A 115,343-nucleotide genomic window follows, 5' to 3' on the forward strand; every position below is an offset into this window, starting at 1 on the left:
TAATTCACGATATCACGGTTAAAACCAACCTGTTTATGGTGAGCGGTTTGATTTACCGTATTAAAGGTTCGAATAGTATGCGAATGCTCGGTGGTTTATACGGCAAATACCCGAAATTGAGTCTGCTTATCTTTATACCCTTGTTTTCATTAGTGGGAATACCTCCGCTATCTGGATTCTGGCCTAAAATTTCACTGATTTCAGCCAGTTTTGCTGAAAATTCTTACTGGTCTCTGGCGGCGATAATCTTTGCAAGTTTTCTTACTTTAGTGATAATAGCCAAACTCTGGGCCGAGGTCTTTTGGAAAACCCCAATGGAAATTCCTGAAAAGCCTTCTTTTGGTTATTTCGATAAATTGAAAAAGATAGAAAAAACCCAGTTTGTGGTACCTATCATATTTTTAAGCATAGTTTCGCTTTATATAGGTTTTGGAGCTGAGCATATACAACAGCTCTCTGCCCGGGTGGCTTCCGAATTAATTGATAACAGCCAGTATATCGAAGCCGTTTTATCTCAAACCCAAAACGCCGAATAATGAAGAATAGGTTTGTATCTAACATCTTGCTCACTTTTGTTTGGGTGGCTTTAACCGGAGATTTTGGTTTTAGCAACTATATTTTTGGGTTTTTACTGAGTTTCTTTATGTTGTGGGTAATCACCAAAGGTGACAGCCGGGGTGGTTATTTTACCCTGGTGCCTAAGGTGATCTCATTTGTATTCTTTTTCCTGTATGAGTTAATCAAAGCCAACCTGCAGGTTGCTTACGAGGTGAGTACCCCCAGAATGGGAATGAAGCCGGGAATTGTAAAGGTACCCCTCGATGTAAAAACAAACATAGGAATCACCCTTTTGGCTAACTTAATTTCGCTTACCCCGGGAACGCTTAGTTTAGATGTCTCTAACGATAAAAAGGTGCTCTATGTACACGCGATGTATGTGACCGATAAGGAGAAATTCATTGAAAGCATAAAGAATGGCTTTGAAAAACGAATAATGGAAATTTTGAAATGAGCTTAATCGAATATCTTAATTATATTATTTTGCCGGTGCTGGCTTTTTCGGTCCTGCTTATTTTTTACCGCTTTTTTCGTGGTCCCAGCATAGCCGACCGCATCATAGCCCTCGACCTTCTTATCACTACAGGAATTGGGGTGATAGCCGTATATTCTATAGTGCACGGGCGCTCAACCTTTCTGGATACAGCAATGATCCTGGCGTTAATCGCCTTTTTAAGTACCGTGGCATTTTCCTATTATATCGAAAAAAGAAACCGAAAGAAATGAGTTCAGTATTAATAGCCATATTTTCAACTTTTGGAGCCATTTTCATTTTACTGGCCGCTATAGGTATGATTCGAATGCCCGACACTTATTTGCGCATTTCGGTGACCACCAAGGCTGCTACCCTGGGAGTTGGCCTTATGCTGGTTTCGGCTGCTATATTTTTTAATGATCTATCTACCACGAGTCGCGCTCTGGTAATTATCCTTTTTGTTTTATTGACGGCCCCGGTAAGTGCACATCTAATTGGCCGGGCATCTTATTTTATGGGGGTTAAACTCTGGAAAAAATCGGTGATGGATGATTTGGAAGGAAAATATCAAAAGAAAACCCACGTGCTAAAGAGCGAAACCGATAATACGCCCGGCGATAATGTTAGGCATTCTAAAGATTAAGCCGTAGCTCCATTTTAAACGCAGTCTTTATGAAGGCTTTTCCTGAAAAATTAATTTCGAGCCTCGACCAGCGCAAATCTTCAAATGCCTTTAGAAGCCTGTCTGAATCAAATTCAGGAGTAGATTTTTTCTCTAATGATTACCTGGGATTTGGCTCTTCGGAAAGTATTTTTGCTGAAATCCCAAAGATTTTAAAGAATTTCGATCTCCAAAAAAACGGCGCCACCGGCTCGCGACTGCTTTCAGGAAATCATAGATTGTTCGAATATACTGAAGTTTTCCTGGCCAATTTCCATAAAACTGAAGCCGCTTTAATCTTTAATTCGGGTTACGATGCTAACCTGGGCTTATTCGCTTCGGTCCCCCAGCGAGGGGATGTTATTCTTTACGATGAACTCGCACATGCTTCCATTCGGGATGCTGTAAAATTGAGCAATGCCAAATCTTTCAAATTTCAGCATAACGATTTTGGGCACCTGGAAAGCTTGCTTAAAAAATATTCTGCATCCGGCACCGAAATCTACATCGCCGTAGAATCTGTTTATTCGATGGATGGCGACCGGGCTCCTTTAAAAGAAATAGCGAAGCTGGCCGAAAAATTTAAAGCCTGGCTTATCGTAGACGAGGCTCACGCCACCGGGATTTTTGGCAAAAAAGGGCAGGGCCTGGTAGAAAAGCTGGGAATTCAAAAGAATGTTTTTGCAAGAATAAACACCTTTGGGAAGGCCATTGGCGCTCACGGAGCGGTGGTTCTTGGCAATGAAAACCTGCGGAATTATCTTATAAATTTCGCCAGAAGTTTTATCTACACCACGGCATTGCCACCACATTCTGTAGCAACAATTTTGGCGGTTTACAAGAAACTTGAGCAGCCGCAACCCGAAATTGAATCGCTTAAAAGCAATGTTGAATTTTTCAGAAAAGAAATAGCAAAAAATAAGCTGGAAAGCAGCTTTATCGATAGCACTTCGCCAATTCAGAGCTGTTTGGTTCCCGGAAATGAAAATGCGAAAAACATAAGCAACAGGCTTCAGGAGAAAGGTTTTCAACTTAAGGCCATTTTGGCTCCCACCGTACAGGCCGGGAAAGAACGAATTCGCTTTTGCATACATTCCTATAATTCTGAAGCCGAAATACAAGAAGTGCTTCAGCTTTTGGCTAAATTGCTTAAATGAAAGAACAGTTCGTAACCATCGCCCGATTTCAATATTCTTCCGAAGCGCAAATCGTGAAAGGAAAACTGCAAACTGAAGACATTCCGGTTTTTCTCAAAGATCAGGTGCTTATCGATACCGATCCTTTAATAAGTCGGGCTATAGGAGGCATAAAACTCGATGTAAGGGCCGAAGACGCAGCCCGTGCACGTGAAATTCTCGAAGAGATTGAAGCCTATTCCGTAGACGATTCAGGACAGCCGCTAAATTGCCCCGACTGCGGCAGCAACGCGGTGGTTTTACAAACCAGTATAAGAGATATAAGATCGTTTTTGGCTTTTCTGTTTTCATTTCTAACATTTGCCTTGCCTATACATACCAGTTATACTTATCATTGCGAGAACTGTAAGGCGAATTTTAAAAAACGCCCCCCGGGCAGGTTAAAAAAGCAATTATAGAAAGTGGAATTTTAAGTTGAAGGCAAAACCTGCAATAGTAAACTTGCAATTATCGAAGAAATAATGAAACATACATATTTTATAAGCGGCATAGGAACCGAAGTGGGTAAAACCATAGTTTCGGCCATAATAACCGAGGCCCTGGAAGCCGATTACTGGAAACCGGTACAGGCCGGTGACCTGGACAATTCAGATACCGAAAAGGTAAGGAAATTGATCTCGAATGAAACTTCGGGTTTTCATAAAAACGCCTATGCCCTCAATACCCCAATGAGCCCGCACGCCGCGGCAGAGATTGATGACGTAAAAATTCAGCTTTCTAAAATAGAGGCTCCCAGGACCAAAAATCATCTGGTGATAGAAGGCGCCGGCGGACTTTTAGTTCCGCTAAACGACAAAGATTGTATTATAGACCTCATAAAACCCGATTACCGGGTGATTTTGGTTTCCCGGCATTATTTGGGGAGTATCAATCATACTTTGCTAAGCATCGAAGCTCTAAAATCCCGCGGCCTGGATTGCTTCGGAATAATTTTTAGCGGGGAAGAAAATAAAACCACTGAAGCAATTATCAAAAAAATGGCCGGCGTACCCATTCTTGGCCGAATTGAACAGGAACCTTATTTCGATAAAAATGTGGTCCTGGAATACGCAGAAAAATTCAGGGAGAAATTAAGTTAAAAAGTAAAATTCAATCAAACCTCACAGGTCCCGATAGCTATACGGGATCAAAACCTTTGAGGTTTTAACTGGAATTCTATGTCAAATTCTAAAATAAATTCAGGATCAAATCACCTCCCTTCGGGGGAGGGAACAGAGCGGAGGAGCCTAAAACAACGCGACAAAAAACACCTTTGGCACCCATTAACCCAGCATAAAACCTCTCCCGAAACCCTGCCGATTGTGAAGGCCAAAGGCTGCATTCTCACCGATGAAAATGGGAAAGAATATATAGACGGGATCGCTTCCTGGTATACTGCGATGTATGGTCATTGTAATGAGTACATTACAAAAAAGGTTAGCGCACAAATGCAACAACTCGACCAGGTGGTCTTTAGCGGATTCACCCACGAGCCTGCCATAGAACTTTCAGAAAAACTGATTGCGATTTTGCCCGAAAATCAGCAAAAGATATTTTTTAATGATAACGGCTCTACCGCCACCGAAATAGGCATAAAAATGGCCTTGCAATACCATCACAACAAAGGCAACAAACGCAATGTGATGCTGGCTTTTGAAGAAGGCTTTCACGGCGATACTTTCGGGGCGATGTCGGTTTCGGGATTATCGGTTTATAACGGAGCCTTTGAGGAACATTTTATTAGGGTTTTGCGTTTGCCGGTACCCACAGGAGAGAATAACGAAGCAGTTCTGGAAAGCCTGAAAAACCTGATTTCTGAGAACGAAATCGCCGGCTTTATCTATGAACCCCTGGTGCAGGGTGCCGCTGCAATGAAAATGCACGATCCTGCTGGTCTGGATGCGATTCTGAAAATCTGTAAGGAAAATGAGATTATCTGCGTGGCCGATGAAGTGATGACCGGCTTCGGAAAAACCGGAAAAAATTTCGCTTCAGATTATTTGGAAACAAAACCCGATGTGATTTGTCTTTCCAAGGCGCTTACAGCAGGCCTGCTTCCTATGGGAATTAACAGTTGCTCCCAGCAAATTTATGAAGCTTTTTATTCAGATGAGATTTCCAAAGGCCTGTTTCACGGGCACACCTATTCTGCGAATCCGCCGGCCTGTGCTGCAGCTATTGCCGGGATAGAATTGCTAACTTCAGAAGAAATTCAGCAAGATATTCAAAGAATTATCGCCTCCCATCAGGCATTTGATTCGCGAATTGCTGCGCATCCCAAAGTAAAAAACCGAAGGCAAATGGGGGTGATTTATGCTTTCGATCTCGCTGTAGAAATGGAGCGCTATGGCGATCTTAGAAACCGACTTTTCGATCATTTTATGGCGCAAGGCGTGTTTCTAAGACCTTTGGGCAGTACTATTTATATTCTTCCGCCCTATGTGATTTCTGAAGCAGAACTCGAAAAGATCTATAAAAGCATAGAGTTGGCCCTTGAAAAATTTTAATTTTCAAAAATTTTTAAAAGTCTGAAAACCAATTGCATTATTGCTTACATTAGAAGGTTAAATTTCTAAAGCGATGATGCATCCAGATACCGAAGTGCGGTTTATAAATGAGGTAAAGGGCTATGGCGTGGTGGCCACCCAGCTTATTCCCGAGGGAACCATCACCTGGATTCAGGATGATTTGGACCAGGTTTATACCACGGGAGATATTGAAAAAATGCATCCCAAAAGCCGGGAGATGATGGATAAGTATGCATTTAGAAATCGCTATGGAAAATATGTGCTTTGCTGGGACCTTGCCAAATATGTGAATCATAGTTTTAATTCCAATTGCCTTTCTACGGCTTATGGTTTTGAAATCGCCGTGCGCGACATACAGCCCGGGGAAGAACTTACCGATGACTACGGCTACCTAAACCTCACCGAGCCCTTCGAGGCCGATAGTGAAGGGACCAGTCGCAATGCGGTGTATCCCGATGATCTTTTGAATTACCATAAAAACTGGGATGAAAAGCTTCAAAAATCAATCCTGAAGTTCGGGCAGGTGTACCAGCCCCTGGTCGAATTGATCCCCGAAGAAATTCAGCGGGATTTGGAGAAGGTCATAAGCCGGGAGAAAACCCTGGATTCGATTTTAAACCTTTATTGCCCTTAATTAGATCGCTTAAAATTTGAGAAAGCAGCCCAACGGGCTTATTTTTGCTGAAAATTTTGCTTTTGAAAAGACCTGTCTTTATCAATTCGATCGCCTGCATTTCACCAGTGGGAAATTCTGCGGAAGAAACCTGGGAGAATTACCAAAATTATGAGCATTTTATACGAAAATCGGCTTTTGGTGAAGCTGAAGCTTTTGCGGCATTTCTTCCGGAGAAACTGAAGCGGGAAATCGAAACTTTAAAAACCGAAAATTCAAATTTTAGAAAGCTTGATGATTCTGTTTTGTATGCGATGTATGCTTCCAGAAAGGCTTTAGAAAATTCGGGTTGGGCAGGCGATAAAAACATTGGGATCAATATTGGGAGTTCCCGGGGCGCCACCGGGCTTTTCGAAAAATTTCACGAAGAGTTTCTAAAAACCGGAAAAACTGCTACAGGAGCATCTCCGGGTACTACCCTGGGGAATATTTCTTCCTGGGTAGCGCAGGATTTGCAGGTAGAAGGGCCCGAGTTTTCACATTCGGTGACCTGTTCTACCGGGTTGCATTCGGTTTTAAACGCAATTGCCTGGCTAGAGGCCGGCTTTGCTGAAAAATTCCTGGCCGGCGGCAGCGAGGCAGCACTAACCCCATTTACCATCGCCCAGATGAAAGCGATGAAGATCTATGCCACCCAGGAGGCCGATTATCCCTGTAGGGCGCTGGATTTGCAAAAGAGAAAAAATTCGATGATTTTAGGAGAAGCCGCAGGCATTACAGCCCTGGAAAATGAACAATCAGCTCGAAGCCTGGCTAGAATCACAGGCATAGGCTATGCTACCGAGAAATTAAAACACAGCGTTAGTATATCGGAAAATGGAGAATCGCTTCAAAAAGCGATGAAAATGGCTCTAAATGGGCAGCTGGAGGTCGATGCCGTGGTAATGCACGCCCCGGGTACCCTAAAAGGCGATCTTTCCGAAGTAAACGCGCTTAAGTCTTTGTTCGGAGAGGAGCTTCCGGCCCTTACTACCAATAAATGGAAAGTGGGCCATAGTTTTGCCGCTTCAGGAATATTGAATTTGGAACTTGCCATTTTAATGCTGCAGCATCAACAATTCATAAATGTACCTTTTTCAGAATTTAAAAAGAAACCCGAAAAACTTGAAAAAATTCTCGTGAATGCCGTTGGTTTCGGGGGAAATGCGGTTTCCCTCCTGGTAGAAAGACTTTGATCTTATAAGCTTTCAGAAGAAAACTTTAGGCGGGAACGCAGCGATAAACATCAGTTTTTATATTTTTGGAATTCAAATCAAGATAATGCTTAGACATAACTGGACCAAAGAAGAAATTCTCGAGATTTACAATAAGCCTTTAATGGAGCTGCTTTACGAGGCGGCTACAGTTCACAGGCAACATCACGACCCTAATACGGTGCAGGTTTCTACCCTGCTTTCTATAAAAACCGGGGGTTGCCCCGAAGATTGCGGATATTGCCCACAGGCAGCCCGCTACCATACCGATATTGAAGGAAACGATCTTATGAGCGTAAACCAGGTAAAAGCTCAGGCCTTACGCGCAAAGGCTTCAGGAAGTTCGCGTGTTTGTATGGGAGCGGCCTGGAGAAATGTGAAAGATGGCGAGGAATTCGATAACGTTTTGGAAATGGTGCGTACCATCAACAAACTCGATATGGAAGTTTGTTGTACGCTGGGGATGCTTACCGAGAACCAGGCTCAGCGACTGGCCGAGGCCGGTTTGTATGCCTACAACCATAATCTTGATTCTTCTGAAGAATACTATAAAGAGGTAATCTCTACCCGCGGGTACCAGGACAGGCTGGATACCATAGATAATGTACGTAAAACCAATGTTACGGTTTGTAGTGGTGGCATTATAGGAATGGGAGAAACTATAGATGACCGCGCCGGGATGCTGGTAGCGCTTTCAACATTGAATCCGCAGCCCGAATCGGTGCCAATCAACGCCCTGGTGCCTGTAGAAGGTACCCCGCTCGAAGAACAACAACCGGTATCTATCTGGGAAATGCTGCGAATGGTAGCCACCACCAGAATCGTAATGCCTGAAACCCAGGTGCGACTTTCGGCCGGTAGAACCCAAATGAGCCGCGAAGGCCAGGCGATGTGTTTCTTTGCCGGAGCCAACTCGATCTTTGCAGGAGATAAGCTTCTCACTACGCCAAATCCCGATGTGAACGAAGATATGCAGATGTTTAAGGAGCTGGGTCTAAACCCTCAAAAAGCTTTTGAGAAAAAAGCCCAACCCGAATCTAAATCGGCAGAGGAATCTCAATTTCAAAATCTGGGTGAAAAACCCAAATGGAGCCGTCCCGGGCACAAGATCGATCGAAATCTTGAAGCCCAGAAAAAGGCGAAGTCGGGTGTATAATTTAAAAAGATGAAGCTCGATCTGCAGGAAATACCGCGGGTAAAAGGCCTTTCAAAAGAAAAATTTTTGGAAGAGTATTTTATTCCGAAGAAACCTGTGGTATGGGAAGATCTAAGCGCCGATTGGCCGGCGGTAGAGCGCTGGAGTTTTGATTATTTCAGAGAAAAGGCCGGGGATATCGTGGTGCCGGTTTATGATGGGAAACCAGCCAAAGGGCATCAAAAATCGCACGGGCCTGCGATGCAGTTGCCTATGCGGGAGTATATCGACATCCTGGAAAAAGGCCCTACCGATTTGCGGATGTTTTTCTTCAATTTGCTTCAGAATTGCCCTGAGCTTATTGAAGATTTCAGATATCCTGATCTTGGTGTAAAGTTTTTCAAAAAATTACCGGTGCTTTTTGTAGGAGGTGAAGGCAGCAGCGTGGTGATGCACTACGATATGGATCTTGCCAATAACTTTCATTTCAATTTTGTGGGAAGAAAGAGGGTGATTCTTTATCCGCCACAGGAGACCAAATATCTCTACCACGTGCCGCATTCTATAGTGAGTATGGAGATCATCGATATGGATGAGCCCGATTTCGAAAAATATCCGGCCCTGGCCAAAGCCAAAGGTTATGAGTGTATTTTGAATCACGGAGATTCACTGTATATTCCCAGTGGATGGTGGCATTATATTAAATATGAAACCGCCAGCCTCTCCCTGACCTTAAGGTCGCTGCCCAAAGAGCCGGGCAAGATCTTTCAGGTGTTGAAAAGTTTGATTTTTACCCGCAATTACGATAATTTAATGCGGAAGTGGAAAGGGCAGCAGTGGATAGATTATAAGAATAGAAAAGCAGTTGAAATCACGCATAAAAATGCGGGAATAGAATGATGAGGAACGATGAAGCAAATACAGCAACTAAATCTGGCTGAAATCCCAAGATTAAAACATATTTCCAAAAGGGATTTTCTTGAGAATTATGTGAAACCGCAAAAGCCGGTGGTCATCGAAAGATTAGTGGGAGATTGGCCTGCTATTAAAAAATGGGATCTGGATTATATTCAGGAAATTGCAGGCGAGAAGACTGTGCCGCTCTATGATGACAGGCCCATCTCGGCCGAATTCAAGTTTAATCAGGCGCATACCGAGATGAAAATGGCCGAATATATCGAACTTTTAAAGTCGGGCCCCACCAACTATCGCATATTTTTATATCATCTTTTAAAGGAGGTTCCACAGCTTCAGCAGGATTTCTGGTTTCCCAGCCTGGGGCTTCGGTTTATAAAAAAGTTACCCACCTTATTTTTTGGAGGTGAGAACTCCAAAGTCTTTATGCATTACGATATCGACTTTGCGAATATTCTGCATTTCCATTTCCACGGAAAGAAAAGATGTATACTTTATCCGCCTTCAGAAACAAAATTCCTTTATAAAGTGCCTTACGCCCTAATTTCCAGGGAGGATATAGATTTTTCTAATCCCGATCTTGAGAAGTTTCCTGCCCTAAAAAAAGCCAAAGGTTATGTGACAGAATTGAATCACGGGGAATGCCTTTATATGCCTGAGGGTTACTGGCACCAAATGACTTATCTCACTCCCGGATTTTCTATGAGTTTAAGAGCCTTTCCAAGATCGGTGACCAATGTTTCCAAAGCGGTTTATAATCTTTTAATAATGCGGAATTACGATAACTATATGCGCCGCAGAAAAGGACAGAAATGGATAGATTATAAAAATGAAGAGGCTATAAAGCGCACGGAAGGCTTAAAGCATTAGACCTCACAGGTTTCGGAAACCTGTGAGGTCTCAAAAAAAAATTAGGTTGGAATTAAATTGTTGGTCACTTCAAACACCAGGCTGGATTCGAAGCCTTTTCTAAGCAGGAAATCGGCTAATTTTTTTCGTTTTTTAAAAGGATCGGTTTCTTTGAGGAGATTCAATTTTTTTTGCGCCAGTATTTCTAAAGTCTCATAGTAGGCCTGTTCATCTATCTCGGTTAAGGCGAGTTTAATAATTGGAGCAGAAATTTCCCGAATTTTGAGTTCCTGGGTGATCTTGATTCTGCCCCATTTTTTGATGCGGAATTTCCCCCTTACAAAGCCTCTGGCAAAACGTTCTTCATTGAGAAAATCCTCCTGCATTAGCTTTATAATAATTTGCTCCTGCGCTGCGGGGATCATTCGCATTTCCCTTAGTTTTTCTTCAACTTCCCTGTGAGAACGGTCGCGATAGGCGCAGAACTGCATTAGTTTAATAGTAGCTTCTTTTACTGAATAGGATTTTTGTTCAGGCCTTGATTTCATCGGGTCAAAGATAATGCCTGCAAATTATTCCTCATAGCTGGCTTCAACAATAAGTTTATTTCCCCGGGTTTTGAAAACCTGCTTGTCTTTAGACTCTTGTGTGGCAGAAGTTTCTAATATTTTGAGATTTGGCAGCTTGCTTTTAGATAAATCCAGGCTTAATTCCCAGGAGCCATCCAGTTGGGTGATTTCCCAGCGCAGTAAGCCATCTCTTTTGGTATAGTGAAGATTTATTTCATTTTTGGCCACCAGAACATTTTCCAGCGAAGCCTCATCCCAGGCAGAAGGCATTAAAGGGGAAATCCTGATTTTCTTTTCTGAAGCCATAGGTTCCACCCCAAAAAACTGCCTGATGATGGGTACAGCAAAACTATAAATATTCCAGGCCTGGGCCATCATCCCGTAGTCGGGGCTTACTTCATACATGCTGCCGGGAAGGGCATAGCTAAAGCTGCGGGTCATACGTTGCAGGTATTCAAGGGCTTTATCGGGGTTTCCGTAATTATTCTCGGCCACTGCCTGCACCCCGGTGGGCAGGGTCATCACTGCGCCGGTATAGGAAAATGCCTTACTGCCTTTAAAGGAACCTTCATCCTGGCCTGCCAGCGAATCGCGGTCTATGCCGGTAACAAAAACGCCGAAGGGATTAACGAATTTTTCAGCCGTGGCCAGAGCTTTTTTAGCCTGCAGGCTATCGGCGATATTAACCTCCATAGGCGTATTTACCACCCAGTTATGATGCAAAACAAATGGTTTATCGCCTGTAGTTGGATTCTCCTGAATAAATTTCTTCGTTTGCTTCAGTTCCTTTACCGCCCAGGGTTTGTTTAGGGTGTCGGCACGAACGATAGCATCGTCGATCAATCTCAACGCCTGCTTATCATTTCCTATAAAATCTGCAAAAGAATTGTGATCTTCAGACCAGAATTCGGTTCTAATTCTTTTCTTAAGCACTTGAGCAATGCTGTCGTAGTATTTTGACGCTTGAGGTTTTTCCAGGACCTCGGCCATTTTTGAAGCATCGGCAAAGGCTTTCTGGGTGTAAGCAGCCACATCTATCATCTCACTGTCTAAGCCGTGAATTTCCATCATCCCGAAGCCATCGGGAAAGAGGTTTTTATTCGCATCATTTTCAGCCAGCAACCATTCCAGGCCTTTTTCGATGGTATTGAAATATTTATTTAAAAAATCCAGATCTCCATTCCATTTGAAGATTTCCCAAATTAAACTGGTGAACTGGGGCGTTTCATTGATGTTCCCTTTGTTGAAAACATAACCGTTTGTGGACATTTCGTGAATAATGCGGCCATTGCCATTAACTGCGTTAGAAACGCTGTCTAAAAGCTTAATTGTGTTGTAAACCGGCTCCACCTGGCCTATTGCCATATAACCCTGAAGAGCATATTCGCTATCCACACCAAACCACCAGGGATAATCGGGTAGGCCGGCACCAATCCCGCTACCAATTTCAGGCACTGTGCGTACCAACCAGTCGCTGTTGTATTTTAACCATTCAAAGGTTTGTTGCAGTCTTTCGTCTGGAATGGTTAAACGGGATCGGGACTCAAGATTTCGGTATCTCTCCTGTTTTTCGCGAATTAGTTTAGGGTAAGTGGATTTTAAACGATTTAAGGTGTTTTCTGCTTCTTCCTGCGAAATATAGGAGCCTGAAATATAAAAATTCAGGATTTGTTTGGAGCCTGCAGCTACATCCAGACTATAACTTAATTCGCCACTTACCGAATTATTTTCCTGGGAAGTAGTATTTGCTTTGGGCGCCATATTTCCCGAAAAAGTGGTAAACCAGGGGTTTTTTCGGTCTTTGGAAATAAAGGCATTTTGTTTTTCTGAATACCAGATCGAATCTTTGGCATTGACCATATTGGTTTTTTCGCCCAGCCAGGTTTGGCGCAGGTCTACTTTTCCGTTAAAATTAAAATCGGCCTGAATACTCTTTTCACCGGTATTTTTCAGATTAAATTGCACAATTAGGCCCTGGGTGTCATCGGGAACGAATTGCCATCTTTCGACCTCAATACCTGCTTCGGGAAATTCAAACAGGTGCCTGTTTGCGGTTGGGTAATTGGTAAATTTTGAGGCCTTATTTAGTTGAAGTTTTTTTTTCTTCCAGGTGAATGTAGGCTTCGAAACCATCCATAAGTTTAATGGGATTATTCCAGATGCCGCCCATCTCGCCGGGGATGTGCCAACCCAGGTCGGGGAAAGACCCGTCCTGATGCCCTACCATATATACACGGTTTCCGGCCGTGACATAGGGGAAGAAAGATATTCGGTTTTTCCATCAATAGCAGGAGCATCGGCATATAATTGTGAGAAATCCTGCTGTGCAGTGAGATTCAAAGAGAGGAAGGAAATTAAATAAGGGAGGTATTTCATAGTGCAAACTTTCAGCAGTAGTGGGAAAGTTAAAAACATTTTCAGGAAGATAGAAGAAAGAGGAGGAAGTAAGAAACTGTCTAAAAACAAAAAACGCCTTCCGAAGCATCGAAAGGCGTTTTGATTTATGGGTTGATCACATTTCCGTCTTTATCGTGAAAGTGATATTCCAGATACGTGTAAGCATCTCTTGGTAAAATTTTAACCCATCGCTTATAGTCGAAAAACCATTGCGAACGGGGTGATGGAAAGCCTTTGGTTAAAAAGGCTGCGATAAATGGGTGCGCACTTAAGGTGATCTTTTTCTGATCTTTTTTCATCAGTTTTTCCAGATCGGTTTTAATCCTGTTGACTATTAAAATCGGTGCCTCAATTTCACCGTTTCCGTTCGGGTTTTCTTCACGGGTTTTAATATTCATTTCGGGACGTACGCGTTGTCGTGTAATCTGTATCAATCCGAATTTACTCGGGGGCAAAATCTTATGTTTTGCACGATCGTCACTCATCTCATTTTTAAGGTGGTCGAAAAGGGCTTTTCGGTTTTCGGCTTTATTCATATCGATAAAGTCTACCACGATAATACCTCCCATATCCCTTAGCCTAAGCTGCCGGGCAATTTCGGTGGCACTTATCAGGTTCACCTCGAGTGCGGTATCTTCCTGGTTTTTTGATTTGTTAGACCGGTTGCCGCTGTTCACGTCTATTACGTGCATGGCTTCGGTGTGTTCTATTACCAGGTAGGCGCCCTTGCTCATAGAAACTGTGCGCCCAAAGGTGGTCTTTATTTGTCTTTCGATACCGTATTTTTCAAAGATTGGAACATTCGACTGATACAATTTTACAATTGATTCTTTGCTAGGGGCAATTTCGCCCACATAGTCTTTAATTTGGGTATAAAGGGTTTCGTCATCTACTACTATCGAGGTGAAGGTATCGTTGAAGATATCACGCAACAGGGAAGATGCCCTGTTAAGTTCTCCCAACACCTTGGAGGGATGCGGTGCTTTATACAGCTTTTTGCTCATCGCTGTCCAGCGGCCTACCAGGTTTTGGAGGTCTCTGTCCAGCTCTGCTACTTTCTTGCCTTCGGCTACGGTTCTCACAATAACCCCGAATCCTTTGGGTTTAATGCTTTTTACCAATCTTTTTAGGCGATCTTTTTCTTCTTTGCTTTCAATTTTTTGTGAAACCGAAACGCGGTTAGAGAAAGGTACCAGTACGATATATCGGCCGGGTATAGACAGCTCTGAGCTTATCCTGGGGCCTTTGGTAGAAATAGGTTCTTTTACAACCTGAACCAGTAGCGACTGATTTGACTTGAGAACATCGGCGATTTGCCCGTTCTTGTCAATATCTTTTTCAAAAGTAAAATTCTTAAGAGAATAATCTTTTAGTTTACCTGTGCTTACACGTTTTATGAACTTAAGCAGGGAAGAAACTTGAGGTCCCAGGTCGTGGTAGTGTAAAAAACCATCTTTCTCATAACCCACATTTACAAATGCGGCATTGAGGCCTGGTACAGCTTTTCTAATTTTGGCTAAAAATATATCGCCAACATTAAATTTGTTGCTGTCTTCTTCCTTGTTGAGCTCAATAAGTTTTCCATCTTTTAGTAAGGCAAAATCTACAGCAGAGGATCCGGACCTAATAATTAATTCTTTGTCCACTCTTCCAGATTTTTGTCCCGATTGCTATCGGGATGGATTAAACATTATTTACTCACAGGGTTTTTAATCCTGAAGAAATCCTAAATTCCTGCCCTGGGGCTAAAATTTAGGATTTCATTTTCAATGAACTTTTTTAAATAAAAAAAGTAGTATGAAAACTACTTCTTTTTCTTGTGTCGGTTAGCTCTTGCTCGTTTTTTACGCTTGTGTGTTGCTACCTTATGTCTTTTTCTTTTTTTACCACTTGGCATAGTGTAAGATTTAAATTAATAAATATTTTCTTTTAGCCGGGCAATCGCCCATAGGCTATTACTTTACTTCAACGTTCGATTTTACGCCTTCTACAAATATTTTTGCAGGTTTGAAAGCCGGGATGTTGTGAGCAGGAATTTTGATAGTTGTATTCTTTGAGATGTTTCTACCGGTCTTCTCAGCTCTTGTCTTTACAACAAAACTTCCAAATCCTCTAAGGTATACATTATCTCCACTTTCAAGGGAAGTTTTTACCTCCTCCATAAAGGTTTCAATGGTAGCCTGTACATCTCCTTTTTCCATTCCTAATTTCTCTGAAATGTTTGCTACGATATCTGCTTTCGTCATTTTCGTGCGGTTTAATATTATAAATGGGGTTTCTAAAAATTCAAGGGCGCAAATATAAGAATTAAATATGCAATATTTCAAGCCTAAATCATTAAATAATAATGGAATAAACTTTTATACTTGCAACTCGACAAACAATTCTATGATTTTTTCTAAGATACTGATTAATTGGTATTTAAGCAATAAAAGAAGTCTACCCTGGCGAAAAACCACCGATCCCTACCGCATCTGGCTAAGTGAAATTATGTTGCAGCAAACAAGGGTTGCGCAGGGTTTACCTTATTATGAGCGATTTATAACAGCCTTTCCCGAGGTTCATGATCTCTCGGCCGCGCCCCTGGATGAGGTGCTTAAACTATGGCAGGGCCTGGGGTATTACTCAAGAGCCAGAAATTTACATGCTACCGCTAAATATATAAGTGAAGAGCGCGACGGAGTTTTCCCGGATAGCTTTAAAGAACTGAAGAATTTAAAAGGAGTAGGAGAATACACCGCCGCGGCCATTGCTTCTTTTTGTTTTAAAGAGCCTGTGGCTGTGGTAGACGGAAATGTTTACAGGGTATTGGCCAGATATTTCAATATCGACCTCCCAATAAATTCTACTGAAGGAATTAAGCACTTTAAAGCCCTGGCCAATGAACTTATGCCGGGAGATGACCCTGCAACCTACAACCAGGCCATAATGGAGTTTGGCGCTTTGCAATGCACCCCAAAAAATCCCGATTGTGAAAATTGTCCGCTTAACTCCGGCTGCCTGGCCTTGCAGCAAAATAAAGTTGGAGAATTACCTGTAAAGCTGAAAAAGACAAAGCTGAAAAAGCGCTATTTTAATTATTTGGTATTTGCTTCAGAAGATAACAGCACTCTAATCGAGAAGAGAATAGGGAAAGGAATCTGGGAGGGGCTTTACCAGTTTCCTTTAATTGAAACCAAACAGCCGGTAAGGCTGAAGCAATTAACTTCAGAAGAGAAATTCCGGGAAATAATAGGTGAAAGTTTATTTGACATTGAACTTTATAACGAAGAACCTGTAGTGCATAAACTATCTCACCAGCATATTTATGCGCATTTCTGGATGATTAATATTGCAAATTTGGAAAAGGCCACCCCAATGGCCGATTTAGGAGCCTATCCTGTGCCGGTTTTAATTCAGAATTTTCTGGCTGAAGCAGATTTGGAAAATTACTAGATAGACTTTGTTAATACTTTTCCCGACCGGGAATTTATTCAACAGAATTTTTTTCAGTATTTTAGAATCTTTAAACTTAAATCGCTTTATAAAAAGCATTAAACTCTATAAAAATGGCAGGAACACTAAATAAAGTAATGCTTATTGGGCATACAGGCGATGATGTAAAAATGCATTATTTTGATGGTGGTGGGGTAATTGGTCGTTTTCCGCTGGCTACCAACGAGACTTATACCAATAAAACTTCTGGTGAAAGGGTAACCAATACCGAGTGGCATAATATCGTGGTGCGAAATAAAGCCGCCGAAATTTGCGAGAAATACCTTAAAAAAGGCGATTTGGTGTATATAGAAGGCCGAATTAAAACCCGTAAATGGCAGGATGATCAGGGCAATGAGCGTTATTCGACCGAAATTCAATGTACTGAGTTTACATTTTTGAGCACTTCAGGAAGTGGCAGCCAGCCGCAAGCCGGTGGGCCTGCTCAAAATTCTAATATGCAAAAGCCTCAAAGCCAACCAAAAAATAATAGCTTTGCACAGGAGGAAGATGAAGACGATCTTCCCTTCTAAGTTTAATTAAAACCATAGCATTTGGACCCGGAACCTCCCAGTTTGTTTCTATTTTTTGCTGCTTTAGACTTCACCCAGCTATTTAGCTTTTTGATCTTATTCCTATTATTGCTTTGTTCGGCCCTTATCTCGGGAGCCGAAGTGGCATTCTTTTCTCTAACCCCGGGTGATTTCATTACCGAAGATGGCAAACGAAGCAAAACCCAGGAGCTGGTGGTGCGGCTTCTGGATAAGCCCAAAAAGTTGCTCGCAACTATTCTGGTGGCAAATAATTTCATAAATATTGCCATAGTGCTGTTGTTTCACGATCTCACTACCGATTTCTTCTCGAATATGAGGGTGTATTTCTACGGAATTAGCCTGCAATTTTTGGTGGAAGTAGGAGTAGTGACTTTTCTGATTTTGCTATTCGGGGAAATTCTTCCAAAAGTCTATGCCAGCCGAAATAATGTGAGTTTTTCCAATTTTATGGCGCGTCCGCTCAATTTTTTAGATACCGTTTTCACTCCGCTTAGCGGTCCAATGCGGGCGGTTACTATTTTTATTCACGACAGGTTGGGCAAAAAACGCTCCTATATAAGTATAGATCATATCTCCCAGGCCCTGGAACTTACCAGTGAAGAAGACACCACCCAGGAAGAACAAAAAATTCTAAAAGGTATAGTTTCCTTCGGAAACACCGATACCAAACAGGTTATGCGCCCCAGGATGGATATTTTTGCTCTAAATGAAAACCAATCTTTTGCTGAAATTATTCCGGAGGTGATCGAGAACGGCTACTCCCGAATCCCGGTGTATAAGGAAAATATCGACAAGGTAATTGGAATTTTGTACGTGAAAGACCTGTTGCCTTACCTGGATCAAACCGAATTCGACTGGACCAGTTTGTTGCGGGACCCGTATTTTGTTCCGGAAAATAAAAAACTCGATGATTTGCTAAACGATTTCAAGGAAAAGAAAAATCACCTTGCTATTGTGGTAGATGAATATGGTGGCACCAGCGGACTTATTTCCCTGGAAGATATCATCGAAGAGATTGTTGGAGATATAAGCGATGAATTTGATGATGAAGACCTCGTGTATTCAAAGCTGGATGAAAGCACTTATATTTTTGAGGGGAAAACTCCGTTGAAAGACTTTTATAAGATCATAAAACTCGAAGACCCCACGGTTTTTGAAGAAAAGAAAGGAGAAGCTGAAACATTAGCCGGCTTTTTGCTGGAGATCTCGGGCGGATTTCCGAAGAAAAACGATTCGATATTTCTGGAGCACTATACTTTTACTATCGAAGTAATAGATGATCGCAGAATCAAACAAATTAAGCTAAGCATTGCGGCTCATGAGAATTTGGAGTAGGATACTATTTTTTATGTTTTTGTCCGCAATTTTTACCGGTTGCGAAGATGAGGTGCAGCCAAAACCCAAAGCTTTTCTTGCCTTAGAATATCCGCTGGCAAATTATGAAGTAACCCGGCTTAATTGCCCTTTCGAATTCGAGAAAAATCGATTTGCAAACCTGGAACCTTCAAGGAACAACAGGCCCTGTTGGTTAAATTTGGAGTACCCTGCTATGAATGCGGTGATTTTTTTAACCTACCAGCCGGTTCATAATAATTTGGACAGTTTGCTGCGGGATGCTCAAAAATTGCCATTGCAGCATACCATAAAAGCCGATGTTATAGAAGGAGATCTGTATACAAACCCTTCCCGCAATACCTACGGAATGTTTTATGAGGTTGACGGGAATGCGGCTTCCCAGGCACAATTTTACCTCACCGATAGCAGCCGTCATTTTATGACCGGATCTATCTATTTTAACCGGAAACCAAATTTCGACTCCATAGTTCCCGCTGCCGATTACCTGAAAAAAGATATCAGGCATTTAATGGAGTCTTTAAGCTGGAAAAATTGATTTTTCTGCGGAAAGGGATTTTAGTCGAACTTTATTTTTCAAATTTGCAGGCAAATACGTTATTATGCCTCCTGCTAAAATAAAATGGCTGTATCTGCTTATTCTTTCCCTGGTTTGGGGAAGTTCCTTTATTCTCATCAAAAAAGGTTTGGTGGGATTAACGGCCATCGAAGTAGGCTCCTTCCGAATAATCTTCGCAGCGGTTTTTCTAATTCTTATTGGGTTTAAATCTATTGCACGGCTAAGCAAGAGACAATGGAAATGGATGCTGGTGGCAGGCTTTTTGGGTAATTTTTTTCCTGTTTATCTTTTCTCTTTTGCAGAAACCGAGATAGACAGCGCAGTGGCTTCTATACTAAATGCCACTACCCCTATCATGACGCTGATTTTTGGTGTCATCTTATTCAGAGCGGTGATGAATCTAAACAAGGTTTTGGGAGTGGCTATAGGGCTCCTGGGAACTGTGGGTCTCATCTTTAGCGGTGCCAGTATAAACCCCGATCAAAATTACCTCTATTCACTCCTGGTAATTGCCGCGGCCTGTTGTTATGCCTTAAATGTGAATTTTTTAAAATCCTATATGAGCGATATTAATCCTTTAGGGATCGCAGCGGGCAGTTTTACGGTATTGTTGTTGCCGGCACTTGGAATTTTATATTTTTCAGGCTTTTTTGAAAAAGATTTCGAAGTGGCAGCATTGCAAACTTCGATTGGCTTCGTTGCGATTTTGGGAGTTATAGGCACTGCTGTGGCGATGATCATTTTCAATAAGCTAGTGCAGATTTCAGATCCTGTGTTTACCACTTCGGTAACCTATACCATCCCGATAGTTGCGCTGGGATGGGGAATTTTAGATGGAGAGGTCTTTAGTGCCTGGCAATTGCTTTCGGCAGGGGTTATCCTGGCCGGCGTATTTATCGTGAACCGCTCGAGGAGGGTTTTTAGTAAATTTAGAAAGCAGGCGACTTGATAGTTAAAAAGGATTATTTCGCTAACTGGTAATTAGTCACTAATACCGAGGCTGAGATATGCAATAAGCTTTCCAATTCTCTAATCATATCTACAGTTAATCTTTTCTTTTTGTTCAATATTTCAGAAACCCTGCTTTTTCCGCCAATTACTCCAACTAGATCTTTTTGTTTCAAATTCATTTCCTCCATTCTAATTTTTATAGCTTCAATGGGGTCTGGAGCTTCAATTGGATAATATTCATTCTCGTAATCTTCAATTAAAATTGCAAGAATTTCAGCTTCGTCACCTTCTGGTGAGTGAGCCGGAGTATCAAAAATAACCTCAAGTCTTTCCAGAGCTTTTTTGTAATCCTGTTTGCTTTTAAGAGGTTTGATATTCATAGCTATAATCTTCTAAATTATGTCTGCGTCTATTTTGTCGTATTCTGTGTGTGTTCCTATAAATCTTATAAACGCCCATTGTCTATCGTAATTGAATTTTACGATTAATCTATAAGAGTTTCCTTTAATATTGAAAACGACTCTGCTGTTTTTTAAAATACTGGCGTTTATAAAAGTTTGCTTAACATCTGCAGGAGAATTCCATTTGGAAGTTTTTGCTGTTTCATACCAGGTTTTCAGATATTGTTCTGAATCGGAATGCTTTTCCCAGAATTCTCTTAAAATCTTTTTAGAAATTATTCTTTTCATTCCTTCTATTCCAGAACAAAGATAATCAAAAGTTCCCTATTTTAGAACTTTTAAATAAGGTCTTGAATGAACTTAATTATGTTCATTTTTTTAAACAAAAAAGCTGCCCTTGCAGGCAGCCTCTTCTAATTAACCTAACATTAATAAACAAGATTATTCTTCGAAGTCGCTTGCTTCAACGCCTTCATTTACCAGGATCTCGGTTACCTCAAACTCGAAAGTTTGCGGGCCCATAGCCTGGCTTATTCCGAAGGGGAATTTAACGCCTTCAACTTCACGGTAGTCATTAAACTCGGTAGGAACAGTCATCGTTTGCCCCATTTGAGAAACTGTGGTTTCCGACTTAAGTTTTAGTCCGCTTTCGGTGTCGTAAAATGCTTTGGTGCTTTCGTTAAGGTTTACCACGTAAGCATCCTTCCCGTTTACCTGCTCGATTCCTTCAATGCTGGCTCCGTTTACTTCCAGTTCCGGAAATGGATTGGCATCTACTTTAGCAGTTTTGATCTGGTCTTCGTTATAAGGGATTTTCTGGCCCTGGGCGATTACAAAGCCGGTTTCTCCATTAAAAACCTGCTTGCTCATCACATTGCCGCCAACGCTTACTTCCTGCACCTGCTTTCCTTCTACAGTACTCTTTCTTTCAAGACTAAGTTGCATTCCCTGCACAGTCGCCTGGGCCTTCATCACTACGCTCTTCACATCTTCAACGGCATCTCTCCCGCCAATTGCTTTGAGGTAATTTTCGAAAATCTGAGAAACATCCATAGAAGCGTCAACCGTCTTTTTAGTTGGTTTTTCTACTTCCTCTCCAAGTTTGTTGTAATATTTCACCGGAATTTTCTTTCCGTTCCATTCGATTTTTTCAAGGTTTTCTCCGATTTCTGAAGCTTTCCCGGCAACCACGATACGTGCCTGGTCTAATTTGAAGTATTCTTTAGCAACACGTTGAACGTCTTCTATAGTAACATCGTTGATCTTCTGAAGGTAGGTTTCATAAAAATCTTCGGGCAGGTTTTCTGTTTCTATATCCAGGGCATATCTGGCTACTGTTGATGGTTGTTCGAGAGAAAGTACAAAGTTTCCTACATATTTGTTTTTTGCATTTTCCAATTCTTGCTGTGAAACTTTTTCATTTCGAATTCTGTGAATTTCATCAAGGAAAGCCATAACAGCGCTATCGGTTACTGCATTACGCACTTCGGCAGTAGCGGTAAAAGCAGCTGCATACTTATCAGATCCCAAAGAAGAATAGGCGCCATAAGTATAACCTTTGTCTTCTCTTAAATTATTGAAAAGTCTTCCATCTTCTCTACCTAAAATTTGATTTGCGATTAAAGCAGGGAAATAATCTGGATTATTCTTCTTTAAATCTACACTATTCATCACAGCGATCTGGCTTTGTACAGCATTAGGCATATCTAAAAGATTAATCTGTATAGTTTCAGCATTTTTAACCTCTGGTAGATTAGTTGCAGGAAGTGATTTGGCGTTCCACACGCTAAAATTCTTTTCAACCAGTTCCTTGGCCTCATCAAAATTTACATCTCCAATTATTGCCAAATATGCATTTTCAGGAACGAAATAAGTATTATAATAATTCTTTACCTCTTCCAGTCCTACGCCTTCAAGGCTCTCCGGGGTGCTAAACTCTCCGTAAGGATGTTCTTTTCCGTAAGTAAGCGCATTTCTAAGACGTCTTGCATTAAAGGCTACATCCTTTTCACTACTTTCAAGATTCTCGATTTGACGTTGTTGTAGTTTTTCGAATTCTTCTTGTGTGAATTCTGGATTTAAGATTCCTTCTGCCATTAACTCTAAGACTCTTGGAAAGAATTTAGATAATGTATTAGCATAGGCACTTCTTGAATTAAAATTAATGTTTGCACCAAGGTAATCTACCTCTTCATTAAAATCGTCTTTTGAGGTATTGGTTGTGCCGGTTCCAAAAAGTCCGCCTGTGAGCATTGAAACCCCAGCCTTTTCTCCCTCTGCGTATGGAGGATTGTCCAGAACAAGCGTCATGTTAACTCTGGGCAGTTTGTTATTCTCTACAATCATTACTTTAAGACCGTTGTCTAAAGTAAATGTTTGCGGTTTCTCAAGATTAATTTTTGGAGCCGGTCCAGCTTCTGGGGGCGTACTGCGATCTATTTGTGCAAATGCTGAAAAAGCAAGAAACAGAACAGCGTTTATTGTAAGTATATATTTTTTCATTGTAATTTCTTTAGAATTATTATTCAACATCATCCTTTTTTGGAAGATAATAAATCTCGGCTCTTTGATTTTCTTTTAGATAATCATTGGCTACTCTCTTGATGTCTTCCGGAGTAATCGATTTATAAATTTCTAGTTGTTCATTTATTAAATCTGTATCTCCGTGTAGTACTTTGTATGTCGCCAGAGATTCTGCTATACCTGAAACACTGCTATTTGCGTTTACAAATCTGTTTTCAAACGTGTTCTGAAGTTTTTGGAATTCCCTGTCGGAAATGGTTTCGTTTTGAAGTTTTATTATCTCCTCATCAATTTCCTCTTTTAAGGTGTCTAGAGTTGTATCCCCTTGTGGTAAACTTAAGATTGCATAGGCCCCATAATCTTCAAAAGCAAGATTGATAGCAGAAGCTTGTAATGCCTGCTTTTGTTCGTCTACTAGCTTTTTGTAAAGTCTTGAAGATTTTCCCTGTGAAAGAATGGTAGAAACCATATCCAATACCTGAGCATCTTTTTCAGACATACCCGGAGTTCTCCAAGCCAAAACAAACATTGGAAGCTGGATGTTTGGGTCGTAAAAAGTATCTTTTACCGTAGTAGTGATTGGCTCTTCTTCTATCTTGGTTCTGCTTACCTGGTTTCCTGACGGGATAGGTCCAAAATAATCCTCGATAAGTTTTTTTGTTTTTTCTAAATCTATATCGCCCGCAACTACCAGAGTAGCATTATTGGGAGCGTAGTATTCATCGAAATATTCATTGAATTCTTCGAGGGTTGCAGCATCCAAATCTTCCATATAACCAATATTGGGGTCTTTATATGGATGTTTTGAAAAAAGATTAGCTTGAATTACCTGCAGGAGATTTCCATAAGGTCTGTTGTCGTAGCTTCTCCTTCTTTCTTCTTTTACCACCTCATTTTGAGTTTTTACTCCTTTTTCGCCAATAACGGGATGAAGCATTCTTTCAGATTCCAGCCAAAGTCCTAATTCCAATTTATTAGATGGGAAAGTCTCATAATAATAGGTTCGGTCTAGAGAGGTGGTCGCATTAAAAGAGCCGCCATTGGAATTGATTATAGACATAAACTCACCTTCTCCTATATTTTTAGTTCCTTCAAATAGCAAATGTTCAAAAAAGTGAGCGAAACCTGTTTTGTTATTTTTTAGGTCTTTTCCTCCAACATGGTACATTACTGAAGTAGATACTACTGGGGCTGTTTTATCCTGGTGCAGGATAACGTGCAGGCCATTGTCCAGGTCGTACTCGGTAAAATCGACTTGTTGGGCAAAACCTGCTGCGCTCAAAAACAGAGCACAAGCTGAAAGTTTTAATTTGTTAATCATGCTTTTAAAAATCGGTTTGTTATTAATGTTTGTAATATAGGTGTGCTTTATTATTAAATTGTTACAACAATTTAAAATTTGTTTCATAAAAATTAGTTCGAACTGGCTTTAGCCCAAAATTAACAAGGCCTTAAGGCAGATACTGCGGGTTTTTTAAGAAATTTACTTTCATAAAACCAACTATATCATGATGAAACATTTGAGCATTCCTATTAAATACGGACTTGCTATAGCCGCAGGGCTGGTAGCCTATTTTTTAATTCTTTCTCTTTTCCAATTACACGTAAATCCCATTTTCAGTCTTTTTAACGGGGTTATTATGGCCTACGGGATGTGGGAGGCAATTAAGCATTACCAGTTGGCTGCTGGCAATAAATTTAAATATCAAAAAGGTTTTATGACCGGCCTAATCACCGGATTTAACTCCACCGTTATCTTCACGATTTTCTTCGCGGTATATGCCACCGAATTAAATCCCGATTTTATCGATAGACTACTTACTTTCTGGATCACCGATTATAGTGTGAATATTGGGATTATCCTTTTCGTGGTTGCTGTTATGGGATTTGCAACCACCTTTGTGCTAACCCTAACCTTTATGCAGCTTTTCAAGGATTCCTGGAACACCAAGGAAGGAAAACGACACACGCTTTAAAAAATAATAAAGGCTTTGTGAATTAATTAATTAGAAGTATATTTGCACCCGCTTGCCAAAAAGCAGGCACATAGCATATAATTAATTAATCACAACACTATGTACGCAATTGTAGAGATAGCAGGGCAGCAATTTAAAGTTGCAAAAGACCAGAAGGTGTTTGTAAACCGTTTAGCGGGAGAAGAAGGAGACAGTGTTTCTTTCGATAAAGTTCTTCTTACCGGCGACGGAGACAACGTAACTCTTGGCGCCCCGGCTATAGATGGAGCTTCTGTAGGAGCTAAAATCACCCGTCACCTTCAAGGTGATAAAGTAATCGTTTTCAAGAAGAAAAGAAGAAAAGGTTACAAAAAGAAAAACGGGCATCGCCAGGCTTTAACCGAGATCGTGATCGAGAGTATTTCGGCTAAAGGTGGAAAAAAGGAAACTTCAGCTAAGAAAGAAGAGCCTAAAAAAGAAGCCAAAACCGATAAGAAATCTGAAGACTTAAGCCAGTACACAGTGGCCGAGTTGAAAGAGATGGCTAAAGAGAGAGGTCTTGAAGGATATTCTTCAATGAAAAAGGCCGAGCTTATTGAAGCCTTAAGTTAATTTATAAACTACTTAAAACCTAAAATAAGATGGCACATAAAAAAGGAGTTGGTAGTTCCAAGAACGGTAGAGAATCAGAATCGAAACGCCTTGGCGTAAAGATATTTGGTGGTCAGGCTGCTGTTGCAGGAAACATCATCGTAAGACAAAGAGGTACTGCGCACAGACCAGGTGAGAATGTGTATGCAGGAAAAGACCATACTTTACATGCCAAAATCGATGGCATCGTAAAATTTGCTAAAAAGAAAGATGATAAATCTTATGTTTCTGTAGTTCCTTTCGAGGCCTAAGAGAAACTCTTTAGTAGATAAGTTAAGCCCTTTCGTTCTTCGGAAGGGCTTTTTTCGTATTTTAGGATGGCTGTTAATTCTCAAATTATGGAGTTTACTACTATCTACAACCCTGTTAACCGTAAGGAATTAATTCTGGTTCGCAACATCCTTGAATTTGAGGATATAAAATTTAAGGTACTCGAAGAGCAGGGCCCAGCCAATGTGCCCAGGTTAAGTTTGCAGGTGCCCAAAGATGACTATGAGGAAGCCCGCGAACTGCTGCAGAATAATGGTTACCTGGTAGATCCCAACGAAGAAGAGGCGCTGCCTAAAAAGAAAAAGATAAGTAAAGCTATGATCATCATCCTGGCTTTTCTGGCGGTTATCGTGGCCATTATCTTCTTTGTGTGGTTTATGATTCCTTCATAAAAAAAACCCTTCTGAATTTTACTTCAGAAGGGTTTTTTAAACAGTCGATTTCCACAGTAACCTATGCTGAGCATAGTCGGGATGCGGAAATGTTTGTATTAATATCTATAATATTCAGGCTTAAAAGGGCCCTCTACTTCAACTCCTATATATTGAGCCTGGTCTGGTCTTAGTTCGGTAAGTTCCACTCCAATGCGCTCCAGGTGAAGCTTAGCTACCTTCTCGTCTAAATGCTTCGGAAGCATATACACCTCATTTTTATAATTATCGGCATTTTTCCAAAGTTCGATTTGCGCCAGGGTTTGGTTGGTGAATGAATTACTCATCACAAAGCTTGGATGCCCGGTGGCACAACCAAGGTTTACCAAACGACCTTCGGCTAAAAGAATAATATCCTTCCCGTTAATAGTGTACTTATCAACCTGAGGTTTGATGGTATCCTTGGTGTTTCCGTGGTTGTTATTTAACCAGGCTACATCTATCTCGTTGTCGAAATGACCAATATTACAAACTATGGTTTTGTCTTTCATCGCTTCGAAATGTTCGCCCCGAACGATGTCTTTGTTTCCGGTCGTGGTGATCACGATATCGGCTTTGCCAACAACTGTTTCGAGTTTTTTCACTTCAAAACCATCCATTGCGGCCTGCAGGGCACAAATAGGGTCGATTTCAGTAACCGTTACGATTGCTCCGGTTCCTTTAAAGGAAGCAGCAGTACCTTTCCCCACGTCGCCATAGCCACAAACCACTACGCGTTTTCCGGCAAGCATAATATCTGTAGCGCGGCGAATCGCATCAACAGCGCTCTCACGACATCCATATTTGTTATCGAACTTAGATTTGGTAACCGAATCATTTACATTAATGGCCGGCATAACCAGGGTTCCGTTTTTCATTCTCTCGTAAAGACGATGTACCCCAGTAGTGGTTTCTTCTGAAAGTCCGCGGATGCCTTTGGCAAGTTCGGGATACTTATCGAAAACCATATTGGTGAGATCTCCACCATCGTCGAGAATCATATTAAGCGGCTCTCTTTCCTCTCCAAAAAACAGGGTTTGTTCGATACACCAGTTAAATTCTTCTTCGGTCATACCTTTCCAGGCATAAACCGGAATTCCGGCAGCGGCAATAGCGGCAGCAGCGTGATCCTGGGTAGAGAATATATTGCAGGAACTCCAGGTAACATCGGCACCAAGAGCCACTAAAGTTTCAATTAAAACTGCGGTTTGAACAGTCATATGAAGGCATCCGGCGATGCGCGCACCTTTTAAAGGCTGTTCCTGGCCATATTCTTCACGAAGTGCCATAAGACCCGGCATTTCCGATTCAGCAAGTTCTATCTCTTTTCGTCCCCAATCTGCCAGGGAAATATCCTTAACTTTATAAGCGGTATAAGGCACTGTTTTAGTCGACATATTATTATATTTGAATATTAGCAATTTTCGTTGGGCAAAAATACATAATATAGAACAATTCTACATGCCGCTTTACAAAACAATAACAATCGACGAACATACTAAAGTCTTCATTTGGAAGGTAGAAGAGCCCTATGAAAATCTTTGTGATGGTATTGAGCTAACACCTCATTGTAAAGAGCGGGTAGAGGGGATGAAATCTGAAATTCATCGTCGCGGCTTTATGAGTATTCGGCATCTTATGGCAGAAGCCGGTTATGTAGATCACGACCTTTATTATGATGAGTTGGGCAAGCCCCACCTTAAAAACGGGAAAAACATCTCTATAACCCATTCCTTCAATTTCACGGCCATTATCCTGAGCAGCGATAAAAAAGTGGGGATAGACATCGAAAAGCAACGGGATAAAATTCTCAGAATCGCCAATAAATTCACTCCGCTAAAAGAATATCATACCCTGGCTAACGAAGAGGCTTTAATTCGAAAACTCACTATCGTATGGGGTGCCAAAGAATCGATCTATAAAATATTTGCTGAACCCGGCCTGGGTTTCCTGCAACACATAAACGTAACCGATTTCGACTTTGATGATGCTCAAACCACTGCGGTGGTTAATTTCAAGCAGGATACTTCCTATTACGAGCTTCATTTTTTAGAATTTGAAGGTTTCACCTGCGTTTATGGCTGGCCTCTAAGTAATAAGCCCAAGACTATAGCCTGATGAGGAATTTTTATTCGGAAATTTTTCAGAATGCTGAAGCAGGAGAAAAAATGCTGGCCATATTAATTGATCCCGAAAAGTTTGAAGCTGAAAAAGCAGCAGATTTTTTGCGGAAACTTCCGAAGGAAACCACTCATTTATTCGTAGGAGGAAGCACGGTTGATGGCGATCAAACTCAAGTTTGCGTGAATAGCTTAAAGACAAAAACCGGGTTGCCTATCATTCTTTTTCCCGGTAATCATAACCAAATATGCGAGGAGGCCGATGCTTTGCTATTTCTGAGTTTACTTTCGGGCAGAAACCCGGAATACCTGATAGGTCAACAGCTGCAGGCGGTAAAAATGTTGAAGAATTCGAAGCTGGAAATTATTCCCACCGGGTATATCCTTATAGACGGCGGGAGAGAATCGGCCGTAGAACGGGTAAGTAAAACCCGGCCCATAGCGCAAAATCAGGTAGAACTAATTGTGGAAACCGCCCTGGCAGCACAATATTTGGGGAAAAAGCTAATTTATCTGGAAGCGGGTAGTGGTGCGGCTTATCCGGTTTCTGAAGAAATTATCTCTGCGGTTAAAGAAGCCATAAAACTTCCGCTAATTGTGGGTGGAGGAATACGAAATGAGCAACAAAAGAAACAGGCTTTAAAAGCCGGTGCCGATATGCTGGTGATGGGCACTTACTTTGAAAAGAATAATGCGAACGCAGAATACTGCATTGAAAGCTCTAAATTTGAATAAACTTTAGAAGATGGATATTTCAGTAGAATTAACGCTTTCTCCCTTGCAGGATGATTTTGAGCCAGCCATTAAAAAATTTATCAAAAAACTGCGTGCCTCAGGATTAGAGGTTAAGGAAAATCCACTTTCAACCCAGGTATATGGAGATTATGCGGAGGTTATGGCTGTGCTTAATTCAGAAATAAAAACCGCATTTGAGGCTATAGATCGGGGGTTGATCTATATGAAAATTGTGAAAACTGATCGTAGCGACTATGCAGCCGATTTTTGATTACTTCTTTGATCAGTATTCCAGCTATCCGACCTTATTTATAATCCTCGAAATCATTGCGGTAATCTTCGGGTTTTTGTCGGTTTGGTATTCCAAGCAAAATAATATTCTGGTGTATCCTACCGGCATAGTTAGCACGCTTATTTTCGTGTACCTGCTATGGCAGTGGCAGCTTTTGGGTGATATGATGATTAATGCTTATTATTTCTCGATGAGCATCTATGGCTGGTATGTTTGGACCCGAAAAGTAGATCCCGATCATTTTACACCAATTACCAATACCAGCAGGAAGGAAAACTGGTGGAGTTTGATTATATTTTGTCTCACCCTGTTGTTTGTTTTTGCCGTTTATGAAGCCTTTGACAAGTGGGATAACTGGACAGCATACGTCGACACTTTTACCACGGCGATATTCTTTGTGGGAATGTGGCAAATGGCAAAAAGGAAAATTGAAAACTGGATATTTTGGATTATTGGAGATATAATTTCGGTGCCCCTATACCTTTACAAAGGCCTGGCCTTTACCGCACTGCAGTATTTCGTTTTTACAATAATCGCATTTTACGGATATAGAGCATGGAAAAAACACTTGCGCAACGACCTTCGTCCCTCTTAAAGTTTGTGATGTTTGGTCCCGAATCTACGGGAAAAACCACTTTAGCCCAAATGCTGGCCCAACATTACAACACGCAATGGGTACCTGAATATATGCGCGAATATCTTCAGAAGAAATGGGATGAAGAAAAGGAGGTGTGTAAACCTGAAGATATAATTCCCATCGCTCAGGGTCAAATGAATCTGGAAAACAGGCTTTCAGAAAAAGCTGAGAAGCTGCTGTTTTGCGATACCGATCTTTTGGAGCTAAAGGTCTATTCTGAAGCTTATTACGAGGGTTTTTGTGAGCCGCAACTTCTTAAACATGCGTTAAACAACCCATACGATCTCTACTTTTTAATGTATATTGACACTCCCTGGACTCCCGACGATCTTCGGGACAAACCCAATGACCGTATCGGGATGTTCAATAGGTTTGAGAAGGCATTGATAGATGCCGGCAAACCCTATGTTATTTTAAAAGGTAGTCTTGAACAACGCTTTCAAACTGCCGTGAAAAAAATTGATGAACTATTAAAAAAAGAGTAAATCGTGGGATTTAGCGAAGTTGATATTTTACAAATAGAAGAAAGAGGATTAAACACTAAGGAAGTTGAGCGTCAACTGGCCATTTTTGAAAGAGGAAATATAAAAGTAGATATTCAGGAAGCCGCCACCCCCGGGCAGGGAATTTTTGTCTTTTCTGAAGAAGAACGCCTCAATTACATTCGAAAGTTTGAAAATGAGAAGTCGGGTTATAAGCTATTAAAATTTGTGCCCGCTTCTGGTGCTGCTACCAGAATGTTTAAAAGCTTGCATAAGCTGGTCGATGAATATAACCCGGGCGATAATGACCTAAGAAGTTACCTGGATGAAAAAGGAGATGAATCCCTGCAAAAGTTTTTTGTCGACCTGGAGAAACTTCCATTTTACCAGGAAGCTTTAGAGCTGGCAAAAAAAAATAATTCAGATTTTGACGATAAATCTAAAGACGAGCAACACCTGTTGCTGGTAAAAACCATTTTATACAAAGATGGGTTGGGCCTTAGCGACTTGCCAAAAGGCCTGGTGCCTTTTCATAAATACGAAGATCGCACCGTAACCGCCTTTGAAGAGCATTTGTACGGGGCAGCGAAATATTTAACGGTAAACGGAAAAGCCCATTTGCATTTTACGGTTTCAGAAGCAGACAAAGAAAAATTCGAAAAAGAATTTGAGCGTGTCAAAACCAGAGTCGGGGAAAAAACCAATACCGAATTTGAAATAAGTTATTCTTTCCAGGACCCGGCAACCGATACTATTGCGGTAGATAAAGACAATGAACCTTTTAGGGATGAAGAAGGGAATTTATTCTTTCGCCCCGGCGGTCACGGAGCGCTGATTGATAATCTTAATAAACAGGAAGCCGGATTGATATTTATTAAAAATATCGATAACGTAGCCGTTGAAAAAAACCTGCAGGAAGTAGCCGAGGCTAAAAAAATGTTGGGAGGGAAGTTAATCGACCTTCAACAGCAAATTTTTGGTTTTATGAAAGACCTGGAAGACGGGAATCGTTCTGAAGCAAAATTGGATGAAATTGCCTCGTTTTTGAAAGATGAATTACTGGTGTCAATCACCACTTCCTTTAACAAGTTTACCGGAGAGGAGAAAACCCAGTACCTATGCAGAAAATTGGACAAACCATTACGGGTTTGCGGGATGGTGAAAAATGAAGGAGAACCCGGCGGCGGGCCTTTTCTGGTAAAGGATGAAAGCGGTGAAATTTCGTTGCAAATCATCGAATCGGCTCAAATCGATAAGGATAATATTGAGCAGGTAAAGATCCTTAATAATTCAACACATTTTAATCCGGTAGATATTGCCTGTGGTATTTATAATCATAAAGGTGAAAAATACGATATATCTGAATTTGTTGATGAATCTATGAGTTTCATTGCTCACAAAACCAAAGATGGTAAAGATCTAAAGGCGCTGGAACGGCCCGGATTGTGGAATGGGGGGATGGCGCATTGGAATACCGTTTTTGTGGAAGTGCCGGTTGAGACTTTTAATCCTGTCAAAACCGTCGCCGACCTTTTAAAAACCAGCCATCAGCAGGGTTAGTGGAGCCAGAGGTTATCATAAAGGAATTCAATTTTAAAGCGGTGCGCAGTTCGGGTGCCGGAGGGCAACATGTGAATAAGACTTCCAGCAAGGTTGAACTTTATTTTCATATCGAAAATTCCAAAGGGCTTTCAGAAGAAGAAAAATCACGCCTTGCTAAAAAGCTTGAAAACCGCATTACTACCTCTGGTGAAATTATCTTAAGCAGCGAGCTTTCCCGCAGTCAGCATAAGAATAAAGAAGACGTTCAGAAGAAATTCTTTGAATTAATTGAAGAGGCGTTAAAAAAGCCGAAGCCCAGAAAGAAGACCGGGGTATCCCGTGCCTCCAAATTAAAACGCCTTCGAAATAAAAAATTGAACGCAGAGAAAAAAGCCAATCGCCAAAACCCATTAAAGTAGTGTGTAGTTTTTCTACACTAGTGTGGAGCGGATCGGGGAAACTGGGGTGCTTTCTTAATTTTTTTATGATTCGTTTTTATTTATAATGATTTGCGATTCAGTAATTTGTAGGAAATTACATCCTGTGGAATGATTTTTTCTAAGCATAACCTGAGTTAGATAAAACTGATTCACATAACTAAAGCACAACAGCGTGGATAACTGTTGTATAATTTAGATTTTCGGAGAATTAAGAGGCCTTTTTTAGGCCTCTTTTTTTTGGTCCTGAAGCAGTTTTCTACATAATTATCCCTTAAATCAAGGCATTTCTACATAAAATTTTCCCAAGACAAAATCCAGGATATCTCTCAGTCTTTGATAGACAGGGAATTATGCAAAAAAATATGAATTTGGTATAATTATTCCTCTATACATCAAGAATTAAAACTTTAAACTTAAAAAACTTAGTATTATGAAAAAGTTAGGATTATCATTAATGGCCGCCGCAGGTATGCTTTTAGCTACTCAAACTATGCAGGCACAAACCGAAGGAGAAATTGAAGAAGTAAATGCCACTGTTGAAACCGAGGCTAAATCTATGCAGGATGATTATACCGAGGTAGATGTAGTTACCCTTCCGCAGGCTATTAAAGATGCTGTGATGACCGATTATAATGGGGCAGTTACCGAAGAAGCCTGGATGAAAGAAAAAGATGGAAAGGTAGTTTACAAACTTAAACTAAATGTAAACGGGGAGACCGAAAAAGCTTATATCGACCAGGACGGTAATTGGATCGATAAAGACAAAAAGAAAAAAGATAAGGATTCGTATGAAGAATAGAGCTTCGCTCTAAATTAGGTTAAGTAAGATGAACCACCGGAAACCCTAAATCCGGTGGTTTTTTAAAGCAAAACAGCCGGGGTTAAAGAGAAACCAACTCTCCCGGCACCAATGAAAATATCAAATACGCGATTAATTAAAAATCGTAAATAGCCTCCCGAAGTTTGGTTTATGCGATTTTGAGTCTACCACAACTAACACTTAAAAGACTCAGGCTGGCATAAGAAAGATGAAAAGAGAAGTATTTGATAAATGCATTGTAAATGGATTCCAGCAGTTACAGGTTAATAATTTAGAATGTTAGGAAAAGAGGTCTGCTTTGAGGCCTCTTTTTTTATGTTTAATTTTGAAAGTGGTGAGCTCAAGATTGTTAAATTTGCAGTTAGCAGTCTCTGAAAATAGATAATATGACTAAAATTCTCATTGTAGAAGATGATGTGGCCTTTGGGACCATGTTGAAGACTTTTCTGGAAAAGCGAAATTATGAAGTGGTTCACGCATTTTCTGCCAATGAAGCTTTAAAGCAGATTCAAACTGCCGATTTCCCTCTGGTAATTACAGATGTTCGCCTACCCGATTCAGATGGGCTTCAAATTTTAAAGGAAGTGAAAGCCAAGAATCCCGCGACTCAGGTAATCGTAATGACGAGTTATGCTGAAATTAGTATGGCCGTGGAAGCGATGAAAGCCGGGGCCTTCGATTATGTTTCCAAACCCTTCAGACCTGAATCTATCCTGCAAACCATAGAAAACGCGCAGAAAACAAAAGAGGCTGGCATTAGCGAGTTAAAAGAATCTCCCCAAACCAAACCAGAAAAAACTCAACCCGCAAATTCAACCGAGACTTCTTCAGAATTTGTGGAAGGCTTTAGTGATGCTTCAGTTAAGCTCAACGATTATATAGATTTGGTAGCTCCAACCAATATGTCGGTTTTGATTATGGGTGAAAGTGGTACCGGGAAAGAGCAGGTGGCCAAAAGCATCCATAACAAAAGCAAGAGAAAAGACAAGCCATTTATTGCGGTAGATTGTGGCGCTATACCACGGGAATTAGCTTCCAGCGAGTTTTTTGGGCATTTAAAGGGCTCTTTTACAGGTGCTATAAATGATAAAACAGGACATTTTGAAGCGGCTAACGGGGGAACCCTGTTTCTTGATGAAATAGGAAATCTTACCTACGAATTACAGGTTCAATTGCTGCGGGCACTTCAGGAACGAAAGATAAAACCTGTAGGAAGCAATAAAGAAATAGAAGTTAACATACGGGTAATTACCGCCACCAACGAAGATTTGAGCCAAAGTGTAAGAGAGGGTAAATTTCGGGAAGACCTGTATCATAGATTAAACGAATTTTCGATTAAAGTGCCTTCACTTAAAGAACGCAAGGAAGATTTGATGCTTTTTGCAGATTTTTTCCTGGAAGAAGCCAACAGGGAACTGGAAAAAAACGTGGTAGGTTTCTCTGAAAACGCCATCCAGGCATTTAAAAATTACGATTGGCCCGGAAATTTGAGGGAGCTAAAGAATATGGTGAAAAGAGCAGTTTTGCTCACCCAGGATGACCTTATTCCTTTAAAAGTTTTGCCTCACGAAATTGCAACAGCAACAAAATCTGAATCGGACTACGGCCTGTTTAAAAATCGAAATGAGGAACAACTCATACTCGATGCCCTGGAAAAAACCGGTGGTAATAAAAGCAAAGCGGCCAGAATGCTGTCTATAGATAGAAAGACCCTATATAATAAATTAAAACAGTACGGGATTAAACTGTAATTTCAGTCTCCAATTGTCTCATTAATACCTGAATACGCTCAATAAGTTCACCCCAATCCTGTTCAGAAATTTTCTGTTTTAATTCCAGTTTTTCAAGGTAAACGGTGATGTGAAAGGCCTTTAACTGCTTCAGCATAGGCAGCATTTTATGAGCGATTCTGGCCATATCTTCTACATTATTAGCAGCGTGGGCCTTTTTAAGATCTTCGAGGTTAGCTTCAGAACTGTGTAAAAAAGCTTTGATAATTACCTGCATAGCCCCTGCATCTCCACCCGAAAATTCGTGAATTTCTTCCAGGCTAAAACCATTATTTACTTCTGAAGAAAACTGAGGTCGTTCCTTTCTATCGATCTTCAGCTTAAAAATTTCTTCAATACTGTTTAGAAGGGCCGCGGGTTTGTAAGGTTTTAAAAGGCTTTTTTGGAAACCGGCCCGTCTATATACCTCTTCATCTACATCGGTGCGACCCGACAGGGCAATGGCAGGGATGTGTTTTAATTTGCTGTTTTCGCGAATATTTTTAATCAGGTCAAAGCCGTCACTGCCCGGCATTTGAATATCGGTTAAAACCAGGTCAATTTTTTCGGTCTTTAAAATTTCCATTGCCTGATTTCCGTTATTGGCCCGGGCGCAACTAAGGCCCAAACTTTTTACCAGTTCCTGAGTTAAAGCCAGCTGGGAATTTTCATCGTCTACCACCAAGGCTCTTTTTCCGTCCAGATTAGGCCTGTTTTCAGGTATTTCGGGTTCCAATTCAAAGCTGGCCGTCGCCGGTAATTTAACCACAGGAATGCACACGGTAAATTCGCTTCCTTTTCCTGCTTCACTTTGAAGTTTTATATCGCCTTTAAGCAATTTGGTTAATCTCCTGGTGATGCTCAAACCGAGTCCTGTGCCGCCGTAATTGCGCTCAATGCTGCTGTTTTCCTGGCTAAATTCTTCAAAAATCGCCTCTTGTTTATCTTCAGAAATTCCAATGCCCGTGTCTTTTACTTTTATGTAAAGGCTGTAGCTATCTTCGATTTCCTTTTTTAAATGCACTGAAACCTTTATCTCGCCTTCTTCGGTAAATTTCCAGGCGTTGGTAACCAGATTGGTGATGATTTGTTTAATTCTAAAGGGGTCGCTGAGTACCTGTACCGAGGTGTCTTCGTCGGCGTCTACCCAAACATTTACGGGTTTATCACTATTGGCCGGCAGAGAGTTATAAACACTATCTTCAATTAAATTTTTTGCGTTAAACGGAAGTTTTTCAATTAGCATTTTCCCCGCTTCGAGTTTCGAAAGATCCAAAAGATCGTTAACCAGGTGCAGGATGAAATCTGATGATTTTTTAAGTTGAGACAGGTAATGGCTTTGTTTGTTGTTTAAACCAGATTTCTTGAGCAAATCGGTATACCCAATCAACGTGTTTAAAGGTGAACGCAAATCGTGGGTGATAGTAGCCATAAATTGTTCCCGGCTTTTCAAGAGGGACTCGGCAAAGACCTTGGCTTCTTCAAGCTGAAGCCTGTAGCGGTGACTTCGGCTTACATCCTGAATTATAAGAATAATAAAAATCAGGATTATAAAAAAGCTTATTGAGCCTGCAATAATAATGATGAGGTAAGAGTCTGAAAGCATTTGCTCTGATGCTTCAGCCCTTTCCAAAGAACTAAGGCGTTCTTCCTGTTCTATGGAAGTTAATAATTTTCGAAGCTGCTGGTTTAAGATTACATCATTTTCCAGCAGTTCATTCTCCTTTTTGTTCACGGTTTGCCTGAAGCGCCTGTTGGCAGCTTCCAGTTCGGCTAACACGTTTTTTACCGAACCAATGATAGAATCGGCCGTTTGATTGGTGATTTGCTGGGCATTATCCTCCCGGGAATATTCCAGCAATCTGATGAGTACCCTGCGCTGGTGGGGTTCTAAATTGGCAAATCTTTCATCGTAATTAGGATCAAAAGACTCGTTTACCTTTCTTAATTCCTGAAGCACCTGTGAGTAATAGTTGGTGTTGCGATCCTGTTCCCGCAGTTTGAAGAGTTCCTCAAGGTTTGAGGTTTTTCGGTTGAGGAGTATGCTAATGCTATCCAGTTCAGATTGCATTAGGCTGTCTGAATATGAATTTTTTAAAATTCTAACATCCTTTCTAATGCTATCCAGCTCATTTCGATAAAGCTCCAGGTCACCCTCGTTTCCCGTTTGTATTAACCGGCGACTAATATTTTCGGTCTCGTACAGGCTGGTGGTAATTTCACTCACCAGGAATAACTTGTCGTTGTTGCTGGAATTTGATTGGTTTAACTGGGTGTATGATTCCCATTGGGAATAAACAAACCACACCGAAACCGCGGCAAGCGCAGCCAACAGAAGGTAGGCGGCAAGCACCTTAAAAGTTATAGAGCGTTTAGTATTAAGCATTTCCATATTGAACAGCCAAAATTACACCAATTTCTATACAAGGCTCTTGTTATACTAAAAAAGCTTATTACCTTTGCGGCAAATCTCAAAGGGGTGTCCCGGGTTACCGGGGCTGAGATCATACCCAATGAACCTGGGCAGGTAATGCTGCCAAGGGAAAACGCAAAGCGCTTTGTATGTACTCCTGATGTTGCCCCAATTTTAACCCGGGCAGTTTCAGGATTTTTTTATTTAATTTTTTAATCAGAATAATCGCCCCTTTTATTCGTAAACTCAAAATTACGAATGAAAACTGTATTATTTTTCGCCGGTCTGTTATTACTTAGTCTTCCGGCAATTTCACAAACTTACACTTTAGAGGGTCAGGTGACCCGAAACGACCAGGCCCTGCCGCAGGTCTCGATAATCGTAGAGAACTCTAACCAGGGTACCCAAACCGGTCCCGATGGAAATTATAGCCTGCAACTTGAAGAAGGCAGCTACAAAATCACCTTTGTATTCGGAAATCGCGTAAGCCGGGAAGTAGACTTAACCGAAAACCGGGTTTTAAATGTAGACCTGGGAAGCTCCCGCGAAGTGCTCGATGAGGTGTTTCTCTCCTCGGTAAGGGTAAATGCCGAGTCTCCTATTACCTACAGCAACCTGAGCAGCGAGGAGATCGAACAACGAAACCTGGGCCAGGATATTCCAATTTTAATGAATTATATGCCTAACGTGGTGAGCACCAGTGATGCCGGGGCCGGAGTGGGATACACCGGAATTCGTGTTCGGGGTAGCGACGCCACACGTGTAAACGTTACTATTAACGGGATACCCTATAACGATGCTGAAAGCCAGGGAAGTTTCTGGGTGAATCTGGGGGATTTTGCATCATCAGTAGAAAGCCTTCAGCTGCAGCGCGGGGTGGGAACCTCTACCAATGGAGCAGGAGCCTTTGGGGCCAGTTTGAATATCTTAACCGATGGGCATCAGGAAGAAGCTTCAGCCGAGTTGGCTAATAGCGTAGGCTCATTTAATACCCGAAAGCATACCCTTAAATTTAGCACCGGCCTCCTGAACGGAAACTGGGAATTTGCCGGGAGGGCATCCCAGATTAAAAGTGATGGCTATATAGACCGTGCAAGCAGCGATTTAAAATCCTATTTTTTACAGGCTTCGTATGTAGATGATAATACCCTGGTTAAGGCCCTAACTTTTGGCGGAAGCGAAAGAACTTACCAGGCCTGGTACGGGATAGATGCCGAAACCCTGGCCACCAACAGAAGATATAACCCGGCCGGGGAGTACGTAGATCCGCAGGGGAATACCCGTTTTTACGAAAATCAAACCGATAATTATAAACAGGACCACTACCAGTTACTTTGGAATCAAAAATATGATGATAACTGGTCTTCAAATTTTGCCCTGCATTACACCTATGGAAGGGGTTATTACGAAGAATTCGAACAGGACGCCAGCCTGGAGGAGTTTGGATTAAGTCCTTTTATGGCTGAAGGTGATCTGGTAACCAACAGCGACCTGGTGGGAACCAAGTGGCTCGACAATCATTTTTATGGCACCACCTATAGTTTGAATTATGAAGAAGATACCTGGGATGTAACTCTTGGTGGGGGCTGGAATCGCTACATAGGCGATCATTTTGGAGAGGTGATCTACACTCGTTTTGCCCGAAATAATGAACCATACGAGCCCTATTATGAAAACGTGGCTTATAAAAATGATTTCAATATCTACGGAAAAACCAATTTTGCCATTAATGAAAAACTGGCAGCTTATATAGATTTACAATACCGCCGGGTAACCTATGAAACCGAAGGGGTGTTGTCTAATCAAAATGAATTTTTGGTAGATGACGAGATGAATTTCTTCAATCCCAAAACCGGATTAACCTATAAATTCGATGATCGAAACAGGCTATATGTCAGTTTTGCCAGGGCTCACCGGGAACCAAGCAGGCGGGATTACGAAAATGGAAACCCCGAGCCCGAAGAATTGAACGACTATGAACTGGGCTGGCGTTTTAATTCCTCCAGGGTTAAACTGAATACCAACCTGTATTTTATGGATTATCGCAATCAACTGGTGCTAACCGGCGGGATCGATGAGGTGGGTTCCTTTGTGCGTGAGAATAGCGGTAAGAGTTACAGGTTAGGTTTGGAAATAGATGCCACCATTAATCTTGCTGAAAAATTTGTAGTGCGCCCCAACCTGGCCTGGAGCAGGAATCAAAATATCGATTTTGTCTCTACCTGGGATGGAGAACTGGTAGACTTCGGAAATACCGAAATTTCCTATTCTCCATCGGTGGTTGCCGGAAATATTTTCACCTACCTCCCCACACCCAATTGGAATATTAGTTTGCTTTCAAAATATGTAAGTAGCCAGTATATGAGCAATATCGAAGCTGAAAATTCTAAACTCGATTCCTATTTCATCAACGATTTTAATGTGCAATATACCCTGAGAGACTTCAGCGTTTTTAAAGAGGTCTTGTTGACAGGCCTGGTGAACAATATCTTTGGAGTAGAATATGTTTCTAACGGATACTACTACACCTTCGATATTCCTAATGAGCAAATACCTTCGGGCCTACAAACTTTAGATGGAGCAGGTTATTATCCCCAGGCCACTACAAATTTCCTTGTAGGGGTGACCTTAAAATTTTAAAATTACGGGCCTTTCTGTACTTCAGAAGGGGCCTGTTTTTTAATTATAGATTTCGATCATATTCCCGCGTCTTTCAACCCGGTATGGTTTCATTCCGTAGCGAAGTTCACCTTCGCTGGGTTCTCCCGTGATTATATTATAAGAGTTAGAATCATCACAGCGGCAGGTGGCAAGAATTCCTTCTACGGCCATCGCCGAACATTGATTGGGCGGGTGGTTAGGATCGCTTAATTCAAAAGCAGAATATTGGGAATTATTAATGTTGTAAACCACAATACCGCGAACGCCGTAATTATAGGTAACAAAGCTGTTTCCGGGATATCGCAGGTCATTATATTCAGGTAAATCGAGATTAAGCTGAAGCCTGAAATTCACATCTACTAAATTAGGATTTCTTTGTCGGTTATCATCATCGGGTTCGCAGCTCAATGCCAGAAATGCAAGGCATAGTATCAGGAATTTATTCTTCATTAGAGGCTCTTATATTGAAAGTACTTAACAATTGTTTTCAAATCTTAAATTTATTATATTTGTTAGGATAAATCCCGTGTCACATGGGATTTTTTGTATTTTATAAAGTAGGAAGTTATGAGTAAAGTATCTTATTATACAGAAGAGGGCCTAAAAAAATTAAGAGATGAATTGAATTATCTCAAAGATGTAGAGCGTCCCAAAGCTTCACAGGCAATTGCCGAAGCCCGCGATAAGGGTGATCTAAGTGAAAATGCCGAATATGATGCCGCCAAGGAAGCCCAGGGCTTACTGGAGCTGAAAATTTCAAAAATGGAAGAAATTGTGGCCAGTGCCAGGCTTATAGACGAATCTCAGTTGGATACTTCAAAAGCATTGGTGCATTCATTTGTTCGTATTAAGAACAAAGCCACCGGTGCCGAAATGAAATATAAACTGGTAGCTCAAAGTGAAGCCGATCTTAAAACGGGGAAAATTTCTGTAGATTCTCCTATCGGTAAGGGTTTATTGGGTAAACAGGTTGGCGATACAGCCGAGATCCAGGTGCCCAGCGGCACTATGACCTTTGAAGTGCTCGAAATTTGGCGGGAATAATCCTGCAGGGCTTTAACAAAATCAGGAATCCTTTTCCCATTCCATTAACTTAGGACTTGAGAAAAGGATTTTATATTTATAGACACTAACCAATTTTAGATATGGCTTCAATTTTCACCAAAATCGTAAAAGGAGAAATTCCGGCGTATAAAATTGCCGAAGACAGCCAATTTTTGGCTTTCCTGGATGTGAATCCAAATGCGAAGGGGCATACCCTATGCATTCCGAAGAAAGAAGTAGATAAGATTTTTGACCTGGAGGAAGAGATGTACCAGGAATTGATGCGTTTTTCACGAAAGGTAGCCCTGGCCCTTGAAAAAACCGTTCCCTGTAAGAGAGTAGGAATGGCAGTGGTTGGTTTGGAAGTGCCACACGTGCACGTACATCTTATTCCGCTGAATTCGATGAACGACATGGATTTTTCCAATAACCTGGAAATGACCAAAGAAGAGTTCGAAGAACTGGCGCAATCGATTCACGTTAACCTTTAAGCGGGCAATTTTCGAAGGGAGATTTTAAAGGTGGTTCCTTTATTGATTTCTGAATGCTCTACCTTTATCCTTCCGCGGTGATATTCTTCGATAATGCGTTTGGCAAGTGAAAGACCAAGGCCCCAGCCTCTTTTTTTAGTGGTATGCCCGGGTTCAAAAATTCGTTGAAATTTACTCTTGTCTATACCTTTACCGGTATCTCTTACGAAGACGTGAGCCCATTTATGATCCTCCTTTATTTCTAACTCTAAGCTCCCTTTTCCTCTCATAGCATCAATGGCATTTTTAACCAGGTTCTCGAGAGTCCAGCTAAATAAACGATCATTTAACTTCACCGGGATAGAATTTGCTGGAACTTTTAGATTAAAGTCAACAAGTTTTGAGCTGCGAGCTTTAAGGTAGTCGAATGTATCCTTTGTAGCTTTTACCAAATCGGTTTTTTCGAGAATGGGAGAGGACCCGATTTTAGAAAATCGCTCGGTTATAGTGCGTAGCCTGTCTATGTCTTTTTCCATTTCTGCCACATACCCGGGGTTGACATTTTCGGTTTTTAAAATTTCGGTCCACCCTATTAGTGAGGACAAGGGCGTGCCTATTTGATGTGCGGTTTCCTTTGCCATCCCGGCCCAGAGTTTATTTTGTTCACTGGTTTTTGTAGTAGTGTAGAAAAAATAAACCACTCCTATAAATAAAAACCCGATGAGGGTTAAACCAATGGGGTAATATTTGAGTTTGGTTAAGGCGGGCGAATTTCCATAGAAAATATGTTGTTCTTCCCCGTCACCCAAATTGATGGTGAGCGGCTCATTTTCAGATTTCATCTGGGCGAGCAGGTCCCGGGCCTTTTGAGGTTTATCCAGAATCGCCGGGTCGATATTGGTAGTATAGGCGATTTCCCCCTCGGCATTGGTGTGAATAATGGGAATACTTGTATTATTATTTAAAATTTCCAGGATGAGGTCGAGTTCACTCTCTTCGGTTGCCGTGAGCAGTTCTTCCTGGGCCTTGGCCCAGATATTCATTTTTGCCCGCTCATCTTCTTTTAATCGCTGAAAAAATATAGAGGTATTCCACAGTACCAGGCCAATCACCACCAGGCAGGCAACAACAATAAACCAACGGTTAAAGCTTCGCTCATCGGTAAAATTCATGTAAACTTAGATGTGAATTTTTCGATTTAAAGATATAGTTTTTGAATGAATATAATGTAAAAGCCTACTTTACATTCCCTGCCTGTTTCGTTACCTTTGCTAAAATTTAAGATATGCTGAGTATAGACCCCCGGGAAATTAGTACGGGAAAACTTCATCAATATTTGCTTGGAGCAGTAGGCCCCAGGCCCATAGCCTTTGCCAGCACTGTAGATGAGCAGGGCAGGGTAAACCTTTCTCCGTTCAGTTTTTTTAATGTTTTTGGATCAAATCCGCCTACCTTAATATTCTCACCTGCACGTCGCGGAAGAGACAATACCGTAAAACATTCCTACACGAATGTAAAGGCGGTGCCCGAAGTGGTGATTAATATCGTGAATTATGATATTGTGCAACAAATGTCACTTTCCAGCACCGAATATGCCGAGGGCGTTAACGAATTTGAAAAAGCCGGTTTAACTATGCTTCCTTCAGACTTGGTAAAACCGCCACGGGTAGCAGAATCTCCGGTGCAATTTGAATGTAAGGTTAAGGAGGTTGTGGAACTTGGCCAGGAGGGTGGTGCAGGAAACCTGGTGATTTGTGAGGTGGTAAAAATGCATATCAAAGAAGAAATCCTGGATGAAAGCGGATTTATAGATCAGCATAAGATAGATCAGGTCGCCAGAATGGGAGGTAACTGGTATACACGAGCCAATATGGGGATGTTTGAAGTGCCAAAACCATTATCGACTTTGGGAATTGGGGTAGATGCTATTCCTGAAGAAATTAGGTGGAGTAACAGCCTTACAGGAAATGACCTGGGAAAATTAGGCAATGTTGAAGCTCTTCCTCAAAATGAAGAAATCGATGGATTTTTAAAAGAAAATCCCGAACTTGCCAACCTTGTAAAAGAAGGAAATATTAATGAAATTCATAACCAGGCCAGAAAATTTCTGGAAAGAGATCAACCGCTCGAAGCCTGGAAAATACTATTAGCAAAATAAGAAAAGATGGAAGTACAAGGAAAGATTAAACTTATTAGCGACACCAAAACCTTTGGTAATAATGGGTTCAGAAAAAGAGAAATGGTGGTGACCACCGAGGAGCAATATCCGCAGCATATTCTTATCGAATTTGTTCAGGATAAAACCGATTTATTGAACAATTTCCAGGTAGGCCAGCCGGTGAAGGTGGGTATAAATCTTCGCGGAAGAGAGTGGGTGAGCCCGCAGGGAGAAACCAAGTATTTCAACTCTGTACAGGGTTGGAGAATTGAAAATTTGCAGGCATCTCAGCCGGGATCACAGGATGTTCCTCCGCCAGATCAATTTGAACCGGCCAATAATCTTAACGAAGAAGATTACGACGATTTACCGTTCTAAAATTCTATAAAAATGACCCGGCAACTTCGCCGGGTTTTTTATTTTTAACTTTTTAATACTGAAATCCACGGGTTTTGAAAGATGCTCATTTTTATGAAAATTTCCCTCCGGTACATTTGGCTAATGAAGATGGCTTGCTGGCCATTGGTGGGGAATTAAGTGAGAGGCGTCTCCTCGATGCCTATTCCCGCGGAATTTTCCCCTGGTATAGCGAAGATCAACCCGTTTTGTGGTGGAGCCCAGATCCCCGAATGGTGCTTTTTCCGGAAGATCTCAAAATTTCAAAAAGTATGAAGCAGGTTTTGCGAAATCATCCCTATCGCATAAGCTTCGATGAAGCTTTTGAAAAGGTGATTAGAAACTGTGCAGAAATCCCCAGGCAGGGACAGGATGGTACCTGGATAACCGAAGAGATGATCGCTGCCTACCTTAAATTGCACAAAAATGGCGTTGCCCGCTCGGTAGAGATTTGGGAAGGAGAACTTCTCATTGCAGGTTTATACGGAATTTGGTTAGCCGATAATAAGGTGTTTTGCGGGGAAAGTATGTTTACCCGCCGAAATAATGCTTCCAAACTCGCATTTATAAAGATGATAGAATTTTATAAAAACAAAGGGCTTAAGCTGGTAGACTGCCAAATTTATACCCCACACCTTGAAAGCCTTGGGGCAAAAGAAATTTCAAGAGAGAATTTTTTAAAGTTTTTGGATTGAATTTTTAAGGTGTCAATTCTCTGTATCTAAAACAATCAACCTGATGATCATTTACCATTCCCGTGGCTTGCATATGGGCGTACATCACGGTAGAACCCACAAATTTGAATCCGCGTTTTTTGAGATTTTTGCTTAGACTGTCGCTAATTGGGCTGTTGGCCGGGGCATTTCGGGAGTCTTTTAAATGATTTTGAATGGGCTTTCCGTCAACAAAACTCCAAATATAATCGCTGAAACTTCCAAATTCTTTCTGGATTTCTATAAAGGCCTGTGCGTTGCTTCGCGTAGCCTTAATTTTTAGCCGGTTGCGAATAATCCCGGAATCCTGCATCAGCTCTTCTAACTTAGCATCTGTATAGGCAGCGATCTTTTCATAATCGAAATCGTCGAAGGCTTTCCTGAAATTTTCCCTCTTCCGCAGAATTGTGATCCAGCTAAGTCCGGCCTGGAAAGTCTCGAGGATTAAAAACTCAAATATGGTGGCGTCGTCATACACCGGTTCTCCCCATTCCTCGTCGTGGTAGGCTTCATACAAGTCATCGCCTTTGCACCAGTGGCATCGATTTTTTTCCATTATGGCTGAAAGTGATAAGTTATAGTGCCGGGTTGTTCGTTTCTCCCGGCGAGTTCAGTAAAAACGGCACCGCGTGCATAATCTAAAGCATTCTGAAAAATACATTCATTATTGGTGCTCGAACTACTCTTGTTAATGCTTGCTGAGGTCACTCTGCCATTGGCGTCAACCTGAATATTCACCACAACTTTTCCCGCCCGGTCACAGGTGTAGATGGGATTGGGAATATGAATGGCATTGCGGCCCTTCAAGACAAACGAAATATTGGAATTGCGAATCCCGCCCGTTTTCTCTGAAATTGCTTCGGAAGTATTGTTTCCGTGTGATTGTTTCCTCCGGGAATAGGTAGAATTGCTATTCATCTGGTAACTGCCGGAAGCGTTTTCAGATTCATTCTCTGAGGTCTCTTCCTGTTGTGCCGAATTGCGATCGAAAATGTCATTTAACCTGCGGTTAAAATTTTCTTCCCTTGCTTCTTCCTCTTCATTAAAAGCCCGGTGAGTTTGACTTGGATTGGAACGCTCGATCTCTTTGGCTTCTTCTTCGGGTTCCTCTTCCTCTTGCGGCTCATCTTTTATTTCTTCGAGACTTACCAGCATTTCTGAAGTGTATTGCTGTTTTTTGGATAATGAAAAATTATATAGTGCCAGTACCACAACCGAGCATACGAGTACGGTGAGAATTAGAGCCTTATGTTTATCGAAAAAATCCATATTGAGCCTTGAACTGTAGTACCAAAACGGCAAAAATCAGTCCCTTAGTCTCGTGAAGGTAATGAATTTTCAAATTCCTCTATGCTCAGTGCCGATTCAACTTTATAATCTCCAATGCGGGTTCGGCGAAGAGCTGCCAGGTGGGCGCCGCTGTTTAGGGCTTTTCCAAAATCGTGTGCCAGGCTTCGAATATAAGTGCCCTTGCTGCAAACCACCCTAAATTTGACTTCCGGAAAATCATCAGTATCAATTTCGAATTTCGAAATACTTACCTTCCTGGGTTTTACTTCTACTTCTTCATTTTGCCTGGCATATTCATAAAGCCGTTTCCCATCTTTTTTTATTGCTGAAAATACTGGCGGGTATTGGTCGATTTCTCCAATAAAATCTTTGGTAGCTTCATGTAAATCTTCAGCTGTGATATGTGAGGTTTCAAAATGCTGGTCGGGTTGGGTTTCCAGATCAAAACTTGGAGTGGTATTCCCAAATTTAATGATCCCGGTATATTCCTTTTCCTGACCCTGCAGAAGTTCAATCTTCTTTGTGAATTTTCCGGTACAAATAATTAGAAGGCCACTGGCAAGGGGATCCAGGGTTCCGGCGTGACCCACCTTGATTTTTTTAATTCCAAAGCTCTTTCTTATAAGCCATCGCAACTTATTAACCACCTGAAAAGAGGTCCATTCCAGGGGTTTGTCGATAAGCAAAATCTGGCCCAGCTTAAAATCTTCGGCATTAAGTTGCTCTTTGCTCATAATTCTTCAGAAGAAAATTTAATTATAATATCCTACAAAAATAGCCGTCACCCCTACTATAAAACAGTATATAGAAAAGTAGGAAAGTTTGCTCTTGCGCACCAGTTTGATCATCCAGGTGCAGGCAATAATTCCTGAAATAAATGCGGTAATGAATCCTATTATTAAGGGCAGGATTTCTCCAGTGCTTTCGCTCAGGTTACCATCCAGGAGATCTTTAGCTATTTTTCCTAATATAAGAGGGACTACCATTAAAAAAGAAAATCGCGCTGCCCGGCTTTTATCCACTCCCAAAAGTACTGAAGTAGCAATGGTGGCACCGCTTCGGGAAACTCCCGGTAGTAGGGCAATGGCCTGTGAGACTCCAATGATGAAAGCCTTTAATTTGCTTACTTTCTTTTCGGTATGTTTAGCTTTGTCGGCAAGATATAATAGGAGGGCCGTGAGTATTAGCATAAAACCTACCAGAATAATATTTCCGGAGAAGAGTATTTCCATTTCCTGTTCAAAGAAAAAGCCTATTAAGGCCGCCGGAATCATCGAGATGATGATTTTTAAGGAAAAATGGGTTTCTTCATTCCATTTAAATTGGAAAAGTCCGCTTAAGATTTCCCAAACATCTTTTCTAAAAACCAAAATGGTACTTAATGCTGTGGCAAAATGCAAAACCACTGTAAACATTAAAGACTCTTTAGGTAAGCTTGTGTCTCCCAAAATAGCTTTTCCAAGTTCCAGGTGACCGCTGGAGGAAACAGGGAGAAATTCTGTTAGTCCCTGAACTACTCCAAGGATTGCAGCATCAATTTCGTTCACAGAGATTTATTTTTTGTGGGGATTTAGCAAAATAGCATATACCTGAATGCCAAAACCAATTAAAACAAGAGTAGGAGCCAGCCTGATACGCTGAAAGTTGTATACAGCAGGATCAAATATATTAGGATCTTCATTACCGCCGCCGGCCATTAAGATGAAACCCAGGGCAATCACCGCTAAGCCAATAAACATAAAGAGATAATTCCTACGGCCGAATATAAAGTTCTGGGCCTGGGATTTAGGTGAAGTTTTGTTCTTACTCATTTCCTGCAATTTGAAATTTTCCTGTGGGTTTCAAAAATAAATAATTTAGTAGGAACACAGCTGCGCTTAGGTTATTAATTGCAATTATCCTTAAAAAAGAAAAACCACGGCGTAGGGACCGTAGTTTTTCAATTGTAATCTTTCTTTTTCAGTATTAGGCTGCGTGGGTGATATTGTAATGGCTTAAAAGATTTTGGTAGAAGTAAGTGCTTTTTTCATCTTTCTTTAGGCAGGCCTTTAAAAATCTTTCCAGTTCCTGACATTCGAAAGTGATGCTGGTGTACTGTCTTTTTCCAACGGGAATCTGCATATCTACAGTTTGTTCGTCATAATTGATCACTACATTTATAGCTTCAAAATATTTTTTGATAATTGCTCTATGTAGGGTTTGATAATTTGAAGCGTCCTGATTCAGGTTCGAAATACTATAGGAAATAAGATTCTTTACTTCATCTATTATCATCTCGGTAGGCGTAATGTTGTTCATTAGAATGGTTATTTGCGTTAGTATTACGGGGCTAAATTAGTATAGAAGAATACATTTCCTGTTAAAAAAAGGCTAATAAACTTTTGATTAGTAAATATTTAACGCCTCATCGATCTTTTTTAGCTTTATGTTAAGCCTTATGCCAAAGCTTGTAGAGATATTCCTACAACTACACAGGGAAAACCCCTAATTTTCAGCAGAATAAGATTAAAGCTGAATTTGAATTGGCTTATTCATAATTCTATAGCGATGATCCAGGTAACAAGCGTTGATGTGGGTAATGCCATTTTTAGTGCTGCTGCCGTGAGCTTCGTGAATATGACCAAAAACGTGAATTTTTGGTTGAATTCTTTTGAGTTGCGTGGCGAGTTCTTCACAGCCTACGTGCCTGCCGTCTATATACAGGTTGTCTAAAATTCCATAAGCGGGGCTATGGGTGATTAAAACCTGGGTGCTCTCAGGAATTTTTTCCCAGTGCTTTCTTATATCGGGACCTCTTTCACGGCTAAATGCCCATCGTGCCCTCACTGGGGTATAAGGCGAACCCCAAAATTCGAAACCATTAATAGTAATACCACTGTCTTTTAAATAAAAAACATTTTTGGGGAGCTTACTTAAAAGATTATCTGAAACAGGATTTTCCAGGTAAAAATCGTGATTGCCGCCTATGAAAATTTTATAGGGGTGTGGTTGGGCTGCCAGCCAATTTATAAAATCCCTGGTTTCTTTTTCATTGCCATGATCTGAAAAATCTCCTGCATGTATCAAAACATCTCCATAAGGTAATTGAAGGGCTTGATGTTGATTGTGGGTATCGGCAACGCAAATAAGTTTCATAGAATTAAAGCTAAAAAAAATCCGATGAAATTTTTTCACCGGATTTTCTTTACAGCAATCTTTCGCTTACACCATCTTCAATTTCAGGATTACTGTAAATTTTCAAATTAAACTGCCATATCTTCTTCCTCCTGTTCAGTAGAAATATAATCCTTATCTAAAGGAAGCAGTTTGTTTATGATTTTTGTGATTCCAAATGCAACAATTAAAGCGGTAACTGCGAAGAAGCTGAATTTGATCCACAAGCTATCGCTAATCACGAAGCTGTAGATAGCAAGGAAAATTTCCACTGCTATGAATAATGCTTTTATGCTGAATTTGAATAACATATTTTTATTGTTTCTATGGTCCAAATATACAACCAAATACCACCTGCAATTCGCCTTTATTTTAGTTTGACTAAAATTTAACGATGTGGAAATGTGGGGGTTAATTTTTTAAGTTAAATACTCTTAAACCCCCTTTGGGAGTCCTGAAGATTTGTAAATTGACACTAAAAAAAATTAACTCGCTTGAAAAAATCTACCAAACTTCCACTCACACTCCTTATCATAATTCTAATAATCGCTATCGCAGGATACCTTCTGAGTATTTTTCTGGAAAACAAACTTCAGGCCGAATTGGAATCGGCACTCGAAGAAAATCATTTCACTTACGATGAACTTTCGGTAAGTGTCTGGGATAGAAGCGCTTCTCTTGAAAAAGCGGAGTATATTTTTAAAGGAAAAAGTTTTGAGGCCAAAAAACTGAAACTTAATAATATCGATGTCTGGACCTATTTTCAGGAAGGAGATATAGTTATAGGAGAACTGCATTTGGATAATCCAAAATTCAAGGTCTTTGCCGAAACACCCGATGAAGAAGAAAAAGACCCGCAGAAAGAATTTGATGAGAACATCCTTGTTAAAAAAATATTCGTCAATAATGGAAATCTTCAATTCAAGGAAACCGACACCGCCAAAAACCAATTATATCTCGAGTTTTCCAGCCTGGAAGTGCAGGATTGGAAACTGAATTCCAAAAGCCTGCAGGGCACGATTCCCTTTACTTATAATTCCTATCAATATAAGGGTGACTCCCTGTTTATTAGATTGAATAAAGAGCATTATCTAAATGTTGGGCCAGTTCAACTAAATAATGGCTCTGGAAATTTAACCCGATTGCAATTAAGATCTTTCTTCAGCAGGGCTGAATTCCAAAAGCAAATACCTTACGAAAAAGACCATTTTTATGCCGATATAGATTCCATTCAAATTAAGCAATTGAATTGGCAGGTGGAGAATGATAGTTTGATTCTGAAAAATCCACTAACCGAAATTTTCAGCGCTAATCTAAAGGTTTACAGGGATAAATTGCAGCCAGATGATACCAGGCAAAAGCCGATGTACTCGCAAATGATTAGGGAATTGCCGGTAAAAGTGAAATTCGATACTATTCGCCTAAGAAACACGTCGATCTTATATGAAGAGCGTATGCATGAAGACCGGGATCCCGGTGAAATTGAATTTACGCAATTGGCTGCAAGTGTTTATAATTTCACCAATATTGGGATGGATACTGAAGATTTTCCCCAAACCAGGATAGATGTGCAAACCCGCTTTATGGGCCAGGCTCCTTTAAAAGTTAACTGGAGCTTTGATGTTCGCAATACAGCCGATTACTTTAATATCTCCGGGAATATGGGGACTGTAGGCTATGAGCAGATGAACAGGTTTATGAAAACGGCTATGAATGTTGAGGCAAAAGGAAATATAGATTCTATGGAGTTCGATTTTAGCGGAAATCGAAACGAAGCCGAAGGGGAGATGAAACTGGTATATAAAGACTTTAAAGTAGAAGTGCTGCGAAGTGACGGAAGCAGGAAAAATAAAGTACTCTCTGCCCTTGCCAATTTAATTTTAAATAATGACGCCGAGACTGGCGATGCCGCTCGTGATAATATTAGAGTAACCAGAGATAAAACCAAATCGTTCTGGAATTATTTCTGGTTATGCATTCGTGAAGGAGCCTTAAAGAATTTTATTTAGATTCGAAAAGTGACTACAGGTCTTTGGGCGTGGTTCACGAGATCTTCGCTAATGCTGCCATTAAAAAAGTGGGCCAAACCTTTACGGCCGTGAGTGCTTATTCCAATTAAACCTGCATCGAGATCGCGGGCAAAATTCAGAATTCCTTTTTCTACACTTATGTCGTTATAGACGTGGCTTTTAAAATTGGTTACCCCGGTGCCGCTGCTAAAATCTTCCAGGCGCTCATAGGCTTCCTGGGTTGTGATAAAGTTATTGGGGGTGTTTATAAACAGGAGATGAAGTTTTGCCTGAAGTTTTTCAGCAAATTCATAGGCAGCTTTTAAAGTGTGTTTGTTGGCCAGGTCGGCATCTGTGGCGAATACAAAATTTTCAATATTAAACTGAGAAATTTCTTTTTTAATAACCAGAACGGGAATTTTTGAAAGACGTACTACCTTCTCGGTGTTGCTTCCAATAAACATTTCTTTAAATCCGCTTGCCCCGTGAGAACCCATTACGATAATATCGCACTTTTTGTCTTCACTTACTTCAATAATTCCTTCAAAAGCCTGATGGAATAAAACGGTCTCATGAACCTTCACCTCTTTTAGAAAGGGTCTGGCCAGAAGTTTGGCGAATCTTTGGTGAGCCAGTTTCATAAAGAAAATAGATTCAGGTAAATTATGGCTTCCGCTACCCTGCACCGGGTCGATAAGTTGAAGGGGCAATTCCAACATATGCAGGAGAAAAATCTCGGCATCAAATTTTTTGGCCAGTTGGGCCGCAACTTTCAGAGCATTTTCAGCCTGGTCAGAAAAATCGGTGGGTACCAGAATTCGTTTCATAAGTAAAGCAGAGAGTTGATTAGTTTATTAAAATTACAAAAAAAGCTCTGGGAAAATTAAATATTTAAAGAAATTCCTTGCAGATCTGATATAGATCAGGTTTTAATTTTGTGAATTTGATCCAGGCCGAAGGTTTTTTAGTAGGCTAAGGCACTTTGTGATTTAAGTCTTTCAAAATAATAGGCTTAGAAAAAGGGAGGATAGAAATTGCCTTGAAGTCTGGTTTTCTTTCTTGGATATTATTATTATATTTGCATCGTTGAAACTAAAAAAAGTACAGCGAGGGGACGAAAGTCCCCTCTTTTTATAAGCTATGTTGCAGGAGAGAGTAGAAAAATTGCTGGAAGAAGCTTTTGAAGAAAATAATTATTTATTTTTAATAGACCTGGAAATTAGTCGCGATAATCACATAAAAGTAGTGATAGACGGCGATCAGGGCGTTTCGGTAAATGACTGTATTGCGGTAAGCCGTAAAATTGAGCACAATCTGGATCGCGAGGAAGAAGATTTTTCACTTGAAGTTACCTCGGCCGGAGTAGCTGCTCCCTTGAAATTTCCGAGACAATTCAGAAAGAATTTAGGAAGAAAATTACAGGTGAAAACTCAGGAGGAAACCATTGAGGCCAATCTTGTTGAAGCCGGTGAAGAGGAAATAAAGCTTAACTGGAAGGCGCGTGAGCCTAAGCCGGTGGGTAAAGGAAAACATACTGTAGAAAAAGAAGCCGTGATTCCTTATGCGGCAATTGTGGAAGCAAAAGTTATGATAACATTTTAATCACAAATTGATATGGAAAATATCGCTTTGATCGAGTCATTTTCAGAATTTAAAGATGATAAGCTGATAGATAGGGTGACTCTTATGGCCATCCTGGAGGAAGTATTCAGAAATGCCTTGAAAAAGAAATATGGAGAAGACGACAACTTCGATATAATTGTTAACCCCGATAAAGGGGATCTTGAAATTTGGAGAAACCGGGTGGTAGTGGCCGATGGTGAGGTAGAAGACCCTAACAAGGAAATCTCATTAACCGAAGCCAGAAGAATTGAGCCCGATTTTGAAGTGGGTGAAGATGTTTCTGAAGAAGTTAAGCTTATAGACCTTGGTCGAAGAGCGATTCTGGCACTGCGTCAAAATCTTATTTCCAAGATACACGAGCACGATAACACCAATATATATAAGCATTTTAAAGATCTTGAAGGCGAAATTTATACGGCTGAAGTGCACCATATTCGTCACAGAGCGATCATACTTATAGACGATGAAGGAAATGAGATTATATTGCCAAAAGACAGGCAAATACCTTCAGATTTCTTCAGAAAAGGAGAAAATGTAAGAGGGGTGATAGAAAGTGTAGAGCTTAAAGGTAACAAGCCTACTATTATTCTTTCCCGAACTGCACCTGTTTTCCTTGAAAAATTATTCGAGCAGGAAATTCCTGAAGTTTTTGACGGTTTAATCACTATCAAAAAAGTGGTTCGCGTTCCCGGTGAAAAAGCCAAGGTAGCAGTAGATTCTTACGACGATAGAATAGACCCGGTAGGAGCCTGTGTGGGGATGAAAGGATCGAGAATACACAGTATTGTTCGTGAATTGGGCAACGAAAACATAGATGTGATCAACTATACCAACAACGATCAATTATTTATTACCCGTGCATTAAGCCCGGCGAAGATTACTTCTATAAAACTGGATGAAGAAAATAAAACCGCCGAGGTGCAATTAAAGCCCGAGGAGGTTTCTAAAGCCATTGGTCGTGGAGGACATAATATTAGATTAGCGGGTCAGTTAACCGGTTATGAAATAGATGTTTACCGTGAAGGAGTTGAAGAAGATGTGGAGTTGAGTGAGTTTTCTGATGAGATCGAAGATTGGGTGATCAAGGAATTTTCCAAAATTGGTCTGGATACTGCGAAAAGTATTTTGGAACAGGATTTGGATGATTTGGTACGCCGAACCGATCTTGAAGAAGAAACCATTCGCGAAGTGATAAGGGTGTTAAGAGCCGAGTTTGAAGAATAAAAAAACTGAATAACTTAATTACAAGAATAAACAAGAGGTTAATTTAGAGGGCTATTTATGGCAGAAGCAAAAACAATGCGATTAAACAAGGTATTACGTGAATTCAATATTTCGCTAGACAGGGCAGTGGAGTTTCTTAACTCCAAAGGTCACGAGATAGAAGCGCGTCCTACCACAAAAATTTCCTCTGAAATTTATCAGGTGCTTTCCGATGAATTTCAGACCGATAAGTCTAAAAAGGTTGAATCCAAAGAAGTAGGCGAGGAGAAGCGAAAAGAAAAAGAGCAGCTTAGAATTGCCCGCGAAAAGGAGCTGGAGGAGAAAAGACTGGCCGATGAGGCTAAAGAAAAAGCAAAGCAACAGGAAGAGGAAGTAGTTTCCTCCCGCGCGAAGTTGGCAGGACCTAAAAAAGTAGGGATGATAGATCTGGATAAAAAACCGGAACCCGAAAAGGAAAAGCCACAGCCTGAAGCTCCAAAAGAAGAGCCGGCAAAAGAAGCCGAAAAGCCTGCTGCCTCTAAAGAGACCCCTGAAACTAAAAAAGAAGCTCCCAAAGAAGAAGAGACTTCAGGGAAAAAAGCTGAACCCAGCCAACCGGCCCCTGCCCAGGCTAAGGAAGAGGTTAAGCCAGAAGAAAAAGCTGAAGATGGCGACGGGAACACCATTAAAACCAAGTATACCCGTCTTGAAGGTCCTAATTTTACAGGAGAAAAAATTGATCTTAGTCAGTTTAAAAAACCTGAAAAAAAGAAAGACGACAAAAAAGCTGCCGACGATAAGAAAGATAAGCGTAAAAAACGTCGCCGCCGTATAAGCAAGGATGTGAAGCCAGGAGCGCCAGGACAGGCGGCCCGTAAAGGTGGAGCTGCTGCAGGTGGGCGTAAACGCGCAAGGCCAATCGCCAAGGAAGAGCCTAGCGAGGAAGAAGTACAAAAGCAGGTGCGTGAAACTCTTGAAAAACTTCAGGGGAAATCTGGTAAAGGTAAAGGTGCTAAATATCGTAGAGATAAGAGGGATCAACACCGCCAGCGTACCGAAGAGGAGGCAATGCAGGCCGCAGAGAGCAAGGTGCTTAAGGTAACCGAGTTCGTTACCGTAAGTGAAGTGGCTACAATGATGAACGTTCCTGTAACCCAGGTGATTTCTGCCTGTATGTCTTTGGGGATGATGGTGACTATGAATCAGCGTCTCGATGCCGAAACTCTTTCTATCGTAGCTGAAGAATTTGGATATGAAGTTGAATTCGTAACTGCCGATGTAGAGGAAACTACCGAAGTTGTTGAAGAGAACCCTGAAGATCTTGAAGATCGTGCTCCTATTGTAACTGTAATGGGTCACGTAGATCACGGTAAAACTTCCTTGCTGGATTATATTCGAAAAGAGAATGTGATTGCCGGTGAAAGCGGTGGTATTACTCAGCACATTGGGGCTTACAGCGTGAAGCTTAAAAATGGTCAAAAAATAACTTTCCTTGATACTCCCGGTCACGAAGCCTTTACCGCTATGCGTGCGCGTGGTGCTCAGGTAACCGATATTGCCATTATTGTGGTAGCGGCCGATGATGATGTGATGCCTCAAACAAAAGAGGCTATCTCTCACGCACAGGCTGCCGGTGTGCCAATAGTTTTTGCGATCAATAAAGTAGATTTACCAACTGCAAATCCTGAGAAAATTAAAGAGAAACTTGCCGCGATGAACCTCCTGGTAGAGGATTGGGGTGGTAAAGTTCAATCTCATGATATATCCGCTAAGGCCGGAACAGGCGTCGAAGAATTGCTTGAAAAAGTATTGCTGGAAGCAGAAATTCTCGAATTAAAAGCCAACCCTAACAAAGTTGCCAATGGTACGGTGGTAGAGGCCTTCCTTGATAAAGGTAGAGGTTATATAGCTACTATCCTGGTACAGGCGGGAACTTTAAAAATTGGAGATTATGTATTGGCCGGTCGCCATAGCGGAAAAGTTAAGGCGATGCACGATGAGCGTGGAAAAGAGATAAAAGAGGCAGGACCGGCTACCCCGGTGTCCATTCTTGGTCTTGATGGTGCGCCACAGGCTGGTGATAAATTCAAAGTGATGCTCGATGAGCGTGAGGCTAAAGATATAGCCGCTAAACGTACTCAGTTACAACGTGAGCAGTCGGTTAGAACTCAACGTCACATTACTCTTGATGAAATTGGACGTCGTATCGCTTTAGGTGAATTTAAAGAACTAAACATAATCCTGAAAGGTGATGTGGATGGTTCGGTTGAAGCCTTAACCGATAGTTTCCTGAAATTGTCTACAGAAGAGATTCAGGTGAATATTATTCATAAAGGAGTAGGAGCCATTACCGAAAGTGATGTGTTGCTGGCTTCAGCTTCAGATGCGATTATCATTGGATTTAACGTGAGACCTGCCGGAAATGCCCGTGCGGTTGCCGATAAGGAAGAAATCGATATCAGAATGTATTCGATCATCTATGATGCGATTAACGATCTTAAAGATGCGATGGAAGGTATGCTCTCTCCTGAACTTAAGGAAGAGATTACCGGTACGGCCGAGATCAGAGAAACCTTCAAGATTTCAAAAATTGGAACCATTGCAGGTTGTATGGTTACTTCAGGAAAAATTTACCGAAATGCCGGTATTCGATTAATTCGTGATGGAGTGGTAATTTATACCGGGGAACTGACGTCGCTTAAGCGATTTAAAGACGATGTGAAAGAAGTTTCTAAAGGATATGATTGTGGACTTCAGATCAAGAATTACAACGATATTAAAGAAGGGGACGTAGTAGAAGCCTTCCGTGAGGTCGAGGTAAAGAAAACACTGAAATAATTATCAATATACCAATAAAAAGAGGCTGTCTGAAAAGGCAGTCTCTTTTTTATTGGAAATAATTCAGGATAGTATTATTTTCATGGTATGAAAGCTAAAGTTGTATTTAAGACCTACGACCAATCCCAGTTAAGTCTTTTACCTCCCAGTTATGATGATTTGGTTCCTGCCCATCATCCCGTTAGAATCGTCAATACGATTATTGATCAAATCGACATTTCAGCCTTGGAGCGAAGCTACAAAGGTGGCGGTACTTCCAGTTACCATCCGCGGATGTTGCTCAAGGTTATAATCTATGCCTACCTGCGTAATATGTACTCCTCCCGTAAAATAGAACAGGCCTTGCAGGAGAACATTCATTTTATGTGGCTCAGCGGGCAATGTAAACCAGACCATAACACCATTAATGATTTTAGAGGCAAACGCTTAAAAGGGAAGTTTAAAAACATTTTTAACCAGGTAGTTCTTTTGTTAGCAGATCAGGGTGTTTTATCTTTAAAAGAACTCTTTGTAGATGGCACCAAGATAGAGGCCAATGCTAACCGTTTTACTTTTGTATGGGGAAAATCTATTAAGAACAGTAAGGAGCGTATCAAGAAACAGCTCCGTGAACTCTGGTCGTATGTAGAAAAGGTTTATGACCAGGAGCAAATGCTTCCCAACACTCCAGATTTTGATGCTATCGATCCTGCTGAAGTTGCCAAAACCATCGATGCTATTAACGATGCATTAAAGGATAAAAAGATCGATCAAAAAGTAAAGCAAAAGCTTAACTACGCTAAAAAGAACTGGCCGGCAAACCTAAAGAAATACCAGGAGCAGGAAGCCATTCTAGGCAAGCGCAACAGCTATAGTAAAACAGATCCTGATGCTACCTTTATGCGGATGAAGGATGATTATATGCAAAACGGACAATTAAAGCCCGGGTATAACCTTCAAGCCTCTTCCAATAATCAATTCATCACCAATTACACCTTAGCTCAAACCACGGCTGATACCACTACGCTAAAAAATCATTTGCAGGATCATATCGATTCTTTTAACCAAACCCCTGAAACCCTCACTGCCGATGCCGGTTATGGCAGCGAAGAAAATTACAGCGATTTAGAACAAAAAGGAGTGACCGCCTTTGTTAAATATAACTACTTCCATAAAGAACAACGCGATAAAAAACATCAGGAAAATCCCTTTCAACCTGATAATTTATTCTATAATGAAGAAACCGATACGTATTACTGCCCTATGGGTCAGGCGATGCAGAAAATAAAATCCTATAAATCAAAAACCAAAAACGGTTTTATTCAAAAGGTTGATCGCTACCAGGCTCAAAACTGCCAGGGATGTCCCTTGCGGGGTAGCTGCCATAAATCAAAAGGAAACAGAATCATAGAGCGCAACCACAACCTGATTCGTCTCAAACAAAAAGCTAAAACCCTACTCCTAAGCGAAGCTGGTATAGCCCATCGCAAGCGTCGATGTTGGGATATAGAGGCTATCTTTGGAAATATCAAACAAAATATGGGCTTCAAGCGATTTATGTTACGAGGGATGGATAAAGTCACTACAGAAATAGGACTAATAGCGATGGCACATAACCTCAAAAAGTTCACTCTAGTATAGTGAGTAGGAACATCCTATTAACTTTTAACCCATAACGAATAACGAAAACAATAACATTGTAAAAACTGCCTAAAGCACGAATAAAAAAAGACCGTCTAAAAAAATAGCTTTTTAGACGGCCTCTTTTTATTTCTGAATTTTAAATACTTAGCTCAGTATAGCATAAAAATTTCTGAAGGTTTATCTTCTTCTGGGTTTTGGGATAAAGGCAGATGGGAATTCATTTTTGATGCTTACCAGGGCTCGTTCGGCTTCCAGGCGATTCCTGAAGTTGCCAATCCACACCTTATAGTTAGGGGCTTCATAAACGATATCTGAAGGCCATTCGAATTTGCTTCGGTAATTTTTAATCACCTCACTGGCCTGCCCATTATCGCCATTAAATAGCTGAATTTTGAATCTATCTCCTATTTCGCCCGTTTTTCCCATTTGGGTCTTAATTTCGAGCAGTTGTTCTATTTTTTCGTCTTCAGTCAAACTTCTTTCGGTTTCCTGTGCGGCAACACTATATGAAGATAAGCTTAATCCCAAAGCACAAAATATCAAGGTTTTTCTTCTTAATTTTCTCATGATTATTGATTTAAGACAAAAGTATAATTTAATAACTAACAGGGCTTCAATTTTATTATTTAGAACTGATATAAATTACCCATTAACACTTATGTAACATTCCTAAAATCGAACTTAAGTATTACTTTTGTGACCGAATTTAGAGGTGCGAAATATATATTTTAAAGGCGTTAAACCCCTTAAAAAATCGTACCAAAGTTAAGACGTTAATTCAACTTGTAATATGAAAAAGGTGAAATACCGCCATTCAACTTCGCGATTACTACTCTTAAGTGTAGCATTTTTTCTTTCGTTTACAGTTTTTGGTGTTGCCCAGGAAGAGGGCGCTCAGGAGGCTGAAACTGCCGAAGAGCAACCAGCCGAAGAGACCGCAGATCCTTCGGGTCTCGGGGATGCAGCGAACGGAAAAGCATTGTTTAATTCTCAATGTGCTGCCTGTCATAAGCCATATTCAGAATCTATTGGGCCGGCCTTAAACGGCATTACTCAAAAGAGAGATATGGAATGGCTGTATAGCTGGATAAAAAATTCATCGGCGATGATTTCGGCGGGAGATCCTGAGGCAGTTGCGATTTTTGAAGAGTATAATAAAACGGCGATGCCAGCCTTTCCTCAATTATCTAATTCAGATATCGATGATATTCTTGCTTACGTGGAAACTCCAAAACCAGAGCCTCAGGCGGCAGGTGGTGGAGCCGGTGACGCAGGAAGCGGATCTGGTGGAGGCGGAGTCTCTACCGATGTTGTCTTGGGAATTTTGGTGTTTGTTCTGGTGATGTTGCTGGTTGTTTTGTTCCTGGTGAACAAAACGCTTAGAAACTTTGCTGAAGCTACCGGGGTTGTAATTCCTGAAAAGCCAAAAAGAAAGCCAATCTGGAAAGCTTTTGTTGAAAATCAATTTTTAGTATTGGTTTCTTCAGTCTTTGTTTTGCTTGCGGTGGCTTACTTCGCTTACGGCTTTTTAATGCAGGTGGGTGTAGACCAGGGCTATCAGCCAATTCAGCCAATACATTATTCTCATAAAATTCACGCCGGAGATAATCAAATAGACTGTAAATATTGTCACTCTTCTGCAAGAACTTCGAAGCAGGCTGGTATTCCTTCTTTGAATGTTTGTATGAACTGTCATAAAACTATTTCAGAAGTAGCTCCTGAAACTGCTACCGATGAGTATTCAAAAGAATTTTACGATAAGGAGATCGCCAAGCTTTATGATGCTGTAGGTTGGGATCCTGGGTCGCAGGCCTATACAGGAGAAACCAAGCCGGTGAAGTGGGTTCGTATTCATAACCTGCCAGATTTCGCTTATTTCAATCACTCGCAGCACGTAACTGTAGGAGGGGTAGAATGTCAAAAATGTCACGGTCCTATCGAAGAAATGGAAATTGTGTATCAGGATGCTCCTTTAACAATGGGTTGGTGTGTGAACTGTCACCGCGAGACCAATGTTAAAATGGCCGGGAATGAGTATTACGAGAAAATTCACGAAGAATTGTCAAAAAAATATGGGGTAGAGGAATTAACCGTTGCCCAAATGGGTGGCCTTGAATGTGCCAAGTGTCACTACTAAAATAAATGCCTGTGAAAACGGGTGCTAATTAAGAAAGTAATATCTAGATATATGTCATCAAACAAGAAATACTGGAAAAGTGTTGAAGAGCTAAATGAAAACAGCTCGGTTGTTGAGACGCTCCAACAAAAAGAATTTGCTGAAGAGATTCCGGTCGAAGATTTTCTTGGGAATAAAGATTCTCTTGAAAGTTCTAAGACCTCAAGAAGGGATTTCCTTAAATATGTTGGATTTAGTACTGCAGCAGCTTCTCTGGCTGCCTGTGAAGGGCCGGTGATTAAATCTATTCCTTATGTGGTGCAACCAGAACGCATAGTGCCCGGTGTAGCTAATTACTACGCTTCTACTATTGCCGATGGTTTTGATTTTGCCAGCGTACTGGTAAAGACCCGTGAAGGAAGGCCTATTAAAATCGAAAAAAATGAATTATCTGAAAGCAAGAGCGGGGCAAACGCACGTGTTCATGCTTCGGTACTTTCGCTTTATGATAGCAGGCGTGTAAAACGCCCAATGATAGAGGGGAGAAACGTATCCTGGGAAGAGTTCGACTCTGAAGTGGGCTCGGCTTTAGAAAATGTTTCAGGAGAGATTGTTTTGTTAACTCAAACTTTCGCGAGTCCTTCTACCACTAAATTAATTGAAGAATTCTCTTCAAAATACGGTAATGTTCGCCACGTTGTTTATGATGCGGTTTCTGAAGATGCTGCTTTAAACGCCTTCCAGGCTAAATTTGGAAAACGCGCGTTACCTAATTATGACTTTTCAAAAGCTGAAACCATTGTTTCTGTAGGTGCCGATTTCCTTGGTGACTGGCAGGGAGGTGGCTATGATGCGGCTTACGCCAAAGGACGAGTGCCAGAAAATGGTAAAATGTCCCGTCATATTCAGTTTGAAGCAAATATGAGTCTTACCGGAGCTAACGCCGATAAGCGTGTACCCGTTAAGCCTTCACAGCAAAAAGCTGTATTGGCAGCACTATATGGCTATCTTGGTGGTGGTTCATCTACCAGCAATTTACCAGATGCAATCGACGATGCAGTAGTTAAAGCTGCCAGCCAATTAAGAAGAGCCGGAAGTTCGGCTGTAGTGGTTTCAGGTTTACCAGATACCGATGCGCAGTCATTGGTGTTGGCTATCAATGAAACTCTTGGCAGCCAGGTGATGAACACTGCAAACCCAAGAATGATTCGTCAGGGAGATGCAGCTGCCGTAGCCCGTTTGGTTGAAGAAATGCAAAATGGCAATATTGGAGCCTTGCTTATGGCGGGAGTGAACCCGGCTTATAGCTTGCCTAATGCCAACGAGTTTAAGGAAGCTTTACAAAATGTAGATGTTTCATTGTCTTTTAGTATGAAGCCAGATGAGACAGCAGTACTTTGTAAATATGTAGCTGCTACTCCTCATTACCTGGAAAGTTGGGGTGATATTCAGTATTCTGAAAATGACTTCAGTCTTATGCAGCCAACCATTAATCCTTTATTTGACACCCGTCAGTTCCAGGAGTGTTTGTTGCGTTGGACCGATAATGATCTATCTTACGTAGATTATATAAAAGAAACCTGGGCAGGAAGTCTTGGAGATAAGACCTGGAACGAGGCACTTCATGATGGAGTATTCCAGGGTACCTCACCTGTTTCAGCTTCTGCTTCTGAAGCTGGTGCGGCGGCCTCTTTTAACGCTGCTTCTTCAGCCAGAAAATTAGCTTCTCTGGAAGAGAACGGAGGTTTGGAGCTTACCTTGTATACCAAAACCGCAATGGGGGACGGGCAGCAGGCTAATAACCCCTGGTTACAGGAAATGCCCGATCCAATTACCCGTGCATCCTGGGATAACTACCTTACCATTTCTAAAGCCGATGCAGAAGCTTTGGATATCATCAACAAAAACGTTTCTAATGGTGCTCTTAACGGAAGCTATGTAAACCTTAAGGTTGGTGATGCTGAAGTTAAAAATGTACCTGTGATTATTCAGCCGGGTCAGGCTAAAGGATCGGTAGGTTTGGCATTGGGATATGGTAAAAAAGAAGGAATTCAATCTGAAATGCAGGTAGGAGTTAATGCCTATCCTCTATATAAAGATTTAAGCAGTGTGCAGAGTGTAAGCATTGAAAAAGCTGCAGGAATGCACGAATTTGCCTGTGTACAGCTTCATAATACCCTAATGGGTCGTGGAGATATCATCAAAGAAACTACTCTTGAGATTTTCAATACCAAAGATGCCGCCGTATGGAATGCAGTTCCACAGGTATCACTGGATCACGTTGAAAAGCCTGTAACTTCTCCTGAAGTTGATATGTGGGAGAGTTTTGACAGAAGCGTAGGTCATCATTTCAACCTTTCGATAGATCTTAACGCCTGTACCGGTTGTGGGGCTTGTGTGATCGCCTGTCACGCCGAAAACAATGTACCTGTGGTTGGTAAAAGCGAGATGAGAAGATCCCGTGATATGCATTGGCTTAGAATTGACCGCTATTACTCTTCAGAAGATAGCTTTATCGAAGACCTTGACAAGAAGGAAAATATTTCAGGACTTGGAAGTTCGCTTTCTGAATTTGGAGAGTTAGAGCAACCTGCCGATAATCCGCAGGTGGTATTCCAGCCGGTAATGTGCCAGCACTGTAATCACGCTCCTTGTGAGACCGTGTGTCCTGTTGCTGCAACTTCTCACGGAAGACAGGGTCAAAACCAAATGATCTATAACCGTTGTGTGGGTACCCGTTACTGTGCGAACAACTGTCCTTATAAAGTGCGTCGTTTCAACTGGTTTAACTACGCGAAAAACGATGAGTTCGATTTCAATATGAACAATGACCTTGGGCGTATGGTTGTAAATCCTGATGTGACCGTGAGATCACGAGGGGTTATGGAGAAATGTTCTATGTGTATTCAGAAAACACAAAAGACTATTCTGGATGCCAAGCGTGAAGGTCGTGAGATCAAAGACGGTGAATTCCAGACGGCCTGTTCTGCAGCCTGTGATAAAGGTGCTATGACCTTTGGGGATATCAACGACAAGGATGCTGAAATAGTTAAGAAAAAAGAAGATAAACGTATGTATCACCTATTGGAATATGTTGGAACCAAGCCTAACGTGATGTACCAAACCAAGGTGAGAAATACTACCGAAGCTTAATAAAATCAACTAATAAAGAATCAATTTATAAAGGATATGTCTCATTACGAAGCACCTATACGAAAGCCTTTAGTAACCGGCGATAAAAGCTACCACGATGTCACTTTAGACGTGGCGGCACCGGTTGAAGGAAGGGCCAATAAATCCTGGTGGATTGTTTTTTCCATTGCGCTTGTGGCCTTTTTATGGGGTGTAGGCTGTATAATTTACACGATTTCAACCGGGATTGGAACCTGGGGATTAAACAAAACCGTAGGTTGGGCCTGGGATATCACCAACTTTGTATGGTGGGTAGGTATTGGTCACGCCGGTACACTTATCTCGGCAGTACTGCTGTTATTCCGTCAAAAATGGAGAATGGCGATTAACCGTTCGGCTGAGGCGATGACTATATTTTCGGTAATGCAGGCAGGTCTTTTCCCTCTAATTCACATGGGGCGTCCCTGGTTGGCTTACTGGGTAGTGCCAATTCCAAACCAGTTTGGTTCTTTATGGGTGAACTTTAACTCTCCCTTGCTTTGGGACGTTTTTGCGATCTCTACTTATCTTTCGGTTTCACTGGTTTTCTGGTGGACAGGTTTACTTCCCGATTTCGCAATGATTCGTGACAGAGCTATTAAACCATTTCAGAAAAAAGTATACGGTATTCTAAGTTTTGGATGGAGCGGCCGCGCAAAAGACTGGCAGCGATTTGAAGAGGTTTCTCTGGTTCTTGCAGGTTTGGCAACTCCGCTGGTACTTTCGGTTCATACCATTGTATCTTTTGACTTTGCTACCTCTGTAATCCCAGGATGGCATACCACCATCTTCCCTCCATATTTCGTGGCGGGTGCGATTTTCTCAGGTTTTGCGATGGTGAACACGCTTCTTATTATAATGAGAAAAGTGTCAAATCTTGAAGATTATATTACCATTCAGCATATAGAATTGATGAATATCGTAATTATGATCACCGGTTCTATTGTGGGTGTGGCCTATATCACCGAGCTTGTGATCGCATGGTATTCTGGAGTTGAATATGAACAATACGCGTTCCTAAACAGGGCTACCGGTCCTTACGCCTGGGCTTATTGGGCGATGATGACCTGTAACGTGTTCTCGCCACAGTTTATGTGGTTTAAAAGATTACGAACCAGTATTATGTTCTCCTTCTTTATCTCGATTGTTGTAAATATCGGGATGTGGTTTGAGCGATTCGTAATTATTGTGACTTCGCTTCACCGTGATTACCTTCCGTCGTCCTGGACCATGTTCTCTCCTACTTTTGTAGATATAGGAATCTTTATTGGTACTATTGGTTTCTTCTTTGTTCTTTTCCTGTTGTACGCCCGTTCGTTCCCTGTTATCGCCCAGGCAGAGGTTAAGACTATTTTGAAATCTTCAGGAGAAAAATATAAAAAACTTAGAGCCGAACATGGTGATGATGTTAAGCATTATAAACCAATTGTAAGAGAACCAAAAGCAAATACTTCAGAAGGAGTTCATAAAAAGATAGAGGAAACCCGGGAGGATGATAGTCTTGAAAATGACGGGCATAATCCTACGATTAATGCCGATGCGCTTGGAATTTCAGAAGTTACAAAAGACAGACTTGACGAAATGCTGGATAGAATCGGGACTTTTAATCCTGAAACTCAAACAGCCGATGATTTACAGAAATTGGGTTCTGTTGGGCCTTTCTTAGAGCAACGCCTGCACCAGGTGGGTATTTATACCTATGCTCAGGTTAGCAACCTAACTCCTCAGGATTTTGAACTGCTTGCAGAAGTTATAGAGAACTTCCCTAATGAAGACAACCGTCAGGATTGGGTAAGCCAGGCAAACCAACTAAAAAACAAGTAAGCAAGATGGCATCTAAAGTAATTCACGCTATTTATAACGATGACGACCTGTTGCTGCAGGCAGTTAAACAGGTTAAAGAAGCCCGCTATCATATTGGTGAAATCTATACGCCTTTTCCTGTGCACGGGTTAGATAAAGCTATGGGGCTTGCTCCTACAAGATTGGCAATAACTTCCTTTTTATACGGGATTGTTGGTTTAACCGTGGCAATCTTAATGATGAATTTCATTATGATTGAAGACTGGCCACAGGATATTGGAGGGAAACCAAGTTTTAGTTTTCTTCAAAATATGCCGGCTTTTGTGCCAATTATGTTTGAATTAACCGTGTTCTTTGCTGCCCACCTTATGGTGATCACTTTTTACATGAGAAGTAAGCTTTGGCCTTTTAAAGCCGCTGAAAATCCCGATGTAAGAACCACCGATGATCTTTTCCTTATGGAAATTGATGCAGCCAACCATAATATAGATGATCTAACCAGTTTTCTTTACGATACCGGTGCATCTGGAATTAAATTAATAGATAATAAATAGACCTAATGAGAAGTTTGTTCCATAAATCTATAGCATTATTACTCCTGGCCGGTGCAGCGGTTTCCTGTGCCGATTCCAACAGGCCTAACTATCAGTTTATGCCCGATATGTATGAGCCGGTTGGATATGAAGCTTATGGGGAATACGATATTTTTGAAAACGGACAGGAAGCTAAACTTCCCGTAGAGGGTACTGTTTCCAGGGGCTGGAAACCTTACGAGTATGAAAATACTCCTGAAGGTAGCAGCGAAGCTAAAGCTTCACTTCAAAATCCGCTTCCCTATACCGAAGAAAATCACGCCGCCGGTAAACAACTCTATACCATTTATTGTGCAGTTTGTCACGGTGATAATGGCGACGGACAGGGAATTTTAGCTGAAAGAGAAAAAATTCTTGGAGTTCCTTCTTATGATGATGTAGGAAGAGCCATTACCGAGGGTAGTGTATATCACGTAATCTATTACGGATTAAACTCAATGGGCTCTTACGCTGCGCAAACCGATGAGAAAGAGCGTTGGCAAATTACTCACTATGTAATGAGTCTTAAGAACGAACTGGAAGGTAACGGCACTCTGGAATTTGAAGAAGAAGGTCGTGAGAATTTACAGCCTTCTGAAGCCCAGGCTCAAATTCCTTCACAGGAAACAGCGGAAGAAGCTTCTACAGAAGCCGATGAAACCACAAATCAAGAATAAAAGTATTTAGATCTATCAATATGTACACGCTATCCAGTAAATTAAAATTAACAGCAATTATTTTTATGATTGTGGGTGCAATTGGCCTTGTAATAGGCTTTATTCAGGCGCCTTCAACTGTTGATGAGGTTAGAGAAATGATGGCCGCCAAAGATCACCACGATGAGCCGGCCCATGTTTCTACTGCCAGCCTTACCGGGCGGGAGATGAATCATAATACTGCTGAAGCCCATGATGAGGCTCACGATGCTGCTCACGAGCAGGAGCACCTGGAGCATACTTTGCACCAGTTGCAAAATAAGCCCTGGTCTGCACTTTATGTAGCCGCCTTCTTTTTCTTTATGATCTCGCTTGGAGTTTTGGCCTTTTACGCTATTCAATATGCTGCACAGGCTGGATGGTCTCCGGTATTATTCAGAGTGATGGAAGCCATAACTGCTTATTTGGTTCCCGGCGGAATTATACTTTTCGTGATCCTTGTTTTTTCAAGTATGCATCTTAACCATTTATTTATCTGGATGGATCCTGAAGTGGTAGAACACGATAAGATTATTCAGAATAAGGTAGGTTACCTCAATGTGCCTTTCTTCCTTATAAGAGCCGCTATTTACCTTGCTGGATGGATGATCTTCCGCCATTTTATGGTGAGAAACTCTATTCGCCAGGATGAAGCCGATGATAATTACTGGTTCAAAAAGAATTTTAAACTGGCCGCAGGATTCCTTGTTTTCTTCATAGTGACCGAATCTATGATGAGTTGGGACTGGATTATGAGTTTAGACCCTCACTGGTTTAGTACTTTATTTGGATGGTTTGTTTTTGCCAGTATGTTTGTTTCGGGAATTACTACAATTGCCCTTGTAACCATTTACCTGAAATCAAGAAATTACCTGGAATTTGTAAATAACAGCCATATTCACGATTTGGCCAAGTTTATGTTCGGGATTAGTATCTTCTGGACTTACCTTTGGTTCTCGCAGTTTATGTTGATCTGGTATTCAAATATTCCTGAAGAAGTTGTCTACTTCATTAGCCGTATCGAGAATTATTCCCTTCCATTTTTCGGAATGGTTGCTCTTAACTTCATTTTCCCATTATTGGTGCTAATGAACAGTGATTACAAGAGAGTGAACTGGTTCGTGGTAATGACCGGGATTGTAATTCTTATTGGACATTACCTAAATGTTTTTGTGATGATTATGCCGGCAACTGTGGGTGAATCCTGGTTTATTGGAATTCCTGAAATAAGTGCAGTGCTGTTCTTTGGAGGATTATTTACTTTTGTGGTCTTTAATGCCCTAACTAAGGCGCCACTTCTGGTAAAAAGAAATCCTTATCTAAAGGAAAGCAAACATTACCATTATTAATAAAAGATTGATTGTTTAAAGAAGACCTTATAAAATGACCGTATTTCTAGTAATAGTAGTTTTAGCACTTCTTGCCGTAACCGGATGGCAGCTTTCGAAGATCTTCCAGCTTTCCCAAAAGCCGGGTGCAGATGATTCACAGGTTGCTACCGATAATGATAACAGTACCCAGGCAAAGTATATGCTGTACTTTGTAATATTCCTTTACGTAGGGATGTTTTACAGCTTCTGGTCCTGGAGTAAACTTTATCTTCCTGAAGCCGCCTCTGAACATGGTAGCCAGGTAGACACTTTAATGTTTATCTCTATCGCGATCATTATGATCGTACAGGTGTTAACCCAGGCTTTATTGCACTGGTTCGCCTATAAATACCAGGGGAAAAAAGGGCAAAAAGCACTTTTCTATGCCGATAACGACAAGCTGGAATTTATCTGGACCATCATCCCGGTAATCGTTCTTGCCGGTCTTATCATCTACGGATTGTTCACCTGGAGTGATATTATGAATGTGAACGAAGATAACGATCCGCTTGTGGTAGAAATCTACGCCAAACAATTTAGCTGGCAGGCGCGTTACGCCGGGGAAGACAATACCCTGGGTGAAGCCAATGTGCGTTTTATCGAGGGGTCAAATACCGTGGGTGTTAATGAAAGCGACAGCTATGCTGCCGACGATAAGATAACCGGAGAATTACACCTTCCGGTGGGTCGCCCGGTTTTATTTAAGTTCCGTTCTCAGGATGTATTGCACTCTGCCTATTTCCCTCATTTCCGTGCGCAAATGAACGTGGTGCCGGGTATGGTAACCCAATTCGGATTTACCCCAACCATCACTTCCGAAGAAATGAGAAATAGCGAGTATATGGTAGATAAGGTGAGAGAAATAAACCAAATTCGTAAGGAAAACAGTGAATTGCTTATGCGCTCTGGAGAAGCGGCTTTAGATAGCTATGAATTTGAATATTTCCTGCTTTGTAACAAGATTTGTGGGGACGCCCATTATAATATGCAAATGAAGATTGTTGTGGAAACCGAGGAAGAGTTTGAAGCCTGGTTGAGCGAGCAGTCTACGTTTGAAGAAATGATGAATCAATAGTATTTAGATAATTAAAAGAATTATATTTTAAGATATGTCAGCATTAGCATCAGCACCGGCAAACGATCATCACGACGATCACGGACATCATCATAAGGAGACCTTTATTACAAAGTATATCTTTAGCATGGATCACAAGATGATTGCCAAGCAATATCTTGTAACAGGTATCATCATGGGGATTATTGGAATCATGATGTCTGTACTTTTCCGTATGCAATTGGCCTGGCCAGAACAATCGTTCTGGATTTTTGAAGCCTTGTTGGGTAAATGGGCGCCAGATGGGGTAATGACTCCAAGTATTTACCTTGCACTGGTTACCATTCACGGTACCATCATGGTATTCTTTGTACTTACTGCCGGTTTAAGTGGTACTTTTAGTAACCTGCTAATTCCGCTTCAAATCGGGGCGAGAGATATGGCCTCAGGTTTCCTTAACATGCTATCTTACTGGTTGTTCTTTATCTCTTCGGTAATTATGGTGAGTTCCCTGTTTGTTGAAGCAGGACCTGCTTCGGCCGGGTGGACAATTTACCCTCCTTTAAGTGCCTTGCCTCAGGCAATTGGTGGTTCTGGAATGGGAATGACGCTTTGGTTAACCTCATTAGCCATCTTTATCGCATCATCGCTACTAGGTTCTCTTAACTATATCGTTACGGTTTTAAACCTAAGAACCAAGGGTATGTCTATGACAAGACTGCCGCTTACCATTTGGGCATTCTTTGTAACTGCTATTATCGGGGTAGTATCTTTCCCGGTACTTTTATCGGCAGCGCTTTTATTGATAATGGACCGTAGTTTTGGAACTTCATTTTTCCTAAGCGACATTTTTATAAATAATGAGGTGTTAAGCCACCAGGGAGGTTCTCCGGTACTTTTTGAACACCTTTTCTGGTTCCTTGGTCACCCTGAAGTTTATATTGTAATTCTTCCGGCGATGGGAATCGTTTCTGAAGTATTAGCCACCAACGCCCGTAAACCTATCTTTGGTTACCGTGCCATGGTTGCTTCAATTCTTGCAATTGCATTTCTTTCAACCATTGTATGGGGTCACCATATGTTCGTCTCGGGAATGAACCCATTTCTTGGTTCTGTGTTTACCTTTACAACCCTGCTAATTGCGATTCCTTCAGCAGTAAAAGCTTTTAACTGGATCACTACGTTATGGAAAGGTAACCTGCAAATGAACCCTGCAATGCTGTTCTCTATTGGTTTCGTTTCTACCTTCATCACCGGGGGTCTAACAGGGATCATTCTTGGAGATTCAACTCTTGATATCAACGTTCACGATACTTATTTCGTAATTGCCCACTTCCACCTGGTAATGGGTATCTCTGCCATCTATGGGCTTTTAGCGGGAGTATATCACTGGTTCCCGAAAATGTATGGTAGAATGATGAATAAAAATCTGGGATATGTTCACTTTTGGGTGACGGCCGTAGGGGCCTATGGGGTATTCTTCCCAATGCACTTTATAGGGCTGGCTGGTCTTCCAAGACGATACTATACCAATACTGCCTTCCCATATTTCGATGATTTGGCCGATGTAAACGTTATTATAACCGTTTTCGCTCTTATCACCGCAGCTGTACAGGTAGTATTCCTTTACAACTTCTTTAGCTCAATTTTCTTCGGAAAAAGAGCTACTCAAAACCCCTGGAAAGCTACTACTTTGGAGTGGACCACTCCTGTAAAGCACATTCACGGAAACTGGCCCGGGGCTATCCCGGCGGTGTATCGCTGGCCTTACGATTACAGTAAGCTGAATGAAGACGAAACCGATTATGTGATCGCAGGACAGGATTTTGTGCCGCAAAACGTACCGCTTCAAAAGAATGAAGAAGAATTGAATCACTAGATTCGATTCAAATTATACTGAAAGACCCTTCCAGCTACGGAAGGGTTTTTTGTTTTTAGACCTGTTTGTTTCTCATTAAGGCTACTTCCTTTTCCTTATCTTTGTCGCATAAGTTTCCAGACTATGAATGAAAATCTCGACCCACACGGAGAAAATTTCACCCCTGAAGAATTCGACATTGAAAGAGCGCTCAGGCCTTTAGAGTTTGATGATTTTGCCGGGCAGGATCAGGTTCTGGATAACCTCAAGGTTTTCGTGGAAGCCGCTAATTTAAGAGGCGAGGCCCTAGATCATACGCTTTTTCACGGTCCTCCCGGATTAGGAAAGACAACTCTGGCTCACATTCTTGCAAACGAATTGAACGTAGGAATAAAAATCACCTCTGGTCCTGTATTGGATAAACCCGGAGACCTTGCCGGGCTGCTCACCAACCTCGATGAGCGAGACATACTTTTTATCGATGAGATTCACCGGCTAAGCCCCGTGGTCGAGGAGTATCTTTACTCTGCGATGGAAGATTACCGCATCGATATCATGATCGAAACCGGGCCCAATGCGCGCAGCGTTCAAATAAATCTGAATCCTTTTACCCTGGTTGGAGCTACCACCAGATCGGGCTTGCTCACGGCTCCTATGAGGGCGAGATTTGGGATTTCAAGCCGGCTTCAGTATTATACCACCGAGTTACTTTCAGATATCGTGCAGCGTAGTGCCGAAATCTTAAAAGTGCCCATCTCTCTCGATGCAGCCATCGAAATTGCGGGCCGTAGTCGTGGTACTCCACGAATCGCTAATGCACTGCTAAGAAGGGTGCGCGATTTTGCACAAATTAAAGGCAATGGCAAGATAGATCTTGAAATTGCAAAATACGGCCTTAAGGCTTTAAACGTAGATGCCCACGGTTTGGATGAGATGGATAATAAAATCCTTGCCACCATCATCGATAAATTTAAGGGAGGCCCGGTTGGGATTACCACTTTGGCAACAGCTGTTAGTGAAAGTGCTGAAACCATCGAAGAGGTCTATGAGCCATTTTTAATTCAGCAGGGATTTATTTATCGCACTCCAAGGGGGAGAGAGGTAACCGAAGCTGCTTACAAACACCTGGGGCGCATTAAAGGAAATATTCAGGGCGGATTATTTTAAAATGAATACTTCAGCAAAAGAAAAATATACCAGAATGATAAAATCCGAAGCACAACGCCTCGGATTTTTATCTTGTGGGGTTTCCAAAGCCGGGTTTCTCGAGGAAGAAGCTCCCAGGCTGGAGGCTTATCTGGAAAAGGGATTTCAGGGCGAAATGCGCTATTTAGAGAATCACTTTGATAAGCGACTTGATCCCACAAAACTCGTTGAGGGTTCAAAAAGTGTAATTTCCTTGCTGTTGAATTATTTTCCGAAGGAAACCCAAAGAGAAGACTCTTACCACATCTCAAAATACGCCTATGGCCGCGATTATCATTTTGTGATTAAAGACAAACTCAAGGCTTTGTTGCGATATATGCAGGACGAAATTGGCGAAATTCAAGGCCGGGCTTTTGTAGATTCAGCACCGGTTTTAGACAAGGCCTGGGCGGCCAAAAGCGGGCTTGGCTGGATGGGGAAACACACCAATTTGCTCACCAAACAAACCGGTTCTTTTTATTTTATTGCTGAATTAATCGTGGATCTCGAACTGGAATATGATACTCCTGTCACCGATCACTGCGGAAGTTGTACCGCCTGTATCGACGCCTGCCCCACAAATGCAATTGTAGAGCCTTATAAAGTAGATGGAAGCAAGTGCATTTCGTATTTCACCATCGAATTGAAAGACGAGCTGCCACAAACATTTAAAGGCCAGTTTAACGACTGGATGTTTGGCTGTGATATTTGCCAGGATGTATGCCCCTGGAACCGGTTTTCAAAACCCCATTCCGAACCCTTGTTTAATCCGCATCCTCAATTGCTGGATAATGATAAAAAAGACTGGGAAGAACTCACGAAAGAAACTTTCAATGAAATCTTCCGGAAATCGGCGGTAAAGCGCACGAAGTATACCGGTTTAAAAAGAAATATCGAATTTTTGAAAAAATCCTAATCTCTTCATTTTTGTGTTCAAAGCTCTTTTAAAAAAGCTGAGATTTTTGTAAATTAAACACTATCAGTTTTACGATCCCTCCTTACAATTTTATTAATTATGAATAAAAATACTCCCAGGCATAGGTATCCCCCAGGTGAAGAAAGATTCAACGTGATCTCTCACGCATTTGGTTTCGTGTTGAGTATAATCGGGTTGATTTTACTCATTTTAAAGGCTGTAGATTGGGGTGAGGTAAAGCCCCTGGTGAGTTTCAGCATTTTTGGAGGAAGTATGATCTTGTTGTACGCGGCTTCTACATTTTATCATTCCGCAAAAAATATTAGATGGAGATACAGGCTTAATATTTTAGATCATGCTTCTATCTATATACTCATCGCCGGTACGTATACGCCATTTGCACTGGTAACCCTTGATGGCGCCGTGGGCTGGACCATCTTTGGCGTGGTGTGGGCATTAGCCTTAATCGGAGTTGTGATAAAATTATTCTACACCGGTAAATACAACCGCCTGTCTACCATCATGTATGTGGCGATGGGCTGGTTAATCATTTTTGCGATGAAGCCTTTAGTTGAAAATCTTAGTTTCACAGGGCTTATGTTACTTATAGGTGGCGGACTTTCTTACACCATTGGAGCGGTTTTTTTTCTGATGGAGAAATTGAAATTCAATCACGGGATATTCCACATCTTTGTACTGGGAGGTACTTTTTGCCATTTTCTGGCCATATATTTTTATGTGCTTCCCGTAATTCCCTAGGTTGTTGATTCTAAAATCGATAATAATTGTGCGGAATAATTGTAAATTTTAAGCGATTATTTGTCTAATTGTTTAAAAGTTTACAATCCTGATATTCTTGTGGTTTTTGGGAAAGTTTCTCTCTGTATTTTATGCAGCCTTCCTACCTTTGTAGGTACTTCCAAAAGCTAATCAATATGAGCACAAATTCGAGGAAAAGACGCGAGGCATTAGTATATCACGCCAAACCCAAGCCGGGAAAAATTCAGATAGTACCTACCAAAAAATATGCAACCCAGCGAGATCTTTCGCTGGCTTACTCTCCCGGAGTTGCTGAACCCTGCCTGGAAATTGAGAAGGATAAGGAAAATGCATATAAATATACCACCAAAGGAAACCTGGTAGCAGTTATTTCTAATGGTACTGCAGTACTGGGTCTTGGAGATATAGGTCCTGAAGCCTCGAAGCCAGTTATGGAAGGTAAAGGCCTGCTCTTTAAAATCTTCGCCGATATCGATGTGTTCGATATTGAGGTAGATACAAAAGATGTAGATAAATTTATTGAAACGGTTAAAAATATTGCGCCAACTTTCGGCGGAATTAACCTTGAAGACATCAAAGCTCCTGAAGCTTTCGAGATCGAGAGAAGGTTGAAGGAAGAATTAGATATCCCCGTAATGCATGACGACCAACATGGTACTGCTATTATTTCGGCAGCTGCTTTGTTGAATGCTTTAGAGCTTGCCAAAAAGAAAATTGAAAAGGTAAAGATCGTGGTAAGTGGGGCGGGAGCTGCTGCAGTTTCCTGTACGAAACTATATAAATCTTTCGGTGCTAAGGCCGAAAATATTGTGATGCTCGATAGTAAAGGGGTGATACGTAAAGACCGTCCCGGCCTATCTGAAGAAAAATCCGAGTTCGCCACGGCAAGAAAGATAGATACCCTGGAGGAGGCGATGAAAAATGCCGATGTTTTCGTAGGTCTTTCCATTGCCGATATCGTTTCTCCCGAAATGCTAAAAAGTATGGCTAAGCGACCTATTGTTTTCGCTATGGCCAATCCTAATCCCGAGATAGATTACAATCTCGCCATCGAAACTCGAAAGGATATCATCATGGCTACGGGCCGAAGCGATCATCCTAACCAGGTAAATAATGTACTCGGTTTTCCGTTTATCTTCCGTGGGGCTTTAGACGTGCGCTCCACCAAGATTAACGAAGAGATGAAAATGGCGGCGGTAAAAGCCCTGGCCGAACTGGCCAAAGAGCCTGTACCCGAGCAGGTGAATATCGCCTATGGTGAAACCCGCCTAAACTTCGGGCCCGAATATATAATTCCCAAACCTTTCGATCCAAGATTAATGGCCAAGGTGCCACCGGCTGTAGCCAGAGCCGCGATGGAAAGCGGTTGCGCCAGGTACCCCATCCAGGATTGGGAGAAATATGAAGAGGAATTGCTGGAGCGAATGGGCAGCGATAACAAGATCACCAGGCTGCTCATCAATAGAGCTAAAACCAATCCTAAACGCATAGTCTTTGCAGAAGCCGATCATCTCGACGTATTAAAGGCGGCACAAATCGTAAACGATGAGGGTATTGGAATTCCGATTCTTTTAGGAAGAAAGGAGGTGATTAAAGAGCTAATGGCAGAAATTGATTTCGATGCCGATGTCACCATCCTTGATCCCAAAAGCGATGAGGAAGATGACTTGCGTAAAAAATATGCCTATAAATACTGGGAGAGTAGACGCCGTAGTGGTGTGACTCACTATGATGCTGAAAACTATATGCGCCTGCGTAATTACTACGCGGCTATGATGGTGAATGAAGGTGATGCCGATGCTTTATTATCGGGCTATTCCAGGGCTTATCCTACGGTGGTAAAGCCAATGCTGGAACTTATAGGGATGGCTAAAGGGGTTAGCCGTGTGGCTGCTACCAATTTAATGAATACCAGTAGAGGTCCGTTATTTATTAGCGATACCTCGATAAATATAGACCCAACCGCTAAAGATTTGGCAAAGATCGCTCAAATGACGGCCCGTACGGTGCAGTTGTTCGGCCTGGATCCTGTAATTGCGATGATCTCCTACGCGAATTTTGGTTCTTCCAAAGATCCGCACGCGCGTAAGGTTAAGGAAGCCGTTTCTTACCTGCATAGATTTCATCCAGATCTTAAAGTTGATGGGGAATTACAAACCGATTTTGCGCTGAATAAGGAAATGCTGCAAAGCAAATTTCCGTTCTCGAAATTAGCCGGGAAAAAAGTGAATACCCTGGTTTTTCCGAATCTCGATGCTGCCAACTCCAACTACAAATTGCTGAAAGAACTCAATAATGCCGACTCTATTGGGCCCATCATGATGGGTATGAAAAAACCGGTGCATATTCTGCAATTAGGTGCGAGTGTAGAAGAAATCGTAAATATGGCTGCGGTGGCAGTTATAGATGCTCAGGAAAAGGAAAAAAGGCAAAAAATGCAGGAGTAGATAGAAGTTTTTTAGAGAATTGTAAGGCATTTCGGGCTTCGGTTAATTTTACTACATTTGGATTCCTAACTTCCGGAAAATTATGATCCATCATCTTACAGGTAAACTCGTTGAGAAAAACCCTACTCACGTAGTGGTGGAATGCAGCGGGATAGGATATTTTGTCAATATTTCTCTGAATACATTCTCTCTTCTGCCCGAAGGCGAAGCCATTCAAATTTATACCCATCTTCAGGTAAAGGAAGATTCTCATACCCTATTCGGATTTATGCAAAAATCGGAGCGCGAGATCTTTCGTTTGCTCATATCGGTTTCGGGAGTGGGAGCAAGCACGGCCAGAACTATGTTATCATCGCTTGAGCCGGGCCAAATTCGGGAGGCTATTGCCGGCGGTGATGTGGCTACCATTCAAAGTATTAAAGGGATCGGCGCGAAAACTGCACAACGCTTAATTCTCGATCTAAAGGATAAAATTCTTAAAACCTTTGAAGATCACGAAGTTTTAGTGCCAAAAGACAATACAATTAAGGAAGAAGCGTTATCTGCTTTAGAGACCCTGGGATTCACCCGAAAGCAGTCGGGCAAAGTGATAGACAGGATAATGAAAGATTCCGGCAGCCCTACCGTGGAATTTCTGATAAAAGAAGCTTTAAAAAATCTGTAATTGCATTGAGGAACAACTACCTGAGATTGTCATCGGTCCATTACTGTCTTCTAATTTCGCTGATGATTTCTACAAATCTTCTGGCCCAGGAGACACCTCAGGACACCACCGGCACGGGTTATGCGCTGGGTGAAATCGTGTTGCCCGATGCGCGCAGTATTAGTTCTTCCTATGAATACGATCCTGTTCTCGACCGCTACATCTACCGGGAACGCCTGGGAGATTTAGATCTCAATATTCCACTAATCCTTACCCCACAGCAATACGAAGAGCTGGTGATCCAGGAGGGAATGCGGGACTATTTTAAACAAAAAATCGATGCACTTTCAGGACGAAAACAGGGCGCCGATGAGCTTCAGCGGGATTTATTGCCGGGCTATTACGTGGAATCAGATTTCTTTCAGAGCATTTTTGGAGGTACCGAAATTAATATTGTTCCGCAGGGAACCGTAGAAATGGACCTCGGGCTGCTTTACACCCGAAATGATAACCCTGCTTTTTCACCAAGAAACCGGCGAAATCTTACCTTCGATTTCGATCAGCGTATTAGCCTTAGCCTGGTGGGTCAAATAGGAGAACGCCTGCAAATTAACGCCAATTACGATACCGAGTCTACTTTCGATTTTCAGAATCAGTTGCGGCTTGAATACACTCCCAATGAAGATGATATAATTCAAAAAATCGAAGTGGGGAACGTAAATATGCCAATGAACAACGCGCTTATGCAGGGAGCCCAAAGTTTATTTGGTTTTAAAACCGAATTGCAATTCGGAAAAACGCGGGTTACCGGAGTGTTTTCTGAACAAAAATCTGAGCGGCGTACCGTAAATGTTGAAGGAGGCGCCACTATTGAAGAATTCGAAAGATTCGCTTTAGATTACGATCAGGACAGGCATTTTTTCCTGGCACATTATTTCAGAGATCAATATGACGATGCGCTTAAAGATTATCCTTTTATAAATTCCAATATTCAGATTCAAAGGGTTCAGATTTGGGTTACCAACCGAACCAATAATACCCAGAATTTAACCGATACCCGTAATATTGTAGCCATCCAGGATTTGGGAGAAACCAATTTTCCTGAAAATATCGGTTTAGATAACCCGCCGGCAGGCTTTATTAATCAGCCTCCCGGTTCCTTTCCCGATAACGCCAACAACGATTTTAATCCCCTCGGAATTAGAGGCCCTGCCGAGTCGGTCTTAACCCCGGCGATTCGGGATATCGCAACTGCCGATAACGGGTTTAGCGGGCTGCCTGTTTCTGAAGGAATCGACTATGTGAAGCTGGAGAATGCCCGACAACTTCAGCCAAATGAATATACTTTAAATACCCAGTTAGGGTATATTTCTTTAAATCAGCGGCTAAGCAATGATGAAGTACTTGGGGTAGCCTTTCAGTATACCGTAAACGGGCAGGTTTTCCAGGTAGGTGAATTTGCCAACGATGGGGTAAATGCCACCGGAGATGGTTCCCAGCAAACCGGTGAAAATGGAAATGTTCGTGCTAACCAAAGCCTCGTGGTGAAAATGCTTAAAAGCACGGTGGTGAACGTTAATGAGCCGGTTTGGGATTTGATGATGAAAAACATTTATAGTCTCGGGGCCTACCAGCTGGAGAGGGAAGACTTCAGAATGAACATTTTATATACCGATCCTCAACCTCTCAATTATATCAAGCCAGCCGGGGATGGGGAAGAGCCTTTGCCTGAAGATGTTCAGGAAACTCCGCTGCTAAGGGTTTTGAATTTAGATCGCTTAAATAACAATAACGACCCCATAAATGAAGGCGACGGATTTTTCGATTACGTGCCTGGAATCACCATAGACCCTCAAAACGGGAATATAATTTTCACCACGGTAGAACCCTTTGGAAGTCATCTTTTTAAGAAGCTGGATAATACCCCTAATAATGGTGGTGAAGATTACGATGATCGCTCTACCTGGAATGCAAACCAGCGAAAATATGTTTTCAAAGCCCTGTATGAAACCACAAAGATTCAGGCTGAGCAGGAAGAGGCCGATAAGAATAAATTTCAGCTTAGGGGTAGATATAAATCGGCCGAAGTAGAAGGAATTCCTATCGGGTTTAATTTGCCGCAGGGTTCGGTTACGGTTACAGCCGGAGGTAGAGTTTTACAGGAGGGAGTAGATTATGTGGTGAACTATGAACTGGGAAGAGTTCAGATTTTAGATGAAGCTTTGCTTGCTTCGAATACCCCTATCCAGGTAAATACCGAAAACAACGCTCTGTTTGGTCAGCAAACCAAGCGGTTTACAGGTTTGCACGTAGAACACCAATTCAATGAAAACTTCCTGGTGGGGGCTACTTTTTTAAATTTAAAAGAACGCCCGCTTACTCAAAAGGCAAATTATGGCTATGAGCCAATCAACAACTCAATCACAGGTTTTAATCTGAATTATTCCACCCAGGTGCCGTTTTTCACGCGTTTGGTAAATAAACTTCCCAATATAGATACCGATGTAGAATCGAACTTATCGGTTCGGGGAGAATTTGCCTATCTAATTCCCGGGGCGCCCAATATCAACGATTTTGAAGGAAAAACCACTACCTATGTAGACGATTTTGAGGCTGCTCAAACTTCTCTTGATATCAATAACGCCCTGGCCTGGGAACTCTCTAGTGTGCCGCTGGATTTTGGAGGAGAATTGCCCAATGGCGATATAAGATCGGGTTATAAAAGGGCGAAAATGGCCTGGTATACCATAGACCCCATTTTTTACAGCAATAGCCGTCCTGAAGGAATTACAGATAATGATATCTCCAATTACGCTACCCGCAGGGTTTCCATGAGTGAGATTTTCCCCAATACCGATGTGGTGGTGGGTCAGCCCCAGGTGGTTTATACAATGGATGTGGCTTATTTTCCAGAAGAACGCGGGCCCTATAATTTCAACCCGGCTGCTTCAGGAGGGAACGAACTGCCAAATCCTGAAGAAAATTTCGGGGGAATGATGCGCGGAATAAATACCACGAATTTTGAGCAAAGCAACGTGGAGTTTATTCAGTTTTGGGTTATGGATCCTTACATCTATCCGGAAAATCAAAACGGCAACAGGGGCGGAAAAATCACTTTTAACCTGGGAAATATTTCTGAAGATGTTTTAAAAGATGGTCGCAAGCAATTTGAGAATGGTTTGCCCCGTGATGGCGGAAATCAAAATACCGTAGAAACCGCCTTCGGAAAGGTTCCCGCCGACCAGTCTCTGGTGTATGCTTTCGATAGTGAGGGGGAGGCAAGATTAAATCAGGATGTGGGATATGATGGTTTATCTGATGATGAGGAAGCCTTAAAATTCCCCGGATTTTCTAATCTTGATGACCCCGCTGCCGATAATTACGAGTATTTCCTAAACCGGGACGGTGGGATTATAAACCGCTACAGAAATTATAACGGGATAGATGGGAATTCCCCTTCAGAAGTTAGCAATACCAATCGCGGAAATACAACTCTGCCCACGGCCGAAGATGTGAACCGCGATAATACGATGAATACCATAGACAGTTATTTTGAGTATGAAGTTCCGTTTTTCCCGGGGATGAGCACTGAAAATAACCGATTTATCACCGATGTAAAGGAAGTGAATACCACTATGCGAAACGGGCAGGAATTGCCCGTGCGTTGGGTTCAGTTTAAGGTGCCAATTTATGAGCCAACAGGCAGTAAGGGAGGTATTGCCGATTTTCGTTCTATCCGGTTTATGCGAATGTTTTTATCTGAATTCAGAAACCCTACGCTGCTGCGATTTGGTACCATGGAAATGGTTCGCGGAGATTACCGGCGATATAATCAAAGTCTAAGAGATCAAAATGCGGCACCCCCTCCAAACAGCAATACCCTTTTTGAAGTTGCTGCGGTGAATATTGAAGAAAACGAAAACAGGCAGCCTATTCCTTATGTGCTACCTCCGGGAGTAATAAGGGAAGAATTGTTTGAGAATAATACCAATATTCGCCAAAATGAGCAGTCGCTTTCTTTGCGGGTTTGCGATTTGCAGCCCCAGGATGCCCGGGCTGTTTACAAGAATTTCCAGATAGATATGAGGCAGTACAAAAACCTGGAAATGTTTTTACACGCCGAATCATTTCAGAATCAAACTCCGCTTAAAGACGGGCAATTGGTCGCGTTTATAAGAATGGGGCAGGATTTTAGCGAAAACTTCTACCAGATTGAAGTGCCCTTGCAGGTAACCCAGTTTGGGGCTCAAAGCCCAGATGATATCTGGCCTGCCTTAAACCGGTTAAACCTTCCGTTAGAATTACTGCAACGGTTAAAAACCAGTGTTTTAGGCGATCCTACTCTTAATACTACTCAGCTTAATTTCTTTACCGAAGAGCTTATGCCTGCCGATCCTGAAGACCTTTATGAACCGGGCAGGTTAAGACTGGGAATTAAAGGAAACCCCAGTTTTGGAAATATCAGGGTGCTTATGCTGGGGCTTAAGAACGGTACACCTACCAATGGGGTTGCCGATCTTTGCGGAGAGGTATGGTTTAATGAATTAAGGCTTACAGAACTTAACAATGAGGGAGGCTACGCCAGCATTTTGAGTATGGATACCAACTTCGCCGATTTCGCGACCATCTCGGCCACCGGGCGGCAAAGTACGGTTGGTTTTGGAAATCTGGACCAGGGACCTAATTTGAGAAGTCAGGAAGATTTACAGCAGTATGATGTGGTGACCAATCTCAATATGGGTCAATTGCTACCTTCAAAATGGGGCTTGCGAATACCCGTAAATTACAGCAGGGGGGAGGAGTTGATCACTCCAAAATACGATCAGGAATTTTTGGATTTGGAGCTCGAAACCAGGCTGAGGGATATTCAGGATGCTTCAGAAAGAGATCGGGTGAAAAAGCAATCTCAGAGTTATACCAAGCGGCAAAATATTAGTGTTATTGGTTTGCGTAAAGATCGCGTAGCTGAAACCGAGAGAGACCCCAGGTTTTATGATGTGGAGAATATTACTCTTTCAGGATCTTATAACCAGGTAGATCATCGCGATTTTGAAGTCGAAGAGGCCCTGGACCAGAATGTTAGGGTAGGAGCTACCTATGAGTTTAATTTTCAGCCTAAAACTATTGAACCGTTTAAGAATATCGCGGTACTCGATAGCAGCGATTATTTCACTCCAATAAAAGATTTAAACTTCAATTTATTACCCTCGAATATCAATGCGAGTTCCAGTATTTTCAGGCAATATAACGAGCAAAAATTTCGCTCGCTTGAATTACGGGATGATGATATTGGAATTCCAACTCTTTATCAACGAAATTATATGTTCGATTGGCAATATGGCTTTAATTACAACCTAACCCGATCGCTTAATTTCAGTTTTAATGCTTCCAATAACCGCATAATTCGAAATTATATAGATGAAGAAGGTTTCGCCGATAACAGTGTGGGGCTTTGGGATGATTTCTTTGAAATTGGCAGGCCTAATTTGCATTATCAATCGCTTCAGTTAAATTATGAGCTTCCTTTGAATAAGTTGCCGGTGTTCTCATTTATAAACGCCACCTATTCGTATAATGGCGATTTTCAATGGCAACGGGGTTCCCAGGTATTTAGTCAATTAGAAGGAATTCCGGATATTGGGAATACGGTTCAGAATTCCAATACGCATCAGCTAAATGCTAATCTTGATATGCAGAAGCTCTATAATTATGTGGGGCTGGTAAAACGCGATAATAGATCTAACCAAACCATAAAAGAGCGAAGCGCGGGAGTTCCCACTCTGGAAGCCTCTGGAAATGCTCCCCGCGAAGAACAGGAAAGACAACAGGCCACCAGCCCGGGCTTCAACACCCTGGTAAGTATTGCCACGATGATCAAGAGAATTCAAGTTAATTACAGGGATAGTCGTGGGACCTTCCTACCCGGGTATACCGCGAGTGTTGGGTTTATGGGAACTTTTAGACCTACAACAGCTTTTACCTTTGGCCTGCAGGACGATGTGCGGCACCAGGCAGCCCGAAGAGGTTGGTTAACGCTGTTTCAGAATTTTAATCAGCAGTACTCAACGGTGGCCAATAAGCAGTTGAATATCCAGTCTTCGCTGGATGTGATTCCAGATCTCACCATAGATTTAAGTGCCACCAGAAGTTATGCTGAAACCTTTAATGAGAATTACAGGATAGACCCGGTAAGCCTGGAGTATATTTCCCTTACTCCCTATACCTACGGAAATTTCAATATCTCGACCATACTAATTAAAACGGCTTTTAATCAAACCAATATCACCTCTTCAGAAACATTTGAAACCTTTAGGCAAAACAGGCTTGAGGTGGCCAGACGGGTAGCTGCTGAACGTGGCCTGGACCCCAATAACACGGCTGAAGACGGTTATCCCGTTGGGATAGGGAAAACCAATCAGGCGGTCTTGCTTCCGGCATTTATTGCAGCTTATTCGGGAACCGATCCCGGAAATGTGAAACTGGGCGCCTTTAGAGATACACCATTGCCCAACTGGAATGTGAAATATACCGGATTTATGAAGATGGAATTCTTCAAGCGTAATTTCAGAAGATTTTCACTCAATCACGGGTATCAGTCCAACTACACCCTGAACCAATTTCAAACGAACTTAGACTATGATCCCGAGGCGCCTTTTGAGGTAAACCAGGCCGGGGATTTTAAAAATCCTTTGCTTTATTCGAATATTGTGCTAACCGAGATGTTTAGTCCGCTTGTTCGCATAGATATGGAAACTACCAACGCGATACAGGTACTTGCCGAATTGCGAAAAGACCGGGCGCTGGCTTTGAGTTTCGACAATAATTTACTTACCGAGACTTCGGGAAATGAATATATTCTTGGGTTGGGTTACAGAATAAAGGAATTGAAAATTTCAACAAAAATAGCCGGCCGTAATAGAATGTTGAGTAGTGATTTGAATTTTAAGGCCGATGTTTCCTTCAGAAGAAATAACACCATAATTCGGTATTTAGATTTAGAAAGCAGCCAGGTAATTGCAGGACAGGATATTTGGGGCATTAATTTCACCGCCGATTATGCTCTATCCCGCAACTTAACCGCGCTTATTTATTACGATCATACTTTTTCTGAATATGCCGTTTCTACGGCTTTTCCGCAAACCACTATACGCTCTGGGATAACCCTGAGATATAATTTCGGAAATTAATAATAACCAATTTGAACAATTGCTTTAAAAAATTAACTTTGCGCTAATCAAAACGCTAACTAAATGAACATTCCACAAGATTTAAAGTACACCAAAGATCACGAATGGGTGAAGATTGAAGGTGATGTAGCCACCATCGGGATTACCGATTTTGCTCAGGGAGAACTGGGTGATATCGTATACGTTGAGGTAGAAACAGTAGACGAAACCTTAGATAAAGAAGAGGTATTTGGAACAGTAGAAGCCGTAAAAACTGTTTCTGATCTTTATTTGCCGGTAGCCGGGGAAATTATTGAGTTCAATGAAAATCTGGAAGATGAGCCAGAGAAGGTAAATTCAGATCCCTATGGAGACGGGTGGATGATCAAGGTGAAAATGAGCGATGCTTCTCAGGCCGATGATTTGCTTTCTGCCAAAGAATATGAGGAGATAATTGGTAGTTAAGTTTAGCCTTTTTCTTGCCTCGCTTTATACTCTTGCCATTACGGTTCTGTCTTTGGTTAGATTGGGTAAAATAAGCGTAGGCTCGTTTAATCCTACCGATAAGATGTTGCATGCAGGAGCCTATTTTGGGATGGCTGTACTCTGGATGCTTTATTTTATTTTTAAAGACAACTTCAAAAATTTTAGAGCAAATTTGTTAAAGGTTGCTATTTATTGTAGCCTTTTTGGTATATTAATTGAGGTATTACAAGGTGTGTTGACCGATTTCAGAGAACCCGATTGGTTAGATGCACTTGCAAATTCATCTGGTGTCTTACTTGCCGCGATTTTATTTCTGGTATTCAGAAAGAACCTTGAAAGGTTAAAAAACAGGATAAGTTTAGATATTTAGAAAAAATTAATATTTTAGCAACCCTTATTAATTCAATAACCCATTATGGAACCAAAGAAAAATCCTAAGGCAGACTTATCAAGAAGAAGCGTTTTGTTTCTTCAATTAGGTCTTATCCTGGTGCTTTTTATTACCTGGCAGGCAATAGAATGGAAAACCTATGACAAGGAAGCCATTGATACCGGGCAGTTAAATCTCGATGATCTTGATGATGAAGAAATCCCGATCACCGAAATGCAGAATACTCCTCCGCCACCACCGCCACCACCACCAGCCCCAGAAATTATTGAGGTTGTTGAAGATGAAGAAGAGGTAGAAGAAGATGAAATTGAATCTACAGAAACCAATCTTGATGAAATCGTTGAGGTTGAAGAAGTAGTAGAGGCACCTGAAGAAGAAGAAGTAGCCGATGTTCCTTTTGCGGTTATTGAAAACGTACCGGTATTCCCCGGTTGTGAAGGTTTGCGTAACAACGAGGAGCGTAAGCAGTGTATGAGTGAAAAGATCAAGAACTTCGTGAACAAGGAGTTTAATACCGATCTTGGAGCCGAACTTGGACTATCTGGTGTAAACAGAGTAATCGTTCAGTTTAAGATCGATGAAAAAGGAAATATCGCTCAGGTGCAATCCAGAGCTCCACACCCAAGACTTGAGAGAGAAGCGGCAAGGGTAATTCAAAAATTACCTAAGATGCAGCCCGGTAAGCAGCGTGGTAAAGCTGTTGGGGTAATGTATTCTTTACCGATCGTTTTCCAGGTTCAGGACTAAAAAATTCCTAATCTTAATATATAAATCCCGGCTTTTAAGTCGGGATTTTTTGTTTTTAGACCTGAGCGATTGTGAAAGTTTATGTCTGTCATAATTTCCAGGATAAGCGAATTATTTCTTCGGAAAACCCTGCATTACGGGTTGCTGCTGGCCATAAAGATTTAGTTGCCTCTCGATTATCGAGTAAAAAGTGTATATTTCGATGTTCAAACCAACCGACCTCCCGTAAATATGAAGTATTTTTTGCTTCTTGCCACTCTTTTTATAAGTGGGGTTATGTGTGCCCAAACTTCTATGGGCATTGAGATTTACCCGAAATTCCCTGACTGTGCTTCTGTGGTATTTGAAAACCAACCGGAATGTTTCCGAAGAAATTTAAGCCGGTTTATCCTTGATAATTTTGAACTGCCACAGGTGGTGAAAGATGAAGATTATTCAGGGCGGGTTAATGTGATCTTTGAAGTGAACAAACAGGGGGAGTTTATCCTTTTGTATGCCGATGCTGCCTATTCCGAATTAAAAGAAGAGATCACCAGGGTCTTTGAAGCTTTACCTCAAATTGAACCCGGCTATTACAATTCCCGGCCTGCTACTATGCAGTTCAGAATGCCCTTGCAAATTCCGTTAAGTATCATGCCGGGTGAAATTACCGCTGAAACCAATGAGCTGGTTTTTGCGCCTCAGGAACCTGAAACTGCCAAACCTGTTACTGAAGAATATGAAGAAATAAAATCTTTAGAATTTACAAGACCTCGCTTTAACAGCAGTTTGAATATTCCGTTTTCACACGAGTTTTACAGTAGATTCGATGCGGCCTATAACCGGGTTGGAACCAATACCCACGCGGCGGTAAAACCTCTAAGATTTGAAGAGGTTGCACCTTATTACGATTTTGAGGCCGAAGAAGATAAAATGCTGCGACCTGCACAAAGCTGGCTTTCACGAAAACTATGGAATGAGCATCTAATTCAATATCAAACAGATGATTACTGGTTTGCGATCGACTTTGGGCTGGATCTTCAGTTGGGGAAAGATTTCGAACAAACTCAATACGATTTCACCTATAATAATACCCGTATGGGAATCTTCCAGGGAGGTTTGGGAAAAAATTTGAGTTTTTACAGCGTAATCTATGAAAATCAGGGTCGATTTGCAGAATATTACAACCGGTATGCTGAATCGATAAGACCCGATGGCGGAGATCCGGCTATCATTCCCGGCCGTGGTATCGCAAAACCCTTTATGGACGGTGGCTACGATTACCCGGTGGCCGAGGGTTACTTATCCTATTCCCCGGGCAAATTTTTCAACCTTCAGTTTGGGCACGGAAAGAATTTTATTGGCGAAGGCTATCGCTCCCTCTTGATGAGTGACAATGCTTCTCCATATCCATTTTTTCAACTCAATACCACTTTCTGGAAAATTAAATATACCAACACCTGGATGTCTCTAAGAGATGTAAGGCCCGAGGTTACCGAGAGCGGTTCCTTTCGCACCAAATATATGGCGAATCATTATTTAAGCTATAATGTGACCAAAAGATTGAATTTGGGCTTTTTTGAATCGGTGGTTTGGGAAAATGATAATCAGCGGGGTTTTGATTTAAATTACCTGAACCCGGTAATTTTTTACAGGGCTATAGAATTTTCAACCGGGGCCCGGGGAGGAAATGCCCTTATGGGTTTGGCAGCCAAATATAAATTCAGCGACCGCTTATACGCCTATGGGCAGTGGATTATCGATGAATTTTCAACTTCCGATGTTTTCGGAGGAGAACAAAGCTGGAAGAATAAACTCGGTTACCAGTTAGGTGTGAAATATTTTGATGCCTTTGGAATACCCGATTTATACCTTCAGGCCGAATACAATCAGGTCCGTCCCTTTACCTATTCGCATAATACCAGGGTGCTGAATTACGGGCATCATAACCAGGGAATGGCACACCAGTGGGGTGCTAACTTCAGGGAAATTATAGGAGTAGCCCGGTATCGATATGAGCGATGGTATGGAACTGCTAAATTTTTATTTGGTGAACGCGGCTTCGACTTTAATAATGGCGTAGATAATTTTGCCTATGGAGGCGATATTTACAGAAGTGAGCGGGAGCGACCGGCCGATATGGAAACCGGGGTGAAAATAGGACAGGGCAATACCGCAATCTCGATTTTTGGAGAATTTCAGGCCGGTTATATTGTGAATCCGGCTACCAATCTTAAACTCTTTGGGAGCTTTATTTTTCGGGATTTTTCAACTGAAGTTAAGACTCCGCAACATTTCGATAACTCTACCATTTGGGTGAATATTGGCCTGCGCACCGACATTTTTAACTGGTACTTCGATTATTAACCATTGGAAACTTCTGAAAATTAACAGTTTTCACTCCTTGCTAAAACCTAATTAAGGAGTATCTTTGCGCCAATTTTAAACTTCGTTTTTTGAGCAGTACCGGCGTACATACTTCTTCAGTTTTAAGCCTTTCAGATTTTAAAGAAATTACCAAAATGCGGCTCGCGGTTAGCGTGGTGTTTTCTTCGGTTGCCGGCTATTTTCTGGGGGCTCCTTCTATAGATTTTGTAACTGTATTTTTGCTTGCGATTGGCGGGTATTTTATGGTGGGAGCTTCGAATGCCTATAACCAAATCATAGAGAAAGACCTGGATGCCTTGATGGACCGCACCAAAAACAGGCCGGTACCCGCAGGCAGAATGTCGGTTTCTACTGCTTTTATTATTGCTACGGGTTTTACCATTTTGGGGCTCATTGTGCTATATATAATTAATCCCAGAACTGCGATGTTTGGGGCGATTAGTATATTTTTATATGTAAGTGTATATACTCCTTTAAAGACCAAAACCCCATTGTCGGTTTTTGTGGGAGCTTTTCCCGGGGCAATTCCGTTTATGTTGGGATGGGTAGCTGCAACGGGAGAATTTAGCATAGAACCCGGAACTTTGTTTATGATTCAGTTTTTCTGGCAGTTTCCGCATTTTTGGGCTATTGGCTGGTGGCTTTTCGACGATTATAAAAAAGGCGGATTTTTCATGCTGCCAACAGGAAAAAGAGATAAAGGCACGGCCATACAGGTAATTTTGTATAGTGTCTGGACGGTGCTGGTTTCATTAATTCCTGCATTTGGAGTAACCGGGAAACTTTTCCTTAGCCCTATAGCGGCCTCAATCATTTTAATGCTGGGAATAGGACTGCTTTGGTATGCCTTTAAACTCTACCGGGAAAGAAGTGCAAAAGCCGCAAAGAAATTGATGTTTGCAAGCGTGAGTTATATCACCTTGCTTCAATTAGTATATGTTTTTGATAAATTAATAAGACAATGGCTGTGATAGATACTGCTGAAAAGGAAAAGCTTGCCAGGGCAAAAAAAATGATGCTTTGGTTTGGAATTATAAGTATGGTGATGACCTTTGCGGGGCTTACCAGTGCTTATGTGGTGAGTAAAAGCAGGCCAGACTGGCTAAGCGATTACTCAATTCCGCAGGCGTTTTACTGGAGCACCCTGGTGATAGTAGCCAGCAGTGTGACCTTTATCTTTGCAAAGAAGAATATTCGTTCCGGAAACAGAAAGAATGGAACAGCCTTGTTGCTGGGAACTTTAATTCTGGCCATTCTGTTTATCTTTTTCCAGTTTCAGGGATTTTCTGAATTTCTTGCAAGTGGGTACTACTTCACCGGAAGCGAAAGCAGTATTACCACCTCCTTTATTTATGTTCTGGTAATGGTGCATATCGTGCATTTACTGGCCGGGATCATAGCCCTGCTGGTGGTAATTTATAAACATTTTAAACAAGCCTACAAAAAAGGTCAAATGCTTGGTATAGAGTTAGCTGGCACATTTTGGCATTTTGTTGATATCCTGTGGGTTTACCTGATTTTGTTTTTATATTTCTTTAGATAATAAAAAAGCGTATTTTTGCGCCATACTTAAATTAAACAACTAATCTTCTATGGACGCTACTGTTGTAAGAACAGGCACCGAAGGTAAAACCTGGGGTGGTGGCAATGAGCCTTTAAAAGCCAGCTACGGGAAAATGATGATGTGGTTTTTCATTGTTTCCGATGCACTTACCTTCTCAGGCTTTCTGGCAGCTTACGGTTTTTCAAGGTTTAAATTTATCGATTCCTGGCCTATAGCCGATGAGGTATTTAATCACTTTCCATTTTTACACGGGGTAGATGCACCGATGTATTATGTGGCGTTGATGACCTTTATCCTTATATTTTCTTCTGTAACTATGGTACTGGCGGTAGATGCTGGTCACCAGCTGAAAAAAGGAAAAGTAACTTTTTATATGTTCCTTACCATTATTGGTGGTTTGGTATTCCTTGGGTCACAGGCTTGGGAATGGAAAAACTTCATCAATGGTGAATATGGAGCGGTAACTACAAAAGGAGGTAATGTTCTTCAGTTTGTAGATAATGACGGGAAGCGAGTAGCTTTGTCTGATATCGCTATCCCGCAGGTGGGAGATAGAGTGGCACATACAGCTAATACCGGTGTTTGGTTTGAAAGCGATGCGGCACCTTTGGCAAGTTATTCCATCGAAGAGATTAAAGCAGGATTTGCAGCCAATGAAAATCTGCTTATTAGAACTCAAAAATTAACCGAAGAGGGAGAAAAAACGGTACTTAGCCGTGAAGAATCCTTAGCCAAATTAGATGCTGAAGCCGTAGGCGTAGTAGAGGGAGCTAATCTTCGTCAAAACGAATATGGCGTTCCGCTATTTGGTGATTTCTTCTTCTTTATTACCGGTTTTCACGGTTTCCACGTATTGTCTGGTGTGATCATTAATATCGTGATTTTCTTTAATGTGATCATTGGCACCTACGAGCGTAGAAAGAATTATGAGATGGTGGAAAAGGTTGGATTATACTGGCACTTTGTAGACCTTGTGTGGGTATTTGTATTTACCTTCTTTTACCTGGTTTAATCTTAGAATTTTAAAAAATGGCACACGATACAGCACATCACCACGAATCTAACACCAAAAGAATTTGGGTTGTTTTTGGTATACTTTCGGTACTAACCCTTGTAGAAGTTGTACTTGGTATTTATAAGCCGGGATTCCTGGTTCATACCGATTTTCTAAGTATGAGTATCCTTAACTGGATATTTATCATTCTTACCATCATTAAGGCTTATTATATCGCCTGGGCATTTATGCACCTGGAAGGGGAAACTAAAGGTTTAAGAAGAGCCATCGTTTGGACGGCAGTTTTCCTTATAAGTTACCTTATTTTTATTTTGCTTACAGAAGGAGATTATGTTTATGAAGTTTTTAAACATAATCACGTTTCCTGGGACTTCTAATCAAAAGAGTTAAAAAATTAAGAAAAGACGGTTTTGTGAAACCGTCTTTTTATTTTTGTAGCCGTTTGTAAACACCCATCTATGAAGAAGTTTTTTGTACTGGCAGTGCTCTTTATCCTGCCTATTCTGGCATATCTCTTCTTTGCATCGGGTGAAAACAATTTTGCACGGCTTCCGGTTCTTAGCGAAAATGTGCAGGATATCGCGCCGATTGCAGATAGTCTTAGTTTTTCAGATAAAATAAGTATTGTGGCTTTCTTCGGAAGGGATCTTCAGCAAATCAAGGGGAACACCTTTAACCTCGACAAAAAGATCCTTGAGAAATATTACGAATTCAATGATTTTCAATTTATCATTTTGCTGCCCGAGGGTATGGAGGCAGAAGCTGAAGCCTTTGCAGAAGAGTTTAAAAATGTAGCTGGTACCGAATATTGGAATTTCGTCTATGCTTCAGAAGAAGAAATCGGAGAGATTTTTTCAGGATTAAAAACTCCGCATCGACTCGATGAGAATTTGTATTCGCCTTATGTTTTTATCGTAGACAAAGAACTTAAACTTAGAGGGAGAGATGACGATGAAGATTATGGCAAGGTGTACGGCTATGATTCCCGTTCTGTGGCCGATCTTAGCAATAAAATGAACGATGATGTAAAGGTAGTTCTCGCCGAATACCGCCTGGCGCTGAAGAAAAATTCGGCCGATAGAAAAAATTAAATTATGAAGAAGAAATATTCCTATATAGGGCTTTCCATTATTATTTTCATTTTTGGAATTATTGTATTACCAAAAATTTTTGAACGCATTGGTAGCGATAAGATCGTTGAAAATAGTAGGCTAAACAACAAAAATGAAAATTCTGATGACTCTGCCGAGGTGGTTTACCTCGAGGTGAACGGAGAGCGCAAAAAAGCTCCTGCATTTGAATTTGTAAACCAGGAAGGAGATACTATTTCTAATGAAGATTATTTGGGAAAGGTATATGTGGTGGAATTTTTCTTTACCACCTGTCCTACCATTTGTCCCATTATGAACCAAAACCTTGTAGAGGTTCAGGAAGAGTTTAAGGGAAATAGTGAGTTCGGAATTGCTTCTTTTACCATAGACCCCACGCACGATACTTCAGAAGTATTGAAAAGTTATGCTGAAAATTATGGGATTAGCCATCCCAACTGGCATCTATTAACCGGTGATCGTGAAAAGATTTACGATCTCGCCAATAATGGCTTCTACATTTATGCAGGTGAAGATGCCGAAGTTCCAGGAGGCTTTGCACATTCGGGAATGTTTGCGCTGGTAGATAAAGAAGGCTATATGAGATCCCGAAAAGATGAATTTGGAAACCCGATTATCGGCTACCGCGGATTCGTAGAGCGCAGTAAATCGGTCGCGGAGGGGGAAGAAAGCCCTCAAATAGATATTTTAATTGAAGATATAAAAAGCCTGCTTTGAAAAGATATTTCACAAAATCTGAAAAGATAGCTGTGCCCGTTATTGTGGCCTTATCTATCCTGGTGCCTGTTATTGTTTTAATTCTAATGTACCTTCCCGAACGTTATAATATGTTTGGGGCGCAGGCCGGCACATTTCCTTTCTTCCATGCTGTGCTGAATGGCGGCACCGCTCTTCTGCTTATGATCGGTTATTTTTTTATGAGTATAGAGCAGTACAAACTGCATCGCAATGTGATGATCACTGCTTTTTTCTTTAGCGTGATATTTCTGGTGAGTTATGTGATTTCAAAAATAAGCAATGATCCGGTGCCTTATGGTGGAGATGGGGTGCTGCGCTACCTGTATTTCTTTATTTTAATAACTCATATTGTGCTTTCTGCCATCATTGTGCCCCTGGTATTATTTACGATGTACAGAGGCCTTAGAGGGGAATATGAAAAGCACGCTAAAGTAGCACGGTGGACCTTTCCCATTTGGTTATACGTGGCCATCACAGGCGTGCTGGTGTATGTTCTTATGTGGCCTTATTATTAACTTCTGAAATCTGGCCAGATTTTGTATTTTTGAAAACCGATTTAAAACTATGAAATTCAGGATATTATTCTTCCTACTTTTCTTGCTGCTTCTCCCGCAACTGGCCGAGGCGCAATGCTCTATGTGTAGAGCAGTCCTGGAGTCTGATACCGATCAAAGTGCTGCAAAGGGAATCAATGATGGTATCGTTTATCTTATGATTTTCCCTTATTTAATGGTTGGCGGTATTGGTTACTTCATTTATCGCGCCCGAAAAAAAGCCAAAGAAGATTAGAGGCTTACACTTTTGCTCTATAATTGGGGTATCCTTCAAAAATTCACGAGAGCCTGAACTACTGCTTTCTTCATCTTAAAATTCTGTAACATAATTTTATTCCGTTCGTCTAATGCGCATCTGTTTAGACCGAAGATTTGACTGCTTCGTAGTGGTCGATATTCTAAGCTGTTTCAAAAATTTTAAAATTATTGTAACAGTTCGGTATAAACCTATACTTATCCTTTACAAAAGAGTATATGCACAAGACGAGTTTTTTAATCCTTTTGCTGTTCCTGGGGCATATTGTAACTGCCCAGGATAAGAAGTGGACACTTCAGGAATGCGTGCAGCACGCCCTGGAAAATAATATTTCAATTAAACAATCTGAACTTAACCAGGAGTTTGCCGAACTTGAAAGGCGGGATGCAATTGGTAATTTGCTGCCTCGGGTTAATGCTTCAGCTACCAATGCCTGGAACACTGGTCTTACCCAGAATATTACCACGGGAATTCTTGAAAATCAGACCACCCGAAACTTTTCTGCGGGAGTTACTGCCAGTCTCAATCTTTTTGACGGCTTACAAAACATCAAACAGTTACAACGCGCAAAATTATCTGAACTCGCCAGCCAGTACAGGTTAGACCAGATGAAAGATGATATTACGCTTTTTGTTGCCGATTCTTATTTACAGGTATTATTCAATAAGCAAAACCTTGAAATTCTAAAATCTCAAAATGAGCTCACCGCCGAGCAACTCGAGAGAACCAGGGAATTGGTTGATGCCGGTTCGCTTCCCCGCGGTGACCTGCTGGATATTAGAGCTACCGATGCCGATGAGAAACAACGAATCATCCTCGCCGAAAACCAGATAAAAATTTCGCTGATAAGTCTTGCTCAAACCCTGCTTATCAAAGACTATGAGAATTTCGATATCGTAGAGCGCGATTACGATATCTTCGGAAATGAAGTGATGGAAAATACGGTTTATGAAATTATAGACCGCGCTAAAGAAGAACGATCTGATATACAAATCGCCGAAACCAACCTTGAATTGGCCGAAAAGGATGTGGAACTGGCCAGAGGAGCCTATTATCCCAGCCTTGGAGCCTTCTTCAACTACAACACCCGTGAATCTGGAAGAGGTCAAATTACCGGGTTTACTATAGACCCCGATGATCCTACGCGACAGATAGGTGTGGTAGAGGCCACCGGGCAGGCTGTGGTTACGCCTAATACCATAAGTACCATTGGGGCACCGCTTCCTTTCTTTGAGCAATTATGGAGAAATGACGGTATCACCTATGGCGTGCAGTTAAGCATTCCTATTTTTAATGGTTTGGCCACCCGCAACCAGGTGCGTCGCAGTGAGGTGAATGCTCTTAGAGCCGAGTACGACCTGGAACAGGCCGAACTCGATCTTGAAGCCAATGTCTATCAGGCCTATACCGATGCCCGTGGTTCTTTTGAAGCTTACGAAGCGGCAGTAGTTGCTGCCAATGCCCAGGACCTGGCCTTCGAATATGCCACCGAGCGTTTCGATGTGGGATTGATTAACGCCTTCGATTACAGCCAGGCAAAATTGAGGTATGAAAATGCACAACGCGAAGTAATGCGTGCTAAATACGATTATATTTTCAAGATAAAAGTGATTGAACTCTATTTTGGGGTTCCGGTTTCTGAGCTTAAATTTTAAAAAATGAAGAAAAAGACAATTTATATCATTATTGGAGTTACCCTTGCCGTATTGGTTTTAATGATAGTGGGTAAAAAAGCCGGTTGGTTTGGAAAATCCGGAAATTTTAAAGAGGTCGAGATCACTAAAATCGAGCCTATAGATATTATTGAAACCGTTTCTGCTACCGGAAAAATTCAGCCGGAGACCGAGGTTAAACTTTCTTCAGAAGTTTCAGGAGAAATTATAGAGCTACCCGTAAGAGAAGGCCAGGCGGTTGAAAAAGGGGACTTACTGGTGCGGGTTAACCCAGATCTTTATCAGTCTAACCTTAGAAGGGTTGAGGCCAGCCTTCAGAATATGAGAGCGAATTTATCGCAAACTGAAGCTAACTTGAAACAAGCCCAGGCCGATTACGAGCGTAACAAAAGTCTTTTCGAAAAGGGGGTAATCTCCAAAGCCGAATGGGATCGTATCGTTTCAGCCTACGAAGTGGCGCAGGCTAATAAGGAATCGGCATATTTTAGTATGCAAAGCACCGCCGCAACCGTGACCGAAGCCCGTGATAATTTGGCGCGTACTACTATTTACGCCCCAATGAGCGGAACCATTTCAAAACTGGATGCCGAGCTGGGAGAAAGAGTGGTAGGAACCCAGCAAATGGCCGGAACCGAAATTATGAGGGTTTCCAACCTTAAAAATATGGAGGTAGAGGTAGATGTAAACGAAAATGATATTGTAAAGGTGAAAGTTGGCGATTCCACCAGGGTTGAAGTTGACGCCTACCTGAAGAAACAATTCAAAGGGCTGGTAACAGAGATTTCCAATTCGGCCGATGCCCAGTTAACCTCAGACCAGGTTACAAATTTCAAGGTGAAAGTTAGAATTCTCGAAGAGTCCTATAAAGATTTGCTGGAAGGCCGACCCGAAAATTATTCGCCATTTCGCCCAGGGATGACCGCAACGGTAGATATTATTACCGATAGTCGCCAACAGGTAATTGGCGTTCCAATTAGTGCTATTGTGATAAAGAACGATACCACAGGTACTCAAAGCAATGCAAAATCTGATAAAAAGTTTGAAGGCGTTTTTATAAAAAATAACGATGAGGCTAAATTTAAGGTAGTTTCAACCGGAATTCAGGACGATAGCCATATCGAAATTACCGAAGGCCTCGAAGTTGGGGAAGAAGTAATCACCGGGCCCTACAACACCGTAACCAAGGTGTTGAAATCTGGCGATAAGGTAGAACCTTTAAAGACCGAATCTTCAAAATAAAATCTTTAATTTTGACGCATTAATTAACCGGGGGCTATTTTAGCCCCCGGCTTGTATAAAAAATAGAGATTTTGGCTATAATTCTTTGTTTGGAAACCGCTACTACTAATTGCTCGGTGGCACTTTTTCGCGATACCGAATTACTTTCTTTAAAAGAAGATAATTCTGCGGGATATTCTCATGCCGAAAAATTACACCTCTTTATAAAAGAAGTTTTATCTGAAAGTGGCCTTGAATTAGATGAGCTTGATGCCGTGGCTATAAGTAAAGGCCCCGGGTCTTACACCGGGCTACGCATTGGAGTTTCTGCGGCAAAGGGTTTGTGTTTTTCGCTGGGTATCCCTTTGATTTCAGTGCCAACCCTGGCTTCTTTGGCGGCTTCGGTGGAAATAAAGGATGGATTGGTGGTCCCTATGCTCGATGCCAGAAGAATGGAGGTCTATTCGTCAGTTTTTGATGCTGAAGGCAATGAAGTGCGAAAAACCCGTGCCGAAATTCTTAATGAGAATAGCTTTTCTGAATATCTCGAAAATGAAAAAGTTTACTTCTGCGGAAGCGGAGTGGAGAAATTCAAGGCGATTTGTACGCACTCCAATGCCCGTTTTATTGAGAATAAACTGCCTTCAGCCAAAGAAATGGGGGCTCTGGCCTATGCCAAATACCAAAAAAGCGACACCGAAGATGTCGCTTATTTTGAGCCTTTTTATTTAAAGGATTTTATTTCTGGTTGAGCTGATTTTCAGCTTCGGTTTTTTCCTGCTGATCTCCATTTTTTGAATGATCGAAGAAATGTACATCCCGTTGTGGGAACGGAATGCTAATTCCGGCATCTTCAAGCCTTCTCTTGCCTTCTTCTATGGTATACCAATGGCAACCCCAGAAATCTTCATTACTGGCCCAAAAACGCACTGAAAGGTTTACAGAGCTATCGGCAAGCTCTGTAACCACCACCATTGGTTCGGGATCCTGGTGAATGCCTTCCTGCTCCTTCATAAGTTTAACCAGGATATCTTTGGCAAGTTTAATATCACTTTCATACGAAATTCCAATTGTAATGGCATCACGGCGTTTTCCTTCAACGGTATAATTAATCACATTGTTATTGGTGAGTTGCCCGTTTGGAATAATGGCCTGCTGGTTTCCAAAGGTGGTGAGTTTGGTGTAAAAAAGCGAAGTTTCTTTTACACTACCAGAAACGCCCTGGGCCTCGATCCAATCACCAACCTTAAAAGGTTTTAAGACCAGGATAAGCACCCCACCTGCAAAATTCGCCAACGAACCCTGCAAAGCAAGACCAATAGCCAAACCTGCAGCACCCAGTACCGCAATAAGCGAGGTGGTTTCAACTCCAAGCTGACTTATAACCAGTACTAGCAATAAAGTTTTGAGACCATATTCCACCAAAGTGGTGCTGAAATTCTCGAGGGTTTTATCATAATTTTTCTTGTTGAAAAATTTATTGAGATATTTTAGAATAAATTTAATTACGATCCACCCAATGATGAGTAGGGCGATAGAACCGACCAAAGTGGGTAGAAAATCTATAAATTTTTCAGCATATTCCTGGCCTATATCCTGCCAGTCGTTAAAAACTTCCATAGTTGATTTTTTTACAAAGAGAAGATATAATTCAAAAATTTGTAAATATTTGCTGTTTAATTTTTGTTAAAACTGTTTAATTTTATCGATCGAATCTTCTACAGTAGAATTTGGTAACTGGCAGCTTCCCTTTTCACATACATAGATTAGATCGGTGTTTTCTTCAAATCTGTAATTTAATAAAGGTAATTTGCTTGACTCTGTACTTCCGGCAAAGAGAGTATTTGGCAAATATTTCTTCTGAAATTGTTGCCCCAAAACCAAAGCATTGGGTCCCAAAATGGCAATTTCATAAAAGGGGTTGGTGAAATTTAGCATAAGATCCAGCCAGTTATAATAACCTCTGGGATAGGTTTCAAATTGGTCCTGCACCGTTTTCAACATTTTTTCAGCTCTTTCTGAATACTCGCTCCTGTCCAGGTGTTTGCCCAGTTTAAATAGGTTATGAGCCATCACCGAATTTGAGGCGGGAATTACATTATCTGTAAGCTCCCTGCTTTTATTGATCAAAGCAGCTTGTTGTCTTGAAGTAAACCAAAATAGCCCGGTTTGATCATCAGAAAAGTCTTCGATACTTTTTATGGTAAGCTTTTGGGCCAGTTCTAAATATTCAGGCTGGAAAGTTACTTCATACATTTCCAAAAAGGCTTCAATGCAAAATGCATAGTCTTCCAGAAATCCGTCGATGCTCGATTTTCCGGCCTTATATGAATGCCAAAGGCTATAATCGTTTTTCAGGAATTGATTTTTGACAAATTCAGCACTGCTTCGCGCTCTTTCCAAAAATTGAATTTCATTGAAAGCCTTATAAGCTTCAATTAAACCCGTAAGCATTAAAGCATTCCAGCTGCAAAGACTTTTATCATCCAGCCCCGGCTTTTGCCTTTTGGCTCTTTCTTTCTTTAGAAGCTGCAGGTTATCTGTTATTTTCTTCTGAAGCTCCTCCAGGCTTAGACCGTGATTTTTAGCTATTTTTTCTTCAGCCTGGGTTTGAATGAATACATATTTCTCTTCCCATTTTCCGAATGAATTGATATTAAAATAATCGGCAAAAATTTTAAAATCATCCCCGAGCAGTTCCTCCAATTCGGCCTTTGACCAGGTGTAATATGCCCCTTCTTCCTCCTTATTATTTTCATCCGGGCTATCGGCGTCTAATGCCGAATAAAATCCGCCTGAAGCTTCGCTCAATTCTTCCTCAATAAATTCCAGGCTTTGATAAACCACTTTTTTATAAAGTGGATTTTGATTTAATTTCCAGGCCTGGGCATAAAGACGTATCAATTGTGCATTGTCATATAACATCTTTTCGAAATGCGGCACGTGCCAGAATTTATCTACCGAATATCTTGAGAATCCGCCACCAACGACATCGTAAAGTCCGCCCCGGGCCATTTTTTCCAGGCTTAGATTTACAAAATCTAAAATTTGCTTTTGGTTTTCCTGAAAGCCATAACGCATTAAAAATGAAAGAGCGCCGGGCATCATAAATTTAGGAGCGCCTTTAAAACCTCCGTTTTCCAGGTCAAAATCTTTCTTCAGCTTAGCTACTATATTTTTTAAAACTTCCTTCTGAAAGCTAGAATCTTCCTTGGGAGTTTTGATAAGCTCCAAACTGTCCAGGCCTTCTTTAAGACGGCCGGCATAGTCCAGCATTTTTCCGGGATTCTTTTCATAAAGCTGCGCCACCTGTTGAAGCACCTGCATCCAGTGGGATTTTTGCAGGTAAGTCCCGCCCCAAACGGGGCGACCGTCGGGCAGGCAAATAACATTCATTGGCCAGCCTCCGGTTCCGGTCATTACCTGTACTGCCTGCATATAAACCTGGTCTACATCGGGTCGTTCTTCCCGGTCTACTTTGATATTAATGAAATTGGCATTCATTATTCCTGCAACTTCTTCGTCTTCGAAACTCTCACGTTCCATCACGTGGCACCAGTGACAGGCCGAATAGCCTACGCTCACCAGGATTAGTTTATTCTGTTCTTTTGCTATTTGCAGGCTCTTTTCATTCCAGGCCTGCCAGTTAACGGGATTATGAGCGTGTTGTAAAAGATAAGGGCTGCTTTCGTGTATAAGTTGGTTGGTATGCACAGGTAAAATTTGAAATTTTCAGAATACAATTTTAAAGAAAAACGCCCCGGTTTCGGAGCGTTTTTAAAAAAGAGGTCTAATTTACCTCGAAGGTGATTTTTAAAGTTACCCTATATTCGGTAATTTCATCGTTGTTCACCACAGCGGCCTGGTCTTTTACATATACCGACCTGATATTCTTGATAGTTTTTCCGGCTTGTTTTACTGCTTTTCTCGAAGCATCCTCCCAACCCTGGTTGGAGTTGGCCATAATCTCTACAACTTTTAATACAGACATAATTACATATTTAATTGGTTAATACTCATTTCTTTAAATTTACCAAATCCTGATAGCTCCTCCAATTAATATTATCCCAAAACCTAATATTTATTAAAGTTTTAATAACCTTTCAGATTTAATTTGTAAAATTAAAACCAGCAAATTTGTAGATTAGACTTTAGCTATATATGGAAGACGTTTATATCGTAATGTTAGTGGCGCTATTTGCCCTCGCCATAACCGATTTGGTTGTTGGAGTAAGCAACGATGCTATTAACTTTCTTAATTCGGCTATTGGGTCCAAAGCCGTATCTATGCGCACCATTTTAATCGTGGCCAGTCTTGGAGTTGCGGTTGGAGCCATTTTTTCAAGCGGACTTATGGAAGTAGCCCGAAAAGGGATTTTTCTTCCGCAGCATTTTTATTTCGAAGAGATCATGATCATTTTTATGGCGGTGATGATCACCGATGTGATTTTACTCGATTTCTTCAATTCTATTGGCTTGCCTACCTCTACTACAGTTTCTATAGTTTTTGAATTATTGGGTGCTGCCATAGCAATGGCGGCAATAAAGGTCTATGATGCCGGCGACGGGATAGGAGCCATAGCAGGCTATATTAATACCAGCAAGGCGACCGAAATTATCCTCGGAATTCTGCTGGCCGTCGGTATTGCGTTTATTATAGGTGCGGTGGTACAATACCTCTCCCGTCTCGTCTTTTCATTTCAGTTTGAAAGAAAAATAAAATATGTAGGGGCCATTTTTGGAGGGCTCTCCCTTACCGCCATTCTTCATTTTATTTTGATGAAGGGACTTAAAGATGTGGCCTTTATACCTGAAGGTTTTGATGTTTTTGTCGATCAAAATTCATTATTGATTATCGGGATAGGCCTGGTTTTTTTCACCCTGCTTTCCCAGGCGCTTATGAGCTTTTTAAAGCTTAATATTCTTAGGGTCATCATTGTTATTGGAACCTTTGCACTGGCCCTTGCCTTTGCCGGAAACGATTTGGTGAATTTTATCGGGGTGCCAATCGCCGCCTGGCAGAGTTTCGAAATTTGGAGAGAAGCTTACCTGGCCTCGGGAGTATTGCCTTCAGAATTGCTTATGAGCGATTTAACCGGAGCCGTAAACACGCCTACCTATCTGCTTTTAATCGCGGGAGGGGTGATGGTAATTACCTTATGGTTTTCGGCCAAAGCGCGCTCGGTAGTTGAAACCGGCGTGAATTTAGCCCGGCAGGGCGATGGCTCTGAGCGCTTTGAACCTAATTTTCTCTCAAGAGGTTTGGTTAGGTATTCGGTGATGGTTGGAAATGCGTTTTTTGGACTCCTGCCCGCAAGACTTCAACATGGAATTGAATCGAAATTCGATAAGCCCGTTACTCACGTTCGCAGTAAGCGTATAAATGCCCCGGCCTTCGATATGGTACGGGCTTCGGTAAACCTTGTAGTGGCCAGTGTGTTGATCTCTATAGGTACCAGCCTTAAACTTCCGCTTTCTACAACTTATGTGACTTTTATGGTGGCTATGGGTACATCTCTTGCCGATAGAGCCTGGGATCGGGAAAGTGCGGTTTATCGTGTGGCCGGGGTGCTCAATGTTATTGGAGGCTGGTTTGTAACCGCCCTGGTGGCTTCCAGTATAGCAGCCGCTTTTGCTGTCTTGATTTGGTACGGCGGAATGCCGGCACTGGTAATTCTAATTATCGCAGCAGTGGTTTTAGTGGTAAGGAGTACTATGTCTCATTCCAAAAAAGTCAAGGAAGAAAAAGCCAGAAAGCGATATAACCGCAGTGATATTATCACGATAAACGAGATTACTTCAGAAACTTCAGAAAATATTTCAGAAGTAATTGAGGGGATCAATAAAATGTTTACCAAAACCGTAGATAATCTTGGGTATCATGATTTGAGCAAACTCAAAAAGAATAGTAAAACCATCAAAAAGCTCGAAGAAGAGGTAGATGAGCTAAAGGGTAATATTTTTTATTTTATCAAGTCGCTCGATGAAGACTCGGTAGAAGCCAGTAAATTTTATATTTTAATCCTGGATCACCTTCAGGATATGGTGCAGTCTATTGGGTTTATTACCCGTAATTCTTATAATCACGTCAATAACAATCACAAGAATTTAAAATTCAACCAGGTGCGCGATTTGAAAAAAGTAGATGAAAAAATGCAACTGCTTTTTGATGATATTAAACAAACCTTCGATGACAGGGAATTTGGTAATATAGACGAGATCCTGGCTGAGAAACAACAGTTGCTCGATTATGTTTCAGAGTTAATTCAGAAGCAAATCAATCGCATTCGTACTTCAGAAACAAGCCCGAAGAATACAAAATTGTATTTCGGGCTTTTACTGGAAACCAAAGATCTCATAAGTTCTACTATGAGTCTGCTTCAATTGTTTCAGGAGTTTTATAAGGATGCCAAAAGCACGCTTTAAAAGCTTAACCGTTTACAGCTTCTACATATTCTACCTGGCCGTGAAGCATATCCCGAAGCATAGTTTCAATACCATTCTTCAGGGTCATGGTAGAAGACGGGCAACCGCTGCAGGCTCCCTGTAAAATCACCTTTACGGTTTTATTTTCTGAATTATACGAATCAAAAAGTATGTTTCCCCCATCACTGGCTACGGCTGGTTTGATGTATTCATCCAGGATTGCCACGATTTGCTGGGAAGTATCGTCAAGGTTCTCGACTTCCGGTTTTAATGCGGTCTTTTCCCCGGTTTTTGAGCCGGTAGAATTTTGTGCGGCTTCAGCTGAAACCACCTCATTTCCCTGCTGCAGGTAATTGGTGATGAATTCCCTTAATTCCAAGGTAATTTCTTCCCATTCAGCGATATCGTATTTATGAATGGAAATATAATTTTCGTCGATAAAAATTTCCTTTACAAATGGAAAGTGAAACAATTTTTGGGCTAGCGGTGCCTTTTTGGTGTCATCGATGCTCTTAAATTCAAAGGCCTGCAGCACCAGTTTTTTGTTGGCTACAAACTTCATTACGCCCGGGTTGGGAGTACTCTCGGCATAAACGCTTACCGGGATGTTCTTATTTTCGTCTTTCTCTTCAACCACAACCCCGCCTTTATTGAGAAATTCCTCAATTTGGCTGGCAACTTCGTCCTGAATGTCTTCCCACTCCACGATGTCATATTTTTCTATCGCAATAAAATTTTGAGCGATATAAACCGTTTTAACAAACGGAAGAAAAAATAATTGCTTTGCAATCGGTGAATTTTTAGCTTCATCTATATTGGCAAATTCGTAGCCCTGATGCTTTGTGAGGAACCTGTTAGTCTCGAATTTTACTATTGCCGGTTTATTTGTAGGTTGTATCTTAACCGAATAATTACTCATAGCTTAATTTTTGGCAAAAATACTAAAGAAAAACAAGCTTTTCTATTTCTTCGGAATTCTTCTTTTTGGGTTTCGAAGTATAATTGACTTTCCCTCAGTCTTTTTTGTCAAAGCCTTTGCGAAATCGCCGAAAAAACTATTGGTAATTCTTGCCTGTTTTTTTCTAAGCAATAATGCGCTAAGGGCGCAGGAGGTCTTGCCGGTATATTCAGATTATTTGAGCGATAATTTATACCTCCTACACCCTTCGATGGCCGGGGCACCTAATATGAATCAACTTCGAATAACGGCCAGGCAGCAATGGTTTGATGTTCAAAACCGGCCCGGCCTGTATACAGCCAATGTTCACGGAAGAATAAACGACAAAACCGGGCTGGGAGCTATTCTGTTTAATGATCAAAACGGAAATTTCTCCAAAACCGGGGCCTATTTTGGTGCAGCCTATCATTTGATGTTTTCACGTAGCGAACTGGACTTAAATCAGCTCTCTTTTGGGATTAGTGCAGGGCTGGTACAACATCGCCTCGATGAGAGTAATTTTGTTCGTTTTGACCCGATTGTTGGCGGGAATCGACTGGCTGATATTTATGGGAATTTGGACATTGGGCTTTCTTATTATTATTTGAATTTCTTTGCGCATCTCACCGCTAAGAATCTTGTTTCGGCTAAAAGAGATCTTTATTTTACCGATGAACCTCAATCCAACCTTCGCAAATACCTGTTTTCTACTGGTTATGTTTTTGATGAGGTTGGAGACAGGTTAAGTTTGGAACCATCTGTATTGGTGCAGGCTATGGAGGCTACGGCCGAGAGAAGTCTTGACCTTAACCTGAAAGCCTATTATAACCTGAATTTTGGCCAGTTTTGGGGCGGACTTTCATACCGCTATAGCCTGGAAGGCCTGGAGTTCGATCCCGGGGGGAATTCTGTCACCCGGCATAATTTATCCTACTTAACCCCATTTCTTGGAATTAATTATGGAAGGTTTATGTTTGCCTATACTTTTACCTATCAAACCGATTCGATAGTGTTAAGCAATAATGGTTTTCATCAAATTAGCCTTGGCTATAATTTTGGTGAGAACAGGGGAAGGTATGACTGTAAATGTCCTGCGGTGAATTATTAAAAATCCAGGTAAGAGACTTCAAATCGATTTGTAGCGGCATCGATTAAGCCTGCCAGTACATCGGGCTTTGTATTTGTGAAAAATACAGGTTTAGGATTTTCTGTTGAAGTGAATGCCAGCAATTTATTTTTCTCTAAAATAGCTCTGGTTTGTTTTGCCACGGCTTCCCCAGAGTCTATTATTTTTACCTCCTGCGGAAGTATCTCTTTCAAAGCCGGAATAAGGTAGGGATAGTGGCTGCAACCCAATACAAGGTGATCTATATGCTTCTGAAGCATCGGCTCCAAAAGCTCCCGTAGCAGGTTGTGCATTTCAGGAGAATTCTCTAGACCTCTTTCTATAAGATCTACCAGGCCGCGACCTTCAACTTCTACAATTTCGAGATTACGGGAATAAAGTTCTGATGCTTTATGGAATAACTGGCTGGTTAGCGTTCCCCGGGTAGCGAGGATGCCAATGGCCCCCGACTTTGAATTAAGAGCCGCCGGTTTTATGGCAGGCTCAATTCCGATGAAAGGTACATTATAGGTGGCTCTAAGAATGTCTATGGCATTTGTAGTGGCGGTGTTACAAGCAACAACCACCATTTTCACCCCCATATCCAGCAACTTTTCGGTGTTTTTCTTGCTTAGCCTTATGATTTCAGAAACCGGTTTTTCCCCGTAGGGCGCATTGCGACTATCGGCAAGGTAGATGGTTTTCTCGGCCGGGAGTAATTCGTGTATTTCCTTCCAGATGGAGGTGCCGCCCACGCCCGAGTCAAAAATCCCTATTGCTGCTGAATTGTTCATTCTTACAAGAATAAAAACTGCGCCGTAATGCGGCGCAGTTTTTAAAAATATTTGCTGGGATATAGGAAATTACATTCCTAATTCTTTCTTTACATCGGCCATAAGGTCTTTACCGTCGGCTAGAATTACTCCGGTTCCGGTAGTAGAATCAAGCACATAGTCAAATCCCTGAGCTCTGGCTACTTTTTGAATAGCTCCACGAGCTTTCTCGATTACAGGACGAATAAGATCATTTTCCTTTTTCTGAAGATCCTGCATAGCTTTTTGTCTGTGCTCCTGGATTCTTCTTTCGGTAGCCTGAAGTTCACTGGCTCTCTTAGCGTTTTCTTCTTCGGTTTTGGTTTCAGCCTCTGCCTGGTAACGCTGCATGGTACTTTGAGCTTCAGTTAGCATATCTTTAATCTCGGCGTCATAAGTTCTCTCAAGCTTTTCCAGCTGATCCATTGCTTGCTTATATGCAGGCATAGCTTCAACCAGTTCCTGAGTGGCGATATGTGCAACTTTGCTCTGAGCATTAGTAAAAGCAGTAGCTCCAAGGGTTAAGGCAAGAGCTATGAAAAGTGTTTTGAATTGTTTCATTTTAATTTGAGTTAAGTGTTTACTGATATTTAAGTTAATTAATGGTATCCTTTTGTGTTCTTGCAGCAGTTATGGAATCCCGTTTTCTTTGACGTTCTTCCAACGCCCGTTGCCGGCGTTCTTCAAATTCTTTTTGACGGGCATCTCTAATTGAATCCCGCTGTCTTCTGCGTTCTTCTATTAAAGCTTCGCGTTCGTTTTTCTTTTCTTCAGCTATTTGAACCCGTTCTTCTCTGGCAGCATCCTGTTCTGGGGTGCGTGCTTCAGCGGCTTCAAGCTCTCGTTCCTGCTGGCGTGTTTCAATTTGCTCGCGGTTAGCAGCCCGGGTGATATTGCGTAAAACCTGTTCGCTTACATCGGCCTGCCTGGAGGCAAATAACATTCCGCTTTCTGAATTTCGGTCAAAGATAAAATCCATTCCGCGATTTTCGGCAATTTCCTGCACTGCATTGAACACCTGGTCCTGTACCGGCCTTATAAGTTGTCTCTTCTGAATGAAATAATCACCATTTGGCCCGAAGCGTTTCTGCTCATAATCGCTTGCCTGACTTTCCAGATAGGCGATCTCTTCTTCGCGTTCTTCAATAAGTTCTTTGGTAAGCAAAGCGCGCTCGTTGGCAAGGTTGTTTCTCATGTCTGAAATTTCCTTTCGCTTTAGCTCAGCCTCTTTTCTCCATTCCTGCACCCGGGCTTCTAATTGATTTGAAGCCTGTTGATATTCGGGTAAATTTTCAAGGATGTACTCCATATCTACATAGCCTATGCGCATCTGCTTTTGCGCAGTTGCAGTAAGGCCCAAAAGGCCTAAACTAAGTGAGAGAAGAAGTACTTTTAATTTCATATTTCCGAATATAGAAAATATCGTGCCAAATTAAAATTGTTGTCCAATGATGAAATGGGTTTCCCATCCATTTGGCCCGCCAACTCCGGGGATAGGATCAAATCCATAACCAAAGTCTATCCCAAGTAATCCAAATGCAGGCATAAAGATACGCAATCCTACCCCGGCCGAACGATTTAACTGAAAAGGGTTGTAATCCCTAAACCCGTCATAGGATGCACCGGCTTCCAAAAAGCTTAAGGCATAGATAGAGGCCTGAGGCTTCAGGGTGATTGGGAATCTTAATTCAAGTGAGTATTTGTTGTAAATAACAGCACCATCATCATTTTGATTTGCAGGACGATCTAGAGGCACCACCGATTGGTTAGGATATCCTCTAAGCTGAATGGTTTCCCTTCCGTCAAGACTAAACATATTCATCCCGTCACCTCCAAGGAAGAAACGCTCAAAAGGCGGTACGCCACGATCCTGATTATAGGCTCCAAGAAATCCGAATTCGGCGTGACTTCGTAAAACCAGGTTGTGGTTTTTTCCGAAATTGGCAAGGGTGGTAAACCAGGTTCCATTAAATTTTACCTTGTAAAATTCAAGCCATTTAAATTTTTCCTGATCAATTTTTTGCTGATCTCCTACAGCGTTCTCGGGGGTTACCCGGTTACCCTGCTCGTTGATTAGATTTCCGTTCTCATCCTCTAACTGAAATTCTCTTTGGTTTTCCAGGTTTGCGTAGTCAACTCCATTCCAAAGTGAATAGGGAGGGGTGAACTTGGCAGTAATGGAAAAGCGTGATCCTCCTGTTGGGAAAATCGGGTTTACAAAAGTGTTATCCCTGGTTAGTCCAAGCGTGTAGGAGAAGTTGTTGCTATATCCATCTCCAAAAGTAAAAAGCCCGGTATTATAATTATTAAGATCATAACGCTGAAAACCTACTGCGTGAGACACTGTAATAAATGGATCTGGCACTGTAAGACGTTTAGCTAAACCTACATTTACTCCCAAAATATCAAAGCTTCTGGATCTATCGGCCTGGCGGTTCACAAAATCAAATAGGAATTGTCGGGTATAACTAAAGCTGGTTTGTAGACTTACCGGCTTTTTACCACCTAACCAGGGCTCTCTAAACGATAGGCTATAGGTTTGATAAAAAGTACTGGCCTGTGCTCTTAGTGAAAGGGTTTGGCCGTCTCCCATCGGTAAGGGCTTGTAAGCCTCTTTATCGAAAATTCCGGCCAGAGAGAAGTTGTTAAACGACAGCCCCAGGGTTCCAATAAAGCCTCCGCCACCGTAACCACCCTGAAGTTCAATTTGGCTGGCTCCGGCTTCAACTACCGAATATTCCAAATCTAAAGTACCTGCCTGGGGATCGGGATCAATAAATTTAGGTTCTAAATTTTCAGCATCAAAGAAACCGAGTTGCCCCAATTCTCTAATGGTACTAACTACAGCTTCCTGGCTGTATTTTTGTCCCGGTTTGGTTCGCAGTTCTCTGTATATTACGTGGTCTTTGGTTTTATCGTTTCCGGTTACACGAATATTGTTGAAATAGGCTTCTTTCCCTTCAATTATACGCACTTCAAAATCTATGGTATCATTATACACATTGGTCTCCACCAAATCTATATTCGAGAAAAGATAGCCGTTGTTTTTGTATAAATTCGAAAGATCATCTCCCTGCGGATCCTGGCCTTCAATTCGCTCATCTAAAAGTACCCCGTTATAAATATCGCCTTTTTCGATACCAAGAGCTCTGCGCAATTGGTTATCGGTGTACACTGTGTTTCCGAGGAAATTAATATCCCCTATATAATACTGGTTTCCTTCTTCGACCTGAAGCTGCAGGGCTATGGTTTGATCGTCTCTTTTAATGAGCGAATCTGAAACGATTCGGGCATCTCTATACCCACTTTCCTTGTATTTATTTACCAGATTCTCTTTATCTTCCTGGTAATCGGCACGAACAAATTTAGATCGTTTCCAGAATCGAATAATATTTTTCTGCTTGGTGTTTTTCAAGCTGCGACGTAGCCTGGCATCAGAGAATTTTTCATTGCCGCTAAAGGCGATTTCATCAATTTTCACCCTCTCACCCTTATCTACGTCTATTACCATATTGACCGTGGTTTTTCCAAGGCTATCGGTCATTTCGCTGGTAGATATATTGGCTTTGGCATTTAGATAACCGTCTTTTCTAAACTTGTTCTCGGTGTAATTTTTAGTAGTGGTAATTAGGTTTTCCCCAACCTTCACACCGGGTTTCAATTTATTTTCCTCGATAACCGCTTCGCGTTCGCTTTTCTTTTTCAGGCCCTCAACCCTGATAGTAGCCAGTTGAGGTACCTCCTGAATTTCCAGCTCCAAATCGGCTACATCGCCATCTATATTGGTGATATAGAAGCTAACATCGCTAAATAAATCCAGGTCCCAGAGTTTTTTTAACACCTTGCTTAGTCTATCTCCCGGGATATAAAGCTCGTCCCCGGGTTTTAATCCGGTATAGGCAATTACGGTTTGGTCGTTATAACTGGTGTTTCCGCTAACGGTGATTTTTCCCAGCGTATATTTCTTTCCATCGGCCAGGGGTAGATCCTGAGCTTTGGTTTGAATACTAAAACAAAATATTAGAAGGAATAATGCGAAAATATTTCTGTTCATCGAAAGGCTAACTAAGTTGCTCACTGGTTTTTCCAAATCGTCTTTCTCGGTTTTGATAGTTATAAACGGCCTCGTATAGATTTTCTTTTCTGAAATCGGGCCATAAGATGTTTGTAAAATATAATTCGGCATAAGCGATTTGCCACAATAGGAAATTGCTTATGCGTTGTTCCCCGCTGGTTCTAATCAATAGATCTACATCGGGTAAATTTTGGGTGTAAAGATGCTGATTAATAACCGATTCGTCAATAGAATCGGGAGATAATTCGCCAGATTTAACTTTGCCGGCTATTTGCTTTACGCAGCTGGTAATTTCTTCTCTTGAGCCATAGCTAAGAGCCAGGCTAAGGGTCATTCTTTTATTGGAACTGGTTTTGTCGATAACTTCCTGCAGTTCTTTATAAGCTTTCTTCGGAAGGTTCTCTAACCTGCCAATTGCAGTAAGCCTTATATCGTTATCCTGAAGGGTTTTTAGTTCTTTTTTTAAACTGGAAACCAGTAACCGCATCAGGGTGTTGACTTCAAGTTTGGGGCGGTTCCAGTTTTCGGTAGAAAAAGCGTATAAACTAAGATTTTCAATTCCTAGTTCGGCTGAAGCTTCTACCACGTCTCTTACAGCTTTGGTACCTTCTTCGTGACCTGCGACCCTCATAAATCCTTTTTGTTTAGCCCATCTTCCGTTGCCATCCATAATAATGGCCAGGTGTTTGGGTAATCTTTTAAGATCTATGTTTTCTTTAAAATTCATATTAAAAACGACTGTAACAGGGTTTTCTTCCCCAGGAAAAAGTGAAATTTACTCCGGTAAAGATATACCAATCGTTGGTATTTCTATTTCCAAACTCTATTGTGGGATCGCGTGTGCCTAAAAATTCTTCAGGCCAGCTGCCATCCAGGTTATCGGTAAAGGTATAACGGGCTCCAATTTCAAAACCCCCTACTATATGTTTTGTAATGCTTTCTTTATATCCAAAAATTATGGGGATGGCGAAGGAGTAATTAGATCCTTCATTCACCATGGGGTTAGAGGTTCCGTTTTTAAGGTAAACGTGATCTGCTCTAAAATAGGTTAGTCCTGTATAGAGATAAGGAGTGCTTTGAGGATGCCCTTCGTGCAGGTCGAAATCCCAGAAATTGAATTCCACTCCCAGCGAGGCTTCAGCAATATTATTTTCAAAAGAATGGCCTCTTCTTACTCTCCTGGTTTCAGAAGAATTTGCATCGTCATCGGCAATTTCAGCATATTTTAGAGAAAGTCTGAAGGCGTGACGCGGGCTGCGGTTCCATTTGGCAATTAGGCCACCTACCAACCGATTAGGGAAAATGTAATTCCCTCTACCCACATCTCCAATATAATTTGCGCCACCAACAAAAGGCCCCATCTCAAAGGTCTGGGATTGTGTATTAAGCGTAAAAATAAACATGAAAGCAATAGCCGTTAGGTACCTCATAGGTTTTCAAAAGTTTGCAAATATAACAATTAAGTTTGCTCTGCAATAATTTGAGCAGAATTGTACATTTTCATAAACAGTTTTCTCAGACTTTTATTGCTTAATTGCGTTTATCTTCACCCCAAAGCAGTTTTTTTCGTAGGGTTTGCAAAAAACTATCACCTTTTAATTCCACAAAATTGATGGTAAAGGGGGCTTTTTTAATGATGATTTCGGTATTGGTGTGTAGGGTAGCTATGCGGGAGTCCATCGAAACCAAGTGATGTTCTTCCCGTCCCGAAACCTTTAGGGTAATGGTGGTGTTGTCTTTTATTACTAATGGTCGTGCATTTAAATTATGCGGTGCAATGGGGGTGATCACCAGGGAATCTACATCGGGGGTGATTACAGGGCCACCGCAGCTTAAAGAATATCCGGTAGAACCTGTTGGGGTACTAATAATCAGGCCGTCGGCCCAATAGGAGGTTAAATACTGCCCATCCAGCCAGGTGTCTACGGTGATCATCGAGGTGGTGTTCTTACGGCTAACCGCAATTTCATTTAAGGCCACATTTTTAAAAACGGGATCGGCACTTTGCGGGTTGGTGCTGATGTCCAAAACACTACGCCGGGAAATGCTGTATTTTCCTTCGAGAATTTTATGGAGGTTATCTTTCACCTCTTCCTTTTGCATGGTGGCTAAAAATCCCAGGCGGCCCGTGTTAATTCCAACAATGGGAATGTCGTGATTGCGAATAAAATTGATGGATTTTAAAATAGTACCATCCCCGCCAATACAGAAGAATAAAGCATAAGAACTATCGAGTTCCTCAAAGGTTCTAAAATGGCTGTATTCTTTTTTAATGGTTTTGTTGAGGTTGATTAACTCCAGGAATTTCTCTTCGATAATTACTTCAACATTTTCCTGATCGAGCAATTCCAGCAACTCGGCTATATATTTCCCGGCATTGGGGTGGTAAAATTGACCATATATACCAATTTTCATCTCTAGATGTTCAAGTATTTGTCCAGGTATTTAGACCTGTCTTTTAAATTTTTGGCAAAATTATCTTCCTGGTGTTCAGAAATTATATTGTATCCATATCTCCTGAAACTCTGTATGATCTCATTTAGTCCCGAAGGCGTAAGCTTCAGAGTTATCTGCGCCATGTCATTTTCGATTTTTGATACAAGAGCGCCCAGAAGATGCGTGTTATTTGACTCTACAATTTGACTAATTTCGCTGAACGAGTAATCTTTAAAGCCCTTTTCGATCACCAAAATATTTCCGGCTTCACTTAGAAAAGTAGTCTCGTTAAAAAGGTTTATAATTTCGCCTAATTCGATATATCCTAAATACTTATTTTCCTCATTAAGTACCGGAAGAATATTGGTGTTGTTTTGTGCGAAAATTTCAAGAACATCCAGCCAATAGGCGCCTTCTCTCGCGAAAAAGCCTTCTAGCGCATATTGGTAGTCTTCAATTTTTTTGGAAGTTTCAAAGCATCGCGCGTCATTTTCAGAAATACATCCCATATAAATCCCATTATTCTCTACAGGAAGATGGGTGTAGGTGAGTTGGCTGAAAATCTCCTGCAAGCTTTCAATGCTTTCACTGAATTTTCTTATTTCAACATCATTAATAATATGTGCTTCAATGCTCATAAATCGGGCTTCTTGTTGCTGCAAATTAATCAAAATAAAATTCATCCCGGCAGTCACAAGTTTGTATTTTTGTTATCAAAGCCAATATTATGACCAAACTTAGCGTAAACATCAATAAAATAGCCACGCTGCGTAATGCCAGAGGTGGTGATATTCCCAATGTGGTGAAGGTTGCCCGGGATATTGAATCTTTCGGTGCCCAGGGCATCACCGTGCATCCCCGGCCAGATGAGCGACATATTCGTTATAACGATGTGAGAGATCTCAAACCTGTTTTAAAAACCGAATTTAATATTGAAGGAAACCCGGTTTCTAAATTTATAAACCTGGTCCTTGAGACTAAACCCGCACAGGTAACTCTGGTGCCCGATGCTGAAGATGCTATAACATCAAATGCAGGTTGGGATACCTTAAAACACGCCGATTATCTTAAGGAGGTGATTTCAGAATTTAAAAAGAAAGGGATAAGAACCTCGATTTTCGTGGATCCCGATCTTAAAATGGTAGAAGCGGCGGCCGATACCGGGACAGATCGCATTGAGCTTTATACCGAATCTTATGCGCAGGACTTTGCAAAAGGCCATAAAGAAACCGTAGAAATTTATGCTGAATGCGCCAAACTCGCGCATAATCTTGGAATGGGAGTAAATGCCGGTCACGATCTTTCCCTTGAAAATATCCGATTTTTTAAAGAAAACGTACCTCATTTAGCCGAAGTCTCTATTGGTCACGCCCTGATTTCTGAGGCGCTTTACCTGGGGCTGGAGAAAACCATCGCCGAGTACCTTAAACTTCTGAAATAAATTTTATGCAATTACATTCAAATATTGTTGGAGAAGGCCAGCCTTTCGTAATCCTTCACGGCTTCCTGGGAATGGGCGATAACTGGAAAACCCTGGGAACTAAATTTTCTGAACTTGGCTATCAGGTTCATATGCTGGACCAGCGTAATCACGGTAAAAGTCCGCATAGCGATGAATTTAGCTATGACCTCCTTGCGGCCGATTTGGTAGCATACTGTGAGCAACATAATTTAAAAAACATCATTCTCCTCGGGCATTCGATGGGAGGGAAAACCGCGATGCTGGCAGCTGCCAATAATCCCGATTTGATTGAAAAATTAATCGTTGTAGATATTGCACCTAAATATTATGAGCCACACCATCAGCAAATCCTGGAAGGACTAACGGCTTTAGATAAGGCAAATTTAAGCTCCCGCCGAGAGGCCGATAAGTTGCTTTCAGAATTTATTTCCAATAAAGGAATTCGGTTGTTTCTGCTGAAGAACCTCGAAAGAGAAAGTCAGAAAAAACTGGTTTTGAAAGTAAACCTTTCAGCCTTAAAGAAGAATATCGAAAATGTTGGTGAAGCCCTTCCGCAGGAGAAATCTTATGAAGGTCCTGTGCTATTCATTCGGGGTGCCAATAGCGATTACATCACCAAAGAAGATGAATCTGATATCAAAAATCAATTTCCCGAAGCTCAAATTGTGACTATAGAAAACGCCGGGCATTGGGTGCACGCCGAAAATATGGAAGCCTTTTACGATGCGGTAGAGAGCTTTCTTTAATTTCTTCTTAATTTGCTATGTACGCATAATAAATTCGTCTGTTTTGTTGCGTATTTTTTAATTTATGCTAATTTTGAGCTAAGATTTTTATCAATTTAAATATTAACCCATTCTACATTATGAAAAAATTACTACTGCTAAGTATGTTTGGTTTGGCCTGTGCCGTAACCTACGCAGGTGGATACAGAGTTGGCTTACAGGGTCAGCGCTCGCTTGCAATGGGACATACCGGGGTTGCCATGGTCAACAATGCTGAAATTGCATTTTTTAATCCGGCAGGTCTTGCGCATCTTGAAAACAAAATAAATGTTGCCGTTGGGGCCAGTGCCGTTTTTTCGGATGTGGTTTGGCAAAATGAACAAACCGGGGAGATCTATAGAACCGATAGTTCTGTAGGTACGCCTTTTTACGCCTATTTTTCCTATAAATTAAGCGAACGTTTCTCTCTTGGCTTTGCAGCCTATACTCCCTACGGAAGTGGGGTTGAATGGCCTACCGATTGGGCCGGGTCTCACCTGGTAAACAATATAGACTTACAGGCTATCTATTTTCAGGCTTTAGCTTCTTATAAGATTACAGATTGGGCCAGCATTGGTGGTGGACCTATCTATGTAAATGGATCGGTTAACTTTAACCGAAACCTTACCCGTTCACTTACCGATATTGAAGGGAATCGTGCCAACGTAACTGCCGATGCGAGTGGTGTAAGCGCCTTTGGATGGTCGGCTGGAGCTATGTTTACTCCTACCGAAAGCCTGACTCTTGGTGTAAACTATCGTTCAGAAATTAT

112 protein-coding genes (2 of these 112 only partly in view) are annotated in these 115,343 nt (G+C 41.5%); 76 read left to right on the plus strand and 36 right to left on the minus strand.

Features of this window, described 5'->3' with window-relative positions:
- From ACW6QP_RS02350 to ACW6QP_RS02410, 13 genes are all read left to right on the plus strand, one after another.
- Positions 1-536: the 3' portion of a proton-conducting transporter transmembrane domain-containing protein gene (locus ACW6QP_RS02350; RefSeq protein ID WP_457909224.1), read on the plus strand. 988 nt of this gene lie to the left of the window's left edge; 536 of the gene's 1,524 nt are visible here — the last part of the coding sequence; its start codon lies beyond the left edge, outside the window; it ends in the stop codon at positions 534-536.
- A complete protein-coding gene (locus ACW6QP_RS02355) occupies positions 536-1,012 on the plus strand; it encodes a Na+/H+ antiporter subunit E (protein ID WP_457909225.1) in 477 nt (158 codons plus the stop codon). Before ACW6QP_RS02350 ends, ACW6QP_RS02355 begins: the two co-directional genes overlap by 1 nt.
- The gene (locus ACW6QP_RS02360) at positions 1,009-1,284 is read left to right on the plus strand and encodes a cation:proton antiporter (protein ID WP_457909226.1); all 276 of its coding nucleotides are present in this window, start codon (positions 1,009-1,011) and stop codon (positions 1,282-1,284) included. Before ACW6QP_RS02355 ends, ACW6QP_RS02360 begins: the two co-directional genes overlap by 4 nt.
- Positions 1,281-1,676, plus strand: a complete 396-nt coding sequence (gene mnhG / locus ACW6QP_RS02365) for a monovalent cation/H(+) antiporter subunit G (RefSeq protein ID WP_457909227.1) — start codon at positions 1,281-1,283, stop codon at positions 1,674-1,676. The genes ACW6QP_RS02360 and mnhG overlap by 4 nt, the downstream gene beginning before the upstream one ends.
- Positions 1,677-1,705: 29 nt before the next feature.
- On the plus strand, positions 1,706-2,851 hold the full coding sequence (locus ACW6QP_RS02370; RefSeq protein ID WP_457909228.1) for an aminotransferase class I/II-fold pyridoxal phosphate-dependent enzyme: 1,146 nt from the start codon (positions 1,706-1,708) through the stop codon (positions 2,849-2,851).
- Entirely contained in the window at positions 2,848-3,288 is a 441-nt protein-coding gene (locus ACW6QP_RS02375; protein WP_457909229.1) for a putative signal transducing protein, read from the plus strand. Before ACW6QP_RS02370 ends, ACW6QP_RS02375 begins: the two co-directional genes overlap by 4 nt.
- A 63-nt stretch (positions 3,289-3,351) precedes the next feature.
- Positions 3,352-3,969, plus strand: coding sequence for a dethiobiotin synthase (gene bioD / locus ACW6QP_RS02380; RefSeq protein WP_457909230.1), 618 nt, complete (start codon positions 3,352-3,354; stop codon positions 3,967-3,969).
- Positions 3,970-4,047: 78 nt separating this feature from the next.
- Positions 4,048-5,376 (plus strand): adenosylmethionine--8-amino-7-oxononanoate transaminase, encoded by a 1,329-nt coding sequence (gene bioA, locus ACW6QP_RS02385; RefSeq protein ID WP_457909231.1) that lies wholly within the window; start codon positions 4,048-4,050, stop codon positions 5,374-5,376.
- A gap of 73 nt (positions 5,377-5,449) precedes the next feature.
- On the plus strand, positions 5,450-6,031 hold the full coding sequence (locus tag ACW6QP_RS02390) for an SET domain-containing protein (RefSeq protein ID WP_457909232.1): 582 nt from the start codon (positions 5,450-5,452) through the stop codon (positions 6,029-6,031).
- Between the two features lie 62 nt (positions 6,032-6,093).
- Positions 6,094-7,245: a beta-ketoacyl synthase N-terminal-like domain-containing protein gene (locus ACW6QP_RS02395; protein ID WP_457909233.1), complete on the plus strand. Its 1,152-nt coding sequence runs from the start codon at positions 6,094-6,096 to the stop codon at positions 7,243-7,245.
- Between the two features lie 85 nt (positions 7,246-7,330).
- Entirely contained in the window at positions 7,331-8,419 is a 1,089-nt protein-coding gene (gene bioB, locus ACW6QP_RS02400; protein ID WP_457909234.1) for a biotin synthase BioB, read from the plus strand.
- A 9-nt stretch (positions 8,420-8,428) separates the two neighbouring features.
- Positions 8,429-9,298 carry a cupin-like domain-containing protein gene (locus ACW6QP_RS02405; protein ID WP_457909235.1) on the plus strand — a complete coding sequence of 290 codons (870 nt, stop codon included), beginning with the start codon at positions 8,429-8,431 and terminating at the stop codon, positions 9,296-9,298.
- Between the two features lie 9 nt (positions 9,299-9,307).
- Entirely contained in the window at positions 9,308-10,183 is an 876-nt protein-coding gene (locus tag ACW6QP_RS02410; protein WP_457909236.1) for a cupin-like domain-containing protein, read from the plus strand.
- Positions 10,184-10,224: 41 nt separating this feature from the next.
- Here the strand turns inward: ACW6QP_RS02410 and ACW6QP_RS02415 are convergent, their stop codons facing one another.
- The 6 genes from ACW6QP_RS02415 to ACW6QP_RS02440 all read right to left on the minus strand — a co-directional run bounded on the left by ACW6QP_RS02415 (position 10,225) and on the right by ACW6QP_RS02440 (position 15,374).
- Positions 10,225-10,710, minus strand: coding sequence for a regulatory protein RecX (locus tag ACW6QP_RS02415; RefSeq protein ID WP_457909237.1), 486 nt, complete (start codon positions 10,708-10,710; stop codon positions 10,225-10,227).
- A gap of 24 nt (positions 10,711-10,734) precedes the next feature.
- A complete protein-coding gene (locus ACW6QP_RS02420; RefSeq protein WP_457909238.1) occupies positions 10,735-12,864 on the minus strand; it encodes an alpha-L-rhamnosidase-related protein in 2,130 nt (709 codons plus the stop codon).
- Positions 12,812-12,958 carry a hypothetical protein gene (locus tag ACW6QP_RS02425; protein ID WP_457909239.1) on the minus strand — a complete coding sequence of 49 codons (147 nt, stop codon included), beginning with the start codon at positions 12,956-12,958 and terminating at the stop codon, positions 12,812-12,814. The genes ACW6QP_RS02420 and ACW6QP_RS02425 overlap by 53 nt, the downstream gene beginning before the upstream one ends.
- The gene (locus tag ACW6QP_RS02430) at positions 12,952-13,107 is read right to left on the minus strand and encodes a hypothetical protein (RefSeq protein WP_457909240.1); all 156 of its coding nucleotides are present in this window, start codon (positions 13,105-13,107) and stop codon (positions 12,952-12,954) included. Before ACW6QP_RS02430 ends, ACW6QP_RS02425 begins: the two co-directional genes overlap by 7 nt.
- A 125-nt stretch (positions 13,108-13,232) precedes the next feature.
- Positions 13,233-14,774: an Rne/Rng family ribonuclease gene (locus tag ACW6QP_RS02435; RefSeq protein WP_457909241.1), complete on the minus strand. Its 1,542-nt coding sequence runs from the start codon at positions 14,772-14,774 to the stop codon at positions 13,233-13,235.
- A gap of 309 nt (positions 14,775-15,083) precedes the next feature.
- The gene (locus ACW6QP_RS02440) at positions 15,084-15,374 is read right to left on the minus strand and encodes an HU family DNA-binding protein (protein WP_072878455.1); all 291 of its coding nucleotides are present in this window, start codon (positions 15,372-15,374) and stop codon (positions 15,084-15,086) included.
- Positions 15,375-15,516: 142 nt separating this feature from the next.
- Between ACW6QP_RS02440 and mutY the strand changes: the two genes are divergently transcribed.
- From mutY to ACW6QP_RS02465, 5 genes are all read left to right on the plus strand, one after another.
- A complete protein-coding gene (mutY, locus tag ACW6QP_RS02445) occupies positions 15,517-16,563 on the plus strand; it encodes an A/G-specific adenine glycosylase (RefSeq protein WP_457909242.1) in 1,047 nt (348 codons plus the stop codon).
- Between the two features lie 113 nt (positions 16,564-16,676).
- Positions 16,677-17,135, plus strand: coding sequence for a single-stranded DNA-binding protein (locus ACW6QP_RS02450; protein ID WP_457909243.1), 459 nt, complete (start codon positions 16,677-16,679; stop codon positions 17,133-17,135).
- Between the two features lie 21 nt (positions 17,136-17,156).
- Entirely contained in the window at positions 17,157-18,491 is a 1,335-nt protein-coding gene (locus tag ACW6QP_RS02455) for a gliding motility-associated protein GldE (RefSeq protein ID WP_457909244.1), read from the plus strand.
- 13 nt (positions 18,492-18,504) lie between these two features.
- Positions 18,505-19,047 carry a gliding motility lipoprotein GldD gene (gene gldD / locus ACW6QP_RS02460; RefSeq protein ID WP_457909245.1) on the plus strand — a complete coding sequence of 181 codons (543 nt, stop codon included), beginning with the start codon at positions 18,505-18,507 and terminating at the stop codon, positions 19,045-19,047.
- Positions 19,048-19,111: 64 nt separating this feature from the next.
- A complete protein-coding gene (locus ACW6QP_RS02465) occupies positions 19,112-20,017 on the plus strand; it encodes a DMT family transporter (RefSeq protein ID WP_457909246.1) in 906 nt (301 codons plus the stop codon).
- Positions 20,018-20,030: 13 nt separating this feature from the next.
- On the opposite strand, the gene ACW6QP_RS02470 is transcribed toward ACW6QP_RS02465, so the two are convergent.
- From ACW6QP_RS02470 to ACW6QP_RS02485, 4 genes are all read right to left on the minus strand, one after another.
- Complete coding sequence (locus ACW6QP_RS02470) at positions 20,031-20,399, minus strand: helix-turn-helix domain-containing protein (protein WP_457909247.1); 369 nt, start codon at positions 20,397-20,399, stop codon at positions 20,031-20,033.
- 12 nt (positions 20,400-20,411) lie between these two features.
- Positions 20,412-20,708 (minus strand): type II toxin-antitoxin system HigB family toxin, encoded by a 297-nt coding sequence (locus tag ACW6QP_RS02475; RefSeq protein WP_457909248.1) that lies wholly within the window; start codon positions 20,706-20,708, stop codon positions 20,412-20,414.
- A gap of 153 nt (positions 20,709-20,861) precedes the next feature.
- Positions 20,862-22,922, minus strand: a complete 2,061-nt coding sequence (locus ACW6QP_RS02480) for a M16 family metallopeptidase (protein WP_457909249.1) — start codon at positions 22,920-22,922, stop codon at positions 20,862-20,864.
- A 19-nt stretch (positions 22,923-22,941) separates the two neighbouring features.
- Positions 22,942-24,264 carry a M16 family metallopeptidase gene (locus ACW6QP_RS02485; RefSeq protein WP_457909250.1) on the minus strand — a complete coding sequence of 441 codons (1,323 nt, stop codon included), beginning with the start codon at positions 24,262-24,264 and terminating at the stop codon, positions 22,942-22,944.
- Positions 24,265-24,454: 190 nt separating this feature from the next.
- Here ACW6QP_RS02485 and ACW6QP_RS02490 point away from each other — a divergent pair, with 190 nt between their 5' ends.
- The 4 genes from ACW6QP_RS02490 to ACW6QP_RS02505 all read left to right on the plus strand — a co-directional run bounded on the left by ACW6QP_RS02490 (position 24,455) and on the right by ACW6QP_RS02505 (position 26,211).
- Positions 24,455-24,919 carry a DUF4199 domain-containing protein gene (locus ACW6QP_RS02490; RefSeq protein WP_457909418.1) on the plus strand — a complete coding sequence of 155 codons (465 nt, stop codon included), beginning with the start codon at positions 24,455-24,457 and terminating at the stop codon, positions 24,917-24,919.
- A gap of 99 nt (positions 24,920-25,018) precedes the next feature.
- Positions 25,019-25,510 carry a 50S ribosomal protein L21 gene (gene rplU, locus ACW6QP_RS02495; protein WP_457909251.1) on the plus strand — a complete coding sequence of 164 codons (492 nt, stop codon included), beginning with the start codon at positions 25,019-25,021 and terminating at the stop codon, positions 25,508-25,510.
- Positions 25,511-25,539: 29 nt separating this feature from the next.
- Complete coding sequence (rpmA, locus tag ACW6QP_RS02500) at positions 25,540-25,800, plus strand: 50S ribosomal protein L27 (RefSeq protein ID WP_457909252.1); 261 nt, start codon at positions 25,540-25,542, stop codon at positions 25,798-25,800.
- A gap of 87 nt (positions 25,801-25,887) precedes the next feature.
- Positions 25,888-26,211 (plus strand): hypothetical protein, encoded by a 324-nt coding sequence (locus tag ACW6QP_RS02505; RefSeq protein ID WP_457909253.1) that lies wholly within the window; start codon positions 25,888-25,890, stop codon positions 26,209-26,211.
- Between the two features lie 98 nt (positions 26,212-26,309).
- Here ACW6QP_RS02505 and ahcY read toward each other — a convergent pair whose 3' ends face one another.
- The gene (gene ahcY / locus ACW6QP_RS02510; protein ID WP_457909254.1) at positions 26,310-27,626 is read right to left on the minus strand and encodes an adenosylhomocysteinase; all 1,317 of its coding nucleotides are present in this window, start codon (positions 27,624-27,626) and stop codon (positions 26,310-26,312) included.
- Between the two features lie 64 nt (positions 27,627-27,690).
- Here ahcY and ACW6QP_RS02515 point away from each other — a divergent pair, with 64 nt between their 5' ends.
- The 9 genes from ACW6QP_RS02515 (at position 27,691) to ACW6QP_RS02555 (ending at position 35,048) form a co-directional block, all read left to right on the plus strand.
- On the plus strand, positions 27,691-28,347 hold the full coding sequence (locus ACW6QP_RS02515) for a 4'-phosphopantetheinyl transferase family protein (RefSeq protein ID WP_457909255.1): 657 nt from the start codon (positions 27,691-27,693) through the stop codon (positions 28,345-28,347).
- On the plus strand, positions 28,347-29,084 hold the full coding sequence (locus tag ACW6QP_RS02520; protein WP_457909256.1) for a phosphoglycerol geranylgeranyltransferase: 738 nt from the start codon (positions 28,347-28,349) through the stop codon (positions 29,082-29,084). Before ACW6QP_RS02515 ends, ACW6QP_RS02520 begins: the two co-directional genes overlap by 1 nt.
- A 10-nt stretch (positions 29,085-29,094) precedes the next feature.
- Positions 29,095-29,355: a thiamine-binding protein gene (locus tag ACW6QP_RS02525; RefSeq protein ID WP_457909257.1), complete on the plus strand. Its 261-nt coding sequence runs from the start codon at positions 29,095-29,097 to the stop codon at positions 29,353-29,355.
- The gene (gene pnuC / locus ACW6QP_RS02530; RefSeq protein ID WP_457909258.1) at positions 29,339-29,971 is read left to right on the plus strand and encodes a nicotinamide riboside transporter PnuC; all 633 of its coding nucleotides are present in this window, start codon (positions 29,339-29,341) and stop codon (positions 29,969-29,971) included. The genes ACW6QP_RS02525 and pnuC overlap by 17 nt, the downstream gene beginning before the upstream one ends.
- A complete protein-coding gene (locus ACW6QP_RS02535) occupies positions 29,932-30,498 on the plus strand; it encodes an AAA family ATPase (RefSeq protein WP_457909259.1) in 567 nt (188 codons plus the stop codon). The genes pnuC and ACW6QP_RS02535 overlap by 40 nt, the downstream gene beginning before the upstream one ends.
- Before the next feature lie 3 nt (positions 30,499-30,501).
- Positions 30,502-32,055: a DUF4301 family protein gene (locus ACW6QP_RS02540; protein WP_457909260.1), complete on the plus strand. Its 1,554-nt coding sequence runs from the start codon at positions 30,502-30,504 to the stop codon at positions 32,053-32,055.
- Positions 32,055-32,456 (plus strand): alternative ribosome rescue aminoacyl-tRNA hydrolase ArfB, encoded by a 402-nt coding sequence (gene arfB / locus ACW6QP_RS02545; RefSeq protein WP_457909261.1) that lies wholly within the window; start codon positions 32,055-32,057, stop codon positions 32,454-32,456. Before ACW6QP_RS02540 ends, arfB begins: the two co-directional genes overlap by 1 nt.
- Positions 32,457-32,907: 451 nt before the next feature.
- Positions 32,908-33,276 carry a hypothetical protein gene (locus tag ACW6QP_RS02550; RefSeq protein ID WP_457909262.1) on the plus strand — a complete coding sequence of 123 codons (369 nt, stop codon included), beginning with the start codon at positions 32,908-32,910 and terminating at the stop codon, positions 33,274-33,276.
- A 407-nt stretch (positions 33,277-33,683) separates the two neighbouring features.
- Complete coding sequence (locus tag ACW6QP_RS02555; protein ID WP_457909263.1) at positions 33,684-35,048, plus strand: sigma-54-dependent transcriptional regulator; 1,365 nt, start codon at positions 33,684-33,686, stop codon at positions 35,046-35,048.
- Here ACW6QP_RS02555 and ACW6QP_RS02560 read toward each other — a convergent pair.
- The gene (locus ACW6QP_RS02560; RefSeq protein ID WP_457909264.1) at positions 35,038-37,458 is read right to left on the minus strand and encodes an ATP-binding protein; all 2,421 of its coding nucleotides are present in this window, start codon (positions 37,456-37,458) and stop codon (positions 35,038-35,040) included. The genes ACW6QP_RS02555 and ACW6QP_RS02560 overlap by 11 nt on opposite strands.
- A gap of 279 nt (positions 37,459-37,737) precedes the next feature.
- Between ACW6QP_RS02560 and ACW6QP_RS02565 the strand changes: the two genes are divergently transcribed.
- A complete protein-coding gene (locus ACW6QP_RS02565; RefSeq protein WP_457909265.1) occupies positions 37,738-40,119 on the plus strand; it encodes a TonB-dependent receptor in 2,382 nt (793 codons plus the stop codon).
- Positions 40,120-40,158: 39 nt separating this feature from the next.
- Here the strand turns inward: ACW6QP_RS02565 and ACW6QP_RS02570 are convergent, their stop codons facing one another.
- Positions 40,159-40,590, minus strand: coding sequence for a hypothetical protein (locus ACW6QP_RS02570; protein ID WP_457909266.1), 432 nt, complete (start codon positions 40,588-40,590; stop codon positions 40,159-40,161).
- A 117-nt stretch (positions 40,591-40,707) separates the two neighbouring features.
- On the opposite strand from ACW6QP_RS02570, the gene greA reads away from it, so the two are divergent.
- Both greA and ACW6QP_RS02580 read left to right on the plus strand, forming a co-directional pair.
- Positions 40,708-41,184 carry a transcription elongation factor GreA gene (gene greA / locus ACW6QP_RS02575; RefSeq protein WP_457909267.1) on the plus strand — a complete coding sequence of 159 codons (477 nt, stop codon included), beginning with the start codon at positions 40,708-40,710 and terminating at the stop codon, positions 41,182-41,184.
- A gap of 101 nt (positions 41,185-41,285) precedes the next feature.
- Complete coding sequence (locus ACW6QP_RS02580; protein ID WP_457909268.1) at positions 41,286-41,675, plus strand: HIT family protein; 390 nt, start codon at positions 41,286-41,288, stop codon at positions 41,673-41,675.
- On the opposite strand, the gene ACW6QP_RS02585 is transcribed toward ACW6QP_RS02580, so the two are convergent.
- On the minus strand, positions 41,672-42,826 hold the full coding sequence (locus ACW6QP_RS02585; RefSeq protein ID WP_457909269.1) for a sensor histidine kinase: 1,155 nt from the start codon (positions 42,824-42,826) through the stop codon (positions 41,672-41,674). The genes ACW6QP_RS02580 and ACW6QP_RS02585 overlap by 4 nt on opposite strands.
- Positions 42,827-42,939: 113 nt before the next feature.
- Here ACW6QP_RS02585 and ACW6QP_RS02590 point away from each other — a divergent pair, with 113 nt between their 5' ends.
- From ACW6QP_RS02590 to aat, 3 genes are all read left to right on the plus strand, one after another.
- Positions 42,940-43,812: a flavin reductase family protein gene (locus ACW6QP_RS02590; RefSeq protein WP_457909270.1), complete on the plus strand. Its 873-nt coding sequence runs from the start codon at positions 42,940-42,942 to the stop codon at positions 43,810-43,812.
- Positions 43,813-43,818: 6 nt separating this feature from the next.
- Positions 43,819-44,190: a DUF3127 domain-containing protein gene (locus ACW6QP_RS02595; RefSeq protein ID WP_457909271.1), complete on the plus strand. Its 372-nt coding sequence runs from the start codon at positions 43,819-43,821 to the stop codon at positions 44,188-44,190.
- Between the two features lie 74 nt (positions 44,191-44,264).
- A complete protein-coding gene (gene aat / locus ACW6QP_RS02600) occupies positions 44,265-44,903 on the plus strand; it encodes a leucyl/phenylalanyl-tRNA--protein transferase (protein WP_457909272.1) in 639 nt (212 codons plus the stop codon).
- A gap of 4 nt (positions 44,904-44,907) precedes the next feature.
- Here the strand turns inward: aat and ACW6QP_RS02605 are convergent, their stop codons facing one another.
- From ACW6QP_RS02605 to ACW6QP_RS02640, 8 genes are all read right to left on the minus strand, one after another.
- Complete coding sequence (locus tag ACW6QP_RS02605; protein WP_457909273.1) at positions 44,908-45,477, minus strand: DNA-3-methyladenine glycosylase I; 570 nt, start codon at positions 45,475-45,477, stop codon at positions 44,908-44,910.
- Entirely contained in the window at positions 45,477-46,190 is a 714-nt protein-coding gene (locus ACW6QP_RS02610) for a TonB family protein (protein ID WP_457909274.1), read from the minus strand. Before ACW6QP_RS02610 ends, ACW6QP_RS02605 begins: the two co-directional genes overlap by 1 nt.
- A 44-nt stretch (positions 46,191-46,234) precedes the next feature.
- On the minus strand, positions 46,235-46,945 hold the full coding sequence (gene truB / locus ACW6QP_RS02615; protein WP_457909275.1) for a tRNA pseudouridine(55) synthase TruB: 711 nt from the start codon (positions 46,943-46,945) through the stop codon (positions 46,235-46,237).
- Positions 46,946-46,963: 18 nt separating this feature from the next.
- Positions 46,964-47,758 (minus strand): undecaprenyl-diphosphate phosphatase, encoded by a 795-nt coding sequence (locus ACW6QP_RS02620; protein ID WP_457909276.1) that lies wholly within the window; start codon positions 47,756-47,758, stop codon positions 46,964-46,966.
- A 6-nt stretch (positions 47,759-47,764) separates the two neighbouring features.
- On the minus strand, positions 47,765-48,022 hold the full coding sequence (locus ACW6QP_RS02625) for a DUF3098 domain-containing protein (protein WP_457909277.1): 258 nt from the start codon (positions 48,020-48,022) through the stop codon (positions 47,765-47,767).
- A gap of 154 nt (positions 48,023-48,176) precedes the next feature.
- A complete protein-coding gene (locus ACW6QP_RS02630) occupies positions 48,177-48,509 on the minus strand; it encodes a hypothetical protein (protein WP_457909278.1) in 333 nt (110 codons plus the stop codon).
- A gap of 207 nt (positions 48,510-48,716) precedes the next feature.
- Complete coding sequence (locus tag ACW6QP_RS02635) at positions 48,717-49,346, minus strand: metallophosphoesterase family protein (RefSeq protein ID WP_457909279.1); 630 nt, start codon at positions 49,344-49,346, stop codon at positions 48,717-48,719.
- A gap of 107 nt (positions 49,347-49,453) precedes the next feature.
- A complete protein-coding gene (locus ACW6QP_RS02640; RefSeq protein WP_457909280.1) occupies positions 49,454-49,675 on the minus strand; it encodes a hypothetical protein in 222 nt (73 codons plus the stop codon).
- Positions 49,676-49,858: 183 nt separating this feature from the next.
- Here ACW6QP_RS02640 and ACW6QP_RS02645 point away from each other — a divergent pair, with 183 nt between their 5' ends.
- Positions 49,859-51,373: a hypothetical protein gene (locus ACW6QP_RS02645; RefSeq protein WP_457909281.1), complete on the plus strand. Its 1,515-nt coding sequence runs from the start codon at positions 49,859-49,861 to the stop codon at positions 51,371-51,373.
- Here the strand turns inward: ACW6QP_RS02645 and ACW6QP_RS02650 are convergent.
- Positions 51,370-52,200: a universal stress protein gene (locus ACW6QP_RS02650; protein ID WP_457909282.1), complete on the minus strand. Its 831-nt coding sequence runs from the start codon at positions 52,198-52,200 to the stop codon at positions 51,370-51,372. The genes ACW6QP_RS02645 and ACW6QP_RS02650 overlap by 4 nt on opposite strands.
- 313 nt (positions 52,201-52,513) lie before the next feature.
- Here ACW6QP_RS02650 and rimP point away from each other — a divergent pair, with 313 nt between their 5' ends.
- The 4 genes from rimP to ACW6QP_RS02670 all read left to right on the plus strand — a co-directional run bounded on the left by rimP (position 52,514) and on the right by ACW6QP_RS02670 (position 58,657).
- A complete protein-coding gene (gene rimP, locus ACW6QP_RS02655; RefSeq protein ID WP_457909283.1) occupies positions 52,514-52,975 on the plus strand; it encodes a ribosome assembly cofactor RimP in 462 nt (153 codons plus the stop codon).
- 12 nt (positions 52,976-52,987) lie between these two features.
- Entirely contained in the window at positions 52,988-54,220 is a 1,233-nt protein-coding gene (gene nusA / locus ACW6QP_RS02660) for a transcription termination factor NusA (RefSeq protein WP_457909284.1), read from the plus strand.
- 57 nt (positions 54,221-54,277) lie between these two features.
- Positions 54,278-57,037: a translation initiation factor IF-2 gene (gene infB / locus ACW6QP_RS02665; protein WP_457909285.1), complete on the plus strand. Its 2,760-nt coding sequence runs from the start codon at positions 54,278-54,280 to the stop codon at positions 57,035-57,037.
- Between the two features lie 87 nt (positions 57,038-57,124).
- The gene (locus ACW6QP_RS02670; protein ID WP_457909286.1) at positions 57,125-58,657 is read left to right on the plus strand and encodes an IS1182 family transposase; all 1,533 of its coding nucleotides are present in this window, start codon (positions 57,125-57,127) and stop codon (positions 58,655-58,657) included.
- Positions 58,658-58,837: 180 nt separating this feature from the next.
- Here the strand turns inward: ACW6QP_RS02670 and ACW6QP_RS02675 are convergent, their stop codons facing one another.
- Positions 58,838-59,227 (minus strand): SPOR domain-containing protein, encoded by a 390-nt coding sequence (locus tag ACW6QP_RS02675; RefSeq protein ID WP_457909287.1) that lies wholly within the window; start codon positions 59,225-59,227, stop codon positions 58,838-58,840.
- A gap of 223 nt (positions 59,228-59,450) precedes the next feature.
- On the opposite strand from ACW6QP_RS02675, the gene ACW6QP_RS02680 reads away from it, so the two are divergent.
- The 29 genes from ACW6QP_RS02680 (at position 59,451) to tsaB (ending at position 97,306) form a co-directional block, all read left to right on the plus strand.
- Positions 59,451-60,797 carry a c-type cytochrome gene (locus ACW6QP_RS02680; protein WP_457909288.1) on the plus strand — a complete coding sequence of 449 codons (1,347 nt, stop codon included), beginning with the start codon at positions 59,451-59,453 and terminating at the stop codon, positions 60,795-60,797.
- Positions 60,798-60,848: 51 nt separating this feature from the next.
- Positions 60,849-63,929 (plus strand): TAT-variant-translocated molybdopterin oxidoreductase, encoded by a 3,081-nt coding sequence (locus ACW6QP_RS02685; RefSeq protein WP_457909289.1) that lies wholly within the window; start codon positions 60,849-60,851, stop codon positions 63,927-63,929.
- Between the two features lie 36 nt (positions 63,930-63,965).
- Positions 63,966-65,771, plus strand: a complete 1,806-nt coding sequence (nrfD, locus tag ACW6QP_RS02690; RefSeq protein ID WP_457909290.1) for an NrfD/PsrC family molybdoenzyme membrane anchor subunit — start codon at positions 63,966-63,968, stop codon at positions 65,769-65,771.
- Positions 65,772-65,776: 5 nt separating this feature from the next.
- Positions 65,777-66,304 (plus strand): DUF3341 domain-containing protein, encoded by a 528-nt coding sequence (locus ACW6QP_RS02695; RefSeq protein WP_457909291.1) that lies wholly within the window; start codon positions 65,777-65,779, stop codon positions 66,302-66,304.
- Positions 66,305-66,309: 5 nt separating this feature from the next.
- Positions 66,310-66,999, plus strand: coding sequence for a c-type cytochrome (locus ACW6QP_RS02700; RefSeq protein ID WP_457909292.1), 690 nt, complete (start codon positions 66,310-66,312; stop codon positions 66,997-66,999).
- Between the two features lie 20 nt (positions 67,000-67,019).
- Complete coding sequence (locus tag ACW6QP_RS02705) at positions 67,020-68,366, plus strand: quinol:cytochrome C oxidoreductase (RefSeq protein ID WP_457909293.1); 1,347 nt, start codon at positions 67,020-67,022, stop codon at positions 68,364-68,366.
- Positions 68,367-68,400: 34 nt separating this feature from the next.
- On the plus strand, positions 68,401-69,462 hold the full coding sequence (locus tag ACW6QP_RS02710; RefSeq protein ID WP_457909294.1) for a cytochrome c oxidase subunit II: 1,062 nt from the start codon (positions 68,401-68,403) through the stop codon (positions 69,460-69,462).
- A 34-nt stretch (positions 69,463-69,496) separates the two neighbouring features.
- Positions 69,497-71,320: a cytochrome c oxidase subunit I gene (locus tag ACW6QP_RS02715; RefSeq protein WP_457909295.1), complete on the plus strand. Its 1,824-nt coding sequence runs from the start codon at positions 69,497-69,499 to the stop codon at positions 71,318-71,320.
- Between the two features lie 123 nt (positions 71,321-71,443).
- Positions 71,444-72,466 carry a Holliday junction branch migration DNA helicase RuvB gene (ruvB, locus tag ACW6QP_RS02720; protein WP_457909296.1) on the plus strand — a complete coding sequence of 341 codons (1,023 nt, stop codon included), beginning with the start codon at positions 71,444-71,446 and terminating at the stop codon, positions 72,464-72,466.
- A gap of 34 nt (positions 72,467-72,500) precedes the next feature.
- On the plus strand, positions 72,501-73,400 hold the full coding sequence (gene queG, locus ACW6QP_RS02725; protein WP_457909297.1) for a tRNA epoxyqueuosine(34) reductase QueG: 900 nt from the start codon (positions 72,501-72,503) through the stop codon (positions 73,398-73,400).
- A gap of 99 nt (positions 73,401-73,499) precedes the next feature.
- The gene (gene trhA / locus ACW6QP_RS02730; protein WP_457909298.1) at positions 73,500-74,159 is read left to right on the plus strand and encodes a PAQR family membrane homeostasis protein TrhA; all 660 of its coding nucleotides are present in this window, start codon (positions 73,500-73,502) and stop codon (positions 74,157-74,159) included.
- Positions 74,160-74,335: 176 nt separating this feature from the next.
- Positions 74,336-76,627, plus strand: a complete 2,292-nt coding sequence (locus ACW6QP_RS02735; RefSeq protein WP_457909299.1) for an NADP-dependent malic enzyme — start codon at positions 74,336-74,338, stop codon at positions 76,625-76,627.
- A gap of 82 nt (positions 76,628-76,709) precedes the next feature.
- A complete protein-coding gene (gene ruvA, locus ACW6QP_RS02740) occupies positions 76,710-77,291 on the plus strand; it encodes a Holliday junction branch migration protein RuvA (RefSeq protein ID WP_457909300.1) in 582 nt (193 codons plus the stop codon).
- A 62-nt stretch (positions 77,292-77,353) separates the two neighbouring features.
- Positions 77,354-84,457 (plus strand): T9SS outer membrane translocon Sov/SprA, encoded by a 7,104-nt coding sequence (sov, locus tag ACW6QP_RS02745; protein WP_457909301.1) that lies wholly within the window; start codon positions 77,354-77,356, stop codon positions 84,455-84,457.
- Positions 84,458-84,520: 63 nt separating this feature from the next.
- The gene (gene gcvH / locus ACW6QP_RS02750) at positions 84,521-84,901 is read left to right on the plus strand and encodes a glycine cleavage system protein GcvH (protein ID WP_457909302.1); all 381 of its coding nucleotides are present in this window, start codon (positions 84,521-84,523) and stop codon (positions 84,899-84,901) included.
- Complete coding sequence (locus ACW6QP_RS02755; protein WP_457909303.1) at positions 84,891-85,292, plus strand: VanZ family protein; 402 nt, start codon at positions 84,891-84,893, stop codon at positions 85,290-85,292. Before gcvH ends, ACW6QP_RS02755 begins: the two co-directional genes overlap by 11 nt.
- Positions 85,293-85,337: 45 nt before the next feature.
- Positions 85,338-86,060 carry an energy transducer TonB gene (locus ACW6QP_RS02760; RefSeq protein ID WP_457909304.1) on the plus strand — a complete coding sequence of 241 codons (723 nt, stop codon included), beginning with the start codon at positions 85,338-85,340 and terminating at the stop codon, positions 86,058-86,060.
- A 231-nt stretch (positions 86,061-86,291) separates the two neighbouring features.
- Positions 86,292-88,406 carry a gliding motility protein RemB gene (locus ACW6QP_RS02765; RefSeq protein WP_457909305.1) on the plus strand — a complete coding sequence of 705 codons (2,115 nt, stop codon included), beginning with the start codon at positions 86,292-86,294 and terminating at the stop codon, positions 88,404-88,406.
- An 89-nt stretch (positions 88,407-88,495) separates the two neighbouring features.
- Positions 88,496-89,398 (plus strand): heme o synthase, encoded by a 903-nt coding sequence (gene cyoE, locus ACW6QP_RS02770; protein WP_457909306.1) that lies wholly within the window; start codon positions 88,496-88,498, stop codon positions 89,396-89,398.
- Positions 89,389-89,970 (plus strand): cytochrome c oxidase subunit 3, encoded by a 582-nt coding sequence (locus ACW6QP_RS02775; protein ID WP_457909307.1) that lies wholly within the window; start codon positions 89,389-89,391, stop codon positions 89,968-89,970. Before cyoE ends, ACW6QP_RS02775 begins: the two co-directional genes overlap by 10 nt.
- 49 nt (positions 89,971-90,019) lie before the next feature.
- Positions 90,020-91,003, plus strand: coding sequence for a cytochrome c oxidase subunit 3 (locus ACW6QP_RS02780; protein WP_457909308.1), 984 nt, complete (start codon positions 90,020-90,022; stop codon positions 91,001-91,003).
- Between the two features lie 17 nt (positions 91,004-91,020).
- The gene (locus ACW6QP_RS02785; RefSeq protein ID WP_457909309.1) at positions 91,021-91,383 is read left to right on the plus strand and encodes a cytochrome C oxidase subunit IV family protein; all 363 of its coding nucleotides are present in this window, start codon (positions 91,021-91,023) and stop codon (positions 91,381-91,383) included.
- Positions 91,384-91,464: 81 nt separating this feature from the next.
- On the plus strand, positions 91,465-92,097 hold the full coding sequence (locus tag ACW6QP_RS02790) for a hypothetical protein (protein WP_457909310.1): 633 nt from the start codon (positions 91,465-91,467) through the stop codon (positions 92,095-92,097).
- Positions 92,098-92,100: 3 nt separating this feature from the next.
- On the plus strand, positions 92,101-92,832 hold the full coding sequence (locus tag ACW6QP_RS02795) for an SCO family protein (RefSeq protein ID WP_457909311.1): 732 nt from the start codon (positions 92,101-92,103) through the stop codon (positions 92,830-92,832).
- Positions 92,829-93,368, plus strand: a complete 540-nt coding sequence (locus ACW6QP_RS02800; protein WP_457909312.1) for a DUF420 domain-containing protein — start codon at positions 92,829-92,831, stop codon at positions 93,366-93,368. Before ACW6QP_RS02795 ends, ACW6QP_RS02800 begins: the two co-directional genes overlap by 4 nt.
- A 49-nt stretch (positions 93,369-93,417) precedes the next feature.
- Complete coding sequence (locus ACW6QP_RS02805; RefSeq protein ID WP_457909313.1) at positions 93,418-93,642, plus strand: hypothetical protein; 225 nt, start codon at positions 93,418-93,420, stop codon at positions 93,640-93,642.
- A 239-nt stretch (positions 93,643-93,881) separates the two neighbouring features.
- Positions 93,882-95,318 (plus strand): TolC family protein, encoded by a 1,437-nt coding sequence (locus ACW6QP_RS02810; RefSeq protein ID WP_457909314.1) that lies wholly within the window; start codon positions 93,882-93,884, stop codon positions 95,316-95,318.
- A gap of 3 nt (positions 95,319-95,321) precedes the next feature.
- Positions 95,322-96,575, plus strand: a complete 1,254-nt coding sequence (locus ACW6QP_RS02815; RefSeq protein ID WP_457909315.1) for an efflux RND transporter periplasmic adaptor subunit — start codon at positions 95,322-95,324, stop codon at positions 96,573-96,575.
- 71 nt (positions 96,576-96,646) lie between these two features.
- Positions 96,647-97,306: a tRNA (adenosine(37)-N6)-threonylcarbamoyltransferase complex dimerization subunit type 1 TsaB gene (gene tsaB, locus ACW6QP_RS02820; RefSeq protein ID WP_457909316.1), complete on the plus strand. Its 660-nt coding sequence runs from the start codon at positions 96,647-96,649 to the stop codon at positions 97,304-97,306.
- Here the strand turns inward: tsaB and ACW6QP_RS02825 are convergent.
- The 3 genes from ACW6QP_RS02825 to ACW6QP_RS02835 all read right to left on the minus strand — a co-directional run bounded on the left by ACW6QP_RS02825 (position 97,293) and on the right by ACW6QP_RS02835 (position 100,545).
- The gene (locus ACW6QP_RS02825) at positions 97,293-98,174 is read right to left on the minus strand and encodes a mechanosensitive ion channel family protein (protein WP_457909317.1); all 882 of its coding nucleotides are present in this window, start codon (positions 98,172-98,174) and stop codon (positions 97,293-97,295) included. The two genes, tsaB and ACW6QP_RS02825, sit on opposite strands and share 14 nt — an antisense overlap.
- A 66-nt stretch (positions 98,175-98,240) precedes the next feature.
- Positions 98,241-100,268 (minus strand): thioredoxin domain-containing protein, encoded by a 2,028-nt coding sequence (locus tag ACW6QP_RS02830; RefSeq protein WP_457909318.1) that lies wholly within the window; start codon positions 100,266-100,268, stop codon positions 98,241-98,243.
- A gap of 76 nt (positions 100,269-100,344) precedes the next feature.
- Positions 100,345-100,545 carry a dodecin family protein gene (locus tag ACW6QP_RS02835; RefSeq protein ID WP_457909319.1) on the minus strand — a complete coding sequence of 67 codons (201 nt, stop codon included), beginning with the start codon at positions 100,543-100,545 and terminating at the stop codon, positions 100,345-100,347.
- 170 nt (positions 100,546-100,715) lie between these two features.
- Here ACW6QP_RS02835 and ACW6QP_RS02840 point away from each other — a divergent pair, with 170 nt between their 5' ends.
- Positions 100,716-102,980 carry an inorganic phosphate transporter gene (locus ACW6QP_RS02840; RefSeq protein WP_457909320.1) on the plus strand — a complete coding sequence of 755 codons (2,265 nt, stop codon included), beginning with the start codon at positions 100,716-100,718 and terminating at the stop codon, positions 102,978-102,980.
- A gap of 4 nt (positions 102,981-102,984) precedes the next feature.
- On the opposite strand, the gene ACW6QP_RS02845 is transcribed toward ACW6QP_RS02840, so the two are convergent.
- The gene (locus ACW6QP_RS02845; RefSeq protein WP_457909321.1) at positions 102,985-103,899 is read right to left on the minus strand and encodes a NifU family protein; all 915 of its coding nucleotides are present in this window, start codon (positions 103,897-103,899) and stop codon (positions 102,985-102,987) included.
- Positions 103,900-103,909: 10 nt separating this feature from the next.
- On the opposite strand from ACW6QP_RS02845, the gene ACW6QP_RS02850 reads away from it, so the two are divergent.
- The gene (locus tag ACW6QP_RS02850; RefSeq protein WP_457909322.1) at positions 103,910-105,025 is read left to right on the plus strand and encodes a PorP/SprF family type IX secretion system membrane protein; all 1,116 of its coding nucleotides are present in this window, start codon (positions 103,910-103,912) and stop codon (positions 105,023-105,025) included.
- On the opposite strand, the gene murI is transcribed toward ACW6QP_RS02850, so the two are convergent.
- The 8 genes from murI to ACW6QP_RS02890 form a co-directional block, all read right to left on the minus strand.
- The gene (gene murI, locus ACW6QP_RS02855) at positions 105,022-105,816 is read right to left on the minus strand and encodes a glutamate racemase (protein ID WP_457909323.1); all 795 of its coding nucleotides are present in this window, start codon (positions 105,814-105,816) and stop codon (positions 105,022-105,024) included. The two genes, ACW6QP_RS02850 and murI, sit on opposite strands and share 4 nt — an antisense overlap.
- Positions 105,817-105,885: 69 nt before the next feature.
- On the minus strand, positions 105,886-106,395 hold the full coding sequence (locus ACW6QP_RS02860) for an OmpH family outer membrane protein (protein WP_457909324.1): 510 nt from the start codon (positions 106,393-106,395) through the stop codon (positions 105,886-105,888).
- Positions 106,396-106,429: 34 nt separating this feature from the next.
- Entirely contained in the window at positions 106,430-107,236 is an 807-nt protein-coding gene (locus ACW6QP_RS02865; protein ID WP_457909325.1) for an OmpH family outer membrane protein, read from the minus strand.
- A 30-nt stretch (positions 107,237-107,266) separates the two neighbouring features.
- Positions 107,267-109,888: an outer membrane protein assembly factor BamA gene (gene bamA, locus ACW6QP_RS02870; protein WP_457909419.1), complete on the minus strand. Its 2,622-nt coding sequence runs from the start codon at positions 109,886-109,888 to the stop codon at positions 107,267-107,269.
- A 7-nt stretch (positions 109,889-109,895) separates the two neighbouring features.
- The gene (locus ACW6QP_RS02875; protein ID WP_457909326.1) at positions 109,896-110,636 is read right to left on the minus strand and encodes an isoprenyl transferase; all 741 of its coding nucleotides are present in this window, start codon (positions 110,634-110,636) and stop codon (positions 109,896-109,898) included.
- A 1-nt stretch (position 110,637) separates the two neighbouring features.
- Positions 110,638-111,339, minus strand: coding sequence for a type IX secretion system protein PorG (gene porG, locus ACW6QP_RS02880; RefSeq protein WP_457909327.1), 702 nt, complete (start codon positions 111,337-111,339; stop codon positions 110,638-110,640).
- Between the two features lie 100 nt (positions 111,340-111,439).
- Positions 111,440-112,324 carry an NAD kinase gene (locus ACW6QP_RS02885; RefSeq protein WP_457909328.1) on the minus strand — a complete coding sequence of 295 codons (885 nt, stop codon included), beginning with the start codon at positions 112,322-112,324 and terminating at the stop codon, positions 111,440-111,442.
- A gap of 2 nt (positions 112,325-112,326) precedes the next feature.
- A complete protein-coding gene (locus ACW6QP_RS02890) occupies positions 112,327-112,983 on the minus strand; it encodes a CBS domain-containing protein (RefSeq protein ID WP_457909420.1) in 657 nt (218 codons plus the stop codon).
- An 89-nt stretch (positions 112,984-113,072) separates the two neighbouring features.
- Here ACW6QP_RS02890 and ACW6QP_RS02895 point away from each other — a divergent pair, with 89 nt between their 5' ends.
- The 3 genes from ACW6QP_RS02895 to ACW6QP_RS02905 form a co-directional block, all read left to right on the plus strand.
- Positions 113,073-113,786 carry a pyridoxine 5'-phosphate synthase gene (locus ACW6QP_RS02895; protein WP_457909329.1) on the plus strand — a complete coding sequence of 238 codons (714 nt, stop codon included), beginning with the start codon at positions 113,073-113,075 and terminating at the stop codon, positions 113,784-113,786.
- Between the two features lie 5 nt (positions 113,787-113,791).
- Complete coding sequence (locus tag ACW6QP_RS02900) at positions 113,792-114,553, plus strand: alpha/beta fold hydrolase (protein ID WP_457909330.1); 762 nt, start codon at positions 113,792-113,794, stop codon at positions 114,551-114,553.
- Positions 114,554-114,672: 119 nt separating this feature from the next.
- A protein-coding gene (locus ACW6QP_RS02905) for an OmpP1/FadL family transporter (RefSeq protein WP_457909331.1) crosses the window boundary here: on the plus strand, positions 114,673-115,343 show its 5' portion. Its footprint extends 580 nt past the window's final position; the window shows 671 of its 1,251 coding nt (coding positions 1-671); its start codon is at positions 114,673-114,675; its stop codon lies beyond the right edge, outside the window.

Source organism: Salegentibacter haimaensis (assembly GCF_054121495.1).

Coding starts and splice junctions, on each gene's coding strand:
- ACW6QP_RS02355 (WP_457909225.1), top strand. CDS start 536: ATGAAGAATAGGTTTGTATCTAACATCTTGCTCACTTTTGTTTGGGTG.
- ACW6QP_RS02360 (WP_457909226.1), top strand. CDS start 1,009: ATGAGCTTAATCGAATATCTTAATTATATTATTTTGCCGGTGCTGGCT.
- mnhG (WP_457909227.1), top strand. CDS start 1,281: ATGAGTTCAGTATTAATAGCCATATTTTCAACTTTTGGAGCCATTTTC.
- ACW6QP_RS02370 (WP_457909228.1), top strand. CDS start 1,706: ATGAAGGCTTTTCCTGAAAAATTAATTTCGAGCCTCGACCAGCGCAAA.
- ACW6QP_RS02375 (WP_457909229.1), top strand. CDS start 2,848: ATGAAAGAACAGTTCGTAACCATCGCCCGATTTCAATATTCTTCCGAA.
- bioD (WP_457909230.1), top strand. CDS start 3,352: ATGAAACATACATATTTTATAAGCGGCATAGGAACCGAAGTGGGTAAA.
- bioA (WP_457909231.1), top strand. CDS start 4,048: ATGTCAAATTCTAAAATAAATTCAGGATCAAATCACCTCCCTTCGGGG.
- ACW6QP_RS02390 (WP_457909232.1), top strand. CDS start 5,450: ATGATGCATCCAGATACCGAAGTGCGGTTTATAAATGAGGTAAAGGGC.
- bioB (WP_457909234.1), top strand. CDS start 7,331: ATGCTTAGACATAACTGGACCAAAGAAGAAATTCTCGAGATTTACAAT.
- ACW6QP_RS02405 (WP_457909235.1), top strand. CDS start 8,429: ATGAAGCTCGATCTGCAGGAAATACCGCGGGTAAAAGGCCTTTCAAAA.
- ACW6QP_RS02410 (WP_457909236.1), top strand. CDS start 9,308: ATGAAGCAAATACAGCAACTAAATCTGGCTGAAATCCCAAGATTAAAA.
- ACW6QP_RS02415 (WP_457909237.1), bottom strand. CDS start 10,710: ATGAAATCAAGGCCTGAACAAAAATCCTATTCAGTAAAAGAAGCTACT.
- ACW6QP_RS02420 (WP_457909238.1), bottom strand. CDS start 12,864: ATGGTTTCGAAGCCTACATTCACCTGGAAGAAAAAAAAACTTCAACTA.
- ACW6QP_RS02425 (WP_457909239.1), bottom strand. CDS start 12,958: ATGGTAGGGCATCAGGACGGGTCTTTCCCCGACCTGGGTTGGCACATC.
- ACW6QP_RS02430 (WP_457909240.1), bottom strand. CDS start 13,107: ATGAAATACCTCCCTTATTTAATTTCCTTCCTCTCTTTGAATCTCACT.
- ACW6QP_RS02440 (WP_072878455.1), bottom strand. CDS start 15,374: ATGACGAAAGCAGATATCGTAGCAAACATTTCAGAGAAATTAGGAATG.
- mutY (WP_457909242.1), top strand. CDS start 15,517: ATGATTTTTTCTAAGATACTGATTAATTGGTATTTAAGCAATAAAAGA.
- ACW6QP_RS02450 (WP_457909243.1), top strand. CDS start 16,677: ATGGCAGGAACACTAAATAAAGTAATGCTTATTGGGCATACAGGCGAT.
- gldD (WP_457909245.1), top strand. CDS start 18,505: ATGTTTTTGTCCGCAATTTTTACCGGTTGCGAAGATGAGGTGCAGCCA.
- ACW6QP_RS02465 (WP_457909246.1), top strand. CDS start 19,112: ATGCCTCCTGCTAAAATAAAATGGCTGTATCTGCTTATTCTTTCCCTG.
- ACW6QP_RS02470 (WP_457909247.1), bottom strand. CDS start 20,399: ATGAATATCAAACCTCTTAAAAGCAAACAGGATTACAAAAAAGCTCTG.
- ACW6QP_RS02475 (WP_457909248.1), bottom strand. CDS start 20,708: ATGAAAAGAATAATTTCTAAAAAGATTTTAAGAGAATTCTGGGAAAAG.
- ACW6QP_RS02480 (WP_457909249.1), bottom strand. CDS start 22,922: ATGAAAAAATATATACTTACAATAAACGCTGTTCTGTTTCTTGCTTTT.
- ACW6QP_RS02485 (WP_457909250.1), bottom strand. CDS start 24,264: ATGATTAACAAATTAAAACTTTCAGCTTGTGCTCTGTTTTTGAGCGCA.
- ACW6QP_RS02490 (WP_457909418.1), top strand. CDS start 24,455: ATGAAACATTTGAGCATTCCTATTAAATACGGACTTGCTATAGCCGCA.
- rplU (WP_457909251.1), top strand. CDS start 25,019: ATGTACGCAATTGTAGAGATAGCAGGGCAGCAATTTAAAGTTGCAAAA.
- rpmA (WP_457909252.1), top strand. CDS start 25,540: ATGGCACATAAAAAAGGAGTTGGTAGTTCCAAGAACGGTAGAGAATCA.
- ACW6QP_RS02505 (WP_457909253.1), top strand. CDS start 25,888: ATGGAGTTTACTACTATCTACAACCCTGTTAACCGTAAGGAATTAATT.
- ahcY (WP_457909254.1), bottom strand. CDS start 27,626: ATGTCGACTAAAACAGTGCCTTATACCGCTTATAAAGTTAAGGATATT.
- ACW6QP_RS02515 (WP_457909255.1), top strand. CDS start 27,691: ATGCCGCTTTACAAAACAATAACAATCGACGAACATACTAAAGTCTTC.
- ACW6QP_RS02520 (WP_457909256.1), top strand. CDS start 28,347: ATGAGGAATTTTTATTCGGAAATTTTTCAGAATGCTGAAGCAGGAGAA.
- ACW6QP_RS02525 (WP_457909257.1), top strand. CDS start 29,095: ATGGATATTTCAGTAGAATTAACGCTTTCTCCCTTGCAGGATGATTTT.
- pnuC (WP_457909258.1), top strand. CDS start 29,339: ATGCAGCCGATTTTTGATTACTTCTTTGATCAGTATTCCAGCTATCCG.
- ACW6QP_RS02535 (WP_457909259.1), top strand. CDS start 29,932: ATGGAAAAAACACTTGCGCAACGACCTTCGTCCCTCTTAAAGTTTGTG.
- ACW6QP_RS02550 (WP_457909262.1), top strand. CDS start 32,908: ATGAAAAAGTTAGGATTATCATTAATGGCCGCCGCAGGTATGCTTTTA.
- ACW6QP_RS02555 (WP_457909263.1), top strand. CDS start 33,684: ATGACTAAAATTCTCATTGTAGAAGATGATGTGGCCTTTGGGACCATG.
- ACW6QP_RS02560 (WP_457909264.1), bottom strand. CDS start 37,458: ATGGAAATGCTTAATACTAAACGCTCTATAACTTTTAAGGTGCTTGCC.
- ACW6QP_RS02565 (WP_457909265.1), top strand. CDS start 37,738: ATGAAAACTGTATTATTTTTCGCCGGTCTGTTATTACTTAGTCTTCCG.
- ACW6QP_RS02570 (WP_457909266.1), bottom strand. CDS start 40,590: ATGAAGAATAAATTCCTGATACTATGCCTTGCATTTCTGGCATTGAGC.
- greA (WP_457909267.1), top strand. CDS start 40,708: ATGAGTAAAGTATCTTATTATACAGAAGAGGGCCTAAAAAAATTAAGA.
- ACW6QP_RS02580 (WP_457909268.1), top strand. CDS start 41,286: ATGGCTTCAATTTTCACCAAAATCGTAAAAGGAGAAATTCCGGCGTAT.
- ACW6QP_RS02585 (WP_457909269.1), bottom strand. CDS start 42,826: ATGAATTTTACCGATGAGCGAAGCTTTAACCGTTGGTTTATTGTTGTT.
- ACW6QP_RS02590 (WP_457909270.1), top strand. CDS start 42,940: ATGCTGAGTATAGACCCCCGGGAAATTAGTACGGGAAAACTTCATCAA.
- ACW6QP_RS02595 (WP_457909271.1), top strand. CDS start 43,819: ATGGAAGTACAAGGAAAGATTAAACTTATTAGCGACACCAAAACCTTT.
- ACW6QP_RS02605 (WP_457909273.1), bottom strand. CDS start 45,477: ATGGAAAAAAATCGATGCCACTGGTGCAAAGGCGATGACTTGTATGAA.
- ACW6QP_RS02610 (WP_457909274.1), bottom strand. CDS start 46,190: ATGGATTTTTTCGATAAACATAAGGCTCTAATTCTCACCGTACTCGTA.
- truB (WP_457909275.1), bottom strand. CDS start 46,945: ATGAGCAAAGAGCAACTTAATGCCGAAGATTTTAAGCTGGGCCAGATT.
- ACW6QP_RS02625 (WP_457909277.1), bottom strand. CDS start 48,022: ATGAGTAAGAACAAAACTTCACCTAAATCCCAGGCCCAGAACTTTATA.
- ACW6QP_RS02630 (WP_457909278.1), bottom strand. CDS start 48,509: ATGAACAACATTACGCCTACCGAGATGATAATAGATGAAGTAAAGAAT.
- ACW6QP_RS02635 (WP_457909279.1), bottom strand. CDS start 49,346: ATGAAACTTATTTGCGTTGCCGATACCCACAATCAACATCAAGCCCTT.
- ACW6QP_RS02640 (WP_457909280.1), bottom strand. CDS start 49,675: ATGTTATTCAAATTCAGCATAAAAGCATTATTCATAGCAGTGGAAATT.
- ACW6QP_RS02650 (WP_457909282.1), bottom strand. CDS start 52,200: ATGAAACGAATTCTGGTACCCACCGATTTTTCTGACCAGGCTGAAAAT.
- rimP (WP_457909283.1), top strand. CDS start 52,514: ATGTTGCAGGAGAGAGTAGAAAAATTGCTGGAAGAAGCTTTTGAAGAA.
- nusA (WP_457909284.1), top strand. CDS start 52,988: ATGGAAAATATCGCTTTGATCGAGTCATTTTCAGAATTTAAAGATGAT.
- infB (WP_457909285.1), top strand. CDS start 54,278: ATGGCAGAAGCAAAAACAATGCGATTAAACAAGGTATTACGTGAATTC.
- ACW6QP_RS02670 (WP_457909286.1), top strand. CDS start 57,125: ATGAAAGCTAAAGTTGTATTTAAGACCTACGACCAATCCCAGTTAAGT.
- ACW6QP_RS02675 (WP_457909287.1), bottom strand. CDS start 59,227: ATGAGAAAATTAAGAAGAAAAACCTTGATATTTTGTGCTTTGGGATTA.
- ACW6QP_RS02680 (WP_457909288.1), top strand. CDS start 59,451: ATGAAAAAGGTGAAATACCGCCATTCAACTTCGCGATTACTACTCTTA.
- ACW6QP_RS02685 (WP_457909289.1), top strand. CDS start 60,849: ATGTCATCAAACAAGAAATACTGGAAAAGTGTTGAAGAGCTAAATGAA.
- nrfD (WP_457909290.1), top strand. CDS start 63,966: ATGTCTCATTACGAAGCACCTATACGAAAGCCTTTAGTAACCGGCGAT.
- ACW6QP_RS02695 (WP_457909291.1), top strand. CDS start 65,777: ATGGCATCTAAAGTAATTCACGCTATTTATAACGATGACGACCTGTTG.
- ACW6QP_RS02700 (WP_457909292.1), top strand. CDS start 66,310: ATGAGAAGTTTGTTCCATAAATCTATAGCATTATTACTCCTGGCCGGT.
- ACW6QP_RS02705 (WP_457909293.1), top strand. CDS start 67,020: ATGTACACGCTATCCAGTAAATTAAAATTAACAGCAATTATTTTTATG.
- ACW6QP_RS02710 (WP_457909294.1), top strand. CDS start 68,401: ATGACCGTATTTCTAGTAATAGTAGTTTTAGCACTTCTTGCCGTAACC.
- ACW6QP_RS02715 (WP_457909295.1), top strand. CDS start 69,497: ATGTCAGCATTAGCATCAGCACCGGCAAACGATCATCACGACGATCAC.
- ruvB (WP_457909296.1), top strand. CDS start 71,444: ATGAATGAAAATCTCGACCCACACGGAGAAAATTTCACCCCTGAAGAA.
- queG (WP_457909297.1), top strand. CDS start 72,501: ATGATAAAATCCGAAGCACAACGCCTCGGATTTTTATCTTGTGGGGTT.
- trhA (WP_457909298.1), top strand. CDS start 73,500: ATGAATAAAAATACTCCCAGGCATAGGTATCCCCCAGGTGAAGAAAGA.
- ACW6QP_RS02735 (WP_457909299.1), top strand. CDS start 74,336: ATGAGCACAAATTCGAGGAAAAGACGCGAGGCATTAGTATATCACGCC.
- ruvA (WP_457909300.1), top strand. CDS start 76,710: ATGATCCATCATCTTACAGGTAAACTCGTTGAGAAAAACCCTACTCAC.
- sov (WP_457909301.1), top strand. CDS start 77,354: ATGATTTCTACAAATCTTCTGGCCCAGGAGACACCTCAGGACACCACC.
- gcvH (WP_457909302.1), top strand. CDS start 84,521: ATGAACATTCCACAAGATTTAAAGTACACCAAAGATCACGAATGGGTG.
- ACW6QP_RS02760 (WP_457909304.1), top strand. CDS start 85,338: ATGGAACCAAAGAAAAATCCTAAGGCAGACTTATCAAGAAGAAGCGTT.
- ACW6QP_RS02765 (WP_457909305.1), top strand. CDS start 86,292: ATGAAGTATTTTTTGCTTCTTGCCACTCTTTTTATAAGTGGGGTTATG.
- ACW6QP_RS02775 (WP_457909307.1), top strand. CDS start 89,389: ATGGCTGTGATAGATACTGCTGAAAAGGAAAAGCTTGCCAGGGCAAAA.
- ACW6QP_RS02780 (WP_457909308.1), top strand. CDS start 90,020: ATGGACGCTACTGTTGTAAGAACAGGCACCGAAGGTAAAACCTGGGGT.
- ACW6QP_RS02785 (WP_457909309.1), top strand. CDS start 91,021: ATGGCACACGATACAGCACATCACCACGAATCTAACACCAAAAGAATT.
- ACW6QP_RS02790 (WP_457909310.1), top strand. CDS start 91,465: ATGAAGAAGTTTTTTGTACTGGCAGTGCTCTTTATCCTGCCTATTCTG.
- ACW6QP_RS02795 (WP_457909311.1), top strand. CDS start 92,101: ATGAAGAAGAAATATTCCTATATAGGGCTTTCCATTATTATTTTCATT.
- ACW6QP_RS02805 (WP_457909313.1), top strand. CDS start 93,418: ATGAAATTCAGGATATTATTCTTCCTACTTTTCTTGCTGCTTCTCCCG.
- ACW6QP_RS02810 (WP_457909314.1), top strand. CDS start 93,882: ATGCACAAGACGAGTTTTTTAATCCTTTTGCTGTTCCTGGGGCATATT.
- ACW6QP_RS02815 (WP_457909315.1), top strand. CDS start 95,322: ATGAAGAAAAAGACAATTTATATCATTATTGGAGTTACCCTTGCCGTA.
- ACW6QP_RS02825 (WP_457909317.1), bottom strand. CDS start 98,174: ATGGAAGTTTTTAACGACTGGCAGGATATAGGCCAGGAATATGCTGAA.
- ACW6QP_RS02835 (WP_457909319.1), bottom strand. CDS start 100,545: ATGTCTGTATTAAAAGTTGTAGAGATTATGGCCAACTCCAACCAGGGT.
- ACW6QP_RS02840 (WP_457909320.1), top strand. CDS start 100,716: ATGGAAGACGTTTATATCGTAATGTTAGTGGCGCTATTTGCCCTCGCC.
- ACW6QP_RS02845 (WP_457909321.1), bottom strand. CDS start 103,899: ATGAGTAATTATTCGGTTAAGATACAACCTACAAATAAACCGGCAATA.
- murI (WP_457909323.1), bottom strand. CDS start 105,816: ATGAACAATTCAGCAGCAATAGGGATTTTTGACTCGGGCGTGGGCGGC.
- ACW6QP_RS02860 (WP_457909324.1), bottom strand. CDS start 106,395: ATGAAACAATTCAAAACACTTTTCATAGCTCTTGCCTTAACCCTTGGA.
- ACW6QP_RS02865 (WP_457909325.1), bottom strand. CDS start 107,236: ATGAAATTAAAAGTACTTCTTCTCTCACTTAGTTTAGGCCTTTTGGGC.
- bamA (WP_457909419.1), bottom strand. CDS start 109,888: ATGAACAGAAATATTTTCGCATTATTCCTTCTAATATTTTGTTTTAGT.
- ACW6QP_RS02875 (WP_457909326.1), bottom strand. CDS start 110,636: ATGAATTTTAAAGAAAACATAGATCTTAAAAGATTACCCAAACACCTG.
- porG (WP_457909327.1), bottom strand. CDS start 111,339: ATGAGGTACCTAACGGCTATTGCTTTCATGTTTATTTTTACGCTTAAT.
- ACW6QP_RS02885 (WP_457909328.1), bottom strand. CDS start 112,324: ATGAAAATTGGTATATATGGTCAATTTTACCACCCCAATGCCGGGAAA.
- ACW6QP_RS02890 (WP_457909420.1), bottom strand. CDS start 112,983: ATGAGCATTGAAGCACATATTATTAATGATGTTGAAATAAGAAAATTC.
- ACW6QP_RS02895 (WP_457909329.1), top strand. CDS start 113,073: ATGACCAAACTTAGCGTAAACATCAATAAAATAGCCACGCTGCGTAAT.
- ACW6QP_RS02900 (WP_457909330.1), top strand. CDS start 113,792: ATGCAATTACATTCAAATATTGTTGGAGAAGGCCAGCCTTTCGTAATC.